Annotated in this window: 108 protein-coding genes and 6 tRNA genes (2 of these 114 cut by a window edge); 59 read left to right on the top strand and 55 right to left on the bottom strand. The window is 55.3% G+C overall.

What is annotated here, in order from left to right; translation table 11 throughout:
- The 3 genes from ABEH87_RS08620 to ABEH87_RS08610 all read left to right on the top strand — a co-directional run.
- Window positions 1-273 carry the end of a gluconate 2-dehydrogenase subunit 3 family protein gene (locus ABEH87_RS08620; protein ID WP_346575702.1) on the top strand. The gene continues 453 nt to the left of window position 1, outside the view, so 273 of the gene's 726 nt are visible here — the last part of the coding sequence; its start codon lies off the left edge, out of view; it ends in the stop codon at window positions 271-273.
- Window positions 274-386: 113 nt separating this feature from the next.
- Window positions 387-2156, top strand: a complete 1770-nt coding sequence (locus ABEH87_RS08615) for a GMC family oxidoreductase (protein WP_346575700.1) — start codon at window positions 387-389, stop codon at window positions 2154-2156.
- A gap of 13 nt (window positions 2157-2169) precedes the next feature.
- Window positions 2170-3420 carry a cytochrome c gene (locus tag ABEH87_RS08610; RefSeq protein WP_346576190.1) on the top strand — a complete coding sequence of 417 codons (1251 nt, stop codon included), beginning with the start codon at window positions 2170-2172 and terminating at the stop codon, window positions 3418-3420.
- Window positions 3421-3528: 108 nt separating this feature from the next.
- On the opposite strand, the gene ABEH87_RS08605 is transcribed toward ABEH87_RS08610, so the two are convergent.
- The gene (locus tag ABEH87_RS08605; protein WP_346575698.1) at window positions 3529-3708 is read right to left on the bottom strand and encodes a DUF2158 domain-containing protein; all 180 of its coding nucleotides are present in this window, start codon (window positions 3706-3708) and stop codon (window positions 3529-3531) included.
- 129 nt (window positions 3709-3837) lie between these two features.
- On the opposite strand from ABEH87_RS08605, the gene ABEH87_RS08600 reads away from it, so the two are divergent.
- From ABEH87_RS08600 to ABEH87_RS08560, 9 genes are all read left to right on the top strand, one after another.
- Window positions 3838-4269: an OsmC family protein gene (locus ABEH87_RS08600; protein ID WP_346575696.1), complete on the top strand. Its 432-nt coding sequence runs from the start codon at window positions 3838-3840 to the stop codon at window positions 4267-4269.
- Between the two features lie 169 nt (window positions 4270-4438).
- Entirely contained in the window at window positions 4439-4873 is a 435-nt protein-coding gene (locus ABEH87_RS08595; RefSeq protein WP_346575694.1) for an RcnB family protein, read from the top strand.
- A 255-nt stretch (window positions 4874-5128) separates the two neighbouring features.
- Complete coding sequence (locus ABEH87_RS08590) at window positions 5129-5548, top strand: hypothetical protein (protein ID WP_346575692.1); 420 nt, start codon at window positions 5129-5131, stop codon at window positions 5546-5548.
- Window positions 5549-5685: 137 nt separating this feature from the next.
- Window positions 5686-6588, top strand: a complete 903-nt coding sequence (locus ABEH87_RS08585) for a homocysteine S-methyltransferase family protein (protein WP_346575690.1) — start codon at window positions 5686-5688, stop codon at window positions 6586-6588.
- 58 nt (window positions 6589-6646) lie between these two features.
- Window positions 6647-8191: an ABC transporter substrate-binding protein gene (locus tag ABEH87_RS08580; RefSeq protein WP_346575688.1), complete on the top strand. Its 1545-nt coding sequence runs from the start codon at window positions 6647-6649 to the stop codon at window positions 8189-8191.
- A gap of 6 nt (window positions 8192-8197) precedes the next feature.
- Window positions 8198-9190 carry an ABC transporter permease gene (locus ABEH87_RS08575; protein WP_346575687.1) on the top strand — a complete coding sequence of 331 codons (993 nt, stop codon included), beginning with the start codon at window positions 8198-8200 and terminating at the stop codon, window positions 9188-9190.
- Window positions 9191-9194: 4 nt separating this feature from the next.
- Window positions 9195-10004: an ABC transporter permease gene (locus tag ABEH87_RS08570; RefSeq protein WP_346575685.1), complete on the top strand. Its 810-nt coding sequence runs from the start codon at window positions 9195-9197 to the stop codon at window positions 10002-10004.
- Window positions 10005-10007: 3 nt separating this feature from the next.
- Entirely contained in the window at window positions 10008-11600 is a 1593-nt protein-coding gene (locus ABEH87_RS08565) for an ABC transporter ATP-binding protein (RefSeq protein WP_346575683.1), read from the top strand.
- Window positions 11601-11716: 116 nt separating this feature from the next.
- A complete protein-coding gene (locus ABEH87_RS08560) occupies window positions 11717-13372 on the top strand; it encodes a methyl-accepting chemotaxis protein (RefSeq protein ID WP_346575681.1) in 1656 nt (551 codons plus the stop codon).
- Between the two features lie 74 nt (window positions 13373-13446).
- Here the strand turns inward: ABEH87_RS08560 and ABEH87_RS08555 are convergent, their stop codons facing one another.
- The gene (locus ABEH87_RS08555) at window positions 13447-14589 is read right to left on the bottom strand and encodes an iron-containing alcohol dehydrogenase (protein WP_346575679.1); all 1143 of its coding nucleotides are present in this window, start codon (window positions 14587-14589) and stop codon (window positions 13447-13449) included.
- A 19-nt stretch (window positions 14590-14608) separates the two neighbouring features.
- Complete coding sequence (locus ABEH87_RS08550) at window positions 14609-14995, bottom strand: hypothetical protein (protein ID WP_346575677.1); 387 nt, start codon at window positions 14993-14995, stop codon at window positions 14609-14611.
- Between the two features lie 446 nt (window positions 14996-15441).
- On the opposite strand from ABEH87_RS08550, the gene pqqU reads away from it, so the two are divergent.
- Window positions 15442-17586, top strand: a complete 2145-nt coding sequence (gene pqqU, locus ABEH87_RS08545; protein WP_346575675.1) for a TonB-dependent receptor PqqU — start codon at window positions 15442-15444, stop codon at window positions 17584-17586.
- A gap of 143 nt (window positions 17587-17729) precedes the next feature.
- Complete coding sequence (locus ABEH87_RS08540) at window positions 17730-20111, top strand: glucose/quinate/shikimate family membrane-bound PQQ-dependent dehydrogenase (RefSeq protein WP_346575673.1); 2382 nt, start codon at window positions 17730-17732, stop codon at window positions 20109-20111.
- Between the two features lie 79 nt (window positions 20112-20190).
- On the opposite strand, the gene ABEH87_RS08535 is transcribed toward ABEH87_RS08540, so the two are convergent.
- The gene (locus ABEH87_RS08535) at window positions 20191-20655 is read right to left on the bottom strand and encodes a pyridoxamine 5-phosphate oxidase (RefSeq protein ID WP_346575671.1); all 465 of its coding nucleotides are present in this window, start codon (window positions 20653-20655) and stop codon (window positions 20191-20193) included.
- A 472-nt stretch (window positions 20656-21127) separates the two neighbouring features.
- On the opposite strand from ABEH87_RS08535, the gene arnB reads away from it, so the two are divergent.
- Genes arnB through fetB form a run of 9 tightly spaced genes read left to right on the top strand, consistent with a single transcriptional unit; the run spans window position 21128 to window position 29944 of the window.
- Entirely contained in the window at window positions 21128-22267 is a 1140-nt protein-coding gene (gene arnB, locus ABEH87_RS08530) for a UDP-4-amino-4-deoxy-L-arabinose aminotransferase (RefSeq protein ID WP_346575669.1), read from the top strand.
- Between the two features lie 3 nt (window positions 22268-22270).
- The gene (gene arnC, locus ABEH87_RS08525; protein WP_346575667.1) at window positions 22271-23248 is read left to right on the top strand and encodes an undecaprenyl-phosphate 4-deoxy-4-formamido-L-arabinose transferase; all 978 of its coding nucleotides are present in this window, start codon (window positions 22271-22273) and stop codon (window positions 23246-23248) included.
- The gene (gene arnA, locus ABEH87_RS08520; protein WP_346575665.1) at window positions 23245-25227 is read left to right on the top strand and encodes a bifunctional UDP-4-amino-4-deoxy-L-arabinose formyltransferase/UDP-glucuronic acid oxidase ArnA; all 1983 of its coding nucleotides are present in this window, start codon (window positions 23245-23247) and stop codon (window positions 25225-25227) included. Before arnC ends, arnA begins: the two co-directional genes overlap by 4 nt.
- Window positions 25224-26117, top strand: a complete 894-nt coding sequence (gene arnD / locus ABEH87_RS08515) for a 4-deoxy-4-formamido-L-arabinose-phosphoundecaprenol deformylase (protein WP_346575663.1) — start codon at window positions 25224-25226, stop codon at window positions 26115-26117. Before arnA ends, arnD begins: the two co-directional genes overlap by 4 nt.
- Window positions 26118-26123: 6 nt before the next feature.
- A complete protein-coding gene (gene arnT, locus ABEH87_RS08510) occupies window positions 26124-27785 on the top strand; it encodes a lipid IV(A) 4-amino-4-deoxy-L-arabinosyltransferase (RefSeq protein WP_346575661.1) in 1662 nt (553 codons plus the stop codon).
- Window positions 27782-28105: a 4-amino-4-deoxy-L-arabinose-phosphoundecaprenol flippase subunit ArnE gene (gene arnE, locus ABEH87_RS08505; RefSeq protein ID WP_346575659.1), complete on the top strand. Its 324-nt coding sequence runs from the start codon at window positions 27782-27784 to the stop codon at window positions 28103-28105. Before arnT ends, arnE begins: the two co-directional genes overlap by 4 nt.
- Entirely contained in the window at window positions 28105-28491 is a 387-nt protein-coding gene (gene arnF, locus ABEH87_RS08500) for a 4-amino-4-deoxy-L-arabinose-phosphoundecaprenol flippase subunit ArnF (protein WP_346575657.1), read from the top strand. The genes arnE and arnF overlap by 1 nt, the downstream gene beginning before the upstream one ends.
- A 42-nt stretch (window positions 28492-28533) precedes the next feature.
- Window positions 28534-29199, top strand: coding sequence for an ATP-binding cassette domain-containing protein (locus ABEH87_RS08495; RefSeq protein ID WP_346575655.1), 666 nt, complete (start codon window positions 28534-28536; stop codon window positions 29197-29199).
- Window positions 29186-29944, top strand: coding sequence for an iron export ABC transporter permease subunit FetB (gene fetB / locus ABEH87_RS08490; protein WP_346575654.1), 759 nt, complete (start codon window positions 29186-29188; stop codon window positions 29942-29944). Before ABEH87_RS08495 ends, fetB begins: the two co-directional genes overlap by 14 nt.
- Window positions 29945-29996: 52 nt before the next feature.
- Here fetB and ABEH87_RS08485 read toward each other — a convergent pair whose 3' ends face one another.
- The 5 genes from ABEH87_RS08485 to ABEH87_RS08465 all read right to left on the bottom strand — a co-directional run bounded on the left by ABEH87_RS08485 (window position 29997) and on the right by ABEH87_RS08465 (window position 35042).
- Window positions 29997-31244: a carbohydrate porin gene (locus tag ABEH87_RS08485; RefSeq protein WP_346575652.1), complete on the bottom strand. Its 1248-nt coding sequence runs from the start codon at window positions 31242-31244 to the stop codon at window positions 29997-29999.
- Between the two features lie 401 nt (window positions 31245-31645).
- On the bottom strand, window positions 31646-31996 hold the full coding sequence (locus ABEH87_RS08480) for a carbohydrate porin (RefSeq protein ID WP_346575650.1): 351 nt from the start codon (window positions 31994-31996) through the stop codon (window positions 31646-31648).
- Between the two features lie 163 nt (window positions 31997-32159).
- A complete protein-coding gene (locus ABEH87_RS08475) occupies window positions 32160-32414 on the bottom strand; it encodes a CsbD family protein (protein ID WP_346575648.1) in 255 nt (84 codons plus the stop codon).
- Window positions 32415-32608: 194 nt separating this feature from the next.
- Window positions 32609-33616: a cytochrome d ubiquinol oxidase subunit II gene (cydB, locus tag ABEH87_RS08470; protein ID WP_346575646.1), complete on the bottom strand. Its 1008-nt coding sequence runs from the start codon at window positions 33614-33616 to the stop codon at window positions 32609-32611.
- A gap of 1 nt (window position 33617) precedes the next feature.
- Window positions 33618-35042, bottom strand: a complete 1425-nt coding sequence (locus ABEH87_RS08465; RefSeq protein ID WP_346575644.1) for a cytochrome ubiquinol oxidase subunit I — start codon at window positions 35040-35042, stop codon at window positions 33618-33620.
- Window positions 35043-35795: 753 nt separating this feature from the next.
- Between ABEH87_RS08465 and ABEH87_RS08460 the strand changes: the two genes are divergently transcribed.
- Both ABEH87_RS08460 and ABEH87_RS08455 read left to right on the top strand, forming a co-directional pair.
- A complete protein-coding gene (locus ABEH87_RS08460; protein WP_346575642.1) occupies window positions 35796-36419 on the top strand; it encodes a LysE family translocator in 624 nt (207 codons plus the stop codon).
- Between the two features lie 475 nt (window positions 36420-36894).
- Window positions 36895-37995 (top strand): hypothetical protein, encoded by a 1101-nt coding sequence (locus ABEH87_RS08455; protein WP_346575640.1) that lies wholly within the window; start codon window positions 36895-36897, stop codon window positions 37993-37995.
- A gap of 212 nt (window positions 37996-38207) precedes the next feature.
- On the opposite strand, the gene ABEH87_RS08450 is transcribed toward ABEH87_RS08455, so the two are convergent.
- Window positions 38208-38453, bottom strand: a complete 246-nt coding sequence (locus tag ABEH87_RS08450) for a hypothetical protein (protein ID WP_346575638.1) — start codon at window positions 38451-38453, stop codon at window positions 38208-38210.
- Between the two features lie 173 nt (window positions 38454-38626).
- Window positions 38627-39388, bottom strand: coding sequence for a DNA-binding transcriptional repressor YgbI (ygbI, locus tag ABEH87_RS08445; RefSeq protein ID WP_346575636.1), 762 nt, complete (start codon window positions 39386-39388; stop codon window positions 38627-38629).
- Window positions 39389-39702: 314 nt separating this feature from the next.
- Here ygbI and ltnD point away from each other — a divergent pair, with 314 nt between their 5' ends.
- From ltnD to ABEH87_RS08405, 8 genes are all read left to right on the top strand, one after another.
- Window positions 39703-40617 (top strand): L-threonate dehydrogenase, encoded by a 915-nt coding sequence (gene ltnD, locus ABEH87_RS08440; RefSeq protein WP_346575634.1) that lies wholly within the window; start codon window positions 39703-39705, stop codon window positions 40615-40617.
- Window positions 40617-41879 carry a 3-oxo-tetronate kinase gene (otnK, locus tag ABEH87_RS08435; protein WP_346575632.1) on the top strand — a complete coding sequence of 421 codons (1263 nt, stop codon included), beginning with the start codon at window positions 40617-40619 and terminating at the stop codon, window positions 41877-41879. Before ltnD ends, otnK begins: the two co-directional genes overlap by 1 nt.
- Window positions 41876-42499 (top strand): aldolase, encoded by a 624-nt coding sequence (locus ABEH87_RS08430; protein WP_346575630.1) that lies wholly within the window; start codon window positions 41876-41878, stop codon window positions 42497-42499. Before otnK ends, ABEH87_RS08430 begins: the two co-directional genes overlap by 4 nt.
- Before the next feature lie 2 nt (window positions 42500-42501).
- Window positions 42502-43278: an HPr family phosphocarrier protein gene (locus ABEH87_RS08425; protein ID WP_346575629.1), complete on the top strand. Its 777-nt coding sequence runs from the start codon at window positions 42502-42504 to the stop codon at window positions 43276-43278.
- 144 nt (window positions 43279-43422) lie between these two features.
- Window positions 43423-44778, top strand: a complete 1356-nt coding sequence (locus ABEH87_RS08420; RefSeq protein WP_346575627.1) for a GntP family transporter — start codon at window positions 43423-43425, stop codon at window positions 44776-44778.
- A gap of 374 nt (window positions 44779-45152) precedes the next feature.
- Complete coding sequence (locus ABEH87_RS08415; RefSeq protein ID WP_346575625.1) at window positions 45153-46583, top strand: aminotransferase class III-fold pyridoxal phosphate-dependent enzyme; 1431 nt, start codon at window positions 45153-45155, stop codon at window positions 46581-46583.
- 56 nt (window positions 46584-46639) lie between these two features.
- A complete protein-coding gene (locus ABEH87_RS08410; RefSeq protein WP_346575624.1) occupies window positions 46640-47725 on the top strand; it encodes a GNAT family N-acetyltransferase in 1086 nt (361 codons plus the stop codon).
- Window positions 47726-47742: 17 nt separating this feature from the next.
- Window positions 47743-48603 (top strand): hypothetical protein, encoded by an 861-nt coding sequence (locus tag ABEH87_RS08405; protein ID WP_346575622.1) that lies wholly within the window; start codon window positions 47743-47745, stop codon window positions 48601-48603.
- On the opposite strand, the gene ABEH87_RS08400 is transcribed toward ABEH87_RS08405, so the two are convergent.
- The 5 genes from ABEH87_RS08400 to ABEH87_RS08380 all read right to left on the bottom strand — a co-directional run bounded on the left by ABEH87_RS08400 (window position 48592) and on the right by ABEH87_RS08380 (window position 52075).
- Window positions 48592-49797 (bottom strand): DegT/DnrJ/EryC1/StrS family aminotransferase, encoded by a 1206-nt coding sequence (locus ABEH87_RS08400; RefSeq protein ID WP_346575620.1) that lies wholly within the window; start codon window positions 49795-49797, stop codon window positions 48592-48594. The genes ABEH87_RS08405 and ABEH87_RS08400 overlap by 12 nt on opposite strands.
- A gap of 2 nt (window positions 49798-49799) precedes the next feature.
- Window positions 49800-50198: an EamA family transporter gene (locus tag ABEH87_RS08395; RefSeq protein WP_346575618.1), complete on the bottom strand. Its 399-nt coding sequence runs from the start codon at window positions 50196-50198 to the stop codon at window positions 49800-49802.
- On the bottom strand, window positions 50198-50554 hold the full coding sequence (locus ABEH87_RS08390) for an EamA family transporter (protein ID WP_346575616.1): 357 nt from the start codon (window positions 50552-50554) through the stop codon (window positions 50198-50200). The genes ABEH87_RS08395 and ABEH87_RS08390 overlap by 1 nt, the downstream gene beginning before the upstream one ends.
- Window positions 50555-50618: 64 nt before the next feature.
- Complete coding sequence (locus ABEH87_RS08385; RefSeq protein WP_346575614.1) at window positions 50619-51317, bottom strand: MtnX-like HAD-IB family phosphatase; 699 nt, start codon at window positions 51315-51317, stop codon at window positions 50619-50621.
- Between the two features lie 17 nt (window positions 51318-51334).
- Window positions 51335-52075: a MipA/OmpV family protein gene (locus ABEH87_RS08380; RefSeq protein ID WP_346575613.1), complete on the bottom strand. Its 741-nt coding sequence runs from the start codon at window positions 52073-52075 to the stop codon at window positions 51335-51337.
- Window positions 52076-52975: 900 nt separating this feature from the next.
- Here ABEH87_RS08380 and pagP point away from each other — a divergent pair.
- The 5 genes from pagP (at window position 52976) to tatE (ending at window position 55865) form a co-directional block, all read left to right on the top strand.
- Window positions 52976-53545, top strand: a complete 570-nt coding sequence (gene pagP / locus ABEH87_RS08375) for a lipid IV(A) palmitoyltransferase PagP (RefSeq protein ID WP_346575612.1) — start codon at window positions 52976-52978, stop codon at window positions 53543-53545.
- Between the two features lie 152 nt (window positions 53546-53697).
- Window positions 53698-53907 carry a transcription antiterminator/RNA stability regulator CspE gene (cspE, locus tag ABEH87_RS08370; protein ID WP_004156612.1) on the top strand — a complete coding sequence of 70 codons (210 nt, stop codon included), beginning with the start codon at window positions 53698-53700 and terminating at the stop codon, window positions 53905-53907.
- 408 nt (window positions 53908-54315) lie between these two features.
- Window positions 54316-54741, top strand: coding sequence for a GNAT family N-acetyltransferase (locus ABEH87_RS08365; protein WP_346575611.1), 426 nt, complete (start codon window positions 54316-54318; stop codon window positions 54739-54741).
- A 2-nt stretch (window positions 54742-54743) separates the two neighbouring features.
- A complete protein-coding gene (locus ABEH87_RS08360) occupies window positions 54744-55532 on the top strand; it encodes a deaminated glutathione amidase (protein ID WP_346575609.1) in 789 nt (262 codons plus the stop codon).
- A 126-nt stretch (window positions 55533-55658) separates the two neighbouring features.
- Window positions 55659-55865 carry a twin-arginine translocase subunit TatE gene (tatE, locus tag ABEH87_RS08355; protein ID WP_346575607.1) on the top strand — a complete coding sequence of 69 codons (207 nt, stop codon included), beginning with the start codon at window positions 55659-55661 and terminating at the stop codon, window positions 55863-55865.
- Window positions 55866-55927: 62 nt separating this feature from the next.
- Here tatE and lipA read toward each other — a convergent pair whose 3' ends face one another.
- From lipA to leuS, 13 genes are all read right to left on the bottom strand, one after another.
- Window positions 55928-56893 carry a lipoyl synthase gene (gene lipA / locus ABEH87_RS08350; RefSeq protein WP_346575605.1) on the bottom strand — a complete coding sequence of 322 codons (966 nt, stop codon included), beginning with the start codon at window positions 56891-56893 and terminating at the stop codon, window positions 55928-55930.
- Window positions 56894-57081: 188 nt separating this feature from the next.
- Window positions 57082-57741 (bottom strand): lipoyl(octanoyl) transferase LipB, encoded by a 660-nt coding sequence (gene lipB / locus ABEH87_RS08345; protein WP_346575603.1) that lies wholly within the window; start codon window positions 57739-57741, stop codon window positions 57082-57084.
- Window positions 57742-57825: 84 nt separating this feature from the next.
- Window positions 57826-58089, bottom strand: a complete 264-nt coding sequence (gene ybeD, locus ABEH87_RS08340) for a DUF493 family protein YbeD (protein ID WP_062745316.1) — start codon at window positions 58087-58089, stop codon at window positions 57826-57828.
- Between the two features lie 280 nt (window positions 58090-58369).
- Window positions 58370-59581: a D-alanyl-D-alanine carboxypeptidase DacA gene (gene dacA / locus ABEH87_RS08335; protein ID WP_346575601.1), complete on the bottom strand. Its 1212-nt coding sequence runs from the start codon at window positions 59579-59581 to the stop codon at window positions 58370-58372.
- A gap of 101 nt (window positions 59582-59682) precedes the next feature.
- On the bottom strand, window positions 59683-60813 hold the full coding sequence (gene rlpA, locus ABEH87_RS08330; protein ID WP_346575599.1) for an endolytic peptidoglycan transglycosylase RlpA: 1131 nt from the start codon (window positions 60811-60813) through the stop codon (window positions 59683-59685).
- 11 nt (window positions 60814-60824) lie between these two features.
- A complete protein-coding gene (gene mrdB, locus ABEH87_RS08325; protein WP_346575598.1) occupies window positions 60825-61937 on the bottom strand; it encodes a peptidoglycan glycosyltransferase MrdB in 1113 nt (370 codons plus the stop codon).
- A gap of 6 nt (window positions 61938-61943) precedes the next feature.
- Window positions 61944-63848: a peptidoglycan DD-transpeptidase MrdA gene (gene mrdA, locus ABEH87_RS08320; protein ID WP_346575596.1), complete on the bottom strand. Its 1905-nt coding sequence runs from the start codon at window positions 63846-63848 to the stop codon at window positions 61944-61946.
- A 33-nt stretch (window positions 63849-63881) separates the two neighbouring features.
- On the bottom strand, window positions 63882-64352 hold the full coding sequence (gene rlmH, locus ABEH87_RS08315) for a 23S rRNA (pseudouridine(1915)-N(3))-methyltransferase RlmH (RefSeq protein WP_062745326.1): 471 nt from the start codon (window positions 64350-64352) through the stop codon (window positions 63882-63884).
- A gap of 3 nt (window positions 64353-64355) precedes the next feature.
- A complete protein-coding gene (rsfS, locus tag ABEH87_RS08310) occupies window positions 64356-64673 on the bottom strand; it encodes a ribosome silencing factor (RefSeq protein ID WP_346575594.1) in 318 nt (105 codons plus the stop codon).
- A 134-nt stretch (window positions 64674-64807) separates the two neighbouring features.
- On the bottom strand, window positions 64808-65455 hold the full coding sequence (nadD, locus tag ABEH87_RS08305; RefSeq protein WP_346575592.1) for a nicotinate-nucleotide adenylyltransferase: 648 nt from the start codon (window positions 65453-65455) through the stop codon (window positions 64808-64810).
- A complete protein-coding gene (gene holA, locus ABEH87_RS08300) occupies window positions 65448-66479 on the bottom strand; it encodes a DNA polymerase III subunit delta (RefSeq protein ID WP_346575590.1) in 1032 nt (343 codons plus the stop codon). Before holA ends, nadD begins: the two co-directional genes overlap by 8 nt.
- A complete protein-coding gene (gene lptE, locus ABEH87_RS08295) occupies window positions 66476-67075 on the bottom strand; it encodes an LPS assembly lipoprotein LptE (protein ID WP_346575588.1) in 600 nt (199 codons plus the stop codon). The genes holA and lptE overlap by 4 nt, the downstream gene beginning before the upstream one ends.
- 14 nt (window positions 67076-67089) lie before the next feature.
- Window positions 67090-69672, bottom strand: coding sequence for a leucine--tRNA ligase (leuS, locus tag ABEH87_RS08290; protein ID WP_346575586.1), 2583 nt, complete (start codon window positions 69670-69672; stop codon window positions 67090-67092).
- 216 nt (window positions 69673-69888) lie between these two features.
- Between leuS and ABEH87_RS08285 the strand changes: the two genes are divergently transcribed.
- Window positions 69889-70371 carry a zinc ribbon-containing protein gene (locus ABEH87_RS08285; RefSeq protein WP_346575584.1) on the top strand — a complete coding sequence of 161 codons (483 nt, stop codon included), beginning with the start codon at window positions 69889-69891 and terminating at the stop codon, window positions 70369-70371.
- Between the two features lie 37 nt (window positions 70372-70408).
- Here the strand turns inward: ABEH87_RS08285 and ABEH87_RS08280 are convergent, their stop codons facing one another.
- From ABEH87_RS08280 to miaB, 9 genes are all read right to left on the bottom strand, one after another.
- The gene (locus ABEH87_RS08280; protein ID WP_346575582.1) at window positions 70409-71134 is read right to left on the bottom strand and encodes an amino acid ABC transporter ATP-binding protein; all 726 of its coding nucleotides are present in this window, start codon (window positions 71132-71134) and stop codon (window positions 70409-70411) included.
- On the bottom strand, window positions 71135-71812 hold the full coding sequence (gene gltK, locus ABEH87_RS08275) for a glutamate/aspartate ABC transporter permease GltK (protein ID WP_346575580.1): 678 nt from the start codon (window positions 71810-71812) through the stop codon (window positions 71135-71137).
- Window positions 71812-72543 carry an amino acid ABC transporter permease gene (locus ABEH87_RS08270; RefSeq protein ID WP_133845584.1) on the bottom strand — a complete coding sequence of 244 codons (732 nt, stop codon included), beginning with the start codon at window positions 72541-72543 and terminating at the stop codon, window positions 71812-71814. The genes gltK and ABEH87_RS08270 overlap by 1 nt, the downstream gene beginning before the upstream one ends.
- 193 nt (window positions 72544-72736) lie before the next feature.
- Window positions 72737-73666: an amino acid ABC transporter substrate-binding protein gene (locus ABEH87_RS08265; protein WP_346575578.1), complete on the bottom strand. Its 930-nt coding sequence runs from the start codon at window positions 73664-73666 to the stop codon at window positions 72737-72739.
- Window positions 73667-74295: 629 nt separating this feature from the next.
- Window positions 74296-75831, bottom strand: a complete 1536-nt coding sequence (gene lnt / locus ABEH87_RS08260; RefSeq protein ID WP_346575576.1) for an apolipoprotein N-acyltransferase — start codon at window positions 75829-75831, stop codon at window positions 74296-74298.
- Between the two features lie 7 nt (window positions 75832-75838).
- A complete protein-coding gene (gene corC / locus ABEH87_RS08255; protein WP_346575574.1) occupies window positions 75839-76717 on the bottom strand; it encodes a CNNM family magnesium/cobalt transport protein CorC in 879 nt (292 codons plus the stop codon).
- A 90-nt stretch (window positions 76718-76807) separates the two neighbouring features.
- Window positions 76808-77275: an rRNA maturation RNase YbeY gene (gene ybeY, locus ABEH87_RS08250; RefSeq protein ID WP_346575572.1), complete on the bottom strand. Its 468-nt coding sequence runs from the start codon at window positions 77273-77275 to the stop codon at window positions 76808-76810.
- Entirely contained in the window at window positions 77272-78330 is a 1059-nt protein-coding gene (locus ABEH87_RS08245; protein ID WP_346575571.1) for a PhoH family protein, read from the bottom strand. Before ABEH87_RS08245 ends, ybeY begins: the two co-directional genes overlap by 4 nt.
- A gap of 201 nt (window positions 78331-78531) precedes the next feature.
- Window positions 78532-79956: a tRNA (N6-isopentenyl adenosine(37)-C2)-methylthiotransferase MiaB gene (gene miaB / locus ABEH87_RS08240; protein ID WP_346575570.1), complete on the bottom strand. Its 1425-nt coding sequence runs from the start codon at window positions 79954-79956 to the stop codon at window positions 78532-78534.
- Window positions 79957-80149: 193 nt separating this feature from the next.
- Here miaB and ubiF point away from each other — a divergent pair, with 193 nt between their 5' ends.
- Window positions 80150-81328 (top strand): 3-demethoxyubiquinol 3-hydroxylase, encoded by a 1179-nt coding sequence (ubiF, locus tag ABEH87_RS08235; protein ID WP_346575568.1) that lies wholly within the window; start codon window positions 80150-80152, stop codon window positions 81326-81328.
- 150 nt (window positions 81329-81478) lie between these two features.
- Here ubiF and ABEH87_RS08230 read toward each other — a convergent pair.
- The 11 genes from ABEH87_RS08230 to nagB all read right to left on the bottom strand — a co-directional run bounded on the left by ABEH87_RS08230 (window position 81479) and on the right by nagB (window position 88301).
- A tRNA-Gln gene (locus ABEH87_RS08230) sits at window positions 81479-81553 on the bottom strand.
- Between the two features lie 68 nt (window positions 81554-81621).
- A tRNA-Gln gene (locus ABEH87_RS08225) sits at window positions 81622-81696 on the bottom strand.
- 7 nt (window positions 81697-81703) lie between these two features.
- A tRNA-Met gene (locus tag ABEH87_RS08220) sits at window positions 81704-81780 on the bottom strand.
- A gap of 41 nt (window positions 81781-81821) precedes the next feature.
- Window positions 81822-81896: transfer RNA gene (locus ABEH87_RS08215), tRNA-Gln, on the bottom strand.
- 23 nt (window positions 81897-81919) lie between these two features.
- Window positions 81920-82004: transfer RNA gene (locus ABEH87_RS08210), tRNA-Leu, on the bottom strand.
- Window positions 82005-82014: 10 nt separating this feature from the next.
- A tRNA-Met gene (locus tag ABEH87_RS08205) sits at window positions 82015-82091 on the bottom strand.
- Window positions 82092-82311: 220 nt separating this feature from the next.
- Window positions 82312-83976 (bottom strand): asparagine synthase B, encoded by a 1665-nt coding sequence (gene asnB / locus ABEH87_RS08200; RefSeq protein ID WP_346575567.1) that lies wholly within the window; start codon window positions 83974-83976, stop codon window positions 82312-82314.
- Window positions 83977-84252: 276 nt separating this feature from the next.
- A complete protein-coding gene (locus tag ABEH87_RS08195) occupies window positions 84253-85005 on the bottom strand; it encodes an HAD-IIA family hydrolase (protein ID WP_346575566.1) in 753 nt (250 codons plus the stop codon).
- A 23-nt stretch (window positions 85006-85028) separates the two neighbouring features.
- Complete coding sequence (locus ABEH87_RS08190; protein ID WP_346575564.1) at window positions 85029-86249, bottom strand: N-acetylglucosamine repressor; 1221 nt, start codon at window positions 86247-86249, stop codon at window positions 85029-85031.
- 7 nt (window positions 86250-86256) lie between these two features.
- Window positions 86257-87405, bottom strand: coding sequence for an N-acetylglucosamine-6-phosphate deacetylase (gene nagA / locus ABEH87_RS08185; protein ID WP_346575562.1), 1149 nt, complete (start codon window positions 87403-87405; stop codon window positions 86257-86259).
- A gap of 95 nt (window positions 87406-87500) precedes the next feature.
- On the bottom strand, window positions 87501-88301 hold the full coding sequence (nagB, locus tag ABEH87_RS08180) for a glucosamine-6-phosphate deaminase (protein ID WP_346575560.1): 801 nt from the start codon (window positions 88299-88301) through the stop codon (window positions 87501-87503).
- 336 nt (window positions 88302-88637) lie between these two features.
- Here nagB and nagE point away from each other — a divergent pair, with 336 nt between their 5' ends.
- The 6 genes from nagE (at window position 88638) to ABEH87_RS08150 (ending at window position 98548) form a co-directional block, all read left to right on the top strand.
- Complete coding sequence (nagE, locus tag ABEH87_RS08175) at window positions 88638-90587, top strand: PTS N-acetyl glucosamine transporter subunit IIABC (RefSeq protein WP_346576188.1); 1950 nt, start codon at window positions 88638-88640, stop codon at window positions 90585-90587.
- A gap of 157 nt (window positions 90588-90744) precedes the next feature.
- Window positions 90745-92412, top strand: a complete 1668-nt coding sequence (glnS, locus tag ABEH87_RS08170; RefSeq protein WP_346575559.1) for a glutamine--tRNA ligase — start codon at window positions 90745-90747, stop codon at window positions 92410-92412.
- Between the two features lie 277 nt (window positions 92413-92689).
- Window positions 92690-93937 carry a tryptophan permease gene (gene mtr, locus ABEH87_RS08165; protein WP_346575558.1) on the top strand — a complete coding sequence of 416 codons (1248 nt, stop codon included), beginning with the start codon at window positions 92690-92692 and terminating at the stop codon, window positions 93935-93937.
- A gap of 183 nt (window positions 93938-94120) precedes the next feature.
- A complete protein-coding gene (locus ABEH87_RS08160; protein WP_346575556.1) occupies window positions 94121-95524 on the top strand; it encodes an OprD family outer membrane porin in 1404 nt (467 codons plus the stop codon).
- Between the two features lie 27 nt (window positions 95525-95551).
- Window positions 95552-95863, top strand: a complete 312-nt coding sequence (gene chiQ / locus ABEH87_RS08155; RefSeq protein WP_346575554.1) for a ChiQ/YbfN family lipoprotein — start codon at window positions 95552-95554, stop codon at window positions 95861-95863.
- Window positions 95864-95884: 21 nt separating this feature from the next.
- Window positions 95885-98548: a beta-N-acetylhexosaminidase gene (locus ABEH87_RS08150; RefSeq protein ID WP_346575552.1), complete on the top strand. Its 2664-nt coding sequence runs from the start codon at window positions 95885-95887 to the stop codon at window positions 98546-98548.
- 55 nt (window positions 98549-98603) lie between these two features.
- Here ABEH87_RS08150 and fur read toward each other — a convergent pair whose 3' ends face one another.
- The 4 genes from fur to ybfF all read right to left on the bottom strand — a co-directional run bounded on the left by fur (window position 98604) and on the right by ybfF (window position 101433).
- Window positions 98604-99047, bottom strand: coding sequence for a ferric iron uptake transcriptional regulator (gene fur, locus ABEH87_RS08145; protein ID WP_062748415.1), 444 nt, complete (start codon window positions 99045-99047; stop codon window positions 98604-98606).
- 394 nt (window positions 99048-99441) lie between these two features.
- Complete coding sequence (fldA, locus tag ABEH87_RS08140; protein WP_346575550.1) at window positions 99442-99972, bottom strand: flavodoxin FldA; 531 nt, start codon at window positions 99970-99972, stop codon at window positions 99442-99444.
- Window positions 99973-100112: 140 nt separating this feature from the next.
- Window positions 100113-100394, bottom strand: coding sequence for a LexA regulated protein (gene ybfE / locus ABEH87_RS08135; protein ID WP_346575548.1), 282 nt, complete (start codon window positions 100392-100394; stop codon window positions 100113-100115).
- 274 nt (window positions 100395-100668) lie between these two features.
- Window positions 100669-101433, bottom strand: a complete 765-nt coding sequence (gene ybfF, locus ABEH87_RS08130; protein WP_346575546.1) for an esterase — start codon at window positions 101431-101433, stop codon at window positions 100669-100671.
- Window positions 101434-101695: 262 nt separating this feature from the next.
- Between ybfF and seqA the strand changes: the two genes are divergently transcribed.
- A complete protein-coding gene (gene seqA, locus ABEH87_RS08125) occupies window positions 101696-102247 on the top strand; it encodes a replication initiation negative regulator SeqA (protein ID WP_346575544.1) in 552 nt (183 codons plus the stop codon).
- A 24-nt stretch (window positions 102248-102271) separates the two neighbouring features.
- On the top strand, window positions 102272-103912 hold the full coding sequence (pgm, locus tag ABEH87_RS08120) for a phosphoglucomutase (alpha-D-glucose-1,6-bisphosphate-dependent) (RefSeq protein ID WP_346575543.1): 1641 nt from the start codon (window positions 102272-102274) through the stop codon (window positions 103910-103912).
- 45 nt (window positions 103913-103957) lie between these two features.
- Here pgm and kdpE read toward each other — a convergent pair whose 3' ends face one another.
- Window positions 103958-104641 carry a two-component system response regulator KdpE gene (kdpE, locus tag ABEH87_RS08115; protein WP_346575541.1) on the bottom strand — a complete coding sequence of 228 codons (684 nt, stop codon included), beginning with the start codon at window positions 104639-104641 and terminating at the stop codon, window positions 103958-103960.
- A gap of 296 nt (window positions 104642-104937) precedes the next feature.
- On the opposite strand from kdpE, the gene ABEH87_RS08110 reads away from it, so the two are divergent.
- From ABEH87_RS08110 to nei, 11 genes are all read left to right on the top strand, one after another.
- On the top strand, window positions 104938-105144 hold the full coding sequence (locus ABEH87_RS08110; protein ID WP_346575539.1) for a YbfA family protein: 207 nt from the start codon (window positions 104938-104940) through the stop codon (window positions 105142-105144).
- Between the two features lie 145 nt (window positions 105145-105289).
- Window positions 105290-106249: a 2-thiouracil desulfurase family protein gene (locus tag ABEH87_RS08105; RefSeq protein WP_346575537.1), complete on the top strand. Its 960-nt coding sequence runs from the start codon at window positions 105290-105292 to the stop codon at window positions 106247-106249.
- 14 nt (window positions 106250-106263) lie between these two features.
- Window positions 106264-107697: a deoxyribodipyrimidine photo-lyase gene (phrB, locus tag ABEH87_RS08100; RefSeq protein ID WP_346575535.1), complete on the top strand. Its 1434-nt coding sequence runs from the start codon at window positions 106264-106266 to the stop codon at window positions 107695-107697.
- Window positions 107698-107699: 2 nt separating this feature from the next.
- On the top strand, window positions 107700-108443 hold the full coding sequence (locus tag ABEH87_RS08095) for a type 2 GTP cyclohydrolase I (RefSeq protein ID WP_346575533.1): 744 nt from the start codon (window positions 107700-107702) through the stop codon (window positions 108441-108443).
- Window positions 108444-108621: 178 nt separating this feature from the next.
- Window positions 108622-109278: a 5-oxoprolinase subunit PxpB gene (gene pxpB / locus ABEH87_RS08090; protein ID WP_346575531.1), complete on the top strand. Its 657-nt coding sequence runs from the start codon at window positions 108622-108624 to the stop codon at window positions 109276-109278.
- Window positions 109272-110210 carry a 5-oxoprolinase subunit PxpC gene (gene pxpC / locus ABEH87_RS08085; RefSeq protein WP_346575529.1) on the top strand — a complete coding sequence of 313 codons (939 nt, stop codon included), beginning with the start codon at window positions 109272-109274 and terminating at the stop codon, window positions 110208-110210. The genes pxpB and pxpC overlap by 7 nt, the downstream gene beginning before the upstream one ends.
- The gene (gene pxpA, locus ABEH87_RS08080; protein WP_346575527.1) at window positions 110194-110931 is read left to right on the top strand and encodes a 5-oxoprolinase subunit PxpA; all 738 of its coding nucleotides are present in this window, start codon (window positions 110194-110196) and stop codon (window positions 110929-110931) included. The genes pxpC and pxpA overlap by 17 nt, the downstream gene beginning before the upstream one ends.
- 58 nt (window positions 110932-110989) lie before the next feature.
- Complete coding sequence (locus tag ABEH87_RS08075) at window positions 110990-111718, top strand: DUF969 domain-containing protein (RefSeq protein WP_346575525.1); 729 nt, start codon at window positions 110990-110992, stop codon at window positions 111716-111718.
- On the top strand, window positions 111718-112707 hold the full coding sequence (locus tag ABEH87_RS08070; RefSeq protein ID WP_346575523.1) for a DUF979 domain-containing protein: 990 nt from the start codon (window positions 111718-111720) through the stop codon (window positions 112705-112707). The genes ABEH87_RS08075 and ABEH87_RS08070 overlap by 1 nt, the downstream gene beginning before the upstream one ends.
- 7 nt (window positions 112708-112714) lie before the next feature.
- Window positions 112715-113356: a pyroglutamyl-peptidase I gene (gene pcp / locus ABEH87_RS08065; protein WP_346575521.1), complete on the top strand. Its 642-nt coding sequence runs from the start codon at window positions 112715-112717 to the stop codon at window positions 113354-113356.
- A 17-nt stretch (window positions 113357-113373) separates the two neighbouring features.
- Window positions 113374-114165: an endonuclease VIII gene (gene nei, locus ABEH87_RS08060; RefSeq protein WP_346575519.1), complete on the top strand. Its 792-nt coding sequence runs from the start codon at window positions 113374-113376 to the stop codon at window positions 114163-114165.
- Between the two features lie 91 nt (window positions 114166-114256).
- Here the strand turns inward: nei and ABEH87_RS08055 are convergent, their stop codons facing one another.
- A protein-coding gene (locus ABEH87_RS08055; protein WP_346575517.1) for a citrate synthase crosses the window boundary here: on the bottom strand, window positions 114257-115343 show its 3' portion. The gene runs 197 nt beyond the window's last position; the window shows 1087 of its 1284 coding nt (coding positions 198-1284); the start codon falls outside the window, past its right edge — the gene reads right to left on this strand; it ends in the stop codon at window positions 114257-114259.

Raw genomic sequence — 115343 nt, 5'->3', positions numbered from 1 at the left:
AAAGACAGCGTTCTGACCCAGCTGCAGAAAAACGATATCCACTTTGCTGACCTCGGTGAGCCGGATTTGAAAGCATCGCAGTTCTTTAGCGGGCTGCTGTCTGACGCTAAGCACGGCTACCTCTCCGACCCGATGTACGGCGGTAATAAAGGCATGAAGGCGTGGATTGCCATCGGCTTTCCCGGCGCGCGCGCCAGCTATCTGGAATGGGTGAAGCAGCACAATATCCCGTATCCCCTGGGGCCGGTCAGCATCAAGGGCGAGCGCGCCTGATCCCGCTGAAACTTTTTTCGTTTTTTCGACAATAACATCCCAATGATTTCGTCCTGCAGGCAGGCAGCCAACACACCTGCGGCGCGAAAGATGAAGGGTGGATAGGGTTAATTATGTCTCAAATTAATAAAGAGGAAGTCGACGTCGTCGTCGTCGGCCTCGGATGGGCTGGCTCGCTGATGAGCATTGAACTGGCGATGGCGGGTCTGAAAGTCCGTGCTCTGGAGCGCGGAGCCGATCGCGGCTACGAAGAGTTTGCCTACCCGAAACCGGCAGATGAATACGCCTATGCGGTACGTAATAAGGTCATGGCGACCCCGGCGGAAGCGGCAGTGACCGTGCGTTACAACATGAGTCAGACCGCGTTGCCAACCCGTAAATGGGGCGCGTTCTGTCCGGGCAACGGCGTGGGGGGTTCCGGCCTGCACTGGACGGCGGTACTGATCCGCCCAACGCCGACCGATCTCAAGCTGAAAACCTACGCTGACCAGGCCTACGGCCCCGGCGTGTTGCAGGAAGATATGCGCATTATGGATTTCCCGTTCAGCTGGGAAGAGATCGAACCTTACTACGAGAAGTTCGAGATGATCTGCGGCCAGTCCGGTTTAACCGGTAACCTGCGCGGTCAGATCCTTGAAGGCGGCGATCCGTTTGAAGGCCCGCGCGCTAACCCGTTCCCGCTGCCGCCGCTTGACGACACGCTGAACAATACGATGTTTGTGAAAGCGGCGAAGAAGCTGGGCTATCACCCGTTCCCCAATCCGTCTGCCTGTGTATCACGCGCCTGGACTAACCCGTACGGTAACCAGATTGCCCCGTGCAACTATTGCGGCTACTGCAGTAAGTACCCGTGCCTGAACTACTCGAAAGCCTCTCCGCAGACGGCGGTGATGGATGCGCTGAAGCGGATGGATAACTTCTCCTATGAAGTGCATGCCAACGTGATGAAAGTGGTGCTGCATGATGATAAGAAAACCGCCAAAGGGGTGATCTACATCGATAAAGACGGCAACGAATGTTTCCAGCCGGCGAAGATAGTGGTGCTGAGCAGCTTCCAGTTCTGCAACGTGCGCCTGATGCTGCTGTCCGGCATTGGCAAGCCGTATAACCCCATCACTGAAGAAGGGGTGATCGGCCGTAACTACGCCTTCCTGAGTAACGGCGGTGCCACGCTGTTCTTCAAAGATAAAAACTTCAATCCGTTTGCCACCGCCGGAGCCACCGGGCAGATGTTTAACGATATCTCGCCGGGCAACTTCGACGGTCCGGGGCTGGGCTTTATTGGCGGCGCCAAGATTCACAGCTCACAGGCCACCGGTACGCCGATCAGTACCGCACTGCCGAAAGGCACCCCGGCGTGGGGCGCAGGCTGGAAAGAGGGGATGGAAGAGTGGTACGGCCACTCTATGAAGATCAGCATCACCACGACCTGCATGTCGTATCGCGATATTTATCTCGACCTCGACCCGAACTACACCGATGACTACGGCTATCCGCTGTTGCGCATGACCTTCGACTGGAAACAGAACGAGCTGAAACTGCAACAGCACCTGAAAGGCATCGTCAGCGATATTACGAAAGAGTTGAACCCGGACAGCTACAGCGAAAGCTTCCTGCCGATGGACGCCCACTTTGACCTGACCAAATATGTCTCGACCCATAATGTCGGCGGCGCGGTAATGGGCGATAACCCGCAGACGTCGGCGCTGAATAAGTATCTGCAAAGCTGGGATGTGCATAACGTCTTTGTGCCGGGGGGGAACGCCTTCCCGCAGAACTTCCAGGCAAACCCGACGGATACCATCGGTGCGATCACGCTGATGGCGGCGCAGGCGATCAAAGAGATCTACCTGAAAAACCCCGGCCCGATGGTGCAGGCATAAGGAGATGACGATGATGAACTTCAAACGTGTACTGCTTGCCCATGTCGTGCTGCTGGCGGGGGCTTTTGCCGCGTCAGCGCAGGCCGATGACAGCCTGATTAAGCAGGGCGAGTATATTTCCCGCCTGGGCGACTGTGGTGCCTGCCATACCCTTCCGGGTAAACCGGCGTTTTCCGGCGGGCTGGCGATTGAGTCCAACCTGGGGACGATTTACTCCACCAACATCACCCCGGATAAGCAGCACGGCATTGGTAACTATAGCGAGCAGCAGTTCTCGGACGCGGTGCGTAAAGGTGTACTGCCGGACGGCACGCACCTCTATCCGGCGATGCCGTACCCGGATTACGCCAAAATCACCGATGCGGATATACACGCGCTGTACGTCTACTTTATGCAGGGCGTGAAGCCGAGCGCCGAACAGCCGCCGGAAACCGACCTCAGCTTCCCGTTCAGCCAGCGCTGGGGCATGCGTTTCTGGAACTGGGCATTTGCCAGCGATGAGCCGTTCCGGCCAATTGGCGGGGCCACGGCGGAGGTAAATCGCGGTGCCTATCTGGTGGAAAGCCTCGGCCACTGCGGCAGTTGCCATACCCCGCGCGGCATCGCTATGAATGAGAAAGCGCTCGACAGCAGCGACAGCCGGTTCCTCTCCGGTGGCAGCCTGAATGGCTGGGAAGTGCCGTCACTGCGCGGCCTGCCAAACTGGACGGAACAGGAAACCGTGGATTATCTGGCGACCGGGCGCAACGACAAAGCTGCCGTGGGCGGTGAGATGACGTCTGTTATCGAACACAGCACTTCATGGATGAGCGAAGCGGATCTGAAGGCGATTAGCGCCTGGATTAAGTTTACTGGCGGTCATCCGCCTGCGCCAGCGCCAGCAACTCAGGCGGTGAGTGCGACGGAAGCGAAACTGACGGCGGCGAAGAACCTGACCACCGGCGAGCGTCTCTACCTGGATAACTGTGGTGCCTGTCACTTCGTGACCGGTAAGGGCGCGCCGCGTATCTTCCCGCAGCTGGACCAGGCGACGATCGTTAATGCCGGTGACCCTACCGGGCTGATCCACACTATCCTCGCCGGGGCGCAGCAGCCATCTACTGCTAAAGCGCCTTCAACGCTGGCGATGCCGGGCTTTTCCAGCCGTCTGAACGATGAGGAAGTCGCGCAGCTGGCGACGTTTATTCGTCAGGGCTGGAGCAATAAGGCGGATGCGGTGAACGTGGAGCAGGTGAAAGAGGTCAGGGAGAGTCTGAAGAAATAACCCGTATCGGTTACTTTTTTAACCCATCCTGAACACGCAGGTCATTTTTTTCGGGAATTCATCAGCGGGCGACCCTTTTGCGGTCGCCCCTTTTATTCATGAACGATTTCAGCAGACGCCGAAATCGCCATCTTCATGATAAAGATTGACTGAATCAGCGCTTATCGCGACCTCTTTTTTCTCCGCATCATTCACCCTGGCGCAATACAATGTTGAGCCGTCGACGCGCAGTACCTGCATTTTGGGACCGCCAGTTTTTGACTGTACAAAATCGTCTGGTTTAAACATGGTCTTCTCCTGATAGGGGGAGTGATAGTGTCTGTCAGCCTGGAATATTCTGCAAGTTGGCCATTTTTCCGCAGTCTCTGGCACGGTGTCTATACTGATAGCTGATGTTAAATAACCGGAGGATAAACAATGACCATTCATAAGAAAGGACAGGCGCACTGGGAAGGCAATATCAAGCAGGGCAAGGGCACCATCTCCACCGAGAGCGGGGCATTAAGCGAGCAGCCTTACGGGTTCAACACGCGCTTTGAAGGTAAAGCGGGGACCAATCCGGAAGAGCTGATCGGCGCTGCGCACGCCGCCTGTTTCTCAATGGCACTGTCGCTGATGCTGGGCGATGCCGGTCATACTGCAGAAAGCATTGATACCACAGCCGATGTCTCACTGGATAAAGTCGACGGTGGATTCGCCATCACCAAAGTGGCACTGCAAAGCAAAGTGAAACTGCCGGGTATTGATAAAGCGGCCTTTGACACGATTATTCAGCAGGCGAAGGCCGGTTGCCCGGTGTCGAAACTGCTCAGTGCTGAAATCACCCTCGACTATCAGCTGGAAAACTAAGCCAGAGTGCGATGATTTTGCCGGGTCAGAGTAAGGATTGTGTAAGGGCAGCGAAAAAAACGCGCTAATCGCTCCTGTTTAGGAGTTCGTGAGATAGGGAAGTGTTGCGGTATCCCCGATATTTGCAGTGCGGCAGTCAGCAGGCCGTGAGCAACCCGAGGATATCAAGATGAAAAAAACAACACTGACTTTACTGATTAGCCTTTTCACAGCAAGCAGCCTTTTCTCCACCCTGTCTTACGCGGACGGTCCGGGCAACGGCCCGGATCGCCAGTGGCACCAGGATCGCGGACATGACAATCGCGGTGATGACCGTCATGACGATCGCGACCGTGGTGACTGGGGTCACAGCGATCGTGGCCGCGCGGGTCCTCACGAGCGTGATCACTTTGCGTGGAACGGCCATGATTTCCGCCGAGGCCATCCGGCACCAGAACGTTTTCGTGGTGACGATTACCGCGTGAATGACTGGCGCGACCGGGGTCTGTATGAACCCCCGCATGGCGCACACTGGGCCTATGTTGATGGCAACTATGTGCTGATCGCCGCTGCGACCGGGGTGATCACCTCAATTATCATTGGCAGTCTGTCAGGCAATCGTTAATCGTTTCTCTGCCGGTGACTCTCGTCACCGGCATCTTACCCCCGTCCCCGTCCTCGTCATCTGATTATCTGATCCTCTAACTCGTTAACTTAAAAGCACTTTATTTTTTTCTGTTGCATTGCGTTACATCACTATTTCCCAGCCTGTGCCGCAAAATATCATGCCCTTAACGGTTGTTCCCGGACGGCGGATGGCTATAAAATTGTTTTCATGATGAATAAAAAGTAACCGTTGCTGACTCAGTAAGGATGAGACATGGAAAATCGCATGGACAGGCTGGAAGGACACGTGTGTACCCTGCAGAAGGATGTCAGTATCCTGCAGAAAGACGTTGGTGTTTTACAGAAAGACGTTGGTGTTTTACAGAAAGATGTTGGGGCTTTGCAGAAAGACGTCGGTATTTTGCAGCAGGATGTCGGCATATTGAAGGTCGATGTCGAAATGCTTAAGAGCGACGTCAGCATATTGAAAAGCGATGTTAAAGAGTTAAAAGAGGACGTCAGCATTCTGAAAGTTGATGTCGCAGTGATCAAGTCGGACTACGCCACCAAAGGCGACATTAAAGAATTACGCACTGAACTGCATCAGTCGCTGGCCGCGCAAACCCGCTGGGTCGTTACTTCGCAGTTCGCCGTGCTGGGGTTCGGTCTTGCTTTGGCGAAGCTCATTTTCTAGCGTCAGCGAGTGCCTTTCCCTTCCTCAGCCATTCCTGGGCTTAACTATCCCACATTTCACCTTATAGACGTCTGGACATGTAGCCATCGATTTGTGTAGCATGCAGGGATTAGATAATTCTGAACAGGAACAGGCCAATGACGCAGCATATTAAAATTCTGGACGGGGGAATGGGGCGCGAACTGGCTCGGGTGGGCGCACCGTTCCGCCAGCCTGAATGGTCGGCGCTGGCCCTGTATGAAGCGCCTGAGCGCGTGCGCGAAGTCCACGACAGCTATGTCGCTGCCGGTTCCGGCACCATCACCACCAACAGCTATGCCGTTGTGCCTTTCCATATCGGTGAAGAACGCTTTGCCGCTGATGGCCAGCGTCTGGCCGCTCTGGCGGGACAGCTGGCGCGCCAGGCCGCCGATGCCGCTGCCAATCCGGTTCTGGTTGCGGGCAGTCTGCCACCGGCTCTGGGGTCTTACCGTCCCGATCTTTTTGAAGCCGGGCGCGCCCTGGACATTCACCGCGTGCTGGTTGAAGCACAGTCGCCTTATGTTGATCTCTGGCTGGGGGAAACCATCAGCTCTATTGCCGAAGCCGAGGCGATTCACCAGGCCGTATCAGGGCAGCCTCAGCCGCTGTGGCTGTCGTTCAGCCTGCACGACGACCCGGACCAGCCGCAGGCCGCCAGCACCCTGCGTTCCGGGGAAAGTGTTGTCGCTGCGGTGACCAGAGCGGTGGCGCTGGGGGCGGAAAATATCCTGTTTAACTGTAGCCACCCGGAAGTGATGATTTCAGCGGTACAGCAGGCAGTGGCAACCTTGCAGCGCCTGGGGTCAGCGGCAGGAGTTGGCGTTTATGCCAATGCTTTTGAACACGGCAGCAACGGCGGCGGCGCTAACGAAGGCCTGAGCGGCCTGCGTAAGGATACACACCCGGAAGGCTACCTGCACTGGGCGCAGGAGTGGGTGGCGGCGGGAGCGACGCTGGTAGGTGGCTGCTGCGGGATTGGCCCTGAGCATATTCAGCGCCTGGCTTCGGCACTGAAGTAAACACCAGATTCTTACCGCTGCGGCGGAAAACAACAATAAAAACAGGAAACACAACACCATGAATCGTCGCGATTTTATCAAAACTACCGGCGCGCTCTCCGTTGCGGCCGCCTGTTCCGGCCTGCCGTTTCAATCCGTATGGGCCGCTGAAGCAGCATCTGCCACACCAAAGAAAGGCGGGCATCTGATCGTTGGTATGGACAATGGTTCCAGCACTGACCGCCTCGATCCGGCGTTCTGGTTTGAATCTTATATGTATTTTGTCGGCTCACAGTTGTTTAACTGCCTGGCTGAAGTGGATGAAAACGGCAAAATTACTCCATCTCTGGCAGAGAGCTGGGACACCAGCGACGGCAGCAAAACCTGGGTGCTGAATATCCGCAAAGGCGTACAGTTTCACGATGGCCGCACCCTGACGGCGAAAGATGTGGTCTATTCCCTTAACCATCATCGCGACGAAAAATCGAGCTCTTCCGTCAAAGGCTATCTGGAACCGGTCGTGTCGCTGGAAGCCACTGCGCCAAATCAGGTGACCATCAAACTGAAAGAGCCAAATGTGGAGTTTATTGCGCTGCTGAGCGACGTTCACTTTGCCATTACCGCCGAAAACGAGAGCTTTGATAAAGGAATCGGTACCGGCGCGTTCATACTGGAGAGTTTTAAGCCCGGCGTGCGTGCGCTGGTGAAGCGCAACCCGAATCACTGGAACCCGACACGCGGCCACGTTGATTCGGTGGAAACGCTGGCCATGAGCGACTCAACGGCACGTGTCGCAGCGCTCGCCAGCGGCTCTGCCCACATCATCAACCGCGTGAATCCGCGCATTGTTGACCGCCTGAAAAATATGCCGTCCATCCAGCTGCTGCGCTCGCGCGACAGCCAGATTTTCACCTTCCCTGGCCTGGCAACCACGGCACCGTTTAATACCCTGGACGGCCGCCTGGCGCTCAAGTACGCCATCGACCGTGAACAGATGATTAAAACCGTGCTGGGCGGCTACGGTACCGTGGCCAACGATAACCCGATTTTCCCGTCCAGCCCGTACTTCGCGAAAGATATTCCGCAGCGCCCCTACGATCCGGAAAAAGCGAAATATCACTGGCAGAAAAGCGGCTTCAGCGGTCCGCTGGTGCTGTCAGTGGCCGAGGCCGGTTTCCCCGGTGCCGTCGATGCCGGTCAGCTCTATCAGAATTCGGCCGAACGTGCGGGCATTGCGCTGAAAGTGGAACGTGTGCCGGATGATGCCTTCTGGGATAACGTCTGGATGAAAAAGCCGTTTGTCTCCTCCAACTGGTCGCTGCGTCCGACGGCCGATGCGCTGCTGTCGCTGGTGTTCACCAGTAACGCCCCGTGGAACGAGTCGCAGTGGAAAGAACCGGCGTTTGATCAGCTGGTGGTCGCCGCACGCGGCGAGCAGGATGAACAGAAACGCCGTCAGATTTATCACGATATCCAGGTGATGCTGGTCGAGAAGGGCAGCGAAATCATCCCGTTGTATGCTGATGCGCTGGACGCGGCCAGCAGCAAAATTCAGGGCTTTGTCGCCATTCCGGGCTTTACCATGAGCGGCAATCGTGCGGCAGAAAAAGTGTGGTTTGCATAAGCGCCAATGAGTCAATTTCGTGAACGTCGGGGGAAGGGACACCTTCCTCTGTTAAAACTGATTGCGCTGCGCCTGCTGGCAGGCGGGGTGATGCTGGTGGTGGTCTCGCTGCTGATTTTTGCCGGTATCCAGCTGTTGCCGGGTAATGCGGCTACTGCCATTCTGGGCCAAACGGCAACGCCGCAGGCTGTCGCGGCGCTGAATCAACAGCTGGGGCTGGATCAGCCTGCGCTGGGGCGCTACCTGGCCTGGCTGGGAGGCGTGCTGCACGGTGACTTCGGCCACAGTTTTACCAGCCGGGAAGCGATTGCCCCGGTGCTGCTGGACCGTCTTGCCAATACGCTGTCGCTGGCCTTTTTTACCGCCATTGTTGCCGTACCGCTGGCGCTGGTCATCGGCTTTCTTTCGGCCCGCTATCAGGGAAGCTGGATTGACCGCCTGCTTAACCTGTTTACCCGCGCCACCGTTTCTCTGCCGGAGTTCTTCTCAGGTTATCTGCTGATCCTGGTCTTCTCCATTACGCTGTTCTGGCTGCCGAGCAACAGCAGTATTTCCGACGATATGCCGCTGACAGACCGCCTGCTGGCGATAGCCCTGCCGTGCCTGACGCTGATTTTTGCCATTCTCGGGCACATGAGCAATATGACGCGCGCCGCGCTGGTCAGTGCGCAGAATGCAGCGTATGTCGATACCGCACTGATGAAAGGCCTGTCACCCTCTGCCATTCTGTTCCGCCACGTGTTGCCCAATGCCTGGGGGCCGATCGTTAACGTCATCGTGCTGAACCTCGCGTGGCTGATGGTGGGCGTGGTGATTGTCGAGAACGTGTTTGTCTACCCTGGCCTGGGCCAGTACATGGTGGACAGCATCAGCAAACGGGATATTCCGGTGATCCAGGACTGTGCGCTGCTGCTGGCGGGGATCTATATCCTGCTCAATCTGCTGGCGGATATTGTCACCCTGCTGGCGAATCCGCGTCTGCGTTTTACAAGGAATTGATGAGATGTTCAGGCTAAAAATAGCGGTACTGCCCGGCGTTATCGGGCTGAGCCTGTTTATTCTGGTGGCGCTGCTGGCACCGTGGCTGGCGCCCTATGCGCCGGGCGAGGTGGTGGGCAGCGCGTGGAGCGGCGTGACAGCGCAAAACTGGCTGGGAACCGACAACCTCGGGCGCGATCTGCTCTCAAGGTTGATCTGGGGCACCCGTACTTCACTGAGCGTGAGTGCGGTGGCTACGCTGCTGGCTTTTGTTATCGGCACCTTTCTCGGTTTTCTCGCCGGGTATTACCGCGGCTGGGTCGATCAGGTTATCTCCCGCGTCAACGATGTGCTGATGGCGATCCCGACGCTGATCCTTGCGCTGGTAGTGCTGGCCATGCTGCCGAAAACCATTCCGGTGATCGTGGCGGTGCTGGGGATCCTCGAATCCACCCGCGTGCTGCGCGTGGCCCGTTCGCTGGCGCTGGATATTGCCGCACAGGAATTTATTGAAGTGGCGCGCCTGCGCGGCGAACGCCTGGGCTGGGTGCTGTGGCGCGAGATCCTGCCGAACGCGTTTACCACGCTGGTGGCTGAGTTTGCCCTGCGCTTTATCTTTATTCTGCTGTTCCTCTCGGCGCTGTCGTTCTTGGGCCTCGGTATTCAGCCGCCGACCGCCGACTGGGGCGGGCTGGCGCGTGATAACAAAGACGGTATTCTGTTTGGCGTCTGGGCGGCGCTGATCCCCGGCGCGGCGATTGCCCTGCTGGCGCTGGCATTAAACAGCGTTGCCGACTGGCTGTTAAGCCAGCATTCCCGTAGCTGGCAGGAGTAGAACATGAGTGAACAACCGCTGTTAAGCGTGGATAAACTGCGCGTCACAGCCGGAGATGCGGTGCTGGTAGACGATATCTCTTTTACCCTGCGCAAAGGGGAAGTGCTGGGGCTGATCGGCGAGTCCGGTGCCGGAAAGTCCACCATTGGTCAGGCGGTGCTTGGCCACTTTCGTCACGGTATGACGCTGAGCGGCGGGCAGATCCACTTTGCCGGGCAGGAGCTGACCGGGCTGTCAGAGCACCGGTGGCGTAAAGTGCGCGGGGCAAAGATCGCCTATGTGGCACAGTCTGCCAGCGCGGCGTTCAACCCGGCGCAGAAGATCGGCGAGCAGGTGATTGAAAGCGCGATCCGTCACCGGGTGTTTAACCGGCAGAGCGCGATTCGCCGCGCCATCGGGATTTTTGCCCAGATGCAGCTGCCGCAGCCGGAAGATTTTTTTCACCGCTATCCGCATCAGGTCTCCGGGGGGCAGCTGCAGCGGGCCATGATCGCTATGGCGATCTGCGCCGGGCCGGAGCTGATTGTCTTTGACGAGCCGACGACAGCCCTGGACGTGACCACTCAGCTGGAAGTGTTAAAAGCGATTCAGCAGATCATCCGTCTGACCGGAGTGGCGGCACTGTATATCAGTCACGATCTGGCCGTGGTGGCTCAGCTCAGCCAGCGCATCATGGTACTGCGCCACGGCCGGATGGTGGAAAGCGGTGAGACTGCCGCACTGCTGACGCAGCCGTCGCAGTCCTATACCCGCGAGCTGCTGCACAGCCACGGTGAGCCCCATCAGCCGCGCAGCGCTACGCTGCCGCTGTTAAGCGCGCGTGAAGTGAGCATCAGCTATCATGGCGACCCGGTGCTGCATGCGGTATCGCTGACGGTCGGGCGCGGTCGTACGCTGGCGCTCATCGGCGAGTCCGGTGCCGGTAAGTCCACCCTCGGCCGGGCGGTATGCGGCCTGGTGTCGCCTTCACAGGGCGAGATCGCCTTTAACGGCCAGCCCCTGCCGCCGCAGCTGCGTCAGCGTTCGCGCCAGCAGATGCAGCAGGTGCAGATGATCCATCAGCACCCGGATACGGCACTCAATCCGCGACTGACCATTGGCCTGCAAATTGAACGGGCGATGGTCTGCCTGACGGCGCTGTCGGCACAGCAGCGCCAGGCGCGGGTGAAGGAGCTGCTGGAGAAAGTCGGGCTTTCGCCGCTGCTGGCCGGACGCTACCCGCACTCCCTGTCCGGTGGGCAGAAACAGCGGGTCTGCATCGCGCGCGCGCTGGCGGTGGAACCTGAACTGATAGTCTGCGATGAGCCGACGTCGGCCCTTGACCCGCTGGTCGGGCGTGAGGTGCTGGCGCTGTTGAAAAAGCTGCAACAGGAAACCGGCGTTTCGCTGCTGTTTATCACCCACGACCTGCACGTGGTCAGGGCCGTCGCCGATGAGGTGATGGTGTTACGCTACGGTCGCGTGGTGCGCCACGGTCGGCTGGAACAGGTGTTCAGCGCGCCGCTGGATGACTACACGGCTCAACTGCTGCGTGCGGTGCCGGAAATGCGTCCCGGCTGGCTGGAAGAAGTGAGCGAGCCCGTAACGCAAATATAAAATAAAAAAGCAAACAAGCGGCTAATGGATAAAGTTACGCCGCTGCATGACCGATAACCCTGTTTTGATGGCCGGCGCAGACCGGCCAACTTATCGCTAAACACAGGGGATTCGGCATGACCATTACCAAAAGGCTGTTTATCATTTTCACTTTGCTGGCGCTGTCGTTAATCGCGCTGTCGGCATATTCTCTCTCCGCACTCAGTGGGTTCCAGTCCCGCTTTGAATTCGTTCAGGTTAATGCAATTCCCAGCATTAAAGACCTCGATAAGAGCATCGGTACGGCCAATGAGCTGCGCCTGGCACTGTATGAGCATCAGAGTGAAAACGACAGCAGCAAGCAGCCTGCTGTGGAAACGAAAATTGACCAGATTATGGGGCAGCTGAAAACCCTGACCGATTACTACATGGCCAATGATATTTCTAACGACACTGACCGCAATATGACTCAGGATGCCCTGAATACCATTACCGCCATCCAGGCAGCTCTGCCTGAGTTTTATAACGCTTCCCGCGCCCACGATGATGCGCGCTCACTGCCGCTGTTGCAGGGGGAGAACGGGGTTGGTGCGGTAGTCCGTAAGCTGTCGGCTGGCCTGCAGGCACAAATTCAGCTCAACATTGATGCCAGTAACGACCTGCGCCGTGAGAACACCGAGATTTACGGTAAGGTTTTCTGGGGCGTGCTGATATTTGCCTCGGCGGCGATTATTGTGCTGGGCCTGCTGGCGATTAAAACTATTTTCAGCGTGCGTAACAGCCTGAACGGTATGCAGAACCTGATGGTGTCCGTCAGTGAAACTCTCGATCTCAGCAAGCAGGCGGATGCTACGCGCAGCGATGAGATCGGCAAAACTGCTGCCGCATTCAACAGCCTGATGGCCCGTGTTTCTGGCGTGCTGGGATCGGTGACCTCTTCCGCTCAGTCGGTCAGCTCCGCCTCGACCCAGATTGCCGCCGGCAATGAAGACCTCTCCGCCCGAACTGAAGAGCAGGCAGCTTCCCTTGAGCAGACGTCTGCCAGCATCAGCACCCTGAACGATACCGTTAAACAGAGCGCTGAAAATGCCCGTCAGGCCAGCTCGCTGGCGAGCACCGCTAACGATCTTTCCGTCCACAGCGGTAATGCCGTGGCGGCCATGGTCGGAACGATGGAAAAAATCAAAACCAGCTCCAGCAAGATTTCTGATATTACCGGGCTGATCGAGGGCATTGCCTTCCAGACCAATATCCTGGCGCTGAACGCCGCCGTAGAAGCGGCCCGTGCCGGTGAGCAGGGGCGCGGCTTTGCCGTGGTGGCCAGTGAAGTACGTAATCTTGCCCAGCGTTCATCAACGGCGGCGCGTGAGATTAAAGATCTGATTGCCACCTCGGCACAGCTGGTGGAAAGCGGCTCCGTTCAGGCGGCCGATGTTGGTGAGAATATGGCGAAAGTGCAGGGGTCGATTCGTCAGGTTGCCGATATCGTCGGTGAAATGGCGGCCGCCACCACTGAACAGAGCCAGGGAATTGAGCAGGTGCATCTGGCGATAGGTCAGATGGATACCGTGACGCAGCAGAACGCCGCGCTGGTTGAAGAAGCCTCTGCGGCATCGCAGTCGTTGCAGGAGCAGGCATCAACGCTGAGCCAGCTGGTGTCGGCGTTCCGCCTTCAGGCCGATCGTCGTGTTCCGGTGGAGCTGGTGGCGAAGAAAGTCCCGGCGATTGCCCCTGCGGCGCGTCTGGCTAAGCCTGCGGCCGCTGCGGTAGACGATAACTGGAGCTCATTCTAAGTTTGATGGAACGTACGGGGCCGGGCGTGCCCGACCCTGTACACCGTTCAGCGATGATACACGGCCCTGACGGGTTAGCTTGCGATCGTGAACGCCTGTTCCAGCAGCCAGCGCTGCTGCTCCACGCTGTAGTTGATCAGACTGTTTTTACTGTTGGAACGCGCCAGAATCCAGTCGATTTCCTCTGCGCTCAGGGTGGCCGGCGGCTGCCAGAACGGCGTAATCGCATTCGCACTCAGCCAGCTGGCCAGGCGCCGCGCCGGGGAGCTGTCGGCCTGCGCAAACAGCGCGGTATCTAACTGTTTCATCAGCGCGATTTGCTGCGGGTGTTCGCTGTCAGCCAGCAGCTGCAGGAACGGCAGCAGCAGGCGACCGCACACCTCCCCATGGTGGTAATCTTTGATTGCCCCCAGCTCACCGGCAATACCGTGGATCACCCCCAATCCGGCCATGCTCAGGCTCTGGCCGCCAAGCCACGAGGCCATCATCATCTGCTCACGCGCCTCATCACCCGCTGCGTCATCGCGATTCAGCGCCGGCCAGCCTCGCATAAAGGCCTGCATGCCGCTGATGGCAGTCTGGCGGGTAAAGGCATCAGCTTTGGCAGATAAGCAGGCTTCGAACAGGTGCGTGAAAGCATCAATGGCGCAGCAGGCCAGCACGGTGTCAGAGGCTCCGCGCAGCAGATTCGGGTCAAGAATCGCGATCTGCGGCACGAAGTTAGCGTGGCGCAGCGAAGCCTTTACGTTAAGCCGGGTTTTATCGGTCACCACCGAGTTTTGCGTCACTTCGCTTCCGGTTCCGGCAGTCGTCGGGACGGCGATCAGCGGTAACGTTGCACCCGTCACCGCCGTGTCGCCCACCTTTTCCAGATAGCGCAGAGTATTGAGCGGATGCTGGCTAACAGCGGCGACCGCTTTAGCGGCATCTATCACGCTGCCGCCGCCAATTGCCAGCACCTGTTTTGTCCGGCCCCGCCAGCGTGCAACCCACGCATCGATCTCTTCCGGTGACGCCTCATGGCTGACAATTTCCACCCCGCACAGCAGCGGTTCCAGCTGGGGTTTGAGCTGTTGCCAGGCGCTGCCGTGTAAAAATGACCGGCCGCAAAACAGCAGCGTTGGCAGGGCGGCACGGGTCAGCAGGGGAACCAGTTGTTGCACGCTGCCGCTGCCAAAAAAGGTGTGTCGGTTAGCGATCAGTTGGCTGGTAAACATCAGCAGAGGCTCTCTCAGGTCAGGGGACAGGACAGGTGAAGGTGATCGCCTCATCACGCGGCGCATTAACGATAGTAAAGCGGCGATCGGAAAGGCGCTGCGCCAGCCAGCCATTTTGGGTGGTTGCCGAAGGAATATAGGTACGGCGGTCGCTGGAGTAGAGTGGCCCGCTATCGAGCTGCATGTCGGGCAGGGTCACAGAAAATGAGCTGAAGCGGTCAACAATCATCCCCTGCGTGGTTCCGCGCGGCTGGCCGCTCAGGGTCTGAATTTCACCGCTGCATTCACGCCCCTGGTAACCGGAGGAGCAGGCGGTGAGCAGCAACAACATCAATAGCGGCAGCGCACGGCTGACGGTCTGGCGCAGGGATAAATGTGGCAACAGCCAGAGTCCTGAACGCGGCATGAGTACATCCTGTTGGTTGAGGGTCCACAGTGCAATGCGTTTGATTATAGCCCGGCGCGTCTGCGGCGTCATGGTTTGCTGGCGGCCAGGCATTCACACTCACTGCGCGCAATAACCCTCTTTTTTGTAACGTTAAACTGAATCAATTCAGCCAAAGTGTTAACAATAGTTCGCAAGCAAACTAATGAATGCTACAATCGCCACCGTTTTGTGACGCGCGTCACATAAGTGCCTACAGCAATGCGTCTGCGGCCGATAAATAAAGACGATGGGCGCATTGCCGTGAGTTCTTTGGCTGTTCAGTGAGCAAATTGCCCCAGGGGTTATATACTTTTGGCGGGGTTGTCTGACTGAGTTCAGCCGTTGCACGTCAGGGAATGTCGGGGCTTGCCGGGCTGAGCCGGGTGAGACTTTTTGTAGCACTTTTTACTCATCGAATAATTCCAGTGAATAATAAAACTTCTGCTCTTGTTTTGACGCCTCTGTTTTTGCTGTCGCCTGCGGCCAGCTATGCACAACATTCCGCTGAAACCAGCCGGGGACAGGAACCTTCCCTGATGGTGATTAAGCAGCGCGCGGGTCTGTCCGAGCTGGACACCCCGGCGGCAGTCAGCGTGGTAGACGGTGACGAACTGCGCCGCGCCAGCGCTCAGGTCAACCTTTCTGAAAATCTCGGCAGCGTGCCGGGGCTGCAAATCCAGAACCGTCAGAACTACGCCCAGGATCTGCAACTCTCCGTGCGCGGCTTCGGCAGCCGTTCAATGTACGGCGTGCGCGGCGTGCGGCTGTATGTTGACGGCATTCCGGCCACCATGCCGGACGGGCAGGGGCAGACGTCGAATATTGATATCAACTCGGTGGGTAAGGTCGAAGTGCTGCGCGGGCCGTACTCTGCGCTGTACGGCAATGCCTCCGGCGGCGTGGTCAATATTGACACCATCACCGGCAGCCAGCCTACTACGCTGGAAGCGGGCACTTACTTTGGCAGCTTTGGCTCATGGCGCAACAGCGTCAGGGCCAGCGGCGCGACTGGCGACGGCAGCCAGGCCGGGGATGTCAATTACACCCTTTCCGGCTCGCGCTTTACCACCCACGGTTTTCGCGACCACAGCGGTACCCAGAAAAGCCTGGGTAACGGCAAGCTGGGCGTGCGTCTGGATGATGTCAGCACGCTGACGCTGATGTTTAACAGCGTTTCCGTTGATGCCAACGATCCTGGCGGCCTGACGCAGGCGGAATATCAGGCCAGTCCGCGCCAGTCGCCGCGTGGCGACCAGTACAATACCCGCAAGAGCCTGGACCAGACCCAGGTTGGCCTGCGCTACCAGCGTGAGATGAGCGACAGTGACCAGCTGACGCTCACCACCTGGCACGGCGAGCGCCACACCACGCAGTATCAGTCGATCCCTTTTGGCACGCAGCAGCTGCCGACCTACCCCGGCGGCGTGATCGTGCTGGAACGTAAATACCAGGGGGTGGACACCCGCTGGAAACACGAGGGGCAGCTCGGTTCCGTTCCGGTGACGCTGATCGGCGGCGTTGACTACGAAACCATGACTGAACGCCGCCAGGGCTTCCAGAACTACAACACCGTTAACGGGGTGAACCAGTTTGGCGAGAAGGGCGACCAGCGTCGCAACGAGAAGAACACCATGTGGAATCTCGACTCTTATCTGCAAACCAGCTGGCAGCTGACCCCGAAGTGGACGCTGGACGCCGGACTGCGTTACAGCACGGTGAATTTTGATTCCACCGACTACTATATAACCAGTGTCAATGGCGATGACAGCGGCAGTGCGCGCTATCACAAGCTGCTGCCGATGGGGTCGGTGAACTATGCCGTCACCGATGCCTGGAATGTTTATCTGTCGGGCGGACGCGGTTTTGAAACCCCGACGATTAACGAACTTTCGTATCGCTCAACGTCCGGCACGCAGACGGGCCTGAACCTGGGCCTGAAACCGGCTACCAGCGATACCGTGGAGCTGGGCAGTAAAACCCGTATCGGCTACGGCCTGCTGACCGCTGCCGTGTTCCAGACCAATACCGACAATGAGCTGGTGGTTGACAGCAGTTCCGGTGGCCGTGCCGTGTACAAAAATGCCGGGGAAACCCGTCGTCGCGGTCTTGAGCTGGGCTTTGACCAGCAGTTCGCTTCGGACTGGCACCTGAAACTGGCCTGGACGCTGCTGGATGCCACCTATCGCAATGAGACCTGTAACGCGACCGGGTCCAGCTGTACGCCTGCGGGCAACCGTCTGCCGGGGATCGCCCGCAATATGGGCTACGCTTCACTGGCCTATGCGCCGGAAAGCGGCTGGCATGCCGGGGCGGATATTCGCTATCTGAGCGACATTCAGGCCAACGACGCCAACGATGCGCAGGCCCCGTCCTACGCTGTCACCAGCCTGAACAGCGGCTACCGTTTCAACTGGAGCCAGTGGTCACTGGATCTGTTTGGCCGCGTGGATAACCTGTTCGACCGCCAGTACGTTGGCTCGGTGATTGTCAATGAAGGGAATAATCGTTACTACGAACCCGCACCGGGGCGCAACTGGGGCGGCGGGGCAACCGTGGCGTATCAGTTCTGAAAAAGAATCCAGCAACAGCCTGCTGTTAACAGCGGGTAAAGAAACACCCAGTGGATAGGGCAGTACAAAATGGGTGTTTAAAAAGATGGGGCTTAATAACTCAGGCCCCATCGATGACTTTAAATTTTGGTAAGGTTCAAACTATGCAAAGTAAAGCATCAAGAATACTGATCCTGTTAACCGCGATATTCGCCACCCTGAGTGGTCTGTATCTGTTAATCGGCGGTATCTGGTTGGCTAAACTGGGTGGCTCGCTGTACTACATCATCGCTGGTGTGGTTATGCTGATCACCGCTTTCCTGCTGTATCGTCGCCGTGGTGCAGCGCTGCTGCTCTACGCGTTATTCCTGCTGGCGACCACCGTCTGGTCACTGTGGGAAGTGGGCACTGACTTCTGGGCGCTGACGCCGCGTCTGGATATCACCTTCTTCCTTGGTCTGTGGATGGTACTGCCGTTCATCTGGCGTGGCCTGGGCGCAGGCGGGGCTTTCCCGCGCGTTGCGCTGTCAGCCGTGCTGGTATTTGTGGTAGCCGTTCTTGCTTACTCCGTGTTTAACGACCCGCAGGAAATCAACGGGACGCTGAGCCAGGATCAGGCCGCTGCGGCCCCGGCTGACGACGGTATTCCCGCCGGTGACTGGCCAGCCTACGGTCGTACCCAGGGCGGTACGCGTTACTCGCCGCTGAAGCAGATTAACGACACTAACGTCGGCAAACTGCAGGAAGCCTGGACCTTCCAGACGGGCGACCTGAAAACCGCCAGCGATCCGGGTGAAATCACCAATGAAGTGACCCCGATTAAGATCGGCGATGCGCTGTACCTGTGTACCGCACACCAGAAGCTGTTTGCTCTGGATGCGGCGACCGGTAAGCAGAAGTGGATGTTTGATCCGAAGATGAAGACGGACCCGACGTTCCAGCATGTGACCTGTCGCGGTGTCTCTTATGTGCAGACGCCTGAAGCGGCGGCAACGCCAGCGGGCAGTCAGCCTGCGCTGTGCTCACGTCGCATCCTGCTGCCGGTGAATGATGGCAACATGTACGCGCTGGACGCGGAAACCGGTGCGCTGTGCCCGCAGTTTGGCGACAACGGCAAACTGAATCTGCAAAGCAACCTGCCTTACAACAAAGTGGGTTCTTACGAGCCAACGTCTCCACCGATCGTCACTGATAAAACTATCGTGATGGCCGGGGCCGTAACCGATAACTATTCCACTAAAGAGCCGTCAGGCGTGATCCGTGGTTTCGACGTCAACACAGGGAAACTGCTGTGGGCGTTTGATACCGGCGCGAAAGACCCGAACGTGATTGCGGAAGGCGAACAGAACTACACGCCGAACTCTCCGAACTCATGGGCTCCGGCGTCTTATGATGCCAAACTGGATCTGGTATACCTGCCGATTGGCGTATCCACGCCGGATATCTGGGGCGGTCACCGTACCCCGGAGATGGAGCGTTTCGCCACCGGGATGCTGGCGCTGAACGCCACGACCGGTAAGCTGGCCTGGTTCTATCAGACCGTTCACCACGACCTGTGGGATATGGACGTTCCGGCACAGCCAACGCTGGCGGACATCAACGACAAAGACGGTAACAAGGTTCCGGTCATCTATATCCCGACCAAAACCGGTGACATCTTTGTGCTGAACCGCACCAACGGTAAGCCAGTGGTACCGGCACCGGAAATGCAGGTTCCGGGTGGCGCAGCGAAGGGCGATCGCGTTTCGCCAACGCAGCCTTACTCTGAACTGAGCTTCCGTCCGAAGGCTCAGCTGTCCGGTAAGGATATGTGGGGCGCGACCATCTACGATCAGCTGATCTGCCGTGTGATGTTCCATCAGCTGCGTTATGAAGGTCCGTTCACCCCGCCGTCCGAGCAGGGCACTCTGGTCTTCCCGGGTAACCTGGGGATGTTCGAGTGGGGCGGTATCGCCGTGGATACTGACCGTCAGGTGGCGGTGACTAACCCGATGGCGCTGCCGTTTGTTTCCCGTCTGATCCCGCGTGGTCCGGGCAACCCGATCGAGCCGGATGAGAATGACAAAGGCGGTACCGGTACCGAGTCTGGCGTGCAGCCACAGTACGGCCTGCCGTACGGCGTGACGCTGAATCCGTTCCTGTCTCCGCTCGGTTTCCCGTGTAAGCAGCCATCATGGGGCTACATCTCTGCGGTTGACCTGAAGACTAACGATATCGTGTGGAAAAAACGTATCGGCACCGTGCGCGACAGCTCACCGGTTCCGCTGCCGTTTAAAATGGGGATGCCGATGTTGGGCGGACCGATGACCACTGCGGGTAACGTATTCTTCATTGCAGCTACCGCGGATAACTACCTGCGCGCATTTAACGTTTCTAACGGCGAACAGCTGTGGGAAGCGCGTCTGCCAGCGGGCGGTCAGGCAACGCCAATGAGCTATGAAGTGAATGGCAAACAGTACGTGCTGATTGTGGCCGGTGGTCACGGTTCGTTTGGCACTAAGCTGGGCGATTACGTGAAAGCGTATGCGCTGCCGGACAGCAAATAACAGTGTTGGATAACGGGCTGGACGTGTCCTGCCCTGTCTGAACCGAGAGTAAAAAGGCGACCGTTACCGGTCGCCTTTTTTATGCCAGCGCTTTCAGTCCGGCAATCTGCTCCCGCCAGCGCGTCAACGCTGCGGTTTCATCCTTCAGACTGAAGGTTAACCCGCTGGTCACCGTGGCATAGGGCGCACGGTGGGCGATGACCTGTTTCACTTCTGCGCGAAATACCGCCAGTTTGAGGTCAGTCAGCGTTTCCGGGCGGGCCACTGCCAGCGCCTGGATCTCCATCACCGCATCGTTCAGCACCAGCGCCAGGGTGATTTTGCCATCACGCTTCAGATTGCGGGTGGTGGTGGATTCCGGCCAGATGGCAAACAGCAGCTCCGTGGGTGAGCAGGCAATGATTTCACCCAGGCTCAGCTGTGCGGCATATGGCCAGCCATTGTCGCCCACGCTGGACAGGCGAATCGCCTGGTACAGATGGCTGGGTGGCAGTGAGCCGTCGAGCAGGGTCAGCAGCGCGGGCGGCAGAAGCGTGTTGTTCATCAGTCGTTCCTTCGTGTGATTAGGGACGACGATTTTACCACGAACAAGGACCTTACCGGGTTGATCTCACTGAGTGTCTCGCGAACGGAAAATGAACACACTTTGCTACAAAACAATGAAGTTATTTTTATATTTACGTTTTTTCTTAGTATGATTTTGCCGCTATCCCTTGTAAAGCTAAACCCTTCATCAACCAGACTGATTTAATCAGCGGCCAACTGGTGTCTCTTAATATTCCCCTAAGTATTTTCATTTACGCTCCATATATACGGGGGTTGTTAAGCTCCTTTTGCGCATTTACAGCCCTCCACTACCATTGATGGTGATTTTGTGCTCAATGTGACGTTGAGTAAACCACTGTGCCAGCAGGGTGTGATGTTGTGGTCAGCAGCACAGGTTTAGTCGTCGGCACCGCTTTTCAGGCGGCGTCGGCGGATAATTCGTGACGTTAATTGTTTAATGGAAGTAATCAATGTCAGATTTTTTACCTTTCTCTCGTCCGGCAATGGGGGCCGAAGAACTGGCCGCCGTGGCAGACGTGCTGCACTCAGGCTGGATTACCACCGGACCCAAAAATCAACAGCTCGAAGAGGCTTTTTGCCAGCTCACCGGTAACCGTCATGCCATTGCGCTAAGTTCAGCGACGGCCGGGATGCACGTAACGCTGATGGCGCTGGGCATCGGGCCGGGTGATGAGGTGATTACGCCGTCCCTGACCTGGGTTTCCACGCTCAATATGATTGTGCTGCTGGGGGCGACACCGGTGATGATCGACGTCGATCGAGATACGCTGATGGTCACGCCAGAACTGATCGCGGCGGCTATCACTCCGCGCACCAGAGCCATTATTCCGGTGCACTACGCCGGCGCGCCGGCGGATATTGATGCGATTCGTGCTCTGGGCCAGCGCCACGATATCGCCGTCATTGAGGATGCGGCCCACGCGGCAGGGACCACTTACCGCGGGCGCCACGTCGGCGATCGCGGTATCGCTATCTTCTCCTTCCACGCGATTAAAAATATGAGCTGTGCGGAAGGGGGCCTGGTGGTGACGGATGATGCTGCGCTGGCCGATCGCGTGCGCAGCCTGAAATTCCACGGTCTGGGAGTGGATGCCTTTGACCGTCAGACCCATGGACGTGCGCCGCAGGCCGAAGTGATAGCCCCAGGATTTAAATACAATCTGGCCGATATTAATGCCGCGATTGCGCTGGTGCAGCTCGATAAGCTGGCCGCTAACAATGCCCGCCGCGAGCAAATTGCGCAGCGCTACCTGGCTGAGCTTGCTGATACCCCCTTCCTGCCGCTGAAGTTACCAGCCTGGCCGCACCAGCACGCCTGGCATCTGTTTATCCTGCGCGTTGATCGTGAACGGTGTGGCATCAGTCGTGACGAACTGATGCAGGCGCTTAAAGAGCAGAATATCGGCAGCGGGCTGCACTTCCGTGCGGCGCATACCCAGAAATATTACCGCGAACGTTTTCCACAGCTTTCGCTGCCGGAAACCGAATGGAATTCGGAGCGCATCTGCTCCATTCCTCTGTTCCCCGGCATGACGGATGACGACTGTGGTCGCGTGATTGCGGCGTTACGCAGGCTGGCAGGGAAGTAAAAAATGACAGAACAACCGATTAATAAAGTCTCCGTGGTGATCCCGGTTTATAACGAGCAGGAGAGCCTGCCCGAACTGATTCGCCGTACCGATGCCGCCTGCGCGCAGCTGGCCGTCGATTATGAAATTTTGCTGGTGGATGACGGCAGCAGTGACAATTCAGCTGACATGCTGACGGCGGCAGCGGAGGCCGACGGCAGTCATATCGTCGCGGTGCTGCTGAACCGTAACTACGGCCAGCATTCGGCGATTATGGCCGGTTTCAGCCATGTGACAGGCGATCTGGTGATCACGCTGGATGCCGATCTGCAAAATCCACCGGAAGAGATCCCGCGCCTGGTGGAAACGGCGCGTCAGGGTTATGACGTGGTTGGCACCGTGCGGCAGAACCGCCAGGACAGCTGGTTCCGCAAATGCGCCTCGCGCACCATCAACCATCTGATCCAGCGCACTACCGGCAAAGCGATGGGCGACTACGGCTGCATGCTGCGCGCCTATCGTCGCCATATCGTCGACGCCATGCTGCACTGCCACGAACGCAGTACCTTTATCCCGATTCTGGCGAACACCTTTGCCCGCCGGGCGACGGAGATCCCCGTACACCACGCTGAGCGTGAGTTTGGCGATTCAAAATACAGCCTGATGCGGCTGATTAACCTGATGTATGACCTGATTACCTGTCTGACGACCACGCCGCTGCGCCTGCTAAGCGTCTTTGGCAGCGTGATTGCGTTAGCCGGTTTTGCTATTTCCCTGCTGCTGATTGCTCTGCGCCTGTTCCTGGGTCCGCAGTGGGCAGCGGAAGGGGTGTTTATGCTGTTTGCCGTCCTGTTTATTTTTGTCGGCGCTCAGTTTGTTGGAATGGGGTTGCTTGGCGAGTATATCGGGCGGATTTACAACGATGTCCGCGCCCGTCCCCGCTATTTCATTCAGCGCGTTGTCAGCCGCGACGCCAACTCCACACAGGATAAATCATCATGAAAGCTGTGGTCTTTGCCTACCATGACATGGGATGTACCGGTATTCGGGCGCTGGCTGAAGCCGGTTTTGATATCTGTGCCATTTTTACTCACGCAGATAATCCCAATGAGAACCACTTTTTTGGCTCTGTCGCCCGCACGGCGGCGCAGCTTGGCGTGCCGGTTTACGCGCCGGAAGAGGTGAATCACCCGCTGTGGGTTGACCGTATCCGCGCGATGAAACCAGACGTTATTTTCTCGTTCCATTACCGCCAGATGCTCAACGAAGAGATCCTCGCCTCTGCGCGCGTGGGTGCCTTTAATCTGCATGCTTCGCTGCTGCCGAAGTATCGCGGCCGCGCACCGCTCAACTGGACGCTGGTAAACGGTGAGCAGGAAACCGGCGTTACCCTGCATCGCATGGTGAAACGTGCCGATGCCGGGGCCATTATTGCTCAACAGAAGGTCGCGATCGCCGCTGAGGACAACGCGCTGACGCTGCACTACAAGGTGTGCGAGAGCGCAAAACAGCTGCTGGCGCACACTCTGCCCGCTGTCCTCAGCGAGGATTTTGCCGAAGTCGAACAGGATGAACGCCTGGCGACGGTTGTCGGGCGTCGCACGCCGGAAGACGGACGTATTGACTGGCAGCAGCCCGCGCAGCAGGTACATAACCTGGTGCGGGCGGTGACCGACCCGTGGCCTGGCGCTTTCAGCTATGTCGGGGCCGCTAAATTTATTGTCTGGCAGTCCCTGGTTCGTCACGACTGGCCTGCGGCAAAACCGGGCACGGTGCTTTCCGTCTCCCCGTTCGTGGTGGCCTGCGCTGACGGTGCGCTGGAAGTGGTGACCGGGCAGAGCGAGAGCGGCGTGTATATGCAGGGCAGCCAGCTGGCGCAAACTCTGGGCGTGGTGCCCGGAGCCTTACTGCTTAACCAGCCGGTGATGGCTGCCAGGCGCCGGACGCGTGTCCTGATCCTTGGTGTAAACGGCTTTATCGGCAACCATCTGACCGAGCGTCTGCTGGCCGATGATAACTTCGAAATTTTTGGTCTGGATATCGGGTCTGATGCTATCAGCCGTTTTGTGGGCCATGACCGCTTCCACTTTGTGGAAGGGGATATCAGCATTCACTCGGAGTGGATTGAGTATCACATTAAAAAATGTGATGTGGTGCTGCCGCTGGTGGCGATCGCCACGCCGATTGAATATACCCGCAACCCGCTGCGCGTGTTTGAACTGGATTTTGAAGAGAATCTGAAGATCATCCGCGACTGCGTGAAGTACAAGAAACGCATTATTTTCCCGTCCACGTCCGAAGTTTATGGCATGAGTAACGATGCCACCTTCGATGAGGATCACTCTAACCTGGTAGTCGGGCCGATCAATAAGCAGCGTTGGATCTACTCGGTTTCCAAGCAGCTGCTGGACAGGGTGATCTGGGCCTACGGCGAAAAAGAGGGGCTGCGCTTTACCCTGTTCCGTCCGTTTAACTGGATGGGGCCGCGCCTGGACAATCTTAATGCGGCACGTATTGGCAGTTCACGCGCAATCACCCAGCTGATCCTCAATCTGGTGGAAGGGTCGCCGATTAAGCTGATTGACGGTGGGCGTCAGAAACGCTGCTTTACCGATATTCGTGACGGCATTGAAGCGCTGTTCCTGATTATTGAAAACAAACAGCAGAACTGCGATGGCCAGATTATCAATATTGGTAACCCCGACAACGAAGCCAGTATTAAAGAGCTGGCTGAACAGCTGCTGGAAAGTTTTGAACGCCATCCCCTGCGCCATCAGTTTCCGCCTTTTGCCGGTTTCCGCGAAGTGGAAAGCAGCAGCTACTACGGTAAAGGATATCAGGACGTTGAGCACCGTAAGCCGTCGATTCGCAACGCGAAGCGCCTGCTGAACTGGCAGCCTTCGGTGGCGATGAACTACACCATTGATGCCACGCTCGACTTCTTCCTGCAAACCGTACAGGCGGGAGAGCGTGTCGAATGATCAACGTCGGGCTGCGTATCGATGTTGATACCTGGCGCGGGACCCGCGACGGTGTGCCGCGTCTGCTGAATATTCTCGACAGGCAGCAGACACGCGGCAGCTTTTTCTTCAGCGTCGGCCCGGACAATATGGGCCGTCATCTGTGGCGGCTGCTTAAACCGCGCTTCCTGTGGAAAATGCTGCGTTCAAATGCGGCCTCTCTTTACGGCTGGGACATCCTGCTGGCAGGGACTGCCTGGCCGGGACGGGACATCGGTCAGGGCCTGGCGGAGGTGATCCGCCAGGCCAGCCAGCAGCACGAAATCGGTCTGCATGCCTGGGACCATTTTGCCTGGCAAACCTGGGCAGGCGTGTGGCCAGCAGAAAGGCTGAGTGAGGAAATTCGCCGCGGCGTTGACGCTCTGGAGGCCGTGACCGGGCAGCCGGTAACCTGTTCTGCAGCGGCAGGCTGGCGGGCAGACGGGCGCGTGCTCGCCGCCAAACAGGCGTTTAATTTTAGCTATAACAGTGACTGTCGGGGGAGCGGTCCGTTCCTGCCTCGTCTGCCTGATGGTCGCCCCGGAACCGTGCAAATTCCGGTGACGCTGCCAACCTGGGACGAGGTGGTCGGGACGCGCGTGACCCGTGCGGATTATAACGCTTTTATTCTTGATGAAATCAGCCGCCAGCAGGGCGTTCCGGTTTATACCATCCATGCGGAAGCCGAAGGGATTGTGCTGGCGGAGATGTTTGACTCGCTGCTCACCGAGGCGCGAGCGCGGGGGATCCGTTTTTGTCCGTTGAGTGAGCTGCTTCCTGAAGATATCACGCAGCTTCCGACGGGAAAGATTGTTCGGGGGAATCTCTCCGGCCGCGAAGGCTGGCTGGGCTGTCAGCAATTATCAGAGTGATTCGGCATGAAATACACCCGTTATGCGTTTTTGCTGCCTGTTTTATATGTGATTTATTATTTACTCCCCATTGAGTTTCGTTCGCTGTGGCAGCCAGATGAAGTGCGCTATGCCGAGATCAGCCGCGAAATGCTGGTCAGTGGAAACTGGGTGGTGCCACATTTTCTCGATCTTCGTTATTTTGAAAAGCCGATAGCTGGCTACTGGATCAATAACATCAGCCAGTGGATCTTTGGCGGTAATAATTTTGCCGTGCGTTTTGGCTCGGTGTTTTCCGTCTCCCTTTGTGCGCTGTTGATTTACTGGCTGGCACAGCAGCTGTGGCGTGAACGCGGTACGGCGCTGCTGTCATCGGCGATCTTCCTGACCTGTATGCTGGTCTACAGCGTGGGAACCTACGCCGTGCTGGACCCAATGATCACGCTGTGGCTGACCGCCGCGATGTGCAGCTTTTGGCTGGTCGGGCAGGGCGGGGGCCTGCGGCAGCGGGTTACAGGCTGGCTGCTGCTGGGGCTGGCCTGCGGCATGGGATTCCTCACCAAAGGTTTTCTGGCGCTGGCGGTGCCGGTGGTGGCTATTGTTCCGTGGATGATATTGCAAAAAAGGTTCAGGGAACTGCTGCTGTTCGGGCCGCTGGCCCTGCTCAGTGCCGCGCTGATCTCCGCTCCGTGGTCGATTAGCATTGCCCGACAGGAACCGGACTTCTGGCACTACTTCTTCTGGGTGGAACACATTCAGCGCTTCGCGGAGGACGATGCTCAGCATAAAGCGCCGTTCTGGTACTACCTGCCGGTGATGATTGTCGGCGTACTGCCGTGGCTGGGGCTGCTGCCGGGGGCACTGCAGCGTGCCTGGCAGCAGCGTCAGACAGCGCCGGGGTTGTCTTATCTGCTCTGTTGGGTGGTGATGCCGCTGCTGTTTTTCAGCGTGGCCAAAGGTAAGCTTCCGACCTACATCCTGCCCTGTTTTGCACCGCTGGCGCTGCTGATGGCGCATCATGCGACGGAGATTGCCGCAGCGGGGCGACGCGGGTTGAAAGCTAACGGGGTGATTAATCTGATCGTCGGCGTGGTGCTGTTGCTGGTGATGGTGGCGGTTATGGCTCCGTGGGGGTTAGCGAAACATCCGGTGTATACCCGCCATGAGGTGATCAAAGTCCTGCTGGGCAGCGTGGCATTTTTGTTCTGGGCGCTGGTGGGGGCGATCAGCCTGACAGGGAGAGCGCACCACTGGCGGCTGGCGGCGCTGTGCCCGCTGGGTCTGGTGCTGGTGGTTGGCGCGGCGATCCCCGATAAGGTGATCAACTCCAAGCAGCCGCAGTCCTTTATTGCCAGGGTGTACCCTGATTTGCAGCAGAGCCGCTATGTGCTGGCGAATAATATCGGAGTGGCGTCGGCGCTGGCCTGGGAACTGAAGCGCAGCGATATCCTGCTGCTGGAGGAGTCGGGCGAGCTGACTTACGGATTAAGCTATGCCAGTGGCGCTCATCGCCTGATCGGCAACCAGGATTTCTCTCCGTGGCTGAACCAGCAGCGGCATAAAGGCAGTGTGTCGCTGGTCATGAAGTTATCTGATGAAGGTGAGGAGGTTAATGCGCTTATCCCTACGCCAGACCGTATCGTGCAGCAGGGCAGGATGATGTTCTACTTCTATAAACAGCTGCCGTGAACACCCTGCTGATTGTGCTGGCCAGCCTGCTGAGCTGTAGCGGGCAGCTGTGCCAGAAACAGGCCACCGTTGGTAAGGGGCGACGGCATCTGCTGGGGTGGCTGGCTGCCAGCGTGTTACTGCTGGCAATGGCGATGCTGGTGTGGCTGCGGGTGCTGCAAACCGTACCGTTAGGGGTGGCATACCCGATGCTGAGCCTGAACTTTATTTTTGTCGCGCTGGCATCGCGCTGGCTGTGGGATGAGGCGCTTTCAGGGCGTCATGTGCTGGGCATCGTGCTGATTGTAGCCGGCGTGGCGGTGATGGGGAGCTATACCTGATGGGCATGTTGTTTGCATTATGCAGCGTGCTGCTGGTCAGTGCGGCTCAACTGCTGATGAAGTGGGCGATGGTTCAGCTTCCCGCTATCGATCGGGTGGCTCTTTTTGTTGCAGCGTTTGCCCACTTTTCTCTGCCGGTGCTGGCCCTGCTGGGCGGTCTGCTGGCCTATGCGCTGTCGATGCTGTGCTGGCTGCTGGCCTTAAAGCGTATGCCGCTGAACCGGGCTTACCCGCTGTTGAGCCTGAGCTATCTGCTGGTCTGGCTGGCCGCGCTGTGGCTGCCAGGGCTGGATGAAGCGTTCCTCTGGGGCAAACTTGGCGGCGCGCTGCTGATCCTTTCCGGCTTATTACTGATTTTCTGGCCGCAGAATAAACCACGCGGTTAGTGCTATCATCGCGCGATTCATCACTCAAAGTCAGTTGCTCATATGAACCCTTCATCTCCTCTTCTGCAGGTCAGTGAGGTCTCTTTTGTCCGTCAGGGGAAAACGCTGCTGGCACCGGTCTCTTTTGCACTTCATCAGGGCGAGTTCCTCTGGCTGACCGGGCCATCTGGCGCCGGTAAAAGCACGCTGCTGAAAATTATTGCCTCACTGCTTGAGCCGTCTGGCGGCGAGGTGATATTTAACGGGCAGCCCCTTGCTGAGCTGAAACCTGAACGCTACCGCCAGCAAGTCTCTTACGTGTTCCAGACGCCACAGCTGTTTGGCCTTAGCGTGTTTGACAACCTCTCCCTGCCTTATCAGGTTCGCCAGCAGCGGATCGATCGCGCGCATCTGGGCGAAGAACTGCGGCGCGTTGGCCTGTCATCTTCGATGCTGGATAAACCGGTCGATCGGCTCTCTGGCGGAGAAAAACAGCGGGTGGCACTGCTGCGTAATTTACAGTTCCCGCCTGATATTTTGCTGCTGGATGAAGTCAGCAGCGCGCTTGATGAGGCGAATAAGCAGCGCGTACTGGAACTTATCAACCAGCAGACTGGCCAGGGAACTGCCGCGATCTGGATCAGTCACGACAGTCATGAAATAGATGATGGCAGACGGCGGATCGCGCTGTTCCCCGCCGGGCAGGAGAGCCAGCATGAATCAGCATAATATTACCAATGAGTCGCTGGCACTGGCGCTGGTGCTGGTGGTGATTGCGCTGCTGGTCAGCGCTAAAGAGCGGCTGGGCCTGGAGAAAGACATTATCTGGAGCGTGGCGCGGGCAATTGTGCAACTGGTGGTTGTTGGCTATGTGCTCAAATATATTTTCGACCTGAACAATCAGTGGCTGACCGTGCTGATGGTACTGTTTATCTGCGTTAATGCGGCGCTGAATGCCAGGAAACGCAGCCGGGCTATCGACAGGGGGTTCCGGATTTCGTTTATCGCGATTACCAGCGGCACTACGCTGACGCTGGCGATCCTGTTGCTCAGCGGGGCCATTGAGTTTATGCCGATGCAGGTGATCCCGATATCCGGGATGATCGCGGGGAATGCGATGGTAGCGGTGGGGTTGTGTTTCAGTAATCTTAATCAGCGCTTCAGTGATAATCGCCAGAAAGTTGAAGAGATGCTCAGCCTCGGGGCCAGTATCAAGCTGGCTTCAGCAACGATAGTGCGTGACAGCATTCGTGCTGCGATGATCCCCACGGTGGATGCGGCGAAAACGGTCGGTCTGGTGAGTTTGCCGGGAATGATGTCCGGCCTGATTTTTGCCGGGATCGACCCGGTGAAAGCCATTAAATATCAGATCATGGTGACATTTATGCTGCTGGGAACGGCCAGCCTGTCGACGATTATTGCCGGGTATCTGTCCGCCCGCCGGTTTTATACCGCGCGCGCGCAGCTGAAATAATCTATCAGGGCGGACCTCTTCGGTCCGCCCCGCCTGCGAATTGCCTTTTACGTCAGAAGTTCACGTTGGCGCTCAGACCGCCGATAAATGCATCTTTCACACCGCTGACGGCACCCGGAGAGGCAACGTATTGCAGGTTAGGACGCACGCTGAGCCAGTTGGTAGCATGGACGTTATAGTAAACTTCATAGTTCCATTCTGAACCGTGCTGGATGGGGAGATAAGTCGGGCTGTTGTAGTCGTGCTCGCCATTGTATCGGTTGGTTTCGCGCTGCATTTTGCCGTAGTCACCGTTAACGTGAATACGCGCCACGCCGAAACCAATCTCATCCTGCGCTCGTGAGGCAAATGGCCCTTTCCAGGTCACTTCAAACGCCTGGTAGTTATCCATTTTCGAGGTTTTATGATCGTTCATCACCGCCTGTACGATCACGCCGAGACCCCGGTTCACATCGCCATCGGTCGCGGTCAGCTGCTGTTGTAACAGAACATAGCCGCCGTAGGCTTTAGCCTGAGTATCGTAGCTGCCGTTGTGATAGCTGGAATACTTATCACCGTTCACCGAAGAGTAGTAACCGCCAATGCGGTAGTTCCCCGGCAGCTTAGCTGCGCCAAGCAGAGGCTTCCAGCCGAATTCAAACGGCACCAGGTTACCCAGCGTCGGGCTACCGTCAAGGTAGAAACCGTTACCGCGATCGTAGTTATTCCGGTTCTGATTATAGAAGCCGACCTGGAAGAACATATCTTCCGGCAGGTTTAACTTAATGCGGCCGCCCCACTGGGAAACCGGCCAGTTAAACCAGCGGTCACCGCGCCAGTTGCCGGCCTGACCGCTGCCGAAGGCCAGGTTCTCGAACTTACTGTCGAAGGAGCCAAAATCTTCGCCAACGGTAACACGACCTGCTTTAACCTCTACCCGGTTATCAAACAGACCTTTGTTAACCCAGAATTGAGTCAGACGCCAGGTTTGACCACGCCCCCATACTTCTTCCACCGATGACAGGCCGCCGGTTCGCGGGTCGGTAATATGCTGAGTAAGATCGCGACCGTTACGGCTGGTGATGGTGAACTGGAACTGAGTGTCATCCCAGTTCAGCAACTTCTCCAGATCGAGTGTGGTGCCAAACGCCCACTGGTCGGTATAGCGTGCCGTGGTCGAGGTATGATACCCGCCCGCCAGGTTGCTGGCTGATTCCATGGTGTAGTTCACCTGGAAATCGACGCCGTCTTCTTTTAGCTCGCTACGATATCCGCCCCAGTCGCCAAACAGGTAATCAGAGTTAACGCTGAGCGGGGCCATATCAGCACATGCGGCTGTAGAGGCCAATAACAGAGCGCTACCGCACAGCAGAAGGGAAGGGGCTGCTTTTCTTTTAAAAGTACATTTAGTTGTCACTGTTTTATTCCTTTTTATTATCAATCTGCACGGTTTCCAAAAAACTTCCTTTAAGGCAGGAAGGTGTGCGATTGTTTGAGATAAAATGCGTAATAACCGCCGGGCGCACGTAAACCGTGGCCCGGTTGCTATGACACCATGTGAGGGAATAAGGAATATTGTATTTTTGTGCTGAAGAAGATTAGCAGGCTATTTAATTTGTATAAAAATAACAATAACGATGAAAAAATATGTCAGCGATATCGGTAATGAAATTAAGCCCCATCCCGGCATGGCTGAGATGGGCCGATCTGACGGCAGAATTTTCAGAAATTAATTCCGGCGCTAAGCCCTCCGACAAAGCGGTGAGAGTCATCATCTACTGCGCCAGGTTTTGTACTTTGTTGCAGATTGGGCCGCAGAATGACGTGGGGCGTCAGCTGAAAGTTGTAGTAAAGGTTGTAATTAAAGCCCTCGCCGCGCATCAGCGGCTGCGGATGACTGCTGTGGTACTCTTCGGGGATTGACGGGATCTGCTGTTCGGGCGTGATGATCTCGGCCTGTGCTGAGGGAGGGAGAGGCCGCTGCTGCGGTGCGGCAAAGGCGCTGGCTACGGTGAGCAACGCGGCGAGAGCGGCGGCCATGCGGTAAGTCTGCGGATGTGATTTTCTTTCCATGATTTCACCTCGTTCTGCAATTAACCAACTGGAGTAAATCCTTACCCAATCAGTACATCACAACTCACCCAGGCCGTTTCAATGTTTAATGCGCCGGTGAAAATCCAGGTAAATCAGGCATAAAAAAACGCCCACAGGGGGCGTTCATGGGGGCTTGCGGGAATTAACGGCGGCCAAAAATCTTGGCAGCAAGGAACCCGACACCCGCAGCAATCACCAGGGACACCAGCGGTGACTCCTGAGTTTTGCTTTTCACGCAGTCCAGCGCATCATCAACGGCGTAGGAGGCTTTGGCTGCCTGCTGACGCACTTTTCCTCTGAATTCATGCTCTGGCGAGTCTACGGCTTTGCCAAACTCTTCCTGACCCTTACCGATAGCTTCTTGTGCTTTATCATTCGCTTTATCAAACAGACTCATTGTGCCTCCTTTTGATGGCATGATTTCCTGTAACGACTTTAAGCGTAGACCATCTTGCGGGCTTTACCGGGGGGTTGTGTGTAAAAATATGAATGCAGGCGCCAGTTACTGACAAAAAAAGAGGAGGATCGTTGATCCCCCTCCGGCGTATATCTGCCATCAGCCGCTGCGTTCAGACTGACGATATCAGACGGTCAATGGTAGCCTTCGTCCGGCTTGATTTTGCCGCGGAATACGTAATAGCTCCAGAAGGTGTAAACCAGAATCACCGGGATAATCAGCAGGCCGCCAACCAGCATAAAGCCCTGGCTCTGTGGCGGTGAGGCGGCTTCCCAGATGGTGATGGACGGCGGAATAATATACGGCCAGATACTGATACCCAGCCCGGTGAAGCCGAGGAACACCAGCGCCAGCGTCAGCAGGAATGGCGTGTAGTGTGCATGACGCTGCAGCGCGCGCCACAGACCCCAGGCGGCAGCCAGCACCAGCAGGGGCACCGGCAGGAACCAGAACAGGTTTGGCAGGGTAAACCAGCGCTGCATGATGTTCGCATGCGCCAGCGGCGTCCAGACGCTGACAATCGCAATGACCACCAGCAGGGCGATCAGCAGCGGTTTGGTCAGCGCAGTCATTTTACGGTGCAGCTCGTTTTCCGTTTTCATGATCAGCCAGGTGCTGCCAAGCAGTGCATAGGCCAGTACCAGCCCCACGCCGCAGAACAGCGTAAACGGTGTCAGCCAGACCAGTTCCGGGCCGCTGTAGGTGCGGTTGGTCACTTCAAAGCCGTTAATTACCGCACCCAGCACCACGCCCTGACTGAAGGTGGCGACAAAGGAACCGCCAATAAAGGCTTTATCCCAGAATGGGCGGTGCTCTTCGGTGGCTTTGAAACGGAACTCAAAGGCCACACCGCGGAAAATCAGACCGATCAGCATAATGGTCAGCGGGGCGGCCAGTGCGGTCGTAATTACCGCATAGGCCAGCGGAAAAGCGCCAAACAACGCGGCACCGCCGAGGATCAGCCAGGTCTCATTACCATCCCATACCGGGGCAACGGTGTTGACCATCATATCGCGCTCAACCGGATCTTTATTGAACGGGAAGAGGATACCGATGCCCAGGTCAAAGCCATCCATAATGATATACATCAGGGTGGCGAAGATGATGATAGTAAACCAGATAATTGAGAGATCGATACCCACCTTATTTCTCCTTCTGCGGCGACTGTAGTTTTTCCTGCACCGCAGAAAGCGGGCGCGATGGCGTGTGTGATGTGCCCGGGCCACCGTCTGGAGTATGGTCACCCTCACCGGTCTGCGGACCAATCTTGATCAGATTAGCCAGGTAGCTGTAACCCACACCAAAGACGGCGCAGTACACCAGCAGGAAGGCAATCAGGCTGATGCTCATTTGCAGCGTGCTGTGCAACGACACGGCGTCGCGGGTGCGCAGCAGGCCGTAAATCACCCACGGCTGACGGCCGATTTCTGTCGTAATCCAGCCCGCCACCAGCGCAATCAGACCGGAAGGGCCCATCAGCAGAACAAACCACAGGAAAGGACGTGAGGTATAAAGTCGCTGACCGCGACGCATCCACAGGCTGACGGCGCCCAGCAGGATCATCAGCATGCCAAGCCCAACCATGACGCGGAATGACCAGAACACCACGGTGGAGTTGGGACGATCCTCTTTCGGGAAGGTCTTCAGCGCCGGAACCTGTTTGTCCAGACTGTGGGTCAGTATCAGGCTGCCGAGGTAGGGAATTTCCACCGCGTATTTCGTCCGTTCTTCTTTCATATCCGGAATACCAAACAGAATCAGCGGCGTGGCTTCTCCCGGCGGGTTTTCCCAGTGGCCTTCAATGGCGGCAATTTTGGCTGGCTGATGTTCCAGGGTGTTCAGACCGTGGGCATCGCCAATCATGGCCTGAATAGGAGAAACAATCAGCGCCATCCACAGCGACATCGACAGCATCTTACGCACGGCCGGGGTGTCATTTTTACGCAGCAGATGGTAGGCGGCAGACGCGCCAACGAAGAAGGCCGTCACCAGGAAAGCCGCAACGGACATATGCAGCAGGCGGTAAGGGAAGGACGGGTTAAAGATGATTTTAAACCAGTCAACCGGCACCACAATACCGTTTTGCAGAGCATAGCCCTGCGGCGTCTGCATCCAGCTGTTGGAGGCGAGGATCCAGAAAGTGGAAATAATGGTTCCCAACGCCACCATGCAGGTTGAAAAGAAATGCATACCGCGGCTGACGCGATTCCAGCCGAACAGCATCACGCCGAGGAAGCCAGCCTCAAGGAAGAACGCGGTAAGCACTTCGTAGGTCAGGAGTGGCCCGGTAATACTTCCGGCGAACTGGGAGAAACCTGCCCAGTTAGTCCCGAACTGATAGGCCATAACCAGGCCGGACACCACGCCCATACCGAAGTTAACGGCGAAGATTTTTGACCAGAAATGATAGAGGTCGCGATAAACCTCATTCTTGCTTTTCAGCCACAGTCCTTCGAGCACGGCCAGAAAACTGGCCAGGCCGATAGTGATAGCCGGGAAGAGGATGTGGAAGGCTACGGTGAAACCAAACTGTATCCTCGCCAGATGGAACGCATCTAATCCGAACATTGCTTACCTCGTTCTAACATGCACAACTGCCTTTTATTTTTTTACCCACAGCTAACAAATAGATGACCTGTAGCAAAAAACAAATTTGCCAGTTGCGGGACTTCTCATCGGAGGTTTGATCCTAAGACCAAAACAGGTGAAGAAGTAGCTACAGTAATAGTGAACCGGCCTATAACAGTAGCGATTATTACGAGCAATTGTTTCGTCACCAGGTTAAATCGGTGAAAGATTATGTTAACGCAAGATCGCGTAATGATGCCTGGATGTGAAAACGATGTATCTTTATGTCGTAAAAGCTTTTTTATAACTTCGTTTAACGCTCGGTACGACAGAAAATGAAGGGAAAACTGACTGTTATTGACGCAGGCAAGAGCGGTTTTAATATAGCTTTTGGGGATATAAAAAATAGCAGTTGCACCCGATTAATATAATAACCCGATGCTTTATGATTAAAGATTAAATGCATGTAGATTAATTGTTACTTTTTGGTGTTATATGGTTGAAAGAATGCCTGTCGGATTTTCATTCTTTTCACGTAATTTTTTCCCGTCAGTCAGGCAGGGAAACAGCCCTGCAAATGTTAAGGATGTGATACACATAAATATGTAATTAGAAATATTTAGTTACAAAATGACTGCCGCTATTCACCTGATTATTGTCATGAATCAAAATTTCTCATCGCCGTTAGTGTTGGTAGTGAACGATAAGCGTCCGTGTTATAACCAGCAAATGTCGGTTAGCGAGGGAAGTGAGATGGACACTATTATTATGCTGTTGCCGGTTTATGTGGCTTACCTGCTGGGCACTGCCAGCCCCGGCCCCAGTAATATGGCGATTATGGGCGTGGCGATGAGTCAGGGGCGCCGCCCTGCGCTGGCGCTGGCGGCAGGGGTGATTACCGGTTCGCTCTGCTGGGCGCTGCTGGTGGCCACCGGGCTGTCGACGCTGCTGCTGGCTTATGCACAGGCGATTGTGGCGATCAAAGTGTTGGGCGGCATTTATCTTTTATGGATGGCATGGAAAGCGGCGCGCAGCGCTGCGCGCCGTGGTGAGGTTCGCCCGCTACCGGTTGCAGCCCCAGGTTCACCGGGTTCACTCTATCGCCGCGGTTTGCTGCTGCATCTGGCTAACCCGAAAGCCATCCTGGTCTGGACCGCGATTATGTCTTTGGGCATCCGACCCGATGCGGCGCCTTCGCTGCTGCCATTGATTGTTGGCGGCTGTGCTCTGCTGGGGATGCTGGTATTCAGCGGTTATGCGCTGCTGTTTTCCACCGAGGCCATGAGCCGGGGTTATCGCAAATGCCGCCGCGCAATTGAAGGTGTTTTTGCTGTTTTCTTCAGCGCTGCCGGGTTGAAGATGTTGTTTTCCCGTTAATAACCGCCGGGCGTCAGCCCTGCCTGATGCCCGGCAGGGCAGGGCCGTTACATCTGAGTCCTGAAGGGAATACGCGGCCAGTTCTGCTTCCGGCATCCCGGCAAGATTGGCGGCCACCAGGCGATCGGCGAAACACCGGGCTTGATGTTCACTGCTGCCGGCAAAATGCCACAGACGTTCCACCAACTGTTGTAAACGGCTGTGTTTAATTTTCACCTCGTCCTGCATATGACTCATTTTTTTCCTTAAAATAATCAAGGTTACTGCTTATTTTTAAACGAATTATTAGCCGTTGCCCGTTGGTTTTTTACGCGATGTGGCTTTTTATCCGGATAAAGGTGTGGGCTTTTTTTCATCAGATATTGCTAATTATTACAATCGATAAGTATACTACTTCATTGATATATATTGATTTTTTTGACTAAAGCCAAATTTTTTTTGCTGAGACATGTCTGCCTTTGGGGTAAACCGCCGTATGGAAAGTAAACGCACCGAGCCCGCCAGTATTCCACTTTTGGATCTTTCGGCGATCCCGGCTGAGATAATGCTGTTGGGTAAACGGCTGGCCGATACCAAATATCAGATTGATATGTTGGGAAAAGTGGGCTGGGGTGAGCTGACGGCCAATCTACACGGGCTGGAAGCCAGTGGGGAATGGAATGGCCCGGACGATGCTCTGACGTTTTTCAGCAAGATATTTCCTTTTGCCCTGCTGCCCTCCGAAACGGAACCTCTGGGGGTTTATCAGGTGCCGACCGAGCGGGTGATTGGCCGCAGCTGGCGCTGGTGGCCCGATCACCTCAGTGGCAACAGCGAAGAAAAGCTGCGTGAACATTTATCCGGGCCGCAGGCCGCTGACAGCACTTCATACTATTTTATTTCAGCGCTGGCGTTACTGCTGGCGGTGCAGGGACAGAGCCGGGTCAACTACTGCCGTCAGCGGCATATTCCCACCATCACTGCCCGGGTGACCTATCTGTCTTACCCACCCGCAGACCGCTTCAAACTGTATCATGTCACTCAGGGTGCTACCCGCCAGAGCTGGGTGGTGCTTAACGATCGCTATTTGCAGGCGATACACTGGCCGCGTATTACGCTGCCCGCGCTCAGCACTTACGGCGTGCACAGTGCCAGCTGGCCGCTGACGTTTCCGCCCGTAGAGCGGATATTCGCAGAACTGCACAACCCGCAGCAGGTCGAGGATTTTGTCGCACCCTGCCTTGATTTACAGGTACTGCAGGAGGCTATCGATGAGGAACAACGCGCGGCGCTGCTGTCCGCGAAACCGGTAAAAATGGCTCTGAGCGAGATGGATATTGTGAATATCTGGCCAGTCAGTATGACACTGACGTTCTTTTTCCTGCTCTCTCTGGTGGCTGCTGGTGTCACGGCGGGAGCCGGGGGCTTAGGCGTGCTCAGCCTGGTGATTTGCGGTATGTCAGGGAGTTTGCTGCTCTTTATTGCCGCTCCGGTTTTTCTGGTGCGTCAGAATGGGCTTCGCCGTCGCAAAAGGGATGCTGAAGAGCTTGCAGAAAACGCGCCAGAAAATGCGGAGTTACCGCCAGCAGCACAGTAAAAAAAACCCACGCGAAGTGGGTAATAAACTATTCGTCTGACTTTGCCATTTGTTTTATAGCAATTAATGATCGCATTTTTTCCGTAGAAATAATAAGCATTTATATAGATCGATTCATAGGGATCGATCGGCTAAATCGATTGATGATGGAAAAAAGAGGCTCACAGGGCAAAGCAAATGGATAGTGTCACAACAGCGGGTGCCGTGGGCATTCAATGTTGCTGTTTAAAGCCCGCTTTGACCATTTCATCACGCAGGGCGCTGGTAATGACCCGATTGCCGCCAGTGATCGGGAAGATGACGTTGTTCACCACATCGTCCAGGTCATGCTCGTGAAATTCCTGCAAGGTCAGCTGGGTGCCGCCCTCATCGTTAATCGCCATGGAACCTTTGATGTGGTCGCCCGCATTTTTTGCCGACAGGCTGTAGCGGCCCAGGCTGGTATTGATTCTGCTCATAAGATCTCCTTGTAACATGGTCAGTGGGAAGGGGAACAAGTGAGTCTGAAAATGACCTGATAAGTCTAGTTGCGCTGGCGGTATTTCTCGCACTCTGAACGGTAAAGAAGTGAAAACTCGTGATGGCTGTCGCTAAATTTAATGGCCCTGTCCGGGCCATAATCGTGACAGAATTAACCGGCAAGCGTCAGGTCAAGTTCCAGAGTGGCGAGTTCCTGACGTGCCGTGGCGGGCAGGTGCGGGTCGGTAATAATGCCGTCAAACTGGGCAAGCGGCAGGGCCAGGAAGGTGGCAATTTTGTTATACTTTGAGCTGTCTGCCAGCAGCACGCGCTTGCGGCTGACGTCACTGACCGCGCGCTTCACCGCAATTTTTTCCTCATCCGGCGTAAAAGTGCCGCGCATTCCCCAGCAGGACGCCGAGATAAATGCAATGTCCACCGACAGCCCACGCAGCGCCCTGGCGGCCGCATCTCCTACGCAGGAACGGTTATCGCGGCACAGGGTGCCACCGGTATGGATCATCCTGCACTGGCTGGACTCGATCAAATAATTGGCAATAACAAAATCGTTAGTAACAATCAGCAGGTCATCGCGCATACCCAGCTCGCGCGCCAGCGCCAGCGTGGTAGTCCCGGCATCCAGATAGATGCAGCTGTTGCGCGGAATATGGCGTGCAGCCGCGGCACCAATCGTCTGTTTTTCCAGACTGAACATGCTGGTTTTATCCTGATGCGTTGGCTCGCTGGAGAGCCGCTCTGTCGAACGGACCCCGCCCGAAACCAGCAGCACTGCCCCCTGTTCTTCCAGTTTTTGCAGATCGCGACGGATGGTCATGTGTGAGACGGCCAGCCGTTCAGTCAGCTCGGCGATGCTGACCACGCCGCGTTCCTGCACCAGCGCTAAAATTTGTTGATGTCGTTCTACCGGGATCATTCTTGCTCCTGCTGACTCTGCGAGGGATCTGCACTGAGTGTAAAGGAGGGGACGGATTCCCCACACCACAATTTTTATCAAATTATCACGGTTATGGAAATTCACACGCCATTTCTACGGCGCTGTACCGCCTTATCATGATGAAATACCGCGATTATTTCAAATTAACCTGATGATTCTTTCGGTGTTAATTATTGTTAAGTATGAGAATTATCCTGTTAAATATTGTGATGACTGTCACCAAAATTGCCGATTAATGCGCCTATACTTCACACATCAAAACAAATAATCACCAAAGTTAACACGGAGAGCGTATGTCTAACGCAACATCAATGTCGGTTTGTGTCGTTGGTCTCGGTTCGATGGGAATGGGGGCAGCGCAATCCTGTATTAAGGCGGGTCTGAAAACCTGGGGTGTAGACCTCAACCCGCAGGCATTGCAAACACTGCGTGACAGCGGGGCTCAGGCGGCAGAGACCTCTGCCAGTGACTTTGCCCGTCAGCTGGATGCCGTCCTGCTGCTGGTGGTGAATGCCGCGCAGGTGAAGCAGATCCTGTTCGCCGAAAACGGTCTGGCAGCCCGTCTGAAGCCAGGCACCGTGGTGATGGTATCTTCCACTATTTCGTCTCAGGACGCGCAGGCCATTGAGCAGCAGCTGGCAGAGCATCAGTTGCTGATGCTGGATGCCCCGGTTTCCGGCGGTGCAGCGAAGGCGGCGAGCGGTGAGATGACCGTGATGGCGTCAGGCAGTGACGAAGCGTTTGCACGGTTGCAGCCGGTACTGGATGCGGTTGCCGGAAAAGTTTACCGCATCGGCAGTGAGATCGGCCTCGGCTCTACCGTGAAAATCATCCATCAGCTGCTGGCAGGCGTGCATATTGCGGCGGGGGCGGAAGCGATGGCGCTGGCTGCCCGTGCCGGTATTCCGCTGGATACTATGTATGACGTAGTGACCAACGCGGCGGGAAATTCCTGGATGTTTGAGAACCGCATGCGCCATGTGGTCGACGGTGATTATTCACCAAAGTCAGCGGTGGACATTTTTGTCAAGGATCTGGGGCTGGTCGCAGATACGGCTAAAGCGCTGAACTTCCCGCTGCCGCTGGCGTCCACAGCCTTCAATATGTTCACCTCCGCCAGCAATGCAGGCTTTGGCCGTGAAGATGACAGCGCGGTGATTAAGATTTTCAGCGGCATTACGCTGCCGGTTAAACAGGAGCAGAAATAATGCGTCTGGGTGTGATTGCGGATGATTTTACCGGGGCAACGGATATTGCCAGTTTCCTGGTGCAAAACGGAATGTCCACCGTGCAGGTTAACGGCGTACCTGCCCGATCGTTAACGTTGCAGGCTGATGCGATTGTGGTCAGCCTGAAGTCGCGTTCCTGTGCGGCGGACAAAGCGGTCAGCGACGCATTACAGGCACTGAGCTGGCTGCAACAGCAGGGCTGTGAGCGTTTTTATTTTAAATACTGTTCCACCTTCGACAGCACGCCGCGCGGGAATATTGGCCCGGTTACCGATGCACTGCTGGCCGCGCTGGGGGAAACACTGACCATTATTTCGCCGTCGTTACCGGTCAATGGCCGCACGGTGTATCAGGGGCATCTGTTTGTGATGGACCAGCTGCTGTCCGACTCCGGTATGCGCCACCATCCTGTGACGCCAATGACCGACAGCAATCTGTTACGACTGATGGAAGCGCAGGCCAGCGGTAAAGCCGGGCTGATTAACAGCCAGACGCTCGATCGCGGAGCGGCTGCGGTCAGTGTGGCACTGGACGAGCTGGCGCAGCAGGGCGTGCGTTATGTGGTGCTGGATGCGCTCAGCGAGCAGCATCTGCTGACCCAGGGCGAAGCGCTGCGTGATATGCGCCTTGTGACCGGCGGTTCCGGTCTGGCTATCGGCCTGGCGCAACAGTGGGCCAGTGCCGGACACGACAGTCGTGAGGCTCAAATTGCGGGTGCGCCTCAGGGCCAGCGTGCCGTGGTCTTGTCCGGCTCCTGCTCAACCATGACCAACCGCCAGGTTGCACGCTATCGCCAGCAGGCCGCCTCCTGCGCCGTTGACGTGGAACGAGCCCTGCAGGAGCGCGACCATTACGCCCGCGAACTGGGTGACTGGGTGGCAGCGCACCAGCAGGATGCCCTGGCACCGATGCTGTTTGCCACGGCCGATCCGGACAGCTTACAGCGTATTCAGCAGCAGTATGGTGCAGAGCGCAGCAGCGAGGCGATCGAGCAGCTGTTTGCCGCCGTGGTACAGGATCTGCAACAGCGCGGCTGGCAGCGCTTTATCGTGGCCGGTGGCGAAACGTCGGGCGTGGTGGCACAAACGCTGGGGATTGACGCTTTCCACATCGGTCCGGCGATCTCCCCCGGCGTGCCGTGGGTGCGGGCCGTCAGCCAGCCGGTCTCTCTGGCCCTGAAGTCAGGAAATTTTGGCGATGAGAACTTCTTCGCCCGCGCACAGACGGAGTTCACAGTATGACTGAGCAGCAGGCACGCGAAGAGATGGTCCGGCTGGGCGCCTCATTTTTCCAGCGCGGATATGCTACCGGTTCGGCAGGCAACCTGTCGATGCGCCTGGAGGACGGTACGCTGCTGGCTACGCCAACCGGTTCATGTCTGGGTGAACTGGTGGCTGAACGGCTGTCAAAAGTGACGCCGGAAGGGGAGTGGATCGGCGGCGATAAGCCATCGAAGGAGATCAGCTTCCACCGCGCCATCTATCTGAATAATCCGGCGTGTGGTGCCATCGTTCACCTGCACTGCCTTTATCTGACCGCGCTCTCCTGCCTGGAGGGGCTGGACAGGCAAAACTGTATTCGCCCGTTCACGCCGTACGTGGTGATGCGCGTGGGGGATGTGCCGGTGGTACCTTATTATCGCCCCGGTGATGCCCGCCTGGGGGAGGACCTGGCGAAGCTTGCACCACATTACAAGGCTTTCCTGCTGGCGAATCATGGCCCGGTGGTGGTGGGAAAAACGCTGCGTGAAGCGGCGGATAACACCGAAGAGCTGGAAGAAACAGCCCGCTTAATCTTTACCCTGGGCGACCGCCCGATTCGTTATCTGAACGATGACGAAGTGGCTGAGTTACGGAGCTAAATATGCCTAAATTTGCTGCCAATCTTTCGACCCTGTTTACTGAACTGCCTTTTCTATCCCGTTTCGATGCTGCCGCAGAGGCGGGGTTTCATGGGGTGGAATTTCTTTTCCCTTATGACTATGACGCGCAGGCGCTGAAGCAGGCGTTAACCCGTAATAAGCTGGAGCTGGTGTTATTCAACACCCCCCCCGGCGACAGTGCGGCGGGTGAGTGGGGTCTTGCGGCAATTCCGGGACGTGAAGCCGATGCCCGCAGGGATATTGACCGGGCGCTGGAATATGCCTTAGCACTGGACTGCCGTCAGGTTCACATCATGGCGGCGGTGGTGCCGGAGGGGAGCGATCGCGAAGCCTGCTGCCGCACCTTAATCGACAATGTGCGCTATGCCGCTGAGAAGTTTGCCCCACACGGCGTGCGTATCCTGCTTGAAGCGTTAAACCCGAAGACCAAACCTCATTACCTTTACTCCAGTCAGTATCAGGTGCTGGATATCGTGAAGCGTATCGATCGTCCCGGCGTATTCTGCCAGCTCGATCTGTTCCATGCGCAGCTGGTGGACGGCAACTTGAGCCATCTGATCACCCACTATGCCGGGCAGTATCAGCACATTCAGATCGCCTCCGCCCCGGACCGCCATGAGCCGGATGAGGGGGAGATCAACTATCCATGGCTGTTTGACCTGCTTGACCGCAGCGGCTACAGCGGCTGGATTGGCTGCGAATATTTCCCGCGTACCACCACGCTGGAAGGACTGAGCTGGTTGAACGCGTTTAAATAATTTGAATATTTTTATCACCGCTGCGCGTCCTGGCGCGCAGTGCGGGCTTCCTGCTGCCTGAAAAGGCCGCTAAGCCGGGGAAAGTAGTCAATAAAGCGGTGCTGCCGAGCACGGCGTAAAATAAAATCATACGAGGCTGAAAAGATGTCGACTGCCCTGTTACTGACCATCGCCGTTGCCAGCGTGCTTATCCTGCTGCTGCTGGTGATTAAAGCGAAAGTTCATCCGTTTGTTGCGCTGATTGTCGTCAGCCTGCTGGTCGCGATCTCTACGGGGATCCCGGCCGATAACATTATGAAAGTGATCGTCTCCGGTATGGGCGGGCTGCTGGGCTCAATCACCATCATTATCGTACTAGGCGCGATGCTGGGAGCCATCATTGAATCCTCCGGGGGGGCAGAGTCGCTGGCGCAGCGTTTCACCCATACGCTGGGGGTGAAGCGCACCGTGGCTGCACTGACGATGGCGGCGTTTATTCTCGGGATCCCGGTGTTCTTTGAAGTCGGTTTTATCATTGTTATCCCGCTGATTTACGGTTTCACCAAAGTGGCACGGGTTTCTCCGCTGAAATATGGCCTGCCGATGGCCGGAGTAATGCTAACCGTACACGTCGCGTTACCTACCCATCCCGGTGCCGCCGCGGCCGCAGGGCTGTTAGGTTCGGATATGGGCTGGCTGATGCTGCTGGGCATTGTGGTGTCGATCCCGGTGGGCATTGTCGGTTACTTCGTAGCGAAGAAGATGAATCAGCGCCAGTATCACCTGTCTCTGGAGGTGCTGGAGCAGTTGCAATTGGCAAAACCGGAAAGCAGTCCGCGTCAGAATCACGAGTCACCACCGGGTGCCTGGCTGATCTCGTCGCTGATTGTGGTGCCGATCGTGTTGATTGTCGTCGGGACGCTGGCGCACAGCGTGCTGCCGGAAGGTAATGCGCTGCGCCAGTTCCTGACGCTGGTGGGAACACCGGCTATCGCTCTGCTGATCGCCCTGGCGCTGTCGGCCTGGCTGTTAGGATTACGCCGTGGCTGGAGCAAAGAGAAACTGAGCGAATTACTTGACCGTGCGATCCCCGGCTCAGCGGGCGTGATTCTGGTGGCGGGGGCAGGGGGCGCGTTCGGTAAGGTGCTGGTGGAATCCGGCGTCGGTAAGGCGCTGGCTCTGTCGCTGGAAACCATTCATCTGCCGCTGATCCCGGCGGCATTTATTCTGTCGCTGGCCCTGCGTGCCTCGCAGGGGTCGGCCACCGTCGCTATCCTGACCACCAGCGGTCTGCTGACGCAGGCGGTCACCGGGTTAAGCGATACACATCTGGTGCTGGTCACACTGTCAGCCTGCTTTGGCGGCTTAGGGCTGTCCCATGTCAATGATGCGGGCTTCTGGGTGGTGACACGTTATCTTGGCCTGTCGGTGGCGGATGGCCTGAAAACGTGGACGGTGCTGACCACCGCCATGGGCCTGACGGGGTTTATCCTCGTGTGGCTGCTGTCGCTGGTGATGTAGTTCCGTTACGGCAGCACAGCGCGAAAATGGAATCTTCTTCTATACTTAAGTCACTACGTTGTAGTGACTTTTTTAATGAGAAGAGGGCATGGAATGAAGATTATTCTCTGGATTATTGCGATTATTTTTATCGTAGGTTTACTGACTGTGACGGGCGTATTTAAACTTATCTTTTAACGTTTCCCCCTGTCCGCCTGGAGAGGCATTACTCCAGGCGGACAGAATAATGTAAATGCAAATATTTCATAAATCATCCCGATGTAACTTCCTGTTTTCAATTAAACATCCTGTTATTTCATTTGTACTTTTTATGCTTTTTCGGCGCGTAATATAAACTTAACCTCAATGTGGCAAGTTCGCAGGCTGACATGAAAATGACAGCGGATATACTCGCTTCTCTCAATATGGAAATGTGGGAAGAAACGATGATTATTAATGAAGCTCAACTGTTACAGGATGAAGATAAATATTGTTCGCACGGTGATACGGTACATTATGTCAATCCTCCGAAAATATTCGAACGCTGTCAGGGGAGCTATCTTTTTGATGCCCAGGGTACCCCTTATCTCGACCTGCAGATGTGGTATTCCGCCGTTAACTTTGGCTATGCCAATTCCCGTCTCGACAATGCATTAAAAAAGCAGATCGACACTTTGCCGCAGCTGGCCAGCCAGTATCTGCACCCGACCAAAATAGAGCTGTCAAAAGTGATTGCTCAGGATATGGAGCGAAAGTTTGGGCTGCCGGGGCGCGTACACTTTAATGTCGGAGGATCGCAGTCAGTCGATGATTCTCTCAAGCTGGTGCGTAATTTCACCCACGGTAAAAGCCGCATGTTTGCTTTTGAAGGGGGCTATCACGGACGTACGCTGGGCGCATCTTCAATTACCTCCAGCTATCGTTACCGTCGTCGCTTTGGCCATTTTGGCGAACGCGCGCAGTTTATTCCCTTCCCGTATCCTTTCCGCCGTCAGAGAGGGATGACCCCGGAAGAGTATGCTGACAAGCTGGTGGCTGATTTTGCCCGCCTGTTTGAAAACGAATATCACGGCGTCTGGGATCCAAAAGTCAGCGAGGCTGAGTTTGCCGCATTTTATATTGAACCGATTCAGGGGACCGGTGGTTATGTTATTCCACCTCGTAACTTCTACCCGGCGTTAAAAAAGGTTCTTGATGAATACGGTATTTTACTGGTGGTGGATGAAATCCAGATGGGATTTTACCGTACCGGTAAGCTGTGGTCGGTCGAGCATTTTGGCATTACGCCGGACGTGCTGGTATTTGGTAAGGCGCTGACTAACGGTCTGAACCCGCTGGCTGGGATCTGGGCGCGTGAAGAGATGATTAACCCGCAAACCTTCCCCGTAGGGTCGACGCATTCCACCTTTGCCTCTAATCCGCTGGGGACGGCTGTCGGACTCGAAGTGATGAATATGCTGGCGGAAAAAGATTATGAAAAACAGGTTTCTGAAAGCGGAGCGTATTTCCTTGAGGGGCTGAAAACATTGCAGCGTCAGCATAAAGAGATCGGCGATGTTGACGGTCTCGGTTTAGCGCTGCGTGCCGAGCTGTGCCAGGCGGATGGCTTCACGCCGGATAAAGCGCTACTCGATAAAATGGTCGATATCGGTCTTTCCGGCACGCTGGAATATCAGGGGCAAAAAACCGGGCTGGTGCTGGATGTTGGTGGCTACTACAAAAATGTCATCACGTTTGCCCCTTCGCTGGAAATCAGCCGGGCGGAAATCGATCAGGCCATCGAGCTTCTCGACCAGTTGCTCACCCGTGCTAAGCGAGAGCGTTAAACCGTCTTAAATCTTGACCAGAGGTGCTGCAGAGCACCTTTTTTTCGGAAATGATGATGCTAAAGCAGGAAGCTGAACACAAAAATTATATCAATCAACTGGAACCTGAAGGGATCCTCAGCGCCTTTATCGCGCACCCACCGGAGGGGTTTCGTTCTCAGATTACCGAAACGGGCTTACCGTTATTTACCACACAATTCGATTTGCTGACGACGGCAGAACCCGCGCTGCGACAGCGCCTCGCCGCACTGCCTGGCTACCGTCGCTGGCGAAAATGGTTAACGCTGAATACCTGCTTCATTGGTGCCACGACCAGTGAGTACGTCTGCCTGCCTTACAGCCAGCAGCCGGAGGCGGTACTGCGATGGATTGAAGCGCACTGCATCAATAAGCAGCCGCTGACGATAATTAAAGATCTGCCGCTGCGTTCGCCGCTGCTTTCCCCCAGCGATAATGATTATAACCTCCGCCTGATTGCCGCTGCCCGCCGCCGCGGATTTGTTTGCGTTGAAGGCCAGGCGCTCGCCTGGGTGCCGATCGATTTTGCCTCGGTTGATGAGTTTCTGGCGCGGATGTCGCACAGTCGCCGGCGTAATATCCGACGCAAGCTGCGCAGTCGTGATGGACTGAACATTGAGGTGTTGAAGACCGGCGATGTGCGCTTTCAGGATAGCGTGTTTCGCGCGCAGCTCTATCAACAATATCTGGCCGTCTGGCATCAGAGCGAGCTGCATTTTGACCGTCTGAGTGCGAACTTTTTTGATCATGTGCTGACCGATGCAGACAGCGATGGCCGTTTATTTTGCTACTGGCATCAGGGGGAGCTGGCCGGATTTAATCTCTGCTATCTCTATCAGCGTCGCCTCATCGATAAATATATTGGTTTTGACTACGCGCTGGCACCGAAGTTTAACCTCTATTTTGTCAGCTGGTTCGTTAACCTGGAGTACGCCCTGTCTGAAGGTTTGCAGAGCTATGTCGCTGGCTGGACAGACCCGGAGGTGAAAGCGAGCCTGGGGGCCAGCTTTACCTTTACCTGCCATCTGGTGCGGATGCGCAACCCGCTGCTGCAGCGGATATTCCGCTACTTTAGCCACTATTTTGAGAGCGATACACAATGGTACCGGCAACGGGTTTTATAGCGGAGGATCGCCCTCCGTTGATCCTTGATTTTGACCAGTCTGTGAGGCTGGACGGACCGGCGATCCGGCTGCCGCTGAACCACTGGGAGCAGCGAATTCGCTTTGGCTGCCGCTGGTCACAGTTTCGTCAGCTGGCAAGGGAGGTGAATGAGCAGCTTGGCGGCCGACGTTACGGCTGTGTGTTTACCGGCAGCGGGGATTATCACCACCTCAGCTATCTGCTGTTGCAGCGCCTGTCACCTTATCGTCCCGTTCAGCTCATCGTCTGTGATAACCATCCCGATAATATGCGTTATCCGTTTGGTATCCACTGCGGTTCGTGGGTTTACTGGGCCAGCCGGTTACCCCAGATTAGCCGCATAGACGTGCTGGGGATCGGCTCACAGGATATCGCGGTGACGCATGCCTGGGAAAACCATCTGATGCCGCTGCTGCGTCATAAGCTGCACTACTGGAGCATCGGCGTGAACAGCCGCTGGCTGAATCTGCTGGGCGCACGTCGCTGCCATCATGATTATCGTGATGCGGATACGCTGATGGAAAATTTTTTGCCGTACCTGGGGGGGGCACCGATCTGGCTTTCAGTAGATAAAGATGTTCTTAGCCCGGAGGTCGTCAAAACCAACTGGGACCAGGGCTACTTTGAAGAAGCTCATCTGCAGGCGCTGATTGCCGCCTGCCGGGGGCTTTTACGCGGGGCTGATATCACGGGTGAAGTCTCCACCTGTAACTATCACAGCGGCTTCAAACGCTGGCTGAGTGCCAGAGACGGGCAGATAGCGATCGATGAGTCACAGATTAGCGCGTGGCAGCAGCCGCAGAATGCGTTGAATGCCCGCCTGCTCAGTGAGATTAACCGGGCATTCTCAGCGCAGTGACTGCTGAAGATGGTAAAGGATCGTGGCGAAGTCAGTCTGGCTGAGCCAATGGCTGTTGGTGATGGTCAGCGAGCGGGCGGCAAAATCAACGGCGTTGGGCGTTTGGCTGCCGAGCAGTAGCGGACGCACGGCCGGGTAGTCTGCCAGCGCGTGAACAAACAGCCGGGTCACCCCCAGGCCACTGCACCACAATCGCTGCATTGCCCGTTCTCGCGCCGCAGGCGCTGGCATCAGCAGCGTCAGAAATGGCCAGACGCCGCGCTGATTTTCCCGATCCTGCATCACCGTCACGCCCGGCAGCCGGGCCAGCTGCGCGCAGCGCTGCAGTGCTCGCTGGCGATTGTCTGCCAGCCAGGCGGGCAGGCGAGTCAGGGCGCTGGCTCCCACGCGCTGACGATAGCGGCTGAGCGAGTGCAGCGGAATATCCTGCACCCCCAGATCATCGCCAACGGCACCCGCTTCATCCCCGCAGGCCAGTTTATGGCGCAGCGGACGCCCGTAAATCAGATCGAAACGTCCGGGATGGTATAGCAGATGAAAGCCCCAAAGTTCTGCGATACGGCGCAGCTCCCAGCCGGGGCGACATGGCAGCATCTGCTGCGCGCTGGCGCGAAGCTGTGCATGGAGGCGCGGATGGCGGCTGAATAAAATACCGCCCTCCATGGTCGTCAGACCCTTCCCCGGCGCCAGACTGAAAAAACCGATATCCCCACACAGCCCAACGCTTTGCCCGTGACTCTCTGCACCAAGCGCCTGCGCAGCATCTTCAATCACAGCGGCCCCGCAGGCGTGGGCGATATCACGGGCGCTGAGGGCATCGGCGACCCGTCCGGCCAGATGGGTAACCACCACAGCGAGAGTATTTTTGTCGCACAGCTGGCGCAGACAATCACTGTCGAGATCAAGGCCGCCGTACTGCAGATCGCAGGGGACTACGCGCAGCGGTGGGCAGAAATGTGCGGCCAGTGCGACCAGCGGGCAGGTCCAGCCGGGGACCACGATGACATGCCGGTCTGGTCGCGTTTGCTGAAGCGTACGCAGGGAGACGATCAGCGCCGCTGTGCCGGAGCAGGTCAGCACCGGCGCGGGAATATGCAGCGTCTGCTCTAGCCTGCGGGCAAAATCCGCGCTGCCCCACAGCAGATCGCGCCAGCGTAGCGGGAGTCCGGCGGTGGGAGGGATCTGCTGACGCATACTCAGACCTGCCCGTTATCCACCGATGCGCCGGACAGATTTTCACCTCTGGCAAGACAGACGACACCCGCCAGGATCAGCAGCCCGCCCACTATTTTTGACAGCGTTAACGTTTCGTCAAACAACCAGACGGAGAGCAGCGTGACACTGAGCAGTTCAAGATGGGAGGCGGCGAACGCCGGCCCGACCGGCGCATATTTCAGCAGCGTCATCCAGGTAAAAAAAGCACCGGTATAGCCGACAAATGCCCCGTAGATCCAGGGATGGCCGAAGACGCGGATCAGCCAGGCGGTATCCAGCATCAGAGGCTGAGCGTGGATGGCGGCAAATTTGAAGCTGACCTGGGCCATGGTGTCGAAAATCATCAGGGTGATAAAACCAAACAGATAGAATCTTTTCATTAGCGCATCCCTACGATCATTACACCGAGCGCAATCAGCAGCATGCCAAGCAGCCGCCACGGCGTTATTTTTTCCTTAAAGCACCAGCGCCCGGCCAGCATAATGACCACTACGTTAATTGAACCGAGCATCATGCCAACCGACAGTGGCACCAGTGACAGAAAGGCCAGCCAGACCAGGAATTCTACCGTGTAGCAGAGAAATCCGAGCCAGATCCACGGACGGCCCAGCATGTGATGCCAGCTCTTCAGGCCAGAGTAGCGGGCGCTCTGCTGTGCGGCGGCCTTAAATGCCAGCTGCCCGGCGCAGTCAACCACGACATTAATAAACCACAGCGTCAGCGCCAGGTTATTCATAACCTCCTCGCGCAGTCATTTCGAGCGCACTGCAGCCTGTTCGCCGTGGCTGCGCGGTGATGGATTAGCATGGGGCCTCCGTAAGCGGCGTTATCAGTTGTTCGAGACACGTCCAGGCCTGGCTGAAATCACTGAATGACGTGAACGGGATAGCGGCTTTTTCACAGCGCTCAATCAGACTACTTTTGGCCAGAACATGATCGGCCTGGGCGGCAACGCAGAAGTCCGAACGCCCGTCGCCAATCATTAACAGTTTCTGTGGGGCAAGACGCCGGGCGAGCGCGCACTTACAGGTGCCGCTGGCCTGGCTGCACTGTTGGTCATAGCAGGGAAAGGTGAGCGACCAGCGTCGCTCGCTGACCTGCTGCAAATGATTGGCTAAGATCGGTATATCGGGGATGTGATGTTTACGCAGCAGATAATCGATGGCGTAATCCAGCCCGTCACTGACGATATAAAGTGGGATACGATGCGCGTGAGCCCGCTGTACAAAAGTCAGAAAATGGGGATCGATGGCAATATCGTCGAGGCAGCTTTCCAACTGCAGGCGTGATGCATCCAGCAGGGCAATCTGCCCACTCATACAGCGTTGAGAGCCGATCTCGCCGTTTTCCCAGCGCTGCTCAAGCGCCTGCCAGCCTGACATGCCAAACGTGGCCATCAATCTGTCGGTGACGTCATCAACACTGATAGTGCCGTCAAAATCGCAAAAAACTGTCCAGCGGGAAGTGCCATTGGAACGGGGGGGTGCAGAGTGAATCATCGTATTAATCCAATCAGTTAAAAATCGTAACTCAGTCCGCTGGATAGAGAGTAGGTTTGCTGTTGGTTGACCATCGGGCTGTGACGCACAGTGGCGCTGAGGAAATTACTGCGCAATGCAATAAAACTCTGCCAGTGTTCGGCTAAGGGATACTGGGCGGTGAGATTAATGTAGGGGATAAAGGTTGCTTTGGGGTGGTAGCGTGACAGACCGCTGCGCCGGGACTCGGCGTCAGAGATGCCGTAGTAATAGCGCGTCTGTTTTCCGTTTGCCCAGTCGCTTCCCAGCTCACCGCTCAGTATTAAGCGGGAGACGTTAAGCTGATTGAGCCAGGAGGCATTTGCCGTCAGCCCGTTGCTGTGATTAAGCGTATCGGCGGCCAGCTGGCTATGAAATGCCCCTATTGCTGTGGTGAATTGGTAACTGACGCCCGCCATCATAGTCGCTTTGCGATTTTGCAGCCTCCGCATGGCGTCACTGTGGCCATCGGAATTGTGGTAGGCCGTATCATCATAATAGGCTTTCAGCCTGAGTTCCTGCCGGTCGTCATTAATGACGTAATAACCCACTTCAGCGCCTTCGATATACTCGCTGTCATTATCATAAGCGAACAGGGGCATGACGCTGTAATCGTGTGTCTGTGCGTGGTAGGGCGAGGTATCCATTGAGCCGATGATGCCTATCGATATATCAGGAGAGTCAGCTAGCGCAGTGTTTGCCACGATAAGCCCTATCAGTGGCCATAATATCCCTTTCATTTGTCATCCTTAACGCTGAATTAAGCCAGTATAGCGACTGACGGCTTTGCGGTATTAAGGATAAAGTGTGGGATATCAACAGAAATTAAATCAGGGGGAGAGATAACCAGCAGGAGCAACAAGCGTCAAAAATAACACAAGAACGTTACGATCTTGGTCCGGAGATCTCATCAATCTCCGCTGGACTCAGGGCTGGCCGTGATGAGGTACATTTGACCGGATTGATACGAATGTCTCGCACCGTCAGGCGCTTGCGGCAAAGTGCACAGATAGCACCATGATGTTTCCCAAACCGATCGCCGTGTGTCGTGAAAATAAATTTACGACACCCACATCTGCCACACCTTAGCATACCGAACACCTCACCATTCCCTGACCTGTGATTGGTAGGAATTATCTTATCAAAAAAAACACAGATATCTATAAATAAAATTTACTGATTGCAGTAATTTCTACTTATTTATAACTTATTGTTTTTGCTGATTTATTTTTAATATTTTGCTGTTTATGAAATGTTTAAATGATAAATATTATCAACTATAAGGATGATTTTGATGATATCAGTCAATTTCCCTGACGTAATGCCTGTAAAAGTCAGTCAAATCATCAAGAGGCCGTCGCAGTAGCAACAGGCTCAGCATGATTTAAAATAATTGCGAAAATTCCTGGGGTTATATTTTTTCAAATGGTTTATATTTTTCTTTGTTATATCAATAACATTTTATCTTATTTGATAAAGAGTGTGTTTTCATCAATAGCCTGAAATCTGGTGGTTAATGGCTTGTTTAGGTGAGTTTGATATAATAGATACCAACAGCAATAAACATTATCGGTCGGGTTTTCCGGCCTTTTTTTAGGATGCCGCATCATGCCGCTATCCAGGGAACAGTGAAATTTAGTATGAAAATCAAAACAATTATATCTTCTTCTGTGCTGCTGGCAGGCATGGGGGCTCAGGCCGCACAGGCAGCAACTCTGGTGGATGGCGTTGCCAGTACCTGGCACACCTTTAGCAACAACGTCAGTGAAACCTGGAACCAACCGCAAACGGTCGATCTGTATGTGCCTGCTATTACCTGGCATAACCGCTGGACTTACGACAAAGAAAAAACCGACAGATACAATGAGCGTCCCTGGGGAGCTGGGGGCGGTATTTCACGCTATGACGAAAAGGGAAACTGGCACGGTATCTACCTGATGGCGTTTAAAGACTCCTATAATAAATGGGAGCCAATCGGCGGTTACGGCTGGGAAAAAACCTGGCGGCCGCTCAGTGATGACGATTTTCATCTGGGTCTGGGCTACACGGCAGGAGTCACCATGCGTGATAACTGGAACTATATTCCCATCCCGCTGGTGCTGCCTCTTGCCTCGGTAGGCTATGGTCCGGCCACTTTCCAGATGACTTATATTCCAGGGACTTACAATAATGGCAACGTTTATTTCGCCTGGTTACGCTGGCAGTTTTAAGCGTCTGTAGAGGGGTGATAAGAATGACGTATGGTAAAAAAAGGCGATATTTATCACTTTTTCTTCGTCGGCCACTGGACAAAAGGCGTGGCAATTGCTGTACTAACCCCCGACACAGTTTAGTGTCCATTTTTCATGTAAAGGTAATATAGATGTCTAAGATCAAAGGTAGCGTTAAGTGGTTTAATGAGTCCAAAGGATTCGGTTTCATTACTCCTGAAGATGGTAGCAAAGACGTGTTCGTTCACTTCTCTGCCATCCAGAGCAATGGTTTCAAAACTCTGGCTGAAGGTCAGCGCGTAGAGTTCGAAATCACCAACGGTGCCAAAGGCCCATCTGCTGCTAACGTTGCCGCTATTTAAGTTATCAGACAGAATTTTAAAAACCCGCCAGAGGCGGGTTTTTTTTTGCCTGTAGCCCGGCGGGCAGGTGCAACGCTGATTACTGGCTGGTGCTGAAGAATTGCACAAGCCAGGCTGCGGTCGCCGCCAGAGCCAGTAGTACAGCAAGGTATTCATTTCGGTTACGCGGAAGATAGCTCATGGCAAGGGTCTCTACGGGTGAAGTTATACCCAGTGTGACCTGCCATCATTAAGGAAACATTAAAGCCACTTCCCCGCTGCGCTAAAATAAGGGGATTCTTACACTAATCAGCTTTTGTAACATTAGCGTGTGATCTGGCTCCTTGCAGGGAGCGCCTTGCTACCGCTATAAACATAGGCACGATTTATCTTAACCCTTTATTGTCGGCATATTGCGGAGAATGACTTATGAATATTCGTCTGGCGGAATCGAAAGATGCTTTTGCCCTCGGCGCCCTGTTGGCCGAACTGGGATATGCCGATACCGCGCCATTTATTGAGCGCAGGCTGACACAGCTGATCGCAGATGAGACAGAGCAACTGCTGATTGCCGAACATGGCAATACGGTGTTGGGTTTTCTGTCGCTGCATTTTATCCCCCAGCTGGCGCTGGCCGGGGATTTTGCCCGCATCAGCTACTTCTGCATTGCCGAAGGTGAGCGCAGCAAGGGCGCGGGGCAGCAGCTGCTGCAACATGCCGAGCGGCTGGCAACTGAGCGTGGCTGTGACCGTATGGAAGTTCACTGCCATCAGCGCCGTGAAAAGGCCAATGCGTTTTATGCCCGAGAAGGCTACAGCGAATCACCGCGCTACCATATCAAGGAGCTGAGCTGATAATGAGAGTCGCTTTAGGGCAGTTCGCTGTCAGCCGCACCTGGCAGGAGAATGCCGATACCTGTTGCCATTTAATGCAGCAGGCGCAGCAGCAGGGGGCTCGTCTTCTGGTGCTGCCTGAAGCCGTGCTGGCGCGTGATATCGCTGACCCGGACCTCGCCGTTAAATCAGCACAGCCGCTTGACGGCCCTTTTCTCAGCCAGCTGCTGGCGACCAGCCGCGATAATACGCTGACCACGGTGCTGACGCTGCACGTGCCTGATGCTGACGGGCGTGTGTTGAACGCTCTGGTTGTCTTGCGTCGGGGTGAAATTGTTGCCAGGTATAACAAGCTGCACCTGTACGATGCTTTTGCCGTGCAGGAATCACGTCACGTGAGCGCCGGGGACCAGGTACCCCCGCTGATTGATGTGGATGGTCTGAAGGTCGGGTTGATGACCTGCTACGACATCCGCTTCCCGGAGCTTGCGCGTCGCCTGGTGCTGGACGGTGCCGATCTGCTGGTGCTGCCAGCCGCGTGGGTCAGGGGGCCGCTAAAGGAGATGCACTGGGAGATCCTGGTTACCGCCCGTGCTCTGGAGAATACCTGCTATGTGGCGGCGGTGGGGGAGTGTGGCCCGCGCAATATTGGCAACAGTCTGGTAGTGGATCCGCTGGGTGTGGCCATTGCAAGGGCGGCAGAAGTCCCGGCGATGGTGCTGGCCGATATTGACCCACAGCGCATCGCCGATGCCCGCAGCGCACTGCCTGTCCTGCAGAACCGACGTTTTGGCCGCCCTGATCTGATCTGAACATTTTTTGTTACAGCTTGCGGTTGAATTCACCTGATAAGCGCGCGTTAATATCGCCCGGCAGGCTCGCATGCATCACGAGGGCCAGGGCAGTATTGGTAGTCAGGTTAATAAAAGAAGGTCAGTATGGAAGGTATCAGTCTTGCCAAATTACTCATCGTTGGCGCGTTAATCATCCTGTTATTCGGAACCAAGAAGCTGCGTACCCTGGGAGGGGACTTAGGTTCGGCGATTAAGGGATTTAAGAAGGCCATGAATGACGATGATACTTCTGCTGCGCAAAAAGCGGCGTCAGAAGAGCAGCCAGCCGCTCAGGTCACCCATAAAGAGTGAGGCTGAGGGCAAAAAAAACGGATGACATTGTCATCCGTTTTTTTATGCCTGCATTATCGGGATTATTTGACTTCTAATCCCTTCGCCTGCATATCCGCATGGTAAGACGAACGCACAAACGGGCCACAGGCCGCGTGCGTGAAGCCCATATCCATAGCGGCCTCTTTCATTTCATCGAACTCTGCCGGGCTGACGTAACGCTGCACAGGCAGGTGATGGCGACTTGGGGAGAGGTACTGGCCCAGCGTCAGCATGGTCACGCCGTGGCGGCGCAGATCGCGCATCACTTCGATAATCTCTGCGTTAGTTTCGCCTAAGCCAACCATCAGGCCAGACTTGGTCGGGATATCCGGGTGCGCTTCTTTAAAGCGCTCCAGCAGCTTCAGCGACCAGTCATAGTTAGCACCCGGACGCACCTGGCGATAAACGCGAGGCACGTTCTCCAGGTTGTGGTTAAACACATCCGGCGGCGTATCAATCAGGATTTCCAGCGCACGGTCCATACGGCCACGGAAGTCCGGTACCAGCGTTTCAATCTTAATGGCCGGGCTTTTTTCACGAATGGCGCGGATGCAGTCGGCAAAGTGCTGAGCACCGCCGTCGCGCAGATCATCGCGGTCAACTGAGGTGATCACCACATAGCGCAGCGCCATATCTGCGATGGTCTGGGCCAGTTTCCCCGGCTCATTGGCATCCGGGGTCATCGGGCGGCCGTGCGCCACGTCGCAGAACGGGCAGCGACGCGTACAGATGGCACCCAGAATCATAAAGGTCGCCGTACCGTGATTGAAACATTCAGCAAGGTTAGGGCAGGAAGCCTCTTCGCAGACGGAGTGCAGACCATTTTTACGCATCGCGGCTTTGATGCCCTGGATGCGGCTGGAATCAGCAGGGAGTTTAATACGCATCCACTCCGGTTTACGTAAGATCTCCGTACGTTCCGTTACCACGGTCTTCACCGGGATCAATGCCATTTTGTCTGCGTCGCGGTACTTAACACCGCGTTCCATCACGATCGGTTTACTCATATTCTTGCAGGTTCCAGGTTGGATTGCGGCAGCCAGGGGGCGATGAAACAGCCGCTAATACTCAATGAGTTGGTGATTTTCAACTTTTTTTGAAAAAGCGCAAAAATTATATCATCTCCGCGCCGCAGATTCAGCCTGCCGGTGCGAGAAAACGTTACGGAATTGTAAATCAGCAGGCACGACCGCGCTTATCTTAGCGGGAGTTGCGTGCTTTCGCTCCAGGAAACGTCAGTAATTGCCAGCTGGCGGGCAAAATTATCGATCAGCAGCGGCTGAACATCACCAGGGGTGGCGGCAGGATCCAGTGCCGCCAGCTGCGTCATTTCCATTCCGGCATAACCGCAGGGATTGATGCGCAGGAACGGAGCCAGGTCCATATTGACGTTGAGTGCCAGCCCGTGGAAAGAACAGCCGTTACGGATACGCAGCCCCAGCGAGCAGATTTTCTTACCATCGACATAGACGCCCGGCGCATCCGGCCGCGCGCAGGCCGTGACGCCAAACGGTGCCAGCGTATCTACCACCGTCTGTTCCAGCGCGGTGACCAGCTGACGTACGCCGATTTTGCGACGTTTCAGATTCACCATCACGTACATTACCTGCTGACCCGGCCCGTGGTAGGTCACCTGGCCGCCGCGATCGCTCTGCATCACCGGAATATCACCGGGCATCAGCAGATGTTCACTTTTTCCCGCCTGGCCCTGAGTAAAGACCGGAGGATGTTCCACCAGCCAGATCTCATCCGGCGTGTCATCAACGCGCTGGTCGGTAAACTGGTGCATGGCGAGAGAGACGGGGGCCCAGGGCTGCATGCCGAGCTGGCGAACGATCAGGGTATTGTGAGGCAAAACGGAGAATCCGGTGAGCGAGAGATGGGAGCAGTATAACGTTGGCGCAGGGCAAGAGCCAGCCTGCCCCGGCCAACATCGGGGTTACAGCACCATACGAACAATTTCAATTTTACCCAGCTCATCGTACAGCGTTTCTACCTGTTCGATATGCGTCGCCGTAATGGTGATCGACACTGAGTGATAGTTGCCTTTGCTGCTGGGTTTGACGTCCGGAGAATAGTCACCCGGCGCGTGGCGCTGAACAACTTCAACCACTTGATCGACCAGCTCCGGCTGTGCCAGCCCCATCACTTTATAGGTAAAAGAGGTGGGGAATTCGAGCAGTTCTTTAAGATTGGTTTTCATAGGGACTCCGGTGACACAAACAAGGACTCCCGCCTCAGCGGGAGTTCACAGATGCTAACAATATGGGGATGTTTCAGGAATAATTCAAGTAGGGGGCGATCAGCGATCGCCCCGCTGGGTCAGGCATTTGCCCCGCTGGGTCAGGCATTTGCCCCGCCGGGTCAGGCATTTTCCCCGTTGGGTCAGCGATCGCCCCGCTGGGTCAGGCATTTGCCCCGCTGGGTCGGGCTATCGCCCCGCCGGGTCGGACGATCAGCGATCGTCCCTGAAACAGAAGAGATTAGCCAAACCAGTGATGGAACATCAGCTTGATGTAGTCGACGATGCGGCCAAAGAAGCCGCCTTCCGGCATGTCGCTAAGGACGACCAGCGGGTGCTGCTCAATCGTTTTTCCGTCAAGCTGGAAGTTAATGCTGCCGACAACCTGGTTTTTCTGCAGTGGAGCATGCAGTTCGGTGTTGCTCAGGGTGTAGCTGGCCTTCAGGTCTTTCATCCGGCCGCGTGGAATGGTCAGGAAGACGTCTTTTTCTACGCCCAGCTGCACACGGTCGCTGTTACCAAACCATACCGGCTCGGAAGCAAACTCTTTTCCGGCCTTCAGCGGTGCCACGGTTTCAAAGAAGCGGAAGCCCCAGGTCAGCAGCTTTTTGCTTTCAGTTTCACGCCCTTTATAGGTGCGCCCGCCCATAACGGCAGAGATCAGACGCATCTGACCTTCGGTTGCTGATGCCACCAGGTTGTAACCAGCCGCCTCAGTGTGGCCGGTTTTGATGCCGTCTACGTTGAGGCTGGTATCCCACAGCAGACCGTTACGGTTCATCTGACGGATGTTGTTAAAGGTGAACTCTTTCTCATGATAAACCGCGTATTCATCCGGCACATCACGAATCAGCGCACGGCCAATCAACGCCATATCGCGCGGCGAGCTGTACTGCCCTTCGGCATCCAGACCGTGTACCGTCTGGAAATGGGTGTTTTGCAGGCCCAGCGCTTTAACGTAGTTGTTCATCAGGCCAACGAAAGCGTCCTGACTTCCCGCAACATAGTCTGCCATTGCGACGCAGGCGTCATTACCTGACTGCAGCACAATACCGCGTGTCAGCTGAGAAACCGGGACGCGGTCGCCAGGTTTAAGGAACATCAGCGATGACCCTTTAAACACCGGGTTACCGGTTGCCCAGGCGTCTTTACCGACGGTGACGATATCATCCTGATGGATTTTACCGGCTTTCACCGCCTGACCGATGACGTAGCTGGTCATCATTTTGGTCAGGCTGGCCGGGTCACGGCGGGCGTCAGCATTCTTTTCAGCCAGCACTTTCCCTGAGTTGTAGTCAATCAGAACGTAGGCTTCAGCGTCAATTTCCGGCACGCCGGGGATCATTGTTTTAATATTCAGGTCGTCAGCGTGAGCGACAACGTTGAGGCTGAGGGCGATAAGGGTGCCGATAGTCAGGCGTTTGAGCAGTCGGGATGGGTTCAGAGTGTTCATGTAAGGACGACAACATCCATGGGCTAAGTTAAAAAAAAGTGACTCACTATAGCAAAATCAACCCGCTGCAACCCGCCTAAATCAGACGGGTTAACAGAGATTTACATTGTGCCAGGTGCGACAGTAATAAACGATTGCTGCTGAGCTTCACTCGCCAGGCGCTGCTGTAAAGCGGCGGCCTGCTGGCGAGAGGTGAAACGTCCAAGCTGGACGCGGTAAACATTACCGCGGCTGTCTACCGAGCCGGGAACGCCAAACTGTTTACCCAGACTGGTGGCCAGCGCACGCGCACGCGGGCCGTCGCTCAGAGCGCCGACCTGCACTACGTAATTACCGCTTGCAGAAGTAGCGACAGCAGGGGCGGCGACAGCCGCGGCCGTTGCAGGGGCAGAGGGCGCTGCGGTAACCGGCTCACTGCTTTCCAGCACGCCGCCCGGTAAAGGCTGGGCAGCGCCGAGGAAGCCGCTGCTGCGCACTGGCGCCCCGTCAGCACCGTCACCGCTCAGCGTGCTGTTATCCACCGGGCGTGACTGTTGCTGCTCTTCCTGGGGCTGCGGGCTGGAATACTGTACCGGCTGGGAGGACATGACCGGGGCTGCCGCGGCACCACCACCGCCCATCGTCATTCCGCCACCAATTTCCGGGCGCGCCGGCAGGGCATAGCTCTGCTTCGCGACCGTCGTGCCGACGGTGCCGGGACCGGACAGGCTACCATCCGGTGCTACATTGATGAAATCAACGCGGACTTTACTGTTATTAGAGATATTCAGCCGGTCGCCGGCGGCACGGGACAGATCGATAATCCGCCCCGGCGTGTATGGCCCGCGATCGTTGACACGCACGACAATCATGCGGCCGTTGGCAATGTTGGTGACGCGCACATAGCTGGGCAGCGGCAGTGTCGGATGCGCGGCGGTCATGGCGTTCGGATCAAAGGTTTCACCGGTTGCGGTACGGTTACCGTTGGCTTCTTCACCGTACCAGGCGGCGAGGCCAACCTGGCTGAAGTTCGACGGGTCTTTAACGATTTTATAGTTTTTACCATTCACCGAATAATCCTGGTTCGTACCGGGATTCACTGGCTCATAGCGCGGCTCGGCACCGCCAATTTCGACGACCGGGCCATTATATGTCGCTTGCTGCTGAGTGACGGGCGCCTGCTGGTCGCTGTCAGTAGTACAGGCCGCCAGCAGTGCTGAAGCCAGGGCAATCCAAAGCCAATCCTTACGCATGTTTATGCCTCTTAAACGCTCTTCGACAACAGTTTTCGATGGGTGTGAATCGACATAATGATCCCGAACCCGGCCATCAGGACGATTAGCGCGGACCCCCCGTAACTGACCAGCGGTAACGGTACCCCAACCACCGGCAGTATTCCGCTGACCATGCCAATGTTAACAAAAACATAGACAAAGAAGATCAGCATCATCCCACCAGCCATCACGCGACCAAAGGTTGTCTGCGCGCGGGCGGCCATCACCAGGCCGCGCATAATCAGTAGCACGTAGAGTATCAGCAGAACCAGTACCCCGACTAATCCTAATTCTTCCGCCAGCACGGCGAAAATAAAGTCGGTGTGACGTTCCGGCAGAAACTCCAGCTGCGACTGCGTGCCGTGCAGCCAGCCCTTACCGCGCAGCCCCCCGGAGCCGATAGCAATCTTGGACTGAATAATGTGATAGCCAGCACCCAGCGGATCGCTTTCCGGGTCAAGCAGCATCATCACGCGGTCACGCTGATAGTCATGCATCAGGAAGAACCACAGGATAGGGATAAACGCAGCGACCAGCAGGACTGCGACGGCAATCAGTTTCCAGCTCATGCCTGAAAGGAACAGGACAAATAATCCGGATGCGGCAATCAGAATTGAGGTGCCGAGGTCAGGCTGGGCGGCCACCAGCAGCGTGGGCATAAAGATCAGCACCAGGGCGATACCGGTATTCTTCAGCGTTGGCGGGCAGACATCGCGGTTGATAAAGCGCGCCACCATCAGAGGAACGGCAATTTTGGCGATTTCAGACGGCTGAAAACGCACAATGCCCAAATCCAGCCAGCGCTGTGCGCCCTTACTGATATGACCGAAAGCATCGACGGCAATCAGCAATATCACGCAGATAATATACAGATAGGGTGCCCAGCCTTCATAGACGCGCGGCGGGATCTGCGCCATCACCAGCATGACGATAACGCCCATCGCGATCTGACCGAGTTTGCGCTCCATCATACCTGGGTCCTGACCGCTGGCACTCCACATCACCAGCGCGCTGTAAATCAATAGCGCGGTGATGATAAGGCAAAACAGGGGATCAACATGGATGCGGGTCCAGATGGTCCGTTTCTGATGACTATCATTCATAACCGGTTATTCACCTTCATAGCCTGGCGGCGTAGGCGCAGCGTCAGGCAGGTTGGTATTGTTATCGCCAAGAATAATATGATCGAGGATCTGGCGCATGATAGTGCCGACTGCCGGACCTGCACCGCCGTTTTCAAGAATGATGCTGACGGCCACACGCGGGTGATCGTATGGGGCAAAAGCAGTCATCAGTTTATGGTCACGCAGGCGTTCGGTCAGTTTATGGGCGTTATACGTTTCGTTGGCTTTCAGACCGAATACCTGTGCCGTACCGGACTTGGCCGCAATTTTATACGGCGCATCTTCAAAGCTTTTACGCGCAGTACCGTTAGGACGATTGGCTACGCCGTACATCCCATCTTTAGCGATTTCCCAGTAGCCGGTATGAATATCGGCAATAGGGGGGCTTTGTGGCTGACGCCACGGGACTTTAGCACCGGCCTGCATGGTATCCATCATCAGATGCGGGGTTTTGATCACACCGTCATTAATCAGGATCATCAACGCTTTGTTCATCTGCAACGGCGTGGCAGTCCAGTAACCTTGGCCAATCCCGACCGGAATCGTGTCCCCCTGATACCAGGGTTTCTTAAAGCGCTTCATCTTCCATTCGCGGGTGGGCATATTGCCCGGCGTCTCTTCAATCAGATCGATGCCCGACAGATGGCCATAACCAAATTTGGTCATCCACTCGCTCAGACGGTCAATACCCATGTCATAGGCGACCTGATAGAAGAAGGTATCAGCCGATTCTTCCAGTGATTTGGTGACGTTCAGGCGGCCGTGCCCCCAGCGTTTCCAGTCGCGGAAGCGTTTTTCTGAGCCGGGAAGCTGCCACCAGCCGGGATCAAACAGCGAGGTATTGCGGGTGATCACGCCCGCCGTGAGCGCCGATACGGCAATGTAAGGTTTGACCGTAGACGCCGGAGGATAGGCTCCCTGCGTGGCCCGGTTAATCAGCGGACGGTTTTCATCGTGCAGCAGACCGTTGTAGTCCTTGCTGGAGATACCGTCGACGAACAGGTTGGGGTCGTAGCTGGGCATGGAGACCATAGCCAGCACTTCACCATTGCGTGGGTCGGTCACCACTACGGCTGCGCGGCTGCCCGCCAGCAGCGTTTCAATATACTGCTGGAGCTTCAGGTCGATGGTCAGATAAATATCACGGCCGGCCTGGGGCGACTGCTCATGCAGCTGGCGGATGACGCGGCCACGGTTGTTCACTTCCACTTCTTCGTAGCCGGTTTTACCGTGCAGAACGTCTTCGTAGTAGCGCTCAATGCCTAATTTGCCGATATCGTGGGTCGCCGCGTAGTTAGGCCATTTGCCTTCTTTGTCCAGGCGTTCGACGTCGCGATCGTTAATCTTCGAAACATAACCCAGCACATGGGTCAGGGCGGAGCCATAAGGGTAGTACCGTCGCTGATAGCCTTTGACTTCAACGCCGGGGAAACGGTATTGGTTGACGGCGAAACGCGCCACCTGAACATCGTTCAGGCTGGTTTTCACCGCAATAGAGGTAAAGCGACGCGAGCGCTTGCGCTCTTTCTGGAAGGCTTCAATGTCTTCATCTGTCAGATCGACGATCGGCTTCAGGTCCTGCAGCGTTTGTTGCAGGTTGTCGACCTTTTCCGGCATTAACTCCAGCTGGTAGATGGTGCGGTTAAGCGCCAGCGGAATGCCGTTACGATCGTAAATAATACCGCGACTGGGAGCCACAGGAACCAGTTTGATACGGTTTTCGTTAGAGCGGGTTCTGTAGTCATCAAAGCGGATAATTTGCAGATGGTAGAGATTGGCCACCAGAATACCGGAGAGCACAATGATGCCAAAAAAGGCAATTAGCGCCCGGCGAACAAACAGTGTCTGCTCGGCGGTGTAGTCACGAAAGGAGTTACGTTGTAATTTCATCCGCTGCTTTGTGTGTCCGGTTAACCCTATCGGCTATTCGCGATGATAAGGATGATTCGCAGTAATGCTCCATGCACGATACAAACTCTCTGCTACCAATACGCGCACCAGCGGATGGGGCAGGGTCAGCGCTGAAAGTGACCAGCTTTGTTCCGCTGCAGCCTTGCAGGCGGGTGACAGGCCTTCCGGGCCGCCAATAAACAGGCTGACATCCCGGCCATCCTGCTTCCAGCGTTCCAGCTGGCTGGCAAGCTGCGGGGTTTCCCACGGCTGGCCGGGTATATCCAGCGTCACGATGCGATTACCTTTACCTGCGGCGGCCAGCATCATTTCGCCTTCTTTTTCCAGAATACGTTTGATATCCGCATTCTTACCGCGTTTTCCGGCGGGGACTTCAACCAGTTCAAATGGCATATCTTTCGGAAAACGACGCAGATACTCCATAAAACCTGTTTGTACCCAGTCAGGCATTTTCGTGCCGACGGCAACCAGTTGCAGCTTCACGGCTTAACTCCAGAGCTTTTCCAGTTCATAGAGCTTGCGGCTCTCTTCTTCCATCACGTGGACGATGACTTCACCGAGATCCACTACCACCCAGTCACTTGGCGCACGGCTGTTGACACGAAACGCATCCAGACCGATCAGCTTGGCTTCCTGGACCACGTGTTCAGCGATCGAAACCAGGTGACGGGTTGACGTACCGGTGCAGATAACCATGCAGCTGGTGATACTTGATTTGCCCTGAACGTCGATAGCGATGATGTTCTGAGCTTTTAAATCGTCACATTTATCAATGACGAAGTCTTGGAGTGCTTTACCTTGCAAAAGGTTCCCCCTTGGGATTTTAAAGTCTGGTGGGTTATCTCATATTCGCCGGGCGAGTAGAAACCCTAACCGTAACATTGTGTGTTTGCGGGGCTTACGCCCTGAAATTTTGAGCGGCGCAGTATATCACGCTGTTAAGGGTTCCGATATAAACCCTCGCGATCGATATAATCGCTGACTGCCGGGGGCAACAGGTCGGCATCTGACTTGCCCTGATGGCGACGGGTACGAATTTCCGTCGCGGAAATATTGATCAGCGGCGTTGCGGCCAGCAAGATTTTTCCGGCAGGCCGCTGCTGTAACGCCTGTGCGTGGTGCGTCAGGTGGCTATCAAGCCAGTGCTGTTGCTCCGGTGTCTCCATCTCGCTGCGGTAGCCGGGCCGCTGGCACACCAGCAGGTGACACAGCGACAGCAGATCCTGCCAGCGGTGCCACTTGTGCAAGGTGAGCAGTGAATCCTGACCGATGATAAAGGCCAGTGGCTGAGACTGGCCGCGTTCAGCGCGCAGAGCCGCCAGCGTCTCAATGGTATAAGAGGGTGTATCGCGCTGCATTTCCCGCAGGTCAACGTCGAATAGCGGGTTGCCGGCAATCGCCAGCCTCACCATCGCCACGCGCTGTGCCGGAGTCGCTTCCGGCTGCGGGCGGTGCGGAGGGACGTTATTAGGCAGCAGCGTGACCTTTTTCAGACCAACCTGCTGTGCCAGGGCGTCAACCGGACGCAGGTGACCATAGTGAATCGGGTCAAAGGTGCCGCCAAACAGCGCATGCAGCTCAGACATCACAAAAACTCGCCGGGAAGGACGGGTGGCATAACACCAGCGCCAGGGTTTCCAGTTCAGACCAGACGGACTGGCCGTAGTCCTGCTTCAGCGTCAGCTCAATCTGGGTCAGCAACCGCACGGCCTGGGTAAGCTGGGCGGCACTCAGGCGCTGTAACGCCTCGCTGAACAGGGCGCGGCGGTTTTGCCATACGCGATGCTGGTCAAACAGCGTGCGCAGCGGCGTCTGTGCCATCTGACGTTGCAGCGTGACCAGCAGCAGCAGATCGCGCTGCAGCGTGCGCATCAGGATCACCGGTTCGCTGTCTTCAGAATGCATCTGGCGCAGAATATGCAGGGCACGTTTGCTTTTCCCCGCCAGCAGGGCATCGACCCAGTGGAAAGGGGTAAAGTGTGCCGCATCGTTAACCGCCTGCTCCACGCGTGGCAGCGTGAGCTTGCCATCCGGCCACAGCAGGGACAGCCGTTCCAGCGCCTGTGAGAGTGCCAGAAGATTCCCTTCGTAGCAGTAGCACAGTAGCTGATTAGCGGCATCGTCCAGCGTCAGCTTATTCTTCTTCGCACGGGCAGAGACCCAGCGTGGAAGCTGTGCCTGTTCCGGCGTCTGGCAGGGCACGACTGCGCCCTGGGCACTGAGCGCTTTGTACCAGGCGCTGTTTTCCTGTGCTTTCGTCAGTCTGGCGGCGCGCAGCATCAGCAGAATATCGCCGTGCAGCAGCGTTGAGAGGTTGAGCAACTGTTCGCCCATCGCCGCGCTGGGGCCATTTTCGGGCAGGATCAGCAGCAGCGTCTGGCGGCTGGCAAACAGGCTCAGTGCCTGGCAGATAGAGAAAATTTCCTGCCAGTCAGTGCCGGCTTCCAGCGTGAAACTGTAGTGTTCGGTAAAGCCCTGCTGCTGTGCGGCAGCGCGGATGGCATCCTGCGCTTCCTGTACCAGCAGCGGTTCATTACCGCTTAATAAATAACAGGCGCGCAGCCCCTCACGGAGTTGCGCGCCTAGCTGTTCAGGGTAAATCCTGATCATCGTGAGTAAGAACTGCCCGACATGTTGTGCTTATCCGTCGGCAAACGGTCAACCGCTGAAGGGGTGTTGCCCAGCGTATTGATCGCCGGATTGTCCTCTGCGGCATGCACGGTCAGTAACTTACGCACCAGCTGTTGCACGGCCTGGGTACGCATTTCATCAATGATGATTTGCTGTTCGGAGTCTTTTGCCAGAGCGGCCAGCGGGTTATCAAAGAATGAACGGTACACCGTCGCACTGATCGGATAGATGCCTTTATTCGGCACCAGAACCTGAGCACTGACGGTCATCACCATTGAATACTCGGCTGTTTTACCATCCTGGAACACTGAGGCGGTATCACGACCAGAGGTTTCCCCCGTTAAACGCAGAGACGGAATGTCTTTACGGTCACCCGGCTTATCGATGATTTTGACGTTGTTCAGACGCAGCTGTTCTCGCACGGCACGCGTCAGCGGGCCATACGGGTCCCCGGTATCGAGGATCAGCGTTTTCATTTCGGGCGGCACCGAGGTGGTGCCGCGCAGATGGTAACCACAGCCGGCGGTGATCAACACCGCCATGCTCAGTAACAGACAGACTATCGGATGTCGCACAGTTCCTCCTGACATCAACCAACGACCAGGTTAAGCAGCTTGCCCGGTACGTAAATCACTTTACGAATGGTGACACCGTCGAGATATTTGGCCACCAGATGCTCCTGCGCAGCGCGAGCCTGCACCTGCTCTTGCGTGGCATCAGCCGCGACGGTGATTTTACCGCGCACTTTACCATTAACCTGTACGACAACCAGCAGTGAATCTTCCACCATTGCGGCATCATCCGCCTGCGGCCATGGGGCATTGTCGATATCGCCTGCACCGCCCAGAGACTGCCACAGCACAAAGCTGGCATGTGGAGTGAACGGGTTCAGCATGCGCACCACGGCCAGCAGGGCTTCCTGCATCAGCGCGCGATCCTGCTCGCTCTCCTGTGGGGCGCGAGCCAGCTTGTTCATCAGTTCCATAATTGCCGCAATCGCGGTGTTAAAAGTCTGACGACGACCGATGTCATCGGAAACTTTGCTGATCGTTTTATGCAGGTCGCGACGCAGGCTTTTCTGGTCTTCAGTCAGCGCATCGACGTTCAGGGCCACGGTGGCACCTTTCTGCGTGTGTTCGAAGGCCAGCTTCCAGACGCGTTTCAGGAAGCGGTTTGCCCCTTCCACGCCGGACTCCTGCCATTCCAGCGTCATTTCTGCCGGAGAAGCAAACATCATAAACAGACGGACGGTATCGGCACCGTAGCGTTCTACCATCACCTGTGGGTCGATGCCGTTGTTTTTCGACTTCGACATTTTGCTCATGCCCGCATACACCAGCTCGTGCCCTTCAGCATCGCTGGCTTTAGTTATACGGCCTTTCTCGTCGCGCTCAACGGTGACATCAACCGGAGAGACCCAGTTACGCTCTCCGCTGTTGCCCAGGTAGTAGAAGGCATCCGCCAGCACCATCCCCTGACAAAGCAGACGCTTCGCAGGTTCATCAGAGTTGACCAGGCCTGCATCACGCAGCAGTTTGTGGAAGAAACGGAAGTAGAGCAGGTGCATGATGGCGTGTTCGATACCACCCACATACTGATCTACCGGCAGCCAGTAGTTGGCCGCTGCCGGGTCCAGCATTCCTTTATCGTAATCCGGGCAGGTATAACGCGCGTAATACCATGAGGATTCCATAAAGGTGTCAAAGGTATCAGTTTCACGCAGCGCCGGCTGGCCGTTGACGGTGGTTTTTGCCCACTCCGGGTCGGCTTTAATCGGGCTGGTAATGCCGTCCATGACCACGTCTTCCGGCAGGATCACCGGCAACTGGTCTTCCGGCGTTGGCATCACAGTGCCGTCTTCCAGGGTGACCATTGGAATCGGTGCGCCCCAGTAGCGCTGGCGGGAAACCCCCCAGTCGCGCAGGCGGTAGTTCACTTTACGCTCGCCCACGCCGCTGTCGGCCAGTTTATTCGCAATCGCGTTGAAGCCGTCTTCATAGGACAGACCGTCAAACTCTCCGGAGTTGAACAGCGTGCCTTTTTCGGTCATCGCAGCTTCGCTCAGATCCGGTGCCGTGCCGTCAGCGGCGAGGATCACCGGCTTGATCGCCAGATGGTATTTTGTGGCGAACTCCCAGTCGCGCTGGTCGTGGCCGGGAACGGCCATCACGGCACCGGTGCCATATTCCATCAGCACGAAGTTGGCTACCCACACCGGGACGTTTTCGCCGGTCAGTGGATGTTGCGCAAACAGGCCGGTGGCCATGCCTTTTTTCTCCATGGTTGCCATGTCTGCTTCGGCAACTTTGGTGTTACGGCATTCAGCAATAAAATCAGCCAGCGCCGGGTTGCCGGCGGCAGCCTGCGCAGCCAGCGGGTGACCTGCCGCGACAGCGAGGTAGGTCACACCCATAAAGGTGTCAGGACGCGTGGTGTAAACGCGCAGTTTTTCAGGGCTGTTGCTGACGCTGAACTCGATTTCCACCCCTTCAGAGCGGCCAATCCAGTTACGCTGCATGGTTTTAACCTGCTCAGGCCAGCTTTCCAGCGTGTCCAGGTCATTCAGCAGTTCATCGGCGTAGTCGGTGATTTTGACAAACCACTGTGGGATCTCTTTACGTTCCACTTTCGTGTCACAGCGCCAGCAGCAGCCGTCGATCACCTGCTCGTTAGCCAGCACGGTCATATCGTGCGGGCACCAGTTAACCGCTGAGGTTTTTTTATAAACCAGGCCTTTTTCATACAATTTAGTAAAGAACCACTGTTCCCAGCGGTAGTACTCTGGCTGGCAGGTCGCCAGTTCGCGGTTCCAGTCATAGCCGAAGCCCAACAGTTTCAGCTGGTTCTTCATGTAATCGATGTTGGAGTAAGTCCACGGCGCCGGTGCGGTGTTGTTTTTCACCGCAGCACCTTCAGCAGGCAGGCCGAAGGCATCCCAGCCAATTGGCTGGAGAACGTTTTTGCCCAGCATACGCTGGTAGCGTGAGATCACATCGCCAATCGTATAGTTACGCACGTGGCCCATGTGCAGGCGGCCGGAAGGATAGGGCAGCATGGAGAGGCAGTAGTACTTCTCTTTACCTTCTTCTTCGGTCACTTTGAACGTTTGCTTTTTATCCCATTGCTGCTGGACATGGGATTCTATCTCTTCCGGGCGATATTGCTCTTGCATAGTAGCCAGTGGTCCTTGGTATCAATTTTTTCGTGTTCGTTCAGATCCGCATAGCATAGCTGATTCGCACCCGACGCAACAACAGTAAGCGTCCTGCCGGAGGGCATTTCTCTGCAAGCTGGAATCGCGATGGCAAATTTAAGCGTGAAATCACGGAAATTTTTCAGTTACAACTAGACTGAGAAGAAACGCTTTCGTTATCAATAAGGAGAGTCCATGAATAAGGTTGCTCAGTATTATCGTGAGCTGGTGTCATCACTCACCCTGCGACTTGAGCGCGGTGAACGTGATATTGATACTCTGGTGGAGAGTGCCCGCCAGCGGATGAACAACCGAGGAGAATTAACGCCTGGCGAAATTGATGATGTCAGCCGCGCCGTGCGTCGCGATTTGGAAGAATTCGCCCGCAGCTATGCGGAAAATCAGGATGAACTCAGTGACAGCGTGTTTATGCGGGTCATCCGTCAGAGCATCTGGAAAGAGCTGGCGGATATCACTGATAAAAGTCAGCTTGAATGGCGTGAAGTGTTCCAGGATCTGAATCATCACGGCGTTTATCAAAGTGGTGAAGTGGTGGGGTTAGGTAATCTGGTGTGCGAAGGGTGCCAGTTTACCAGGGCGATCTATACCCCGGAGGTGCTGACGCGCTGTCCGGAGTGCAACCACGATCAGTTTGTCCGGCAGCCGTTTGAACCGTAACTCTGTTCAGGGGCCAGGCTTGCCTGGCCCCTGGCGGTTAATGCAGGATCTTCGCGAGGAAGTCTTTTGCACGTTCAGACTGTGGATTATTAAAGAACTCGTCTTTCGGTGAGTCTTCTACAATCTTTCCTTCATCCATAAAGATCACGCGGTTAGCCACTTTACGGGCAAAGCCCATCTCGTGGGTCACCACCATCATGGTCATGCCTTCGTTCGCCAGCTCGACCATAACGTCCAGCACTTCATTGATCATTTCCGGGTCCAGCGCCGATGTCGGTTCGTCGAACAGCATCGCAATGGGATCCATACACAGCGCGCGGGCAATCGCCACACGCTGCTGCTGACCACCTGAGAGCTGCCCGGGGAACTTATTGGCGTGAGCGCTCAGACCAACGCGCTCCAGCAGCTTGAGCCCTTTCTGGCGCGCTTCATCTTTGTTGCGTTTCAGCACTTTTACCTGCGCCAGCGTCAGGTTGTCCACGATCGACAGATGGGGGAACAGCTCAAAATGCTGGAACACCATGCCGACTTTGGAGCGAAGCTGCGCAAGATTAGTTTTCTTGTCGTTGACGGCGGTGCCGTTTACTTCAATCAGCCCTTTCTGAATAGGTTCAAGACCGTTTACCGTTTTAATCAGCGTTGATTTGCCGGAACCAGAAGGACCGCACACCACCACCACTTCACCTTTTTTAACTTCGGTTGAGCAGTCGGTCAGCACCTGAAAGTGACCATACCACTTAGAAACATTTTTCAGGGTAATCATTTACGCAGTCCTTTTTTTCTTTAAATAGCTGACCAACAGTGAGGCGCTAAGGCTGATAACGAAGTAGACCGCACCGGCAAACAGCACCATTTCGATCTCAGTACCGTTATTGACGCCAATGGTATCGGCAGTACGGAAGAAGTCCGCAAGACTCAGGACATACACCAGCGAGGTATCCTGGAACAACACAATGCCCTGGGTGAGCAGCAGCGGCACCATGGCGCGAAACGCCTGGGGCAGGATGATCAGCCTCATTGACTGCCATTGGGTCATTCCCAGCGCCAGTGCGGCACTGCCCTGACCACGGGCGATACTTAAAATCCCCGCGCGAATAATTTCCGAATAGTAGGCGGCTTCAAACAGTGAGAACGCCACCATCGCAGAAATCAGGCGAATATCGGTCTTGGGCGACAGCCCCAGCACCTGTTGCAGGAAGCTCGGTACCACCAGATAAAACCACAGCAGTACCATCACCAGCGGGACGGAACGGAACAGGTTAACGTAGATCTTGGCGAACCAGCTGATGGGCTTAAAGGATGACAGGCGCATCACCGCCAGCAGCGTGCCCCAGATGATGCCGAAAATAACCGCAGTGACGGTAATTTTCAGCGTAACGACCATACCCGCCCATAAGTAGGGGAGGTTGGGGACGATAGTACTCCAGTCAAATTCGTACATTATTTGCCCCCCGGCAGTCGGACTTTGCGCTCAACCAGCCCCATCAGCAGCATAATCACTGCGTTAATCGCGATGTAGGCAAGGGTAATCGCGGTGAAAGATTCATAAGCGTGTGCGGAATAGTCCAGCAGTTTGCCTGCCTGAGCGGCCATATCGACCAGTCCGATAGTGGAGGCGATGGCAGAGTTTTTCACCAGGTTAAGCATTTCCGAGGTCATCGGCGGCACAATGACGCGGTAGGCGTTCGGCAGCAGCACGTAGCGATAGGTTTGCGGCAGCGTCAGCCCCATCGCCAGACCCGCATTTTTCTGACCGCTGGGAAGGGACTGAATAGCAGCGCGCACCTGTTCGCAGACGCGGGCCGCGGTGAACAGGCCAAGACACAGCACCGAGCAGGTAAAGAACTGAATATTCGGATCGATTTCCGACTTAAACCACATGCCGAGGCCTTCCGGCAACAGTTCCGGCACCACCAGATACCAGATAAAGAATTGCACAATCAGCGGCACGTTACGGAATAACTCAACATAACAGGTACCAAGACCCGATAGCAGACGATTAGGCACCGTTCGAAGAATACCGAACAGAGAACCGACTAACAGGGCGATAATCCAGGCGCAAACGGATACGGCGATGGTGACCTGAAAACCGGACCACAGCCAACCGAGATAGGTAGTATTACCGAACGGGGCCTCTTGCAGGAATATTCCCCAGTTCCAATCAATAGACATAAAACACTCCGGTAAAAAAAGGGTAGCGACCGCTACCCTGAAGATTGATGAGAGGCTCTGCTGTGCTCGCCGGGGAACGACCGGCTTACACCTTCGTCAGGCGGCAGGGCTTGAGCTCTGTCTGCCTGGCTGTGTCTGTCCGAGCCTGTGTTCAGCAATCATGGGGCAGCAAACTGCCCCTGTTTTCTCATTATTAATTCATTGCCTTGTCGTTAGGCGCTTTGAACAGGGCTTTCATGTCGTCTGACAGATCGAAGTCCATGGTCATATTTTTTGGTGGGATAGGCTGCTTGAACCATTTGTCGAACCACTTGGTGGCTTCGCCAGAGGTCTGCGCCTGCGCGATAGTGTCATCCATCAGCTTTTTAAACTCGCCATCGCCCTTACGCAGCATACAGCCGTAGGCTTCGTGGGACTGAGGCGTGCCAAGAATTTCCCAGTTAGCCGGTTTTTTGGCTTTCGCACGTTCACCCGCCAGCAGCGCATCGTCCATCATAAAGGCAACGGCACGGCCGCTTTCCAGAGTACGGAAAGAGTCACCGTGATCTTTGGCGCTGATGATACGCATGCCCATTTTCTTCTCGTCATTCAGCTTGTTAAGAAGAATCTCTGAGGTGGTGCCTGAGGTGACCACGACGCTTTTGCCTTTCAGATCGGCGAAATCTTTAATGGCTCCGCCTTTCTTCACCAGCAGGCGTGTGCCCACGACAAAGATACTGTCTGAGAAGCTGGCCTGCTTCTGGCGTTCCAGGTTGTTGGTGGTTGAGCCACACTCAAAATCGTAGGTGCCGTTCTGCAACAGCGGGATACGGTTCTGAGAGGTAATCGGCAGCATTTTCACCTGCAGATCGGGTTTGTTCAGCTTTTTCTTGATAGCGTCAACAATCGCGTTGGAGTAATCCTGAGAGTAACCCACAACTTTCTGCTGGTTGTCGTAATAGGAGAACGGGACGGAGGACTCACGGTGGCCAACGACGATCACGCCGTTTTTAGCAATTTTCTCCAGGGTAGACCCTTGCTGCTGCGCATCGGCTGCTGCCTGAGGTTTAGCGTCTTCAGCGTGAGCGATACCAGAGGCGAATCCTGCCAGTGCAAGGCAAAGCCCCAGTTTCCGTAATTTCATGTTCCAACTCCTTTGCAGTTGTGGCGCGAAATAAAACGACGCCGACGTGAGGTGATGTGTGTATTTCCTGCTATTTATCTGTTTTATACAAAATTAAAGCGGGTGCCATTCCTCAATAACATAGCTGAATGTTAATGGTGTGAAACGAAAAAGTTTCTTTTTTGCGATGTACCCCGCACCAATCAGGTGCGGTTTTTTTTGCAATGCTTCGCAACGGTGCACTTATTGCGCCGTGGCGGTGCGTGAACAATTTCGTAGCGACTTGTTACGGGGCTGACACACGTTTTCACGGAAATATTTTGCAATCATCGTGCCAACGGCGGTTTTCCGACAGAAATGCAGCATAAGCTGTGGGACGTAAGGATAAGGCGCAGGGGCTGATTTTTTCCGGTCAGCCCGGATAAGGCGCAGGGGCTGATTTTTTCCAGTCAGCCCGGATAAGGCGTAGGGGCTGATTTTTTCCAGTCAGTCCGGATAAGGCGTAGGGGCTGACCTTTTTTCCAGTCAGTCCGGATAAGGCGTAGGGGCTGACCTTTTTTCCAGTCAGTCCGGATAAGGCGTAGGGGCTGACCTTTTTTTCCGGTCAGCCCGCAACAGGGGGCGACCCTAATAAAGGCCAGCCCTGGGTATCAGCTGCGGCGGGAACGCCAGGTGAAGACGGCGCCAGCAATGGCAAACAGCAGGGAGATCGTCCAGATGCCCCAGTTGCCAATGCGGGCATAAGGAGTCAGCCCGGTGGTTGGAGTGACTTTTGCAGCCAGCACCTCAGCTTTAAACTGCGGGATAATCTGCGCAATATCGCCGCTGGCGTTGACGACAGCGGTCACACCGTTATTGGTGCTGCGCAGCAGCGGGCGTCCCAGCTCCAGTGCGCGCATACGCGCCATCTGCAGATGCTGCCACGGGCCGATAGAGTGACCAAACCAGGCGTCATTTGAGATGGTCAGCAGGAAATTGGTGTCCGGACGGAAGTTGTCGCGCACCTGCTGGCCAAGCACAATCTCATAGCAGATCGCCGCCGTAAGATTATAGCCAGCCACTTTCAGCTGCGGCTGTATGTAACCCCCGCGGCTGAACGAAGACATCGGCAGGTCGAAGAACGGTGCCAGCGGGCGCAGCAGGGTCTCCAGCGGAACAAATTCGCCAAACGGCACCAGGTGGTTCTTCTGGTAGCGGTTGTCGCTGAAATAGCTGTAAGGCTGCGGACCGCCCAGCACGATAATCGTGTTGTAGTCGTGGTAGCGGTTACGCTCCAGGCGCGAGTCAACAATGCCGGTCACCAGGCTGCTGCCTGCTTCACGCAGCTGCCCATCCACCGCTTTCAGGAACGGCTGCTGACGTGTTTCCAGGTCGGGGATGGCCGACTCCGGCCAGATGATGATTGGCGCTTTACCGACAAACGGGCGGCTGAGTGCGGTATAGGTTTTCAGGGTGTTAAGAAGCTGGTCCGGGTCCCACTTCATCGACTGCTCGATATTGCCCTGCACCAGCGCCACCTCGACGGCTCTTTGCGGTAAGGGCTGGAACCAGGTGATATGACGAAGCGGCCACGGAAGCAGCAGCAGTGCCAGGGCGGCAACGCCGGCGGCCATACGGCGCTGTAGCACGGCATATACCGCCAGCCCGGCGATAATCATCAGCAGGAAGGTAATACCCTCTACCCCCAGAATCGGGGCCAGACCTTTCAGCGGGCCGTTGATTTGGCTGTAACCAAACTGGAGCCACGGGAAACCCGTCAACACCCAGCCGCGCAGGAATTCAGTGAGCTGCCAAAGTACCGGGGCAACCACGGCCAGGCGCAGCAGCGAGGTGCGAGGGCTGAGGCGATTCAGCAGGGCGGCAAACAGCAGGGTATACAACGACAGATACGCTGCCAGCAGGATCACCAGGAAGACATTGACCGGGCCAGGCATACCACCAAATGTGGCGATACTGACATAGACCCAGTTAACGCCGCTGCCGAACAGGCCGAAGCCCCAGGCAAAGCCGATGGCGCTGGCCTGACGGGTAGTGCGGTTCAGCGTCAGTGCCTGCAAACCGAACAGCGAGACTAATGCCGCAGGCCAGAAGTCATAAGGGGAGAAAGAAAGGGTGCCAATGGCACCCGTAATTAGCGCTAATAGCAGGCGAACCCGCTGGCGCTGGCAGAATGAAGCAATTGCCATAAATGAATTACTCTTCCAGAGTCGGTTGCGGCGAATTTTCCGGGATTTTGACATGCACCTGAATAATACGACGGCTGTCTGCCATCGCTACTTTAAACTGGTAACCATCGATCTCTATCGTTTCACCGCGCGCGGGCAGATGACCAAAGCCCTGCATCACCAGACCGCCGATAGTGTCCACTTCTTCGTCGCTGAAGTTGGTGTTGAAGACCTCATTGAAATCCTCAATCGGCGTCAGGGCGCGAATGGTGTAGGTGTGACGGCTGAGCTGACGAATGTCGCGATCTTCTTCTTCGTCAAACTCATCCTCAATTTCACCGACGATCAGTTCAAGGATATCTTCAATGGTAACCAGGCCGGAAACACCACCAAATTCATCAATCACAATCGCCATGTGATAGCGCTGTGAACGGAACTCTTTCAGCATCCGGTCAACACGCTTGCTTTCCGGCACCACCACCGCTGTACGCAGCACCTTTTCCATACTGAACGGCTCAGACTCACTGCTCATAAACGGCAGTAAATCTTTGGCCATCAGGATGCCTTCAACATGGTCCTTGTCTTCGCTGATGACCGGGAAACGCGAATGCGCAGACTCAATAATCACCTCCAGGCACTCATCCAGCGTCTGGTTACGCTTCAGCGTGACCATCTGTGAGCGGGGGATCATAATGTCTCGTACACGCTGTTCGGCGATATCCATAACGCCTTCCAGCATGTCCCTGGTATCCGGGTCGATCAGGTCATTCTGTTCAGAATCCCGGATCAGCTCCAGCAGGTCATCGCGGTTCTTCGGCTCACCGTGGAACAACTGGTTGAGAATCAGCGTAAAAAATCCCTTTTTGCTACTGGGACTGTCATTGTTTTGTGAATGGTCATCGCTCATGGCGTTTTTGAGTTTGTCTCTCTATTAACAGAATCGGCTGCCCCGGAACAGTCAGGGGCAGGCGGGGTGGCTGGCGAACCAGCCGGGTCGTTATTCTTTCTCCGAAATGTACGGATCGGGATAGCCAAGAGCAAGCATTATCTCGGTCTCCAGTGATTCCATCTCTTCGGCTTCGTCATCTTCAATGTGATCATAACCTAACAGATGCAGGCTACCGTGGATCACCATGTGCGCCCAGTGCGCTTCCAGCGCTTTTTCCTGCTCTCTGGCCTCCTGCTCCACCACCTGGCGGCAAATGATGAGATCGCCCAGCAGCGGGAGCTCAATGCCCGGTGGCGCTTCAAATGGAAACGACAGCACGTTAGTCGGTTTATCTTTACCGCGATAGGTGTGATTCAGCTCATGGCTTTCGGCTTCATCGACCACGCGGATCGTTACTTCACTTTCTGGCTGGAACTGCGGCAGCACGGCCTCCAGCCAGCGTTGAAAGTCGGCTTCCGCCGGCAGGCCCTGCTCGCTTTCACAGGCGAGTTGCAGGTCCAGAATGACATTACTCATTTGTTCTCCTGTGAAGCCTGGGCTGCCAGCGCTTCACGTTTACGTTCTTCTGCCTGGACATCACGCCGTTTTTGGTCGGCCGCTTCCCAGGCTTCATAGGCAACGACAATGCGTGCCACCACTGGATGGCGCACCACGTCTTCACTGTGGAAAAAGTTAAAACTCAGTTCATCCACATCGGACAGCACCTCAATGGCATGGCGCAGGCCGGATTTCAGGTTACGCGGCAGGTCAATCTGCGTTACGTCACCGGTGATCACCGCTTTGGAGTTAAAGCCAATACGGGTCAGAAACATCTTCATCTGTTCAATGGTGGTGTTCTGGCTTTCATCCAGAATGATAAAGGCATCGTTCAGCGTACGACCGCGCATATAGGCCAGTGGCGCCACTTCAATCACGTTGCGCTCAATCAGTTTTTCAACACGCTCAAAACCGAGCATCTCGAACAGGGCGTCGTAAAGCGGGCGCAGATAGGGGTCAACCTTCTGGCTGAGATCGCCCGGCAGGAAGCCGAGTTTTTCACCGGCTTCCACCGCCGGGCGGGTCAGCATAATGCGGCGGATCTCCTGGCGCTCCAGCGCATCAACGGCGGCGGCGACTGCCAGATAAGTCTTACCGGTCCCGGCCGGACCAATCCCGAAGGTGACGTCGTGGTCGAGGATGTTGGCAACATACTGTGCCTGGTTCGGCGTGCGCGGTTTGATTACCCCGCGTTTGGTTTTGATGTGAATCGCTTTGCCAAAGTCCGGGACGCTGTCAGCAGTCTGCTCCAGCACGCCGCTCTCTTTAATCGCCAGATGGATCTGTTCCGGGTCGATGTCCGGGATATGGCCGCGCACAGGGGCGGTGTCCACATAGAGATGGCGCAGAATATCAACGGCGGCGTGAACGCTTAATGCGCGGCCTGCCAGTTTAAATACGTTTTCACGGCGGTTAATTTCAATGCCCAGTCGGCGCTCTAACTGCTTGATATTGTCATCAAACGGGCCACAAAGGCTCAGCAGCCGGGTGTTATCAATAGGTTCCAGGGTTACTTCACGTGTTTCAATATTCAAACTAATCCTTTGGGTCACACAGGGCCAGGTTGAGAAATGGATGACAGTCTGGCTAACGCGCCAGCGCCTTAAGAGAATTATTTATGGCGCAACGCAAAGCTGCAAGCGTCTGGTTGGATATTTGGGCGCATCTTTCAGAAAGCAAGTATAACGCAATGAAATCATGCGGCGAATCTGGAAAGCTCGCCGCAATCAATGAGGTCAGGGCTGGAAGGTTCCAACGCCCAGTTCGTTCTCTTTACGCGTGCGCGCAATCACCGAGGCGGGGGTTTCGACGCTGCGCAGATCCATCTGATCTTCACCACGGACAAAAATACCGCGCAGTGAGTTGGCATACACATCAACGATTTCCACATCGACGAACTTGCCAATGTGTTCCGGCGTGCCTTCAAAGTTGACCACACGGTTACAGGCGGTACGACCTGACAGCTCCATCACGTTTTTACGCGAGGTGCCCTCCACCAGGATGCGCTGTACGCTGCCTGACATTCGACGGCTCCAGGCCATCGCCTGCTGGTTGATGCGGTCCTGCAGGATGTACAACCGCTGTTTTTTCTCGTCTTCTGAGACATCGTCCGGCAGATCCGCAGCGGGTGTACCGGGGCGGGCAGAATAGATAAAGCTGTAGCTGGTATCGAAATTGATGTCGCCAATCAGCTTCATGGTCTGCTCAAAATCAGCCTGAGTTTCGCCAGGAAAACCGATGATAAAATCAGAGCTGATGTGAATATCCGGTCGTGCGGCAACCAGCTTACGGATAATGGCTTTGTATTCCAGCGCGGTATGTGCGCGTTTCATCAGCGTCAGAATACGATCTGAACCGCTCTGTACCGGCAGGTGAAGGAAGCTGACCAACTCTGGCGTATCGCGGTAAACTTCAATGATATCGTCGGTAAACTCGATCGGGTGGCTGGTGGTGAAGCGAATGCGGTCAATGCCGTCAATCGCCGCAACCAGACGCAACAGCTCGGCGAAGGAGCAGATGCCGCCGTCGTAGGTCGCTCCGCGATAAGCATTAACATTCTGCCCCAGCAGATTCACTTCGCGCACGCCCTGTGCGGCCAGTTGGGCAATTTCGAACAGAATATCATCCGAAGGACGACTGACCTCTTCACCACGGGTATAGGGGACCACGCAGAAGGTACAGTATTTGTTGCAGCCTTCCATGATCGAAACAAACGCAGTCGGGCCCTCGGCGCGGGGTTCGGGCATGCGGTCGAATTTTTCAATTTCAGGGAAACTGACATCAACGACGGGACTCCTGGTACCGCGCACGGTGTTGATCATCTCGGGCAGGCGGTGCAGAGTTTGTGGACCAAACACGATATCCACGCAGCTGGCACGCTGGCGGAGCTGATCGCCTTCCTGTGAAGCCACACAGCCCCCCACGCCGATAATCACATCGGGATTGGATTCCTTCAGTTTTCTCCAGCGGCCGAGCAGAGCGAAAACTTTTTCCTGGGCCTTTTCACGAATCGAACAGGTGTTGAGCAGCAGTACGTCAGCCTCTTCTGCCTCTTCGGTCAGGGTATATCCGTGGGTGCTGTTTAACAGGTCTGCCATTTTAGATGAGTCATACTCATTCATCTGACAGCCCCAGGTTTTAATATGCAGTTTTTTTGTCATCGACTTGCCATTTGTCATGCAGAAAGGAGTGCGGGGCGCGTAGGGTAGTGCTTCGCTTCCAGTGAAACCGGTGACCCGGCGATCTGTTAGTCGCAGAAAAATCCGGTACACTTAACAACGATCAGGATAACAGAATTCTGCCGGTGAGGTGTAGTTGCACAGCACGCGCGGTATGGCCGGAGAAGGAAAAAAGATGACGGAAATAAAGCAGAAAGTAGACGTGGCGATTGTGGGCGGCGGCATGGTGGGGGCCGCGCTGGCCAGCGGGCTGGCGCAACACGGTTTTCAGGTTGCGGTACTGGAACAGGAGGCCCCGACGGAATTTGACCCCGCCAGCAACCCTGATGTGCGTATCTCGGCAATAGGTGCCGCCTCGGTTGCGTTACTGAAGCAGCTTGAGGTCTGGCCTGCGGTCATTGGCATGCGCGCGGTGCCTTATCGCAAGCTGGAAACCTGGGAGTGGCAAACGGCCCAGGTAGGATTCGATGCGCAATCGCTCGGTTTGCCTGAGCTGGGCTATATGGTTGAGAACAGCGTGCTCCAGCGCGCTTTGTGGCAGCGTCTGCAACAGCAGGACATCAGTCTGCTGTGTCCGGCGCGCCTGCGCGATCTGCAGCCGGTGAATGAGGGCTGGCAGATCACGCTGGAGAGCGGTGAGTCACTGACCGCACGGCTGGTGGTCGGGGCTGACGGTGCTAATTCACAGGTGAGACAGCTGGCAGGTATTGGCATCCACGGCTGGAACTACGCGCAGTCCTGTATGCTGATCAGCGTGCGCTGTGAACATGATGCTGGCGACACCACCTGGCAGCAGTTCACGCCAGAAGGGCCGCGTGCTTTCCTGCCGCTGTTTGATAACTGGGCCTCGCTGGTGTGGTATGACAGCCCGATGCGTATTCGTCAGCTGCAGGCGATGACGATGCCGCAGCTGCAAAAAGAGATTCAGGCGCATTTCCCGACGCGTCTGGGCCGGGTGACGCCGGTCGCGGCGGGGTCGTTCCCGCTGGTGCGTCGCCACGCCACACGCTATGTGTTGCCGGGGCTGGCGCTGGTTGGAGATGCCGCGCACACCATTAACCCGCTGGCCGGGCAGGGTGTTAATCTCGGCTACCGTGATGTTGATGCGTTAATCAGCGTACTGAGTGAGTCCCGCCTGCGCGCTGAGAACTGGGCATCTGCGCCGGTGTTACAGCGTTATCAGCGTAAACGCCATAGGGATAATCTCTTGATGCAGAGTGGCATGGACCTGTTCTATTTCGCGTTCAGCAATCAGTCGGCACCGCTGAAGGTGGTGCGTAATCTCGGACTGATTGTGGCGCAGCGCTCAGGTGTGCTTAAGCGCCGGGCGTTAAAGTATGCGCTAGGGTTGTAGCCGCGGAGGGATGGCGGGCTGACCGGAACAGAGGGCAGCCCCTACAGTTAAGAACTATGTCAGGCCACTTCGTCGGGGTCGATCATTTTTACCGATTGGCGCTTTTGTTCAGACGTAAAAAAGCCCGCTTGCGCAGGCTTTTTTACTTTATGGCTGGGGTGCAGGGATTCGAACCCCGGAATGCTGGTATCAGAAACCAGTGCCTTACCGCTTGGCGACACCCCAATTTTTTATGCGACTGGCGAGCCAGGCGACTTCTACTTTGCGACTTGTTACTACCAGCCGTCTTTATATGGCTGGGGTGCAGGGATTCGAACCCCGGAATGCTGGTATCAGAAACCAGAGCCTTACCACTTGGCGACACCCCAATAAAATTGGTGGCTACTACGGGAATCGAACCTGTGACCCCAGCATTATGAGTGCTGTGCTCTAACCAGCTGAGCTAAGTAGCCTAATTCTACTGCTTTACTATACTAACACACTTCTTAAAAAATGGCTGGGGTACCTGGATTCGAACCAGGGAATGCCGGTATCAAAAACCGGTGCCTTACCGCTTGGCGATACCCCATCCGTGCAAACCGCTTATGGAAATGGTGCGGGAGGCGAGACTTGAACTCGCACACCTTGCGGCGCCAGAACCTAAATCTGGTGCGTCTACCAATTTCGCCACTCCCGCGCAAAAAAGATGGTGGCTACTACGGGAATCGAACCTGTGACCCCAGCATTATGAGTGCTGTGCTCTAACCAGCTGAGCTAAGTAGCCTTCTTTTTTCGCGTAACCTTCTGCGGCGTTGCGGGGCGCATTATGCGGAGTTGGCCCAAAAGCGTCAACAAGTTTTTTCCCGTTTTTTGTCACAATCGTGTTGTTTGACTGCCTTGTGACCAGGATGACGATAAAATCAACGAATTCTGATGTTAACAGACGCAGCGGCTAAATAAAAACGGGCCACAGAGGCCCGTTTAGCATGCTTTATCTGTTCGCGTTAGTATGCGGACTGATGCACACCCACGGCACGACCTGAAGGATCGTCCATGTTTTTGAAGGCTTCATCCCATTCTATGGCTTTAGCGGACGAACAGGCCACTGACGGGCCGCCAGGTACGCATTCCGCCGCGCTAGGCACCGGGAACAACTCCTCAAAGATTTCGCGGTACAGATACGCTTCTTTTGAGGTTGGCGTGTTGTAGGCGAAACGGAAATGCGCGGTTTGCAACTGCTGGTCACTGACCTGCTCTGCGGCCACTTCTTTCAGCGTGTCGATCCAGCTGTAGCCTACCCCATCAGAAAACTGCTCTTTCTGGCGCCATGCCACGCTGGCTGGCAGGTAAGATTCAAAGCACTCGCGCAGGATATGCTTCTCCATTTTACCGTTGCTGCCGCACATTTTGTCCTGTGGGTTGATGCGCATCGCCACATCCAGGAATTTCTTGTCCAGGAAAGGTACGCGGGCTTCAACGCCCCAGGCTGACATCGCCTTGTTGGCGCGTGCGCAGTCGAACATATGCAGAGCATGCAGCTTACGCACGTTCTCTTCGTGGAATTCACGGGCGTTCGGTGCTTTGTGGAAGTACAGGTAGCCGCCAAAGACCTCGTCAGCGCCTTCACCAGACAGCACCATCTTAATGCCCATCGCCTTAATTTTACGTGACATCAGATACATCGGCGTGGAAGCGCGGATGGTCGTCACATCATAGGTTTCGATGTGGTAAATCACATCGCGAATCGCATCCAGACCTTCCTGCACGGTGAAGTGAATTTCATGGTGAACGGTGCCCAGATGTTCTGCCACGGCTTTCGCTGCTTTCAGGTCCGGTGAACCTTCGAGGCCAACGGCAAAGGAGTGCAGCTGTGGCCACCAGGCTTCACTTTTATCCTGGTCTTCGATGCGCTTCGCGGCAAAACGTTTGGTCACGGCAGAGATAATAGAGGAGTCGAGACCGCCGGACAGCAGCACGCCATAAGGCACGTCTGACATCAGGTGGCTTTTTACTGACTCTTCCAGCGCGTTTTTCAGCGCAGTGGCGTCGGTCACATTGTTTTCAACGGCGGCATAGTCAAACCAGTCGCGCTGCCAGTAGCGGCGGATCTCACCGTCGGTGCTGGACAGGTAGCTTCCCGGCGGGAATTCTTTAATGCTGCGGCATACCGGCACCAGCGCTTTCATTTCAGAAGCAACATACAGGTTACCGTGCTCATCGTTGCCCATATACAGCGGGATAATCCCGATATGGTCACGGCCGATCAGCCAGGTGTTTTTCACGCTGTCATACAGGATGAAGGCGAACATGCCCTGCAGGTCGTCGAGGAAGTCGAGGCCTTTTTCCTGGTACAGCGCGAGGATCACTTCACAGTCAGACTCGGTCTGGAACTCGTAGCGATCGCTCAGCTCTGCACGCAGCGCCTGATGGTTATAAATCTCACCGTTTACCGCAAGAACGTGGGTATGTGCTGCGTTGTACAGCGGCTGTGCGCCGTTGTTCACGTCAACGATCGACAAACGCTCATGGACGAGGATGGCGTTGTCGTCTGCATACACACCTGACCAGTCCGGGCCACGGTGACGCATCAGACGTGAAAGCTCCAGCGCTTTCTTACGCAGTTCAGCAGGATCGCTTTTCAGATCGAGTACACCAAAAATAGAACACATATACAGCTCCCTAACGACTTACCTTGCGGTGATGATATTGGTTTAAAGCGACAGTTATCGCGTCATGTATAAGAAAATGCGCTAACCAGACAGGTGATGCAAGTATTTTAGTGATTAGGTGAAAAATAGGCTGTTGACCTGAGTGAATTCTTAGTGGATGTTCATTTTTTTTGGGTTTTTATTGATGGATCGACAATAAATTGCCAGTGGTGGGTGAAAAACGTACGCAAAAGAAGGTGGGCTGCCCGGCAAAGCGGACAGGGGGACGAAAGGGGATTAAATAATGTCGATATCCGCAACAGAAGGGTAAATCCATGTAGGGCGGAACGGCATGGCGTCTACGTCACTGAGCGTGGAGACGCCTGACAGGACCAGGATGGTTTCCAGCCCGGCCTGGAAGCCGGCAAGAATATCGGTACGCAGGTTATCGCCGACGATCACCGTTTCCTCTGAGTGTGCCTGCATTTTATTTAACGCGGCCCGCATAATCCACGGGCTGGGCTTGCCAACGTAAAACGGCTGGCGGCCGGAGATCTTTTCGATACCGGCACATAATGCGCCACAGGCAGGGGAGAAGCCGTGGCCGTGGCTGTCCGGGTTGGTCGCGATAAAACGCGCTCCGTTTGCCACGAACCAGGCGGCCTTATGCATCATGTCCCAGTTAAATGACCGGGTTTCCCCGACGATAACAAAATCAGGATTAATATCGGTGATGGTAAACCCGGCTTTATACAGCTCGTGGATCAGCGCCCCTTCACCCACCACATAGGCTTTTTTCCCCTCCTGGCGTTTCAGAAAATCAGCCGTCGCCATCGCGGAGGTATAGAAAACGCTGTCCGGCAGCTCTATCCCGGCGGAAGCAAAGCGGTTTGACAGATCCATCGCAGTTTGTGATGGATAGTTGGTCAGGACTACCAGCGGCATCCCGTTACCGACAATGCGTTGTAAAAACTCACGCGCGCCGGGAACGGCAGTATTGTCATGCATCAGTACGCCATCGATATCGCAAATGACATTTTTTATATTCATGCGGTCAGAGCCCATCAAGTCAGTTAACATTCCAGCAGACGCTGAAGCAGGATGCCGTTAAGCATCGCCCGTTTTGCCAGGGCGAAAGCGCCTATGGCAGAGCGGTGGTCGATCTCGGATCTCACCACCGGCAGATTTTTACGGAATTCTTTCAGCGCCTGAGTGTTGATACAGCCCTCAATGGCGGGAAGCAATATTTTATCTGCCTCGATAATTTCACCCGCGATGACGATTTTTTGCGGGTTGAAGAGGTTAATCGCAATGGCGATGGCTTTCCCCAGATGGCGGCCGACGTATTCGATCACTTCACCTGCCAGCGCATCGCCACGGTTGGCGGCACGGCAAATTTGATGGATCTGGCAGTCGTCTGTGGACAGCGAGCTCGGATAACCCTGGGTGAGCAGATGGCGCACACGGTTTTCAATGGCGCTGTTGGCAGCAATGGTCTCCAGACAGCCAAAATTGCCGCAGTGACAGCGCTCACCTAACGGATCTACCTGAATGTGTCCCAGCTCGCCGACATTCCCGTTGCTGCCGAGGAAAATATGGCCGTTGGCAATAATCCCGGCCCCCGTGCCGCGATGCACCCGCACCAGAATGGAGTCAGCGCAATCGCGCGATGCCCCAAAATAGTGCTCTGCCAGGGCCAGGCTGCGAATGTCATGGCCGACGAAACTGGTGACATTGAACCGTTTTTCCAGGCTGGCAACCAGCGGCCAGTGGCTCACATTGATATGCGGCATGTAGCGGATAATCCCGTTATTGGGATCGACCAGGCCGGGGAGGATCACCGAAATGGCAATCAGCTCGCGCAGCTTGCGCTGATGCAGCTCGGTAAAGTCGGCAATTGCCTTGAAGAGGGCATTTTCCAGCGTTTCCTGGGTGCGTTCTGGCAGGGAATAATGCTCTTCCGCCAGCGATTTTCCGCTGAGGTCAAAAAGCGTGACGGTCGCGTCGTGGCGACCAAGCCGAACGCCAATGGTATTAAAACCGCGGGTTTCCGTGATGATGGAAATTGCCCGGCGGCCTCCGGTTGAGGCCTGCTGGTCAACTTCTTTAATCAGACCCCGCTCAATGAGCTGACGCGTGATTTTCGTGACACTGGCGGGCGCAAGTTGACTGTGCTCGGCAATCTGGATTCGAGAGATGGGACCCTGCTGATCGATTAGCCGGTAAACGGCTGCACTATTAAGTTGTTTAACAAGATCAACATTTCCAATTTGTGCCTGGCCGCCAGTGGTCATTAAATATCTACTCGCTAAAGACCTCGTTACCATTAACGATGGTCCGGGTGATTTTGTAGTCGCGGGTGAACACGGTCAAATTGGCCACTTTGCCGGCTTCAATTGACCCTAAATAGGTGTCTACCCCCATTGCGCGGGCTGGGTACAGCGTTGCCATCCTGAGAGCTTCATCAAGGGAAATGCCGACATGTTCGACGCTGTTTGCCACAGCTTCAATCATAGTGAGGGCAGAACCACTCAAAGTACCGTTTTCGTCAACACACAGTCCGTTGCGATAGTATATTGTTTTGCCAGCAAAAATGAACTGATCAATAGAAGCGCCCGCCGGTGCTGTTGCATCGGTGACCAGGATCAGCTTATCGCCTTTAATCCGTTTAGCATTGCGAATGTTTGCGTAATGAACGTGCAGACCATCGGCAATAACACCGCACGAGACATCAGAAGAATCAAACAGCGCGCCGATTAACCCCGGTTCACGCCCGCTGGTGGCTGGCATGGCATTATATAAATGGGTGGCGAACGAGACGCCAGCATCAATGCCGGCCAGCGCTTCATCATAGGTGCCGTGCGAGTGGCCCGCAGAGATAACGATCCCGGCCTCACGCAGCTGGCGAATCACTGCCGCATCCACTTTTTCCGGAGCCAGGGTGATTTTGCTGATCACATCTGCATTCTCACACAGGAAGTCAACCAGCGCCGGATCTGGCAAGCGGATCAGTTCAGGATTATGGGTGCCTTTTTTCAGCGGATTAAGCCACGGACCTTCAAGGTGCAGGCCAAGCGCCTGATTGCTGTTCTGCGCCAGCCAGGCGCGCATCACTTCGACCGCGCGCTTCATCAGCTCATCGCTGCTGGTAATCAGTGTCGGCAAAAAGCTGGTGCAGCCCGATTTCTCGTTAGCTTTTTGCATAATCTGCAGCGTTTCGACACTGATGGCTGAAATATCATCGTTAAACTGTACGCCACCACAGCCATTAAGCTGTAGATCGATAAAGCCAGGGGCAATAATCGCACCGCCGACCTGTCGAGTTTCAATGCCTGCGGGCAGATCCTCCAGCGGGCAGATACGCTCAATCAGGCCATTTGCGATCACAACCGCGTGCCGATCGAGAATTTTATGGCCTGTATAAATACGGCCCTGGGTTAATGCGTACATAGATAGTCTCCTGACATTCCTGATATTTCTTGTCATGCCGGTGGAAAATCCACCGGCAGGCACCGATCTGCAATGGCCACATTGACCGGGGCGCATTACAAATCTTTGATATTTCCTGCTTCCATCTCGCGGAAATATTTCACGGTTTTCATTTTCAATTCCATTGTCGCAGGTTCATCACAAACGACGACGGCTTTAGCATGAAGCTGCAGACAGCTGATGGTCCACATATGGTTCACATTGCCTTCGACTGCGGCTTGTAGCGCCTGAGCTTTCAGGTGCCCGGTCACCAGGATCATCACTTCTTCCGCGTCCAGCAGTGTACCAACGCCAACGGTCAGCGCGTATTTTGGTACCTGATCCACATCACCCCCGAAGAAGCGTGAGTTCGCGATGCGGGTATCATGGGTCAGCGTTTTAATGCGGGTACGGGAGGCCAGTGATGAAGCGGGTTCGTTAAATGCAATGTGCCCGTCGTTGCCTACACCGCCCATAAACAGATTAATTTTACCGTAAGAGCGGATTTTCTCTTCATACTGGCGACATTCTGCGTCAATATCCGGGGCATTACCATTGAGCAGGTTGATGTTTTCACTTTGAATATCAACATGATCAAAAAAGTTTCGGTACATAAAGCTGTGATAGCTTTCCGGATGCTCTTTCGGCAGGCCGACATATTCATCCATATTGAATGTTACAACGTGCCTGAAGCTGACCTGGCCCGCTTTATGCATCTCAATAAGGTGTTTGTATGCTTCAAGGGGCGTTCCCCCCGTTGGCAGACCAAGCACAAACGGGCGCTCTTCGCTAGGGTTGAACGCATTGATACGGTTAACGATATGGCGTGCGGCCCATTTCCCGACCTGGGTTGGCGTTGCCAGAGGAATCAGTCTCATGTTGCACCTCGTATTAAGCAGAGTTGGAATAGGTTAAAGCGGTGCTCTGTTTAAGCTCGCGGTAAGCGTAACGCGATTACGGCCGGGCAACAGAGGGAATTATCCGCTTTGATTTTTCGAATCATAAAATAAGTTTGTGATGTTAGCCAGTCGCATGCTAACAATATTGCGTTTTTTGGTGATTTTTATCACATAAACGGTGCTTTAATTTGCGAAGCGAATTAATTTTTTTTTACACTTCACCTCGTGGTGTGTGTAGTGTCGAACTGATTTAGAAAAAGCCGGAAAAAAAACAGACGGTTTTTGCTGCCTTAACGGGTCTCACAGGGGGAAATGGTGAATATTTTAGGATTCTTTCAAAGATTAGGGCGGTCGTTACAGCTGCCAATTGCAGTGCTGCCGGTGGCTGCGCTGATGCTGCGCTTCGGCCAGCCTGACTTACTCAATATGCCGTTCATCGCGCAGGCGGGTGGGGCCATTTTTGATAACCTCGCGCTGATCTTCGCTATCGGTGTGGCTTCGACCTGGTCCAAAGACAATGCGGGTGCTGCTGCACTGGCTGGTGCTGTGGGTTACTTTATTCTGACTAAAGCGATGGTGACCATCAACCCAACGGTCAATATGGGTGTACTGGCGGGGATTATCACGGGCCTGGTGGCAGGCATGACCTATAACCGCTGGGCGGACATCAAACTGCCTGACTTCCTCAGCTTCTTTGGCGGCAAACGTTTCGTCCCAATCGCGACGGGTTTCTTCTGTCTGATCCTGGCGGCCGTGTTTGGTTACGTCTGGCCACCGGTGCAGGCGGCTATTCATGCCGGCGGTGAGTGGATCGTTTCTGAAGGCGCCTTTGGTGCCGGTATCTTTGGTTTCGTTAACCGTCTGCTGATCCCAACCGGTCTGCATCAGGTTCTGAATACTATCGCCTGGTTCCAGATTGGTGAATTCACCAACGCGGCGGGTGCGGTATTCCACGGTGACATCAACCGCTTCTATGCGGGTGACGGCACGGCGGGGATGTTTATGTCCGGCTTCTTCCCGATCATGATGTTCGGTCTGCCGGGCGCAGCACTGGCGATGTACATGGCGGCACCTAAAGCACGCCGTCCAATGGTTGGCGGTATGCTGCTGTCCGTTGCTGTTACGGCGTTCCTGACCGGGGTGACCGAGCCGCTGGAATTCCTGTTCATGTTCCTGGCGCCAATGCTGTACCTGATCCACGCCTTACTGACCGGTATCAGCCTGTTTGTGGCAACCTCTCTGGGGATTCACGCCGGGTTCTCATTCTCTGCGGGCGCTATCGACTATGCCCTGATGTATAAACTCCCTGCGGCCAGCCATAACGTCTGGATTCTGCTGGTGATGGGGCTTATCGCCTTTGTGGTTTACTTCGTGCTGTTCAGTGCGGTCATCCGCATGCTGAACCTGAAAACGCCGGGCCGTGAAGATGAAGGCGACCTGGTGGTAAAAGATGAAGCCAACAGCAATACCGAAGAGGGATTAGCTGACCTTTCCCGCCAGTACATTGGTGCAATCGGTGGTTCAGATAACCTCAAGGGAATTGATGCCTGTATTACCCGTCTGCGTCTGTCGGTAAAAGATGCCTCGCTGGTCAATGACGCGCAGTGTAAACGTCTCGGTGCTTCCGGGGTGGTGAAACTGAACAAACAGACTATCCAGGTGATTGTCGGTGCGAAAGCCGAGTCGATCGCCGAAGAGATGAAAAAACAGATTGCTAAAGGTCCGGTGGCGGCAGCGGCCGTTGCCACGGCAAATGTTGTACCAGCAGCACCTGCACCGCAGGCTGTGCCGAACGCGGCTAAAGGCGTCATCGGTACGCTGGTGGCTCCGGTTAGCGGTACGGTGGTTGCCATCGAACAGGTGCCGGATGAAGCCTTCGCCAGTAAAGCGGTAGGTGACGGTCTGGCGATCAAACCGACCGGAAGCACTGTAGTGGCTCCGGCTTCCGGTACGCTGGTAAAAATCTTTAATACCAACCATGCGTTCTGCCTTGAAACCGAAAACGGTATCGAAATTGTGGTGCATATGGGGCTCGATACTGTTGCGCTGGAAGGCAAAGGCTTTACCCGCCTGGCCGAAGAGGGCTCAACGGTGGTGGCCGGCCAGCCTGTACTGGAAATGGACCTTGAGTACCTCAATGCGAACGCGCGTTCAATGGTGAGCCCGGTCGTGGTCAGCAATATCGATGATTTCGCTGGTTTAACCCTGCTGGCGGGCGATACGGTGGTGGCAGGTGAGACCCGTTTGTATGAAATTAAGGGCTAAGCCACACGGCTAAAGCAACGATAAAAGGGCGGGAAGCGATTCCCGCCCTTTTTTTATGTGAATCCGGCAACAAACGGTTGTTTCCCCCCCTCGCTTTGTGGATCATACTCCGTTATTTCGTAGCTAATTTGCGCCATGCATTATTGAGGAAATTGAGATGAGTGAGGCTGAAGCCCGCCCAACTAACTTTATTCGTCAGATCATCGACGAAGATCTGGCGAATGGTAAGCACGCCAGCGTGCATACCCGCTTCCCGCCTGAGCCGAACGGTTATCTGCATATTGGTCATGCAAAGTCGATCTGCCTGAACTTTGGCATCGCCCAGGATTATCAGGGGCAGTGCAACCTGCGCTTTGACGACACTAACCCGGTAAAAGAAGATCTGGAGTTTGTTGAGTCAATCAAGCGTGACGTTCAGTGGCTTGGTTTCGAGTGGAGCGGTGAAGTACGTTACTCATCTGACTATTTCGAGCAGTTACATGATTACGCCGTTGAGCTGATTGCTAAAGGTCTGGCCTATGTTGACGAACTGTCCCCGGAGCAGATCCGTGAATACCGCGGCAGCCTGACGTCAGCGGGTAAAAACAGTCCGTTCCGCGACCGCAGCGTTGAAGAGAACCTTGAGCTGTTTGCAAAAATGCGTGCGGGTGGTTATGCCGAAGGTACCGCCTGCCTGCGTGCTAAAATCGATATGGCCTCTAACTTTATCGTGCTGCGCGACCCGGTTATCTACCGGATTAAATTTGCCGAACATCATCAGACGGGCAACAAGTGGTGCATCTACCCGATGTATGACTTTACCCACTGCATTTCCGATGCGCTGGAAGGCATTACGCATTCGCTGTGTACGCTGGAGTTCCAGGACAACCGTCGCTTATACGACTGGGTACTGGATAACATCACCATTCCGGTACATCCGCGCCAGTATGAATTCTCTCGTCTGAACCTTGAATACGCCATTATGTCCAAGCGTAAACTGAGCCAGCTGGTGACAGAGAATGTGGTAGAAGGGTGGGACGACCCGCGTATGCTGACCGTTTCTGGCCTGCGTCGCCGTGGCTACAGCGCGGAATCTATTCGCGAGTTTTGTCGCCGCATTGGCGTGACCAAACAGGACAATATTGTTGAGATGGCGGCGCTGGAATCCTGTATCCGTGACGACCTCAATGAGAACGCCCCGCGTGCGATGGCGGTGATGGATCCGGTCAAGGTGGTGATTGAAAATCTGCCTGCGCATCACGACGAAGTGATCACCATGCCGAATCACCCGAGCAAACCGGAAATGGGCACCCGCGAAGTGCCGTTCAGCCGTGAGATCTACATCGATCGCGCTGATTTCCGCGAAGAAGCCAACAAGCAGTATAAGCGTCTGGTACTGGGTAAAGAAGTGCGTCTGCGTAACGCCTATGTGATCAAAGCCGAGCGCGTAGCGAAAGATGACGAAGGCAATATTACCTGCCTGTTCTGTACCTGCGACGTGGATACCCTGAGCAAAGATCCGGCCGACGGCCGTAAAGTGAAAGGTGTGATCCACTGGGTGTCTGCGGTTCACGCGCTGCCGGCGGAATTCCGTCTGTACGATCGCCTGTTCAGCGTGCCTAACCCGGCGGCGGCAGAGGATTTCCTTGCCAGCATTAACCCTGACTCACTGGTTATCCGCCAGGGCTTTGTTGAGCCGGGTATGCAGCAGGCTGAAGCATCAGCGCCGTATCAGTTTGAACGCGAAGGCTACTTCTGTGCCGACAGCGTCTATTCCAGCGCCACGAAACTGGTGTTTAACCGCACCGTTGGCCTGCGTGATACCTGGGCAAAAGCGGGCGAGTAAATCGCTTAGCGGCTGAACAAAAAAAGGGCGATGATTCGCCCTTTTTTTTATCCTGAAATGATGGTCACTCTTCATCTACCCCAGTAAATATTCTTTCTGATTGCGATCAACGTGCTACCCGTGCGTCATTGCGCTGGGTAAACGTCTTGCAGCGAGCGGATTACTGTACTAGTTCGCGAGTGTGATTATGTGTAGACTATGCGGCATTATTGCCATTGAGCCAGTGGATTATCCCGGTAAAGGGCATGTTTTTTTCTGCTTGCGCTAAGGGATCGTCATGGCTATACCGGCTTCTGCTGTTCGTCTACCTTCCACCCTGTGGGGCACGTTAATCATCAGTGGCACCATTATCGGTGCCGGCATGTTTTCCCTGCCTGTGGTGATGTCCGGAGCCTGGTTCCTGTGGTCATCCGCACTGCTGATCGTGACCTGGTTTTGTATGCTGCTTTCCGGCCTGCTGTATCTTGAAGCCAGCCTGCATTATCCCGCCGGGGCCAGTTTTGATACTGTCACGCGCGATCTGCTGGGACGCGGCTGGAATCTGGTTAATGGCCTGTCGGTGGTGTTTGTACTCGGTATCCTCACCTATGCCTATATTTCTGCCAGCGGGGCCATCATTCAGCGCAGCCTGAGCCAGTTAGATATCGCGATGTCGGCGCGCGTGGCCGGGGGACTGTTTACGCTGCTGGTGGCGCTGTTTATCTGGCTGGGAACCGCAGTGGTCAGCCGCATGACGCTGATTTTCCTCGGGGCGAAGGTGATTACCTTCCTGATGATTTTTGGCGGCCTGCTGTGGCATATCGAACCCGTTAACCTGCTCGACAGCCAGGCGGCAGACAGCCATTACCTGCGCTATCTGTGGGCAGTCGTACCGTTCTGCCTGGCGTCCTTTGGCTACCACGGCAATATTGCCGGGCTGGTGGCTTACTACCGCAAGAATGCGACGCGCGTCAGCCGTTGCCTGATTTACGGCACGCTGCTGGCGCTGGCTATCTACTTCATCTGGATCGTTGGCACCATGGGTAATATCCCACGCCATGATTTCAAAGCTATCGCGGCGCAGGGGGGAAATATCGATGTGCTGGTGGGGGCGCTGTCTGGTGTACTGCACAGTCCATATCTCAACCTGCTGCTGGATATCTTCTCTAATTTCGCCGTTGCCTGCTCTTTCCTTGGTGTCAGTCTGGGTTTCTTCGACTATCTTGCCGATCTCTTCAAGCTGGATAACTCTGCCAGCGGGCGGCTGAAAACCACCGTACTGACGTTTATATTGCCGTTAGCAGCGGCGCTGATCTGGCCGAACGGTTTTTTGCTGGCAATTGGTTACGCGGGGCTGGCTGCCACTGTCTGGGCGGTGGTGACCCCTGCACTACTGGCCCGGCAGTCACGGCGTCGTTTTGCTCAGGCAGAATGGCGGGTAAGGGGAGGGATGCTGCCGATTGTACTGGTGCTGCTGTTCGGTGGGTTAAATGCGCTGGTCTCTCTGCTCTCCTATGGCCACTTTCTGCCGGTATTTGGTGAATAACAGATTACAGCCGGTGTTGTTTCATAAAATATCATCCGGCTGTTGATTTGTGCTGTTGATCATACTTTCAGGTTTTATTATTCATTGTTATTGATAATTCGCGTCGCGAAAAATATTATAAAAAATAACACACAGCTTTTACTATTATAAGTTTTGTCGTTTTTATTGGATAAGGATTATTCGATGATTTTCAATGCCACTGGACGGCAGACGCTTTTTGCGTTATTAGCTGTTCATTATTTACTGCTGCCATTTTTTATTCCCTTACCTGCCGTCGCCTCCGGTTTTGTTGATGATTCATCCTTAAAAGGAACGCTCTATTACTGGCAGCGGCAGCGCGACCGCAAAGAGCAGGATCCCGTCAGTGAGCATTTTGGTCAGTATCAGCAAAATCTTCATCACTCAACGTTTAACGCCTCGCTCGATTACAGTTCAGGCTATGCTGCTGAAATAATTGGTGTTGATCTCGCCGTTTTTGGTGCGCTGGAGATGTTTAACGGTGGCCCTGCCGCGCCGAATGAAATCGGCTTCAGTGATGCAAAGACTCGCTGGGAAGAGCGCTGGACCGGCGACAAAAATGGCGCCAGCCTTTATAAGGCCACAGTAAAATTAAAATATGATGATCTCTGGTTACACGGCGGCTATTTGCAGCCCGATGGACAGACATTGCTCGCACCGCACTGGAGCTTTTTACCCGGAACGTATCTCGGTGTGGAAACGGGTTATAGCATCGATTTTGCCGAAGCCGGAGCACTGTCATTCTCCTATATGTGGAGTGACCGTTATAAAGCACCCTGGTATGAAAATATGTACAATTTCCGTAAGGCAGATGGCACCACCGCTATCAGCTACCTTCACTCCATTGGGTTTAAATATGATTTTAAAAACAGGCTGATAATCGAGGGGGCCTTCGGCCAGGCCGCCGGATATATGGATCAATATTTCAGCAAACTCTCCTATACCTTTCCTGTTGCCGGCAATGATTTACACAGTAGTTATCAATTTTATGGTGCAAAAGATAAAGAACATGGCGCTGCTGCTAACGTGAACGACGTTTATGACGGTCTGGCCTGGTTACAGGCGCTGACTTTAGGATACAGCGCAGGGCCGTTTGATTTTCGTCTTGAAGGAAGCTGGGTAAAGGCTGAAGGGAATCAGGGCTTCTTCCTGCAACGTATGACACCGGGCTACGCCTCTTCAAATGGTCGCCTGGATATCTGGTGGGATTCACGTTCAGACTGGAACGCTAATGGTGAGAAAGCGCTGTTTGCCGGAGTGATGTATGACCTGGCCGGTTGGCAGTTGCCGGGACTGGGCGTGGGGGCTTCCTGTGCCTGGGGCTGGGGGGCGAAACCAGCCAATAATCCTGTTTATGATCGGAGCACCAGGCTAAAAGAATCAGCGTGGAATCTCGATCTCCTTTATACCATCCAGTCCGGTGTCGCCAAAGGGACGCTGTTTAAACTGCACTACACCCGTTATGACAATCACAGCAATATTCCCAGCTATAGCGGTGGCTACAACAATATTTTCCAGGATGAAAAAGACGTCAAATTTATGGTGATAGCGCCTTTTACCCTGTTCTGATCTCCCCGACATTTCCGGAGTATGGATATGAAAAAAACGCTGGTTATCACAACGATAGTTACCGCGCTCTGTGCCTGTTACAGCCTGACCACGCAGGAGCGAGAGGCCTATCGTCACTGCATCAACCAGGCCGACGGGAAAACAGTGAAAATGCAATCCTGCCGCCGGTTGTTGGATGTTTTGTCCCGGCAGCCTCAGCATCAGGACTTTGCTAAAAAAGAAACCGTGCGCGTGCTGGACTACCAGCGCTGCCTGGATGCTGAAAAGATGGGCGGAGGCGAGGCTATCGAAAGCAGTTGCGGACAATTATGGAAGGAAATTCAGCAGTCTAATCAATAAATAACAGGGAGGGGTGCCGTAATGAAATGGCAAAAAATGAGTTTACTGACGATCGCTGTGGTGATGAGTCTGGGTAACGGTTCAGTGATGGCCGACCGTTCGCTGGTCGAACAAATCAGCCAGTTTGGCGTGAAGTATCAGGTAACTGACAATCTGGCGGCATCACATGGCGTGAATTGTGCGATGCTTGGCGCCGACTTTGCTTCCTGCAATCGTGCAACGATTACGCTCACCAATAACGGCCCGGCGATTACCCGCAGAGACTGGGCCATCTATATGAGTAATGTGCACAAAACGCTGGCGGTAGAGAACGATCAGTTCCGTATGGTGCATATCGTCGGTGATTTAACGCGACTGGAACCGACTGAGAAGTTCCGCGGTATCAGTGCGGGGGCCTCCATTACGATCCCCATCATTAACGAATACTGGCAGCTATTTAGCACGGATGTGATGCCGCGCTGGTATGTCACCTCTGGCGATGCGCAGCCTAAAATTATCAGCGTGACTGATACTGACGATCTGAACAACTTTGTCGTTCCATTGGGTGAACACTGGAAGCGTATCGCGGAAGATAAAAACATTCTGATGATGCCCGCCAGCCGCTTTGAGAAAAACAGCGATATTGCACTGCTTCCCGCCAGCGCACTGCGCGGTCAGATTTTACCCACTCCGCTGAAGGTTAACGTGTTGCCTGAAGATGCTGACCTGAGTCAGGGAGTCAGCCTGAATTTGACCACGCTGTCATCAAATCAGGCCGAAGCTGTTGCACAACGCTTTAAACTGCTCGGCGTGCCGCTGAATGCTGCTGGCTACCCTGTGACCACACGAATTGATGTGACAAAATTCGACCGTAATTCACCAAAATCAGGGGCGTATACCCTCAGCATTAGCCAGAAAAAGGCGGAGATCGTCGGCTACGATGCCCAGGGGGTGTTTTATGGTTTACAGTCGATTCTCTCCCTGCTGCCTGCCGATGGCAGCAACAAGATTGCGACGCTGGAAGCTGTTGATGCGCCGCGGTTTGCCTATCGCGGTGTTTTCCTCGATGTTGGGCGCAATTTCCACAGTAAGGCCGTTATTCTGCGCATGCTGGACCAGCTTGCTGCCTGGAAGATTAACGTTTTTCATTTTCATCTGACTGATGACGAAGGATGGCGTATTGAGATTCCAGGCCTGCCGGAGCTGACCACCGTGGGGGCCAGACGCTGTCACGATCTGAGTGAACAACACTGCCTGTTACCGCAGCTGGGTTCTGGTCCCTTCAGTAACACCAGCGGAAGCGGTTTCTTCAGCCGTGACGACTATATTGAAATAGTGAAATATGCAGATGCCCGTGGAATTACGGTGATCCCTGAAGTGGATATGCCGGCACATGCCAGAGCCGCTGTGATCTCCATGGAAGCACGTCATCAGCGGTTGATAAAAGAGGGCAAGGTCAGTGAAGCCAATGAATACCGGCTTATCGACCCGACGGATAACTCGAATACGACGTCCGTTCAGCTTTACGATCGCACCAGCTATCTCAATCCCTGCCTGGACTCTTCGCTGCACTTTGTTGATAAAGTGATAAGCGAAATTCAGGCCATGCATCAGCAGGCCGGGCAGCCGCTGACACGCTGGCATTTTGGCGGCGATGAGGCAAAAAATATCCACTTTGGTCCCGGCTACAGCGATATTCTTCCCGGTCGTGCGGAAAAAGGAAAAGGGCTGCTTGATTTGAGCCGTGAAGATAAGCCGTGGGCAAAATCACAAGTCTGTCAGAAGATGATAAAAGCGGGCAAGGTCGCTGACTTCGCCCACCTTCCCAGCTATTTTGCGCTGAAGGTCAGCCATCTGGCTAAGTCTCACGGTATTGACCGTATGCAGGCATGGCAGGATGGCCTGAAAGATGCCCGCGATGCAGGGGAGTTCGCGACAAAGCAAGTAGCCGTTAACTTCTGGGATACGCTTTACTGGGGAGGGTACGACAGCGCCAGCGACTGGGCGAATAAAGGCTACCAGGTGATCATCTCTAACCCTGACTATGTCTATATGGATTTCCCCTATGAGGTTAACCCGCAGGAGCGGGGTTATTACTGGGGAACGCGCTTCAACGATGAACGTAAGATATTCAGCTTTGCACCAGATAACCTGCCGCAAAATGCTGAAACCTCGGTCGATCGCGACGGAAATACCTTCAGTGCCAGGTCTGATAAAGCCTGGGCAGGCGCTTACGGCCTGTCTGCCCAGCTGTGGAGTGAGACGGTACGTAGCGATGCTGATGTCGACTATATGATGTTCCCGCACGTGCTGCCCGTAGCTGAACGTGCGTGGCACCAGGCGTCATGGGAGCAGGATTACCAGGCGGGCAAAGAGTATATCGGTGGTAAAACTGAGTTCGTCGATCGCCAGGCTCTGCGCCAGGACTGGCAGCGTTTTGCTAATATTGTCGGGCAGCGAGAACTGGCAAAACTGGATCGGCGCGGGATTGATTACCGTGTGCCACAGCCGGGTGCACATATCATCGGAGGGAAACTGCAGGCAAACATTGCGTTACCGGGCCTGACCATTCAGTACAGCACGGATGCTGGAAAACGCTGGCAGCGTTACGATGATGACCATCAGCCAGAGGTCGCGGTGGGTGAGGTGCTGATACGGGCAGTCAGTGCCGACGGGCTGCGTTACAGCCGTGAAGAGCGGTTATAGCAGGCATAAAAAAACCGGTGGCTGAGCCACCGGTTTTTACACTGAACCTGGCAGATTATTTATCGTGCAGCGTCTCATCTTCACGACAGTCGCCCAGAGAACAGTGACCATAAAGATACAGACTATGGTTACTCAGTTTGATACCGTGACGCGTAGCGATCTCACGCTGACGCTCCTCAATATATTCGTCTCTGAATTCAATGACTTTACCGCAGTCCAGGCAGATCAGATGATCGTGGTGGTGCTGCTGGGTCAGTTCGAAAACGGATTTACCGCCTTCGAAGTTGTGGCGGGTAACGATCCCCGCGTCATCAAACTGGTTCAGCACGCGGTAAACCGTGGCCAGACCAATTTCTTCGCCCATATCAATCAGGCGTTTGTACAAGTCTTCCGCACTGACGTGATGGCCCTCTGGCTCCTGAAGCACTTCCAGAATTTTCAGTCGGGGAAGCGTGACTTTCAGGCCGGCCTTCTTTAATGCGGTGTTATTGTCAGTCATGCGGATATTGTCCTGTTACTTTGCTAGTCACTTAGTGGCTGAAAAGCCCTGAACATCGGTCGGCGCTAAGAACGAGTGCGTTTCAGTATAGAACTGATACTGCGAAATGAAAACCAAAAGGGATGCCTGAAACCGCAAGGGATGTAAGGATAAGTGTCATTACATCCAGGGAAGCGCGCGCCCGAATTATGTCAGGTTAACATTTCGATCTGCCTCATCTCATCGCCCTTTGGGCGACTCACGTCCTTCAAAAAGGGGCAGGCGCTGAGAAAGCGGGTAACCGATGGGGTTATTGTACAGTTTTGCAGGTGAAAGTTACAAACATGTATCTATTACTTCTATAGGAAAAACCACTTTCTTGATGTGAGATACCTCCCACATCAAGTGGTTGTGGTTATGCTTCGATGATGTCTTGCAGCTGAAGCTCATCAAAAATCTGTTTTACCCACCGATCAACACGCTCGTTGGTGAGTTCAGGCTGGCGATCTTCGTCAATGGCCAGGCCTAAGAAGTGGTTGTCATCAGCCATGCCTTTAGAGGCTTCGAAATGATAGCCCTCACTTGGCCAGTGACCAACGATCACCGCACCGTTCGGCTCGATGATGTCGCGAATAGTGCCCATTGCGTCGCAGAAATACTCGGAATAGTCTTCCTGATCGCCACAGCCAAACAGCGCCACCAGTTTACCGTTGAAGTCGATCTCTTCCAGCGTCGGGAAGAAGTCATCCCAGTCGCACTGGGCCTCACCGTAGTACCAGGTGGGGATGCCGAGCAGCAGAATATCAAAGGCTTCAAGGTCTTCTTTGCTGCTTTTAGCAATATCACGAACTTCTGCAACATCTTTCCCCAGTTGCTTCTGGATCATTTTTGCAATGTTTTCGGTATTACCTGTATCGCTACCAAAGAAAATGCCGACGAGTGCCATGAGTTTAATAACCTCTTGAATCTTAATGATATGGAGACTGCTGATTTTTCGCAGATAGCGTTAATGATAACAGACCGCTGTGAGCGGATAAACGAGTAATACTGCTGGTTTTGTCGCTGAGTGCTAAGGCCCGGATACGCTCAGGGCTGATGGCGCTGCAACTGTTCCAGCAGCATCTCTTCAATCAGCTCGCTGCGGCTCATATTACGCTCGAAAGCCAGCTGGTTCAGGACATCTACCGCCTCGCTGTTCATTTTCAGCTCAACGCGTTTCAGGCCGCGCACTTTATCACGCTTAAGCTGATTGCGTTTATTGATACGCAGCTGCTCATCACGCGTTAGCGGATTGGTCTTGGGTCGCCCCGGGCGCCGTTCATCTGCGAACAGATCGATCGTCGTGCGGTCCGTGTTCTCTTTTGCCATAGGAATCGTCGTACTGAAAGGCTGGATTACTGATGAATAGGGCCGTTGTGCCGTCTGAATAATCAGCAGCGGCAAAATTTTAGCGCGCCATCATACCCCAGCGAAAGTGGTGACGACAATCATTTATCCCCTTCATTCTTCAAGCTGTTGGTGCGCTGGCGACGGCCATTCACCCCAGCCACATCATTATCTGTGCCCCTGGGGACTCATGGCCTTGCCGCCTGCCGGAAACGCGAATGATTTTGGGGATAACAATCAGAGGAGATTATTGTTTTTACAGCGCAAAAAAACGGCGAATTGCACGTAATACCGCATCAGGCTTCTCAGCATGCACCCAGTGTCCGGCACCGGCTATCACATGCGCGCGTGCCTGCGGGAACTGTGCCAGCAGTGCATCGCGGTATTCATCTGCCAGATAGGGGGAGCGTTCCCCGCGAATGAACAGTGCCGGATGTGGCCAGGCGGGAAGAGGTTGCCAGCTGATAAGGGTGTCATAACAGGCCAGCAATACCGGGACGTTGAAACGCCATTCCCCGTCATGAAACGATTTGAGCAAAAACTGGATCACACCTTCTTCGTCAATCGTTTGACGCATCAGTGCTGTAGCCTCGCTGCGCGTGGCGATCCCCGCCTCTGTCACGGCATTTAATGCGCTAAAAATAGTGTCGTGGTGGCGGGTGGTGTAGGCCACCGGTGCAATATCAATCACGACAATTTCAGCCACCCGATCGGGGGCCAGGGCAGTCAGCGCCATGGCGATTTTACCCCCCATCGAATGGCCGATAACACTGAAACGATCGACCTGCAGTGCGTCAAGCGTATCCAGCACATCCTGTGCCATCAGCGCATAATCCATCTCTGGGGCACGCGAAGATAAACCATGATTGCGCACATCAAGTTGAATCAGTCGGCGATCGTCTTTTAAACCTCTGGCCAAAACGCCCAGGTTGTCCAGGCTGCCAAACAGGCCGTGGATCAGAACCAGCGGTAGCCCGTCAGTAGCGGATTGTTCAGATTGCAGGCGGAAATTCAAATTCATTGCGAAAGTTCTTACAGTTGACAGGAAGGCTTAGGGTATCATGGATCCCACAATTTCTGCCGCTGGTGCGAATAACGAATATGATCTTTTTGCGGCATATTCCTACTTTTGCCCTGAAAAGGGTAAGGCGCTACACCCCGGCTGGATTTAACTTTATAATCCTGATGTTAGAACTGGGCAGGTTAATCACCGTGAGCATGACGAAAGTGTTCGTCTTTCTGCCACCCGGTTCTGATACAAGCACTAACCGTACTGGATAAAGATGAAAACGATAGAAGTCGACGAAGAGCTATACCGTTATATTGCCAGCCACACTCAGCATATTGGTGAAAGTGCATCAGATATTTTGCGCCGCATGCTGAAATTCACTGCCGGCCAGACTGTTTCTGCAGCGGCCAGTGCTTCCGCTGTTGCGACAGACAAAGCCTCAGCGGCTCAGGCTGTTAGCGCTGAATCCCGACCGCAGGATCGTGTCCGTGCGGTGCGTGAACTGCTGCTTTCGGACGAGTATGCGGAGCAGAAGCGTGCAGTAAATCGTTTTATGCTGATTCTATCGACTTTATACAGTCTGGACGCCAAAACGTTTGGCGCAGCGACTGAGTCTCTGCAGGGGCGTACCCGCGTTTACTTCGCGGGTAACCAGCAAACGTTAGTTGAGAATGGCACCCATACTAAGCCGCAGCACGTTCCTGGCACGCCGTATTGGGTGATCACCAACACAAATACTGACCGCAAACGCAGCATGGTGGAACACATCATGCTGTCGATGCAGTTCCCGGTGGAACTGACAGAGAAAGTTTGCGGTACCCTCTAACTGAAGCGTCAGGGAGAAGCGCCAATGGCCAATCACCCCCGTGCCGGGCAACCCGCCCAGCAGAGCGATTTGATTAACGTTGCACAATTAACATCTCAATATTATGTCCTGCAGCCTGAGCTGGGTAATGCAGAGCATGCGGTGAAATTTGGCACTTCCGGCCATCGCGGCAGCGCGGGTCGTCACAGCTTCAATGAGACACACATTCTGGCCATCGCGCAGGCGATTGCAGAAGAGCGTAAAAAGAACGGTGTGACCGGCCCTTGCTACGTGGGTAAAGATACCCACGCGCTGTCAGAACCGGCCATCATTTCGGTACTGGAAGTGCTGGCCGCTAACGGTGTTGATGTGATCGTTCAGCAGGATAACGGCTATACGCCAACGCCTGCGATCTCTCATTCGATCCTCGAATACAACAAAGCGGGTGGCGCGCAGGCAGATGGCATCGTGATCACGCCTTCGCACAACCCACCGGAAGACGGCGGGATTAAATACAATCCGCCCAACGGTGGTCCTGCCGATACTAACGTCACTAAAGTGGTGGAAGATCGTGCCAATGCGCTGATCAAAGAGGGTCTGAAGGAAGTGAAACGCATCACGCTGGATGAGGCATGGGCCAGCGGTCACTTAACCGAACAGGATCTGATCCAGCCTTATATCGAAGGTCTGGCGCTGATCGTTGATATTCCGGCCATTCAGAAAGCCGGTCTGAAAATTGGCGTCGATCCACTGGGCGGCTCCGGTATTGCATACTGGCAGCGTATTGCGGAATTCTACAATCTTGACCTGACCATCGTTAACGATGCGGTCGATCAGACCTTCCGCTTTATGCACCTCGATCACGACGGTGTGATCCGCATGGACTGCTCGTCTGAGTCTGCGATGGCTGGTCTGCTGGCACTGCGTGACAAGTTTGATCTGGCCTTTGCCAACGACCCTGATTATGACCGTCACGGCATTGTCACGCCGGCAGGCCTGATGAACCCTAACCACTATCTGGCGGTGGCGATTCAGTATCTGTTCCAGCATCGTCCACAGTGGGGCAATGACGTCGCCGTCGGTAAAACGCTGGTCTCCAGCGCGATGATTGACCGTGTGGTTGACGATCTGGGCCGTAAGCTGGTGGAAGTGCCGGTAGGCTTTAAATGGTTCGTGGATGGTTTGTTTGACGGTAGCTTCGGTTTTGGTGGCGAAGAGAGTGCAGGGGCATCTTTCCTGCGTTTCGACGGCACGCCGTGGTCTACGGATAAAGACGGTATCATCATGTGCCTGCTGGCCGCCGAAATTACTGCGGTAACCGGTAAGAACCCACAGCAGCACTATGACGAGCTGGCAAAACGCTTTGGTGCGCCAAGCTATAACCGCATTCAGGCACCTGCCAGTTCTGCCCAGAAAGCAGCGTTGTCTAAACTGTCGCCAGAAATGGTCAGTGCCGATACGCTGGCAGGCGATCCTATCACGGCGCGCCTGACAGCGGCTCCGGGTAACGGGGCATCTATCGGTGGTCTGAAAGTGATGACCAAAAACGGCTGGTTTGCTGCGCGTCCGTCCGGTACTGAAGATGCTTACAAAATCTATTGTGAAAGCTTCCTTGGTGCTGAACACCGCCAGCAGATTGAGAAAGAAGCGGTAGAGATTGTCAGTGCCGTGCTGAAAAACGCCTGATCCGACAGGCTGACGCAATAAGGGCTCACTCAGTGAGCCCTTTTTTTATGGCATAAAACGGTAACCTACGCCGGTTTCGGTCAGCAGATGCTGCGGCCGGGCAGGGTCAAGCTCCAGTTTCTGGCGCAGATGGCCCATATAGATGCGCAGGTAGTGGCTGTGCTCAACGGCATTCGGCCCCCAGACCTGGGTCAGCAGCTGGCGCTGGGTCATGACCTTGCCGGGATGATTAATCAGACTGACCAGCAGGCGAAATTCAATCGGTGTCAGGTGCAGATCCTCGGCATCACGCGTCACGCGGCGTGCGGCAATATCCACGCTAACGCGGCCAAAGTTAATCTGCCTGGTGGCATCGTCATTTCCCTGCTGAGGGCGATGCCGTAGCGCGACGCGCACCCGCGCCAGCAGCTCCCCTACGCCAAAAGGTTTGGTAAGAAAGTCATCAGCCCCGGCATCCAGCGCGGCAATTTTATCCTGCTCGTCGCTGCGGGCGGAGAGTACGATAACCGGCATACTGCTCCACTGGCGTACTTCCCGGATAAACAACGTACCATCGCCGTCCGGCAGGCCGAGATCGAGTATGACCAGTTCCGGCTTACGCGTGGCGGCTTCGATTAAACCGCGACTCAGGGTTTCGGCATCAACCACGCGAAAACCTTCCCCTTCCAGCGCCACGCGCAGAAAACGACGGATCTCTTTTTCATCTTCAACAATAAGAATGGTGGGCACATGACCTCAACTGATAACCGTATAAATGAAGGAGCACCTTAACAGGTTCTAATTTAGCAAAAACGGAGCAGGGCGTCTGTGATTGTGCGGTTTTCCCTGATGTTGTTAATAAAAGGATCGTGTTTGCGCGAGAATCTGTGAATATTTAACGAAAATGTAACCTTCTTTCATTTTAAAGGGAGAAGGTGGTTTTTTTTTCATCAAAAGTGGTCTGATCAGTAGTAAAAATACATCTGAAGAGGTATTATTTTGCTCAGATTACACACAGCCACTTTTTCTTCATTTCAGGAGGACGTATGAGTCTTTATCATAACTATTCATCTACTCGGATTTTCATGCGTCGTGCTGCGGCGCTGGTCATCGGCATTGTTGCATTGCCCGTAATGTTGTTCCGCGCTGACCGCGCACGTTTCTACAGCTATCTGCACCGCGTGTGGGTAAAAACCAGCGATCAGCCCGTCTGGCTGGCGCAGGCAGAAGCGGCGGGTTGCGATTTTTATTAAATAAATCTGCATCCCCCTGGAGCCACCGCCGTAAGATTTGGCTCAAATTTCACTGATCCCGCCGTCTGGCGGGATTTTTTTTGCCTGTTAACCGCCATTTTGCGCTACACTCAAATCTGTACAGGATATTTGAGGTTGTATAATTATGGGCGATAAAATTCCGGTTGGTATCAGTGCCTGTCTGTTAGGTGAACGAGTCCGTTTTGATGGCGGCCACAAGCGTAATGAGTTCGCGGCTGAACAACTGGCGCCCTTCCTTCGCTATGAACCGGCTTGCCCGGAAATGGCCATTGGTCTGCCTACACCCCGCCCGGCGTTGCGCCTCACCGAGGAGCGAGCGGATGGCGCGATTTCCCTGTGCTTCAGTAACGGACAGGATGCCCCCGTGACGGACAGGATGACGGCGTACTCGAAGGAGAAAATCAGCCATCTGCGTCATCTCTGCGGTTATATCGTCTGCGCCAAATCCCCCAGCTGCGGCATGGAGCGGGTGCGTATCTATCAGCCTGACAATAATAACAACCGCAAGGCCGGGACCGGTGTGTTTACCCGTGAACTGATGGATCAGATGCCCTGGCTACCGGTGGAAGAGGATGGACGCCTGCACGATCCGCTCCTGCGAGAGAATTTTGTCGCCCGCGTTTATGCTCTGCATGAATTTAACCAGCTCTGGGCCAGCGGGCTGACCCGCGCCAAACTGATGGCCTTTCACACGCGTTACAAACTGCTGCTGCTGGCCCATTCTCAGCCTGCATACCGCGAAATCGGACCGTTTGTTGCGAAGATGGATCAGTGGGACTCCCTGGACGCATTTGCGCTGGAATATCGTCAGCGGCTGATGGACCTGATGAAAAATGTGGCATCACGCCGCAACCACACTAACGTTCTCATGCATGTGCAGGGTTACTTCCGGCGCGACCTGACCCCGTCTCAGCGCCAGGAGCTGGCCGGACTGATTGACCACTACCGTCAGGGAATTCAGCCCTTGCTGGCGCCCATTACCCTGCTGAAGCACTATATGGCGGAATACCCACATCCGTGGCTGGCCGGGCAGCGCTATTTCTCACCTTATCCGGAAACCTTACGTCTGCGTTACGGACATTAGTCTCAGGGAGCATTATGACGACTCATCTTGTCTGGCTGCGCAACGATCTGCGCATCAGTGATAATCACGCGCTGCACGCCGCCTGTCGTTCAGAAGACGCCAGAGTCATTGCCCTTTTCGTCGCCACGCCCGGACAGTGGTCTTCACACCATATGGCGCCGAAACAGGCGGAGTTTATCTGGCAAAGCCTGCAGGACGTGCAGCAGTCGCTGGCGCAAAAGGGTATCCCTTTGCATCTCGTACAGTGCGATGATTTCAGCGCGTCGGTGGCTCTGCTGCAGAAATTTTGCCAGGAACACCATGTTGACCGCCTGTTCTATAACTACCAGTACGAAGTCAACGAACGTCAGCGTGATGCTGCCGTGGAACGAACGCTGCAGGATGATGGCGTGGTGGTTCAGGGGTTTGATGACAGTCTGCTGTTGCCGCCTGGCAGCGTCCTGACCGGTAATCGGGAGATGTACAAAGTCTTCACGCCATTCAGCAAGGCGTTTGTCAAACGTCTGCAGGAAGGGCTGCCAGAGTGTTTGCCTGCTCCTGGCATCAGGAGTAGCGGGGCGATAGAAACAACAGATCGTCCCCTGCAATGCTTTGATTACCCGCGGGAAGAGAGTGACGCGAGCTTATTCCCGGTGGGAGAGAAAGCGGCCATCGCCCGCCTGCGTGAGTTCTGTCAGCAGCCGGTGACGCTTTATCCCGATCGGCGAGATCTTCCGGCCGTTGACGGTACCAGCCGCCTGTCGGTCTATCTGGCGACCGGCGTACTCTCCCCGCGCCAGTGTCTGCATCGGCTGCTGAAACAACACCCGCAGGGGCTGGCGGATACCCGGGTTTTCGTCTGGCTGAATGAGTTGATCTGGCGCGAGTTTTATCGTCATTTGCTGGTGGCTTACCCTGCGCTCTGCCGCCATCAGCCCTTTACCGGCTGGACCCGGGACGTTAAATGGCGTGATGACCCGCAGGGGTTGCAGGCATGGCAGCAGGGAAAAACCGGGTATCCGATCGTTGATGCTGCCATGCGACAGCTCAATACGCTGGGCTGGATGCACAACCGTCTGCGCATGATCACCGCCAGCTTCCTGGTGAAAGACCTGTTAATTGACTGGCGCGAAGGCGAACGCTACTTCATGTCGCAGCTGCTGGATGGCGATCTGGCGGCCAATAATGGCGGCTGGCAGTGGGCCGCCTCAACCGGTACTGATGCCGCACCTTATTTCCGCATTTTTAACCCCACCACCCAGGGCGAACGCTTTGACAAGAGCGGCGAATTTATCCGCCACTGGCTGCCTGAACTGCGCGACGTTCCGGAAAAATATATCCACCAGCCGCATGAGTGGGCAAAGAAAAGTCAGCAAAGTCTCGATTATCCATCCCCGATAGTGGAACATAAACAGGCACGCCTGCAAACCCTGGCTGCCTTTGAGGCAGCACGAAAAAAGACGGACTGATTATGCTGAATACTGAACTCGAACAGCGGGTTAACCAGCTGCTGAATACTGCGGACTTCAAAGACTATGCTCCTAATGGCCTGCAGGTTGAAGGCCGCAGCGAGATTAAAAAAGTGATCACCGGCGTCACCGCCTGCCAGGCTCTGCTTGATGAAGCAGTGCGTTTACAGGCCGATGCGGTCATGGTGCATCACGGCTATTTCTGGAAAAGCGAAGCGCCTGTGATTAAAGGCATGAAACGCCAGCGCCTGAAAACCCTGCTGGTGAATGATATCAACCTGTTTGGCTGGCATCTTCCGCTGGATGCGCACCCGAAGATCGGCAATAACGCCCAACTGGCCAGACTGTTTGGCATTGAGGTCAAAGGCGAAATCGAGCAGTTGCTGCCGTGGGGCGAACTGGCCCAACCGGTCAGTGGCGCAGAGTTTGCTCAGCGCATCGGCACGACGCTGGGGCGTGAACCGCTGCACTGTGGTGACAATGCCCCCGCTCTGATCCGCCGCGTGGCCTGGTGCAGTGGTGGTGGTCAGGGATATATCGATCAGGCGGCAGCCTTTGGCGTTGATGCGTTCATCAGCGGTGAAGCTTCCGAGCAGACAATCCACAGTGCCCGCGAACAGGGGCTGCATTTCTTCTCTGCCGGTCACCACGCCACCGAGCGTGACGGCATTAAAGCCCTGGGCGAATGGCTGGCTCAGGAGCACGGCCTGGATGTCACCTTTATTGATATTAACAATCCTGTCTGACCCCGCCTGACCCGTCAGCGCATTCACATGAGTGCGCTGACGGTTGACTCCGTTGCAACAATTCCGCATAACTATCTGTCATATCTGCAATTAACGCTATTCACCCTCCCTGGGCGGCACGATTTTTGCCTCTGAAGTAAGGGTTTTATTTCATTTTTCAATTTTCAGGAGGCGCCTTGTGCAACGAGCACGTTGTTATCTGTTAGGCGAGCGGGCTGTGGTACTGGAGCTGGAACCGCCGGTATCGCTTGCCAGCCAGCAGCGAATCTGGGGGCTGACGCAACGACTTCAGGATCGCCCCGAAGTGATCGAAGTGGTGCCGGGGATGAATAACATCACCGTGATGCTAAGCGATCCGCAGCAAACGGCACTGGATGCGATTGAATGGTTACAGCAGTGGTGGGAAACCAGTGAGTCGCTGGAGCTGGAGTCGCGCCTGATGGAAATCCCGGTGATCTATGGCGGTGATTCAGGCCCGGATCTTGACGAGGTAGCTCATCACAGCGGCATGAGTGCAACGCAGGTAGTGGCCTGCCACGCCTCGGTGGACTACGTGGTCTATTTTATCGGCTTTCAGCCGGGCTTCCCGTATCTCGGTGGTCTGGATGAACGGCTTCATACGCCGCGCCGCGCCGAACCACGCGTGCTGGTCCCGGCCGGTTCGGTAGGGATTGGCGGCAGCCAGACAGGCGTTTATCCCATGGCGGCTCCGGGTGGCTGGCAGCTGATAGGCCAGACGCGAACAGCCCTGTTTACCCCTGAGGCGCACCCTCCGGTGCTGCTGCGCCCTGGCGACCGCGTGCGATTTGTACCGCAAAAGGAGGGCATATGCTGACAATTATTCGTGCCGGGATCAGTACCAGCATTCAGGATGGCGGCCGCACAGGCTGGCGCAAATACGGTATCAGCCAGGGGGGCGTGCTGGATCATCCGGCGATGCAAACCGCCAATATGCTGGTCGGCAATGCCCCGGACAGCGCGGTGCTGGAGATTACCCTGGGTCAGTTCTGTGCCGAATTTCAGCGCGATGGCTGGCTGGCACTCACCGGCGCAGGCTGCCATGCCGAGCTCGATGGTAAACCGGTCTGGACCGGCTGGCGCACGGCGGTGAAAAAGGGTCAGCGTCTGACGCTAAGTCTGCCGCAGCGTGGAATGCGCAGCTACCTGGCGCTTGATGGGGGGTATGTCATTGATGAACGTCTGGGGTCTGACAGTACTGACCTCAAGGCCGGATTCGGTGGTTTTGCCGGGCGCAAACTGGAAGAGGGCGACCGGCTGCGGCTGGGTGAACCGACCCGTCACTTCCATCAGCCAGCGGGAGTACGTCAGCTGTTGTGGGGTAATCGGGTACGCGCCTTACCGGGTCCGGAATACCATGAGTTTAGCGCAGAGAGCCAGGAAGCCTTCTGGCGCAGCGCGTGGCGGCTTAATCCGCAAAGTAACCGCATGGGATATCGTTTGCAGGGCCAGGCATTACAGCGTGAGGTCTCCCGCGATTTACTGTCGCACGGGCTGCTGCCGGGCGTTGTGCAGGTCCCGCCTAACGGTCAGCCGATCGTTCTGATGGCGGATGCGCAAACTACCGGGGGATATCCGCGCATTGCCTGCGTGATCGAAGCCGATCTGTATCATTTGGCACAACTGCGCCTGGGTGAGCCGATCCACTTCGTGCCCTGTACGCTGGAGGAAGCGCTGCGTGCCAAAAGCGAGCAGCAACGTTCACTGGATCATATGGCCTGGGGGTTAGCGGATGAAAGTCGATCTTAATGCCGATCTCGGCGAAGGGGCAGGTAACGATCGTGAGTTACTGCAACTAGTCTCTTCAGCTAACATCGCCTGTGGTTTCCATGCGGGCGATGCGCAAACGATGTTGCAGTCCGTACGTTGGGCACGCGAATTCGGCGTCGCCATTGGCGCGCACCCCAGCTTCCCTGACCGTGAAAACTTTGGCCGGACGGCAATGCAGCTCCCGGCGGAAACGGTCTATGCCCAGGTGGTGTATCAGACGGGGGCGCTGAAAGCCCTGACGGAAAGCGAAGGGGGCCGACTGGTTCACGTCAAACCTCACGGTATGCTTTACAACCAGGCGGCGGGCGATCCGCAGCTGGCAGAAGCTATCGCGGCGGCGGTGAAAGCGGTTGATCCGGCGCTGATACTGGTCGGGCTGGCGAACAGCGAGCTGATTCGTGCCGGAGAACGCCACGGATTAACCATCCGCCAGGAGGTTTTTGCTGACCGTGGTTATCAGTCTGACGGGGCACTGGTTCCGCGTGGACAGCCCGGTGCGCTGGTGGACAGCGACCAACAGGCAATCAGCCAGACGCTGGCGATGATCCAACAGGGTCAGGTGCAAAGCGTTAGCGGAGAATGGGTGAAGGTGCAGGCCGACACGGTATGCCTGCACGGTGATGGCGCACATGCGCTCGACTTTGCCCGCCAGCTGCGTCAGGCATTCAGCCAGCAGCAGATTGCCGTGACCAGCGGCTAACGTTACTCATGACGCTCCGGCCACGACTGGGGCGTTTTTCTGTCTTTAAGGAGTCCTGATGGACGCTGTTATTAATCTCTGGCCCCTCGCCGGGATCGCCGCCATTGTGGCAGGTTTTTTATTACGCTTTAACCCGGTCATTGTCGTCGTCGTGGCCGGATTAATCACCGGGCTGGCGGCCCAGATGCCCGTTGTGGATATTCTGGAAAAACTTGGTTCCGGGTTCCTCAATACCCGTAACCTGCCGTTTATTCTGTTACTTCCCCTGGCGATCATCGGCCTGCTGGAGCGAAATGGCCTGAAGGAACGGGCGCAGGCGTGGATTGCCCGTATTCGTAGCGCTACGGCGGGTCGCCTGATGATTGTCTATCTGCTGGCGCGTGAAATCACGGCGGCTCTGGGGCTGACCAGCCTGGGAGGGCATCCGCAGATGGTGCGTCCGCTGCTGGCACCGATGGCAGAAGGGGCGGCTGAAACGCGTTACGGAGAGCTGCCGCCCGCGGTACGTTACCGCCTGCGTGCCATGGCTGCCGCCACTGATAACGTCGGACTGTTTTTTGGTGAAGATATTTTTGTCGCCTTTGGTGCGATTATCTTCATGCATAACTTTATGCAGGAGTCGGCGGGCATCCAGACCGAGCCGCTGCATATCGCCCTGTGGGGTATCCCTACCGCCCTGTGCGCATTTCTAATCCACTCCGTGCGGCTGCATCGTCTGGATAAAACGCTGGCGAATGAGCTGAGCAAGTTGAATGCCAGCGCGTTGCAACAGAAGGGAGGCCGCTGATGTTTGAGCAAAACTATCTTTACTGGCTGGCAGGCACCATTCTGCTGGTGGTGGCACTGATGTCCTGGCGCGATAAAAGCAATCCGCGTCGCCTCACGACCGGCCTGTTCTGGGCACTGTATGGACTGGTGTTCTTTATTGGCCAGTGGACGACCGATCTGGTCGGGGCGCGTACGCTGCATATTGGCGTTGGCGTCGGAGTGGTGGTGATGGCGCTGATTGCCGGTTTCGGTGGCGTTAAGCTGGGGAGCTACTCGCAGCGTACGCCGGAGCAGCGCAGCAAACTGGCAGAGCGCCTGGGCAATCGCCTGTTTTTGCCTGCGCTGATTATTCCGCTGGTTACGGTTATTGGCGTCCTGGCTTTCAATAATATTCCTGGTCTGCAGCAGACGGTGTTTGGCGCGGGCAACCATGCCACTCTGGTGACGCTGTTCTCGATGTCCGTCGGCTGTCTGCTGGCCTGGCTGCTGGCGCTGAAAATCACGCGAGAATCTCCGGCGCAGTCCCTGCAGGAGGCGCGCCGCCTGCTGGACTCCATCGGCTGGGCGTTTATTTTGCCGCAGATTCTGGCAACCCTCGGCCTGCTGTTCACCAGTGCGGGCGTGGGCACGGCGATCTCTCATCTGACCGAAACGTATCTGGCGGTGGATAATCGCTTTGTCGCCGTGGTGCTTTACGCGGGCGGCATGGCATTACTGACCATGGTGATGGGTAATGCGTTTGCTGCTTTCCCCATTGTCACGGCCGGCATCGGCATTCCTGTTTTGGTGCTTCAGCATCACGGTAACCCGGCGGTGATGGCGGCTATTGGCATGTTCTGTGGTTACTGCGGCACGCTGATGACGCCAATGGCGGCCAACTTCAATATTGTGCCTGCCCGGCTGCTGGAGTTGCCGGACCGTAATGCGGTGATCAAGGCTCAGGTTCCTACCGGTGTGCTACTGTTGATTGCCAATATATTCCTTTTATATTTCCTGATGTTCTTGTGAGGGAACGATGAAAACGGTACTGATTACGGGTTTTGAGCCTTTTGATGACGAGCTGTTGAATCCGTCCTGGGAAGTGGTCAGCCAGCTGAACGACCGCCTGATTGGTAACACCAAGGTCATCGCCCGACAGCTGCCCTGCGTGTTTGGCGCGGCTGTCGATGAGATAACGCGCCTTATTGATGAGCTGAAGCCCGAACTGGTGATTGCCGTCGGGCAGGCCGGGGGGCGGGCGGATATCAGCATTGAGCGCGTGGCGATCAATGTCGATGATGCGCGCATCCCGGATAATGCCGGTCATCAGCCGGTGGATGAACCGATTGTTTCCGGCGGACCTGCCGCGTACTTTTCCACACTGCCGCTGAAAGCGATGGTGGCGGGCATACGTGAGGCGGGGATACCTGCTTCGGTATCGCAGACCGCCGGAACCTATGTCTGCAACCATGTCATGTATGGCCTGCTGCACCATCTGCGTCGGCGCAAAACGCGCGGTGGCTTTATCCATATTCCTTATCTGCCGGAGCAGGCCATCAAACATCCCGGTGTACCAAGCATGTCGCAGGCTTCGGTGACGCTGGCGCTGGAAATGGCGATAGGTATTGCATTGACGGTGGAAGAGGATATTCGCCTGGAAGGCGGCGCCACGCATTAACTCACAGGGAAAATGCTATGCCAGAAGGTCCTGAGATCCGCCGGGCGGCGGATCAGCTGGAAAAAGCCATCAAAGGAAAAGTGCTGACCGACGTCTGGTTTGCCTTTCCCGCCCTGCAAACCTACCAGCAGGCGCTGGTGGGGGAGCGGGTGCTCTCGATAGAGACCAGGGGCAAGGCATTGCTAACCCACTTTTCTAACGGCCTGACGCTGTACAGCCATAATCAGCTATACGGGGTCTGGCGCGTGGTGAAGACGGGCAGTCAACCTGCCGGTAAGCGGCAGCTGCGCGTACGGCTGGCGGCGGCAGATAAAACCCTGCTGCTGTTCAGTGCCTCGGATATCGAACTGCTGAATGCCGGGGGCCTGGCCTGCCATCCGTTTTTGCAAAAAATCGGGCCGGACGTGCTGGATATGTCTCTGACCGAAGCCATGGTGCGTGAACGGCTGCTGTCGCCGCGCTTCCGTCGTCGCCAGTTCAGCGGCCTGCTGCTGGATCAGGCTTTTCTTGCCGGGCTGGGTAACTATCTGCGCGTGGAGATCCTCTGGCAGGCGCAGCTTGCCGCTCATCACAAGGCAGAAACGCTCAATGAAGAGCAGATAAATGCGCTGGTGACGGCGCTGCTGGCGCTACCGCGTTTATCGTATCAGACGCGCGGGCAGGCCGATGACAACCATCATCACGGCGCGCTGTTCAGCTTTAAAGTGTTTCACCGGGCAGGGAAGGCGTGTGAGCGCTGTGGTACCACGATTGAACGGACGATGCTGTCATCGCGGCCATTTTACTGGTGTCCCGGATGCCAGAAATAAAAAAAATAAGGGCCGATCAACAGCGATCGGCCCTTACGCAAATTCTAACGGTCATGGCTGAGGCAGACCTTCTTTTTGGTCCGCCCGCTGATTACTTCTTGATATTAGACGTGAAATCGCGCTGATCGTAACCGGTGTACAACTGGCGTGGACGGGCAATTTTCACACCATCATCATGCATCTCTTTCCAGTGAGCAATCCAGCCTACGGTACGTGCCATCGCGAAGATAACGGTAAACATAGACGAAGGAATGCCCATCGCTTTCAGGATAATACCTGAATAGAAATCGACGTTTGGATAGAGCTTACGCTCAATGAAGTACGGGTCGTTGAGTGCAATGTGTTCCAGCTCCATTGCCACTTCCAGCAGGTCATCTTTCATGCCCAGCTCTTTCAATACTTCATGGCAGGTTTCACGCATAACGGTGGCACGGGGATCGTAGTTCTTATAAACGCGGTGGCCGAAGCCCATCAGACGGAATGAATCATTCTTGTCTTTCGCGCGGCGTAAGAACTCAGGGATGTGCTCAACGGTGCTGATCTCTTCCAGCATACGCAGACAGGCTTCGTTTGCCCCGCCGTGCGCCGGTCCCCAGAGGGAAGCGATGCCGGCGGCAATACAGGCAAACGGGTTAGCGCCGGAAGAACCTGCGGTACGGACGGTAGAGGTCGATGCATTCTGCTCATGATCGGCGTGCAGGATCAGAATACGGTCCATTGCACGTTCCAGCACCGGGTTAACGACATAGTCTTCACACGGCGTAGAGAACATCATGTTAAGGAAGTTACCCGCGTACGAAAGGTCATTACGTGGGTAAACAAACGGCTGACCGATGGAGTATTTGTAGCACATCGCTGCCATAGTCGGCATTTTCGACAGCAGGCGGAAAGCGGCGATCTCACGATGACGTTCAATATTGACGTCCATCGCATCATGATAGAACGCTGCCAGCGCACCGGTTACTCCACACATGACCGCCATCGGATGTGAGTCACGACGGAAGCCACGGAACAGATGATGAATCTGCTCATGCAGCATGGTGTGACGAGTCACGGTGGTTTTGAATTCTTCGAATTCTTTAGCGGATGGCGCTTCGCCATTCAGCAGAATGTAGCAAACTTCCAGATAATTGGAGTGCAGTGCTAACTGATCAATCGGGAAGCCACGGTGCAACAGG

This window comes from Erwinia sp. Eh17-17, from assembly GCF_039675725.1.
Taxonomy (GTDB): Bacteria; Pseudomonadota; Gammaproteobacteria; order Enterobacterales; family Enterobacteriaceae; genus Erwinia.
The sequence above is the reverse complement of the archived record's forward strand: the minus strand, read 5'-3'. Positions and strand labels throughout refer to the sequence as shown.

What these genes read in the sequence shown, in the direction of transcription:
- arnT (WP_346575661.1), top strand. Translation starts at nt 26,124, where the DNA reads ATGAAATACACCCGTTATGCGTTTTTGCTGCCTGTTTTATATGTGATT.
- ybfF (WP_346575546.1), bottom strand. Translation starts at nt 101,433, where the DNA reads ATGAATTTGAATTTCCGCCTGCAATCTGAACAATCCGCTACTGACGGG.
- ybfE (WP_346575548.1), bottom strand. Translation starts at nt 100,394, where the DNA reads ATGGCAAAAGAGAACACGGACCGCACGACGATCGATCTGTTCGCAGAT.
- ABEH87_RS08360 (WP_346575609.1), top strand. Translation starts at nt 54,744, where the DNA reads ATGAGAGTCGCTTTAGGGCAGTTCGCTGTCAGCCGCACCTGGCAGGAG.
- pcp (WP_346575521.1), top strand. Translation starts at nt 112,715, where the DNA reads ATGAAAACGGTACTGATTACGGGTTTTGAGCCTTTTGATGACGAGCTG.
- nadD (WP_346575592.1), bottom strand. Translation starts at nt 65,455, where the DNA reads ATGTCTGAGCTGCATGCGCTGTTTGGCGGCACCTTTGACCCGATTCAC.
- chiQ (WP_346575554.1), top strand. Translation starts at nt 95,552, where the DNA reads ATGAAAAAAACGCTGGTTATCACAACGATAGTTACCGCGCTCTGTGCC.
- ABEH87_RS08070 (WP_346575523.1), top strand. Translation starts at nt 111,718, where the DNA reads ATGTTTGAGCAAAACTATCTTTACTGGCTGGCAGGCACCATTCTGCTG.
- ltnD (WP_346575634.1), top strand. Translation starts at nt 39,703, where the DNA reads ATGTCTAACGCAACATCAATGTCGGTTTGTGTCGTTGGTCTCGGTTCG.
- ABEH87_RS08535 (WP_346575671.1), bottom strand. Translation starts at nt 20,655, where the DNA reads ATGAACAACACGCTTCTGCCGCCCGCGCTGCTGACCCTGCTCGACGGC.
- ygbI (WP_346575636.1), bottom strand. Translation starts at nt 39,388, where the DNA reads ATGATCCCGGTAGAACGACATCAACAAATTTTAGCGCTGGTGCAGGAA.
- cspE (WP_004156612.1), top strand. Translation starts at nt 53,698, where the DNA reads ATGTCTAAGATCAAAGGTAGCGTTAAGTGGTTTAATGAGTCCAAAGGA.
- arnF (WP_346575657.1), top strand. Translation starts at nt 28,105, where the DNA reads ATGGGCATGTTGTTTGCATTATGCAGCGTGCTGCTGGTCAGTGCGGCT.
- mrdA (WP_346575596.1), bottom strand. Translation starts at nt 63,848, where the DNA reads ATGAAATTACAACGTAACTCCTTTCGTGACTACACCGCCGAGCAGACA.
- pxpA (WP_346575527.1), top strand. Translation starts at nt 110,194, where the DNA reads ATGAAAGTCGATCTTAATGCCGATCTCGGCGAAGGGGCAGGTAACGAT.
- seqA (WP_346575544.1), top strand. Translation starts at nt 101,696, where the DNA reads ATGAAAACGATAGAAGTCGACGAAGAGCTATACCGTTATATTGCCAGC.
- ABEH87_RS08410 (WP_346575624.1), top strand. Translation starts at nt 46,640, where the DNA reads ATGCTAAAGCAGGAAGCTGAACACAAAAATTATATCAATCAACTGGAA.
- ABEH87_RS08280 (WP_346575582.1), bottom strand. Translation starts at nt 71,134, where the DNA reads ATGATTACCCTGAAAAATGTTTCTAAGTGGTATGGTCACTTTCAGGTG.
- ABEH87_RS08380 (WP_346575613.1), bottom strand. Translation starts at nt 52,075, where the DNA reads ATGAAAGGGATATTATGGCCACTGATAGGGCTTATCGTGGCAAACACT.
- fldA (WP_346575550.1), bottom strand. Translation starts at nt 99,972, where the DNA reads ATGGCACTCGTCGGCATTTTCTTTGGTAGCGATACAGGTAATACCGAA.
- ABEH87_RS08480 (WP_346575650.1), bottom strand. Translation starts at nt 31,996, where the DNA reads ATGGAAAGAAAATCACATCCGCAGACTTACCGCATGGCCGCCGCTCTC.
- ABEH87_RS08575 (WP_346575687.1), top strand. Translation starts at nt 8,198, where the DNA reads ATGAGTCAATTTCGTGAACGTCGGGGGAAGGGACACCTTCCTCTGTTA.
- ABEH87_RS08390 (WP_346575616.1), bottom strand. Translation starts at nt 50,554, where the DNA reads ATGAATAACCTGGCGCTGACGCTGTGGTTTATTAATGTCGTGGTTGAC.
- fetB (WP_346575654.1), top strand. Translation starts at nt 29,186, where the DNA reads ATGAATCAGCATAATATTACCAATGAGTCGCTGGCACTGGCGCTGGTG.
- ABEH87_RS08450 (WP_346575638.1), bottom strand. Translation starts at nt 38,453, where the DNA reads ATGAGCAGAATCAATACCAGCCTGGGCCGCTACAGCCTGTCGGCAAAA.
- arnC (WP_346575667.1), top strand. Translation starts at nt 22,271, where the DNA reads ATGACAGAACAACCGATTAATAAAGTCTCCGTGGTGATCCCGGTTTAT.
- arnD (WP_346575663.1), top strand. Translation starts at nt 25,224, where the DNA reads ATGATCAACGTCGGGCTGCGTATCGATGTTGATACCTGGCGCGGGACC.
- ABEH87_RS08555 (WP_346575679.1), bottom strand. Translation starts at nt 14,589, where the DNA reads ATGTTTACCAGCCAACTGATCGCTAACCGACACACCTTTTTTGGCAGC.
- ABEH87_RS08550 (WP_346575677.1), bottom strand. Translation starts at nt 14,995, where the DNA reads ATGCCGCGTTCAGGACTCTGGCTGTTGCCACATTTATCCCTGCGCCAG.
- phrB (WP_346575535.1), top strand. Translation starts at nt 106,264, where the DNA reads ATGACGACTCATCTTGTCTGGCTGCGCAACGATCTGCGCATCAGTGAT.
- ABEH87_RS08460 (WP_346575642.1), top strand. Translation starts at nt 35,796, where the DNA reads ATGGACACTATTATTATGCTGTTGCCGGTTTATGTGGCTTACCTGCTG.
- ABEH87_RS08415 (WP_346575625.1), top strand. Translation starts at nt 45,153, where the DNA reads ATGACAGCGGATATACTCGCTTCTCTCAATATGGAAATGTGGGAAGAA.
- nagA (WP_346575562.1), bottom strand. Translation starts at nt 87,405, where the DNA reads ATGTACGCATTAACCCAGGGCCGTATTTATACAGGCCATAAAATTCTC.
- ABEH87_RS08270 (WP_133845584.1), bottom strand. Translation starts at nt 72,543, where the DNA reads ATGTCTATTGATTGGAACTGGGGAATATTCCTGCAAGAGGCCCCGTTC.
- ABEH87_RS08560 (WP_346575681.1), top strand. Translation starts at nt 11,717, where the DNA reads ATGACCATTACCAAAAGGCTGTTTATCATTTTCACTTTGCTGGCGCTG.
- mrdB (WP_346575598.1), bottom strand. Translation starts at nt 61,937, where the DNA reads ATGAATGATAGTCATCAGAAACGGACCATCTGGACCCGCATCCATGTT.
- ABEH87_RS08580 (WP_346575688.1), top strand. Translation starts at nt 6,647, where the DNA reads ATGAATCGTCGCGATTTTATCAAAACTACCGGCGCGCTCTCCGTTGCG.
- ABEH87_RS08265 (WP_346575578.1), bottom strand. Translation starts at nt 73,666, where the DNA reads ATGAAATTACGGAAACTGGGGCTTTGCCTTGCACTGGCAGGATTCGCC.
- ABEH87_RS08400 (WP_346575620.1), bottom strand. Translation starts at nt 49,797, where the DNA reads ATGCGTCAGCAGATCCCTCCCACCGCCGGACTCCCGCTACGCTGGCGC.
- mtr (WP_346575558.1), top strand. Translation starts at nt 92,690, where the DNA reads ATGGCTATACCGGCTTCTGCTGTTCGTCTACCTTCCACCCTGTGGGGC.
- ubiF (WP_346575568.1), top strand. Translation starts at nt 80,150, where the DNA reads ATGACGGAAATAAAGCAGAAAGTAGACGTGGCGATTGTGGGCGGCGGC.
- ABEH87_RS08195 (WP_346575566.1), bottom strand. Translation starts at nt 85,005, where the DNA reads ATGAATATAAAAAATGTCATTTGCGATATCGATGGCGTACTGATGCAT.
- nagB (WP_346575560.1), bottom strand. Translation starts at nt 88,301, where the DNA reads ATGAGACTGATTCCTCTGGCAACGCCAACCCAGGTCGGGAAATGGGCC.
- ABEH87_RS08150 (WP_346575552.1), top strand. Translation starts at nt 95,885, where the DNA reads ATGAAATGGCAAAAAATGAGTTTACTGACGATCGCTGTGGTGATGAGT.
- ABEH87_RS08590 (WP_346575692.1), top strand. Translation starts at nt 5,129, where the DNA reads ATGGAAAATCGCATGGACAGGCTGGAAGGACACGTGTGTACCCTGCAG.
- ABEH87_RS08420 (WP_346575627.1), top strand. Translation starts at nt 43,423, where the DNA reads ATGTCGACTGCCCTGTTACTGACCATCGCCGTTGCCAGCGTGCTTATC.
- ABEH87_RS08570 (WP_346575685.1), top strand. Translation starts at nt 9,195, where the DNA reads ATGTTCAGGCTAAAAATAGCGGTACTGCCCGGCGTTATCGGGCTGAGC.
- pxpC (WP_346575529.1), top strand. Translation starts at nt 109,272, where the DNA reads ATGCTGACAATTATTCGTGCCGGGATCAGTACCAGCATTCAGGATGGC.
- ABEH87_RS08285 (WP_346575584.1), top strand. Translation starts at nt 69,889, where the DNA reads ATGAATAAGGTTGCTCAGTATTATCGTGAGCTGGTGTCATCACTCACC.
- rlpA (WP_346575599.1), bottom strand. Translation starts at nt 60,813, where the DNA reads ATGCGTAAGGATTGGCTTTGGATTGCCCTGGCTTCAGCACTGCTGGCG.
- ABEH87_RS08540 (WP_346575673.1), top strand. Translation starts at nt 17,730, where the DNA reads ATGCAAAGTAAAGCATCAAGAATACTGATCCTGTTAACCGCGATATTC.
- ABEH87_RS08485 (WP_346575652.1), bottom strand. Translation starts at nt 31,244, where the DNA reads ATGGCCCCGCTCAGCGTTAACTCTGATTACCTGTTTGGCGACTGGGGC.
- ABEH87_RS08430 (WP_346575630.1), top strand. Translation starts at nt 41,876, where the DNA reads ATGACTGAGCAGCAGGCACGCGAAGAGATGGTCCGGCTGGGCGCCTCA.
- ABEH87_RS08190 (WP_346575564.1), bottom strand. Translation starts at nt 86,249, where the DNA reads ATGACCACTGGCGGCCAGGCACAAATTGGAAATGTTGATCTTGTTAAA.
- dacA (WP_346575601.1), bottom strand. Translation starts at nt 59,581, where the DNA reads ATGAACACTCTGAACCCATCCCGACTGCTCAAACGCCTGACTATCGGC.
- ABEH87_RS08385 (WP_346575614.1), bottom strand. Translation starts at nt 51,317, where the DNA reads ATGATTCACTCTGCACCCCCCCGTTCCAATGGCACTTCCCGCTGGACA.
- ybeY (WP_346575572.1), bottom strand. Translation starts at nt 77,275, where the DNA reads ATGAGTAATGTCATTCTGGACCTGCAACTCGCCTGTGAAAGCGAGCAG.
- ABEH87_RS08395 (WP_346575618.1), bottom strand. Translation starts at nt 50,198, where the DNA reads ATGAAAAGATTCTATCTGTTTGGTTTTATCACCCTGATGATTTTCGAC.
- ABEH87_RS08365 (WP_346575611.1), top strand. Translation starts at nt 54,316, where the DNA reads ATGAATATTCGTCTGGCGGAATCGAAAGATGCTTTTGCCCTCGGCGCC.
- ABEH87_RS08075 (WP_346575525.1), top strand. Translation starts at nt 110,990, where the DNA reads ATGGACGCTGTTATTAATCTCTGGCCCCTCGCCGGGATCGCCGCCATT.
- ABEH87_RS08610 (WP_346576190.1), top strand. Translation starts at nt 2,170, where the DNA reads ATGAACTTCAAACGTGTACTGCTTGCCCATGTCGTGCTGCTGGCGGGG.
- miaB (WP_346575570.1), bottom strand. Translation starts at nt 79,956, where the DNA reads ATGACAAAAAAACTGCATATTAAAACCTGGGGCTGTCAGATGAATGAG.
- ABEH87_RS08595 (WP_346575694.1), top strand. Translation starts at nt 4,439, where the DNA reads ATGAAAAAAACAACACTGACTTTACTGATTAGCCTTTTCACAGCAAGC.
- holA (WP_346575590.1), bottom strand. Translation starts at nt 66,479, where the DNA reads ATGATCAGGATTTACCCTGAACAGCTAGGCGCGCAACTCCGTGAGGGG.
- asnB (WP_346575567.1), bottom strand. Translation starts at nt 83,976, where the DNA reads ATGTGTTCTATTTTTGGTGTACTCGATCTGAAAAGCGATCCTGCTGAA.
- tatE (WP_346575607.1), top strand. Translation starts at nt 55,659, where the DNA reads ATGGAAGGTATCAGTCTTGCCAAATTACTCATCGTTGGCGCGTTAATC.
- ABEH87_RS08160 (WP_346575556.1), top strand. Translation starts at nt 94,121, where the DNA reads ATGATTTTCAATGCCACTGGACGGCAGACGCTTTTTGCGTTATTAGCT.
- ABEH87_RS08605 (WP_346575698.1), bottom strand. Translation starts at nt 3,708, where the DNA reads ATGTTTAAACCAGACGATTTTGTACAGTCAAAAACTGGCGGTCCCAAA.
- ABEH87_RS08585 (WP_346575690.1), top strand. Translation starts at nt 5,686, where the DNA reads ATGACGCAGCATATTAAAATTCTGGACGGGGGAATGGGGCGCGAACTG.
- ABEH87_RS08475 (WP_346575648.1), bottom strand. Translation starts at nt 32,414, where the DNA reads ATGAGTCTGTTTGATAAAGCGAATGATAAAGCACAAGAAGCTATCGGT.
- arnB (WP_346575669.1), top strand. Translation starts at nt 21,128, where the DNA reads ATGTCAGATTTTTTACCTTTCTCTCGTCCGGCAATGGGGGCCGAAGAA.
- otnK (WP_346575632.1), top strand. Translation starts at nt 40,617, where the DNA reads ATGCGTCTGGGTGTGATTGCGGATGATTTTACCGGGGCAACGGATATT.
- leuS (WP_346575586.1), bottom strand. Translation starts at nt 69,672, where the DNA reads ATGCAAGAGCAATATCGCCCGGAAGAGATAGAATCCCATGTCCAGCAG.
- pgm (WP_346575543.1), top strand. Translation starts at nt 102,272, where the DNA reads ATGGCCAATCACCCCCGTGCCGGGCAACCCGCCCAGCAGAGCGATTTG.
- ABEH87_RS08105 (WP_346575537.1), top strand. Translation starts at nt 105,290, where the DNA reads ATGGGCGATAAAATTCCGGTTGGTATCAGTGCCTGTCTGTTAGGTGAA.
- lnt (WP_346575576.1), bottom strand. Translation starts at nt 75,831, where the DNA reads ATGGCAATTGCTTCATTCTGCCAGCGCCAGCGGGTTCGCCTGCTATTA.
- ybeD (WP_062745316.1), bottom strand. Translation starts at nt 58,089, where the DNA reads ATGAAAACCAATCTTAAAGAACTGCTCGAATTCCCCACCTCTTTTACC.
- arnA (WP_346575665.1), top strand. Translation starts at nt 23,245, where the DNA reads ATGAAAGCTGTGGTCTTTGCCTACCATGACATGGGATGTACCGGTATT.
- gltK (WP_346575580.1), bottom strand. Translation starts at nt 71,812, where the DNA reads ATGTACGAATTTGACTGGAGTACTATCGTCCCCAACCTCCCCTACTTA.
- ABEH87_RS08465 (WP_346575644.1), bottom strand. Translation starts at nt 35,042, where the DNA reads ATGTTCGGATTAGATGCGTTCCATCTGGCGAGGATACAGTTTGGTTTC.
- lipA (WP_346575605.1), bottom strand. Translation starts at nt 56,893, where the DNA reads ATGAGTAAACCGATCGTGATGGAACGCGGTGTTAAGTACCGCGACGCA.
- ABEH87_RS08110 (WP_346575539.1), top strand. Translation starts at nt 104,938, where the DNA reads ATGAGTCTTTATCATAACTATTCATCTACTCGGATTTTCATGCGTCGT.
- ABEH87_RS08600 (WP_346575696.1), top strand. Translation starts at nt 3,838, where the DNA reads ATGACCATTCATAAGAAAGGACAGGCGCACTGGGAAGGCAATATCAAG.
- pagP (WP_346575612.1), top strand. Translation starts at nt 52,976, where the DNA reads ATGAAAATCAAAACAATTATATCTTCTTCTGTGCTGCTGGCAGGCATG.
- corC (WP_346575574.1), bottom strand. Translation starts at nt 76,717, where the DNA reads ATGAGCGATGACCATTCACAAAACAATGACAGTCCCAGTAGCAAAAAG.
- ABEH87_RS08615 (WP_346575700.1), top strand. Translation starts at nt 387, where the DNA reads ATGTCTCAAATTAATAAAGAGGAAGTCGACGTCGTCGTCGTCGGCCTC.
- nei (WP_346575519.1), top strand. Translation starts at nt 113,374, where the DNA reads ATGCCAGAAGGTCCTGAGATCCGCCGGGCGGCGGATCAGCTGGAAAAA.
- ABEH87_RS08425 (WP_346575629.1), top strand. Translation starts at nt 42,502, where the DNA reads ATGCCTAAATTTGCTGCCAATCTTTCGACCCTGTTTACTGAACTGCCT.
- glnS (WP_346575559.1), top strand. Translation starts at nt 90,745, where the DNA reads ATGAGTGAGGCTGAAGCCCGCCCAACTAACTTTATTCGTCAGATCATC.
- ABEH87_RS08565 (WP_346575683.1), top strand. Translation starts at nt 10,008, where the DNA reads ATGAGTGAACAACCGCTGTTAAGCGTGGATAAACTGCGCGTCACAGCC.
- fur (WP_062748415.1), bottom strand. Translation starts at nt 99,047, where the DNA reads ATGACTGACAATAACACCGCATTAAAGAAGGCCGGCCTGAAAGTCACG.
- ABEH87_RS08455 (WP_346575640.1), top strand. Translation starts at nt 36,895, where the DNA reads ATGGAAAGTAAACGCACCGAGCCCGCCAGTATTCCACTTTTGGATCTT.
- ABEH87_RS08495 (WP_346575655.1), top strand. Translation starts at nt 28,534, where the DNA reads ATGAACCCTTCATCTCCTCTTCTGCAGGTCAGTGAGGTCTCTTTTGTC.
- ABEH87_RS08095 (WP_346575533.1), top strand. Translation starts at nt 107,700, where the DNA reads ATGCTGAATACTGAACTCGAACAGCGGGTTAACCAGCTGCTGAATACT.